Source organism: Sphingomonas sp. PP-CE-3A-406, from assembly GCF_003688625.1.
Taxonomy (GTDB): Bacteria; Pseudomonadota; Alphaproteobacteria; order Sphingomonadales; family Sphingomonadaceae; genus Sphingomonas.
The window spans coordinates 403302-518644 of the sequence record NZ_RCWY01000001.1; the positions used below are offsets into that span (position 1 = coordinate 403302).

General features: G+C 65.8%; 104 protein-coding genes, 2 tRNA genes and 1 riboswitch (2 of these 107 cut by a window edge). Of the genes, 55 read left to right on the forward strand and 51 right to left on the reverse strand.

The features are described from left to right. The 3 genes in view from C8J44_RS01600 to C8J44_RS01610 are tightly spaced (each overlapping or abutting the next) and all read left to right on the forward strand, a layout consistent with a single transcriptional unit that may run on beyond the window. Positions 1–16, forward strand: the final stretch of a protein-coding gene (locus C8J44_RS01600; RefSeq protein ID WP_056049207.1) for a PspA/IM30 family protein. 734 nt of this gene lie to the left of the window's left edge; the window shows 16 of its 750 coding nt (coding positions 735–750); its start codon lies off the left edge, out of view; it ends in the stop codon at positions 14–16. Continuing rightward, on the forward strand, positions 16–1185 hold the full coding sequence (locus tag C8J44_RS01605; RefSeq protein ID WP_121903105.1) for a glutathionylspermidine synthase family protein: 1170 nt from the start codon (positions 16–18) through the stop codon (positions 1183–1185). Before C8J44_RS01600 ends, C8J44_RS01605 begins: the two co-directional genes overlap by 1 nt. Further along, positions 1178–1690 carry an ankyrin repeat domain-containing protein gene (locus C8J44_RS01610; RefSeq protein ID WP_121903772.1) on the forward strand — a complete coding sequence of 171 codons (513 nt, stop codon included), beginning with the start codon at positions 1178–1180 and terminating at the stop codon, positions 1688–1690. The genes C8J44_RS01605 and C8J44_RS01610 overlap by 8 nt, the downstream gene beginning before the upstream one ends. Positions 1691–1821: 131 nt before the next feature. Here C8J44_RS01610 and C8J44_RS01615 read toward each other — a convergent pair whose 3' ends face one another. From C8J44_RS01615 to hppD, 5 genes are all read right to left on the reverse strand, one after another. After that, on the reverse strand, positions 1822–2787 hold the full coding sequence (locus C8J44_RS01615; protein WP_121903106.1) for a rhodanese-related sulfurtransferase: 966 nt from the start codon (positions 2785–2787) through the stop codon (positions 1822–1824). Positions 2788–2843: 56 nt separating this feature from the next. After that, entirely contained in the window at positions 2844–3209 is a 366-nt protein-coding gene (locus tag C8J44_RS01620) for a Rieske (2Fe-2S) protein (protein ID WP_121903107.1), read from the reverse strand. Next, positions 3206–3850 (reverse strand): maleylacetoacetate isomerase, encoded by a 645-nt coding sequence (gene maiA / locus C8J44_RS01625; protein WP_121903108.1) that lies wholly within the window; start codon positions 3848–3850, stop codon positions 3206–3208. Before maiA ends, C8J44_RS01620 begins: the two co-directional genes overlap by 4 nt. After that, positions 3847–5184 (reverse strand): homogentisate 1,2-dioxygenase, encoded by a 1338-nt coding sequence (hmgA, locus tag C8J44_RS01630; RefSeq protein WP_121903109.1) that lies wholly within the window; start codon positions 5182–5184, stop codon positions 3847–3849. The genes maiA and hmgA overlap by 4 nt, the downstream gene beginning before the upstream one ends. A 183-nt stretch (positions 5185–5367) precedes the next feature. Further along, positions 5368–6438 carry a 4-hydroxyphenylpyruvate dioxygenase gene (gene hppD / locus C8J44_RS01635; RefSeq protein ID WP_120300307.1) on the reverse strand — a complete coding sequence of 357 codons (1071 nt, stop codon included), beginning with the start codon at positions 6436–6438 and terminating at the stop codon, positions 5368–5370. A 79-nt stretch (positions 6439–6517) separates the two neighbouring features. Between hppD and C8J44_RS01640 the strand changes: the two genes are divergently transcribed. Continuing rightward, positions 6518–7006, forward strand: coding sequence for a MarR family winged helix-turn-helix transcriptional regulator (locus C8J44_RS01640; protein WP_183128672.1), 489 nt, complete (start codon positions 6518–6520; stop codon positions 7004–7006). On the opposite strand, the gene C8J44_RS01645 is transcribed toward C8J44_RS01640, so the two are convergent. Further along, the gene (locus tag C8J44_RS01645) at positions 6961–7836 is read right to left on the reverse strand and encodes a LysR family transcriptional regulator (protein WP_121903110.1); all 876 of its coding nucleotides are present in this window, start codon (positions 7834–7836) and stop codon (positions 6961–6963) included. The genes C8J44_RS01640 and C8J44_RS01645 overlap by 46 nt on opposite strands. 102 nt (positions 7837–7938) lie before the next feature. On the opposite strand from C8J44_RS01645, the gene C8J44_RS01650 reads away from it, so the two are divergent. Together C8J44_RS01650 and C8J44_RS01655 are read left to right on the forward strand one after the other, a co-directional pair. Continuing rightward, positions 7939–10038, forward strand: a complete 2100-nt coding sequence (locus tag C8J44_RS01650) for a malate synthase G (protein ID WP_404969184.1) — start codon at positions 7939–7941, stop codon at positions 10036–10038. Continuing rightward, positions 10038–10565, forward strand: coding sequence for a gamma carbonic anhydrase family protein (locus tag C8J44_RS01655; protein WP_121903112.1), 528 nt, complete (start codon positions 10038–10040; stop codon positions 10563–10565). The genes C8J44_RS01650 and C8J44_RS01655 overlap by 1 nt, the downstream gene beginning before the upstream one ends. Positions 10566–10607: 42 nt before the next feature. On the opposite strand, the gene C8J44_RS01660 is transcribed toward C8J44_RS01655, so the two are convergent. The 4 genes from C8J44_RS01660 to C8J44_RS01675 all read right to left on the reverse strand — a co-directional run bounded on the left by C8J44_RS01660 (position 10608) and on the right by C8J44_RS01675 (position 16153). Then, positions 10608–11912: an OmpP1/FadL family transporter gene (locus tag C8J44_RS01660; protein WP_121903113.1), complete on the reverse strand. Its 1305-nt coding sequence runs from the start codon at positions 11910–11912 to the stop codon at positions 10608–10610. 50 nt (positions 11913–11962) lie between these two features. Next, a complete protein-coding gene (locus C8J44_RS01665) occupies positions 11963–12373 on the reverse strand; it encodes a DUF2147 domain-containing protein (RefSeq protein ID WP_121885029.1) in 411 nt (136 codons plus the stop codon). Positions 12374–12689: 316 nt separating this feature from the next. Continuing rightward, on the reverse strand, positions 12690–15017 hold the full coding sequence (locus C8J44_RS01670) for a 3-hydroxyacyl-CoA dehydrogenase/enoyl-CoA hydratase family protein (RefSeq protein ID WP_121903774.1): 2328 nt from the start codon (positions 15015–15017) through the stop codon (positions 12690–12692). Continuing rightward, positions 15017–16153: a thiolase family protein gene (locus C8J44_RS01675; protein ID WP_121903114.1), complete on the reverse strand. Its 1137-nt coding sequence runs from the start codon at positions 16151–16153 to the stop codon at positions 15017–15019. Before C8J44_RS01675 ends, C8J44_RS01670 begins: the two co-directional genes overlap by 1 nt. A 131-nt stretch (positions 16154–16284) precedes the next feature. Between C8J44_RS01675 and C8J44_RS01680 the strand changes: the two genes are divergently transcribed. Beyond that, a complete protein-coding gene (locus C8J44_RS01680; RefSeq protein WP_259466660.1) occupies positions 16285–17970 on the forward strand; it encodes a long-chain fatty acid--CoA ligase in 1686 nt (561 codons plus the stop codon). Beyond that, positions 17967–18359, forward strand: coding sequence for a MerR family DNA-binding transcriptional regulator (locus C8J44_RS01685; protein WP_121903115.1), 393 nt, complete (start codon positions 17967–17969; stop codon positions 18357–18359). Before C8J44_RS01680 ends, C8J44_RS01685 begins: the two co-directional genes overlap by 4 nt. 207 nt (positions 18360–18566) lie before the next feature. Here the strand turns inward: C8J44_RS01685 and C8J44_RS01690 are convergent, their stop codons facing one another. Further along, a complete protein-coding gene (locus C8J44_RS01690; protein WP_121903116.1) occupies positions 18567–21044 on the reverse strand; it encodes a PhoX family phosphatase in 2478 nt (825 codons plus the stop codon). Positions 21045–21095: 51 nt separating this feature from the next. Further along, a complete protein-coding gene (locus tag C8J44_RS01695; protein ID WP_121903117.1) occupies positions 21096–23492 on the reverse strand; it encodes a TonB-dependent receptor domain-containing protein in 2397 nt (798 codons plus the stop codon). A 168-nt stretch (positions 23493–23660) separates the two neighbouring features. On the opposite strand from C8J44_RS01695, the gene C8J44_RS01700 reads away from it, so the two are divergent. Further along, a complete protein-coding gene (locus C8J44_RS01700; protein ID WP_121903118.1) occupies positions 23661–25340 on the forward strand; it encodes an alkaline phosphatase in 1680 nt (559 codons plus the stop codon). Between the two features lie 148 nt (positions 25341–25488). Then, on the forward strand, positions 25489–27612 hold the full coding sequence (locus tag C8J44_RS01705; RefSeq protein WP_121903119.1) for a M3 family metallopeptidase: 2124 nt from the start codon (positions 25489–25491) through the stop codon (positions 27610–27612). Between the two features lie 42 nt (positions 27613–27654). On the opposite strand, the gene C8J44_RS01710 is transcribed toward C8J44_RS01705, so the two are convergent. Further along, a complete protein-coding gene (locus C8J44_RS01710; RefSeq protein WP_121903120.1) occupies positions 27655–28287 on the reverse strand; it encodes a glutathione S-transferase in 633 nt (210 codons plus the stop codon). A 107-nt stretch (positions 28288–28394) separates the two neighbouring features. Continuing rightward, entirely contained in the window at positions 28395–30542 is a 2148-nt protein-coding gene (locus tag C8J44_RS01715) for a TonB-dependent siderophore receptor (protein ID WP_121903121.1), read from the reverse strand. Between the two features lie 151 nt (positions 30543–30693). On the opposite strand from C8J44_RS01715, the gene C8J44_RS01720 reads away from it, so the two are divergent. Further along, positions 30694–31038, forward strand: coding sequence for a hypothetical protein (locus C8J44_RS01720; RefSeq protein WP_121903122.1), 345 nt, complete (start codon positions 30694–30696; stop codon positions 31036–31038). 202 nt (positions 31039–31240) lie between these two features. Here C8J44_RS01720 and C8J44_RS01725 read toward each other — a convergent pair whose 3' ends face one another. After that, on the reverse strand, positions 31241–32536 hold the full coding sequence (locus C8J44_RS01725) for an N-succinylarginine dihydrolase (protein WP_121903776.1): 1296 nt from the start codon (positions 32534–32536) through the stop codon (positions 31241–31243). A 186-nt stretch (positions 32537–32722) separates the two neighbouring features. Next, a tRNA-Pro gene (locus C8J44_RS01730) sits at positions 32723–32799 on the reverse strand. Between the two features lie 290 nt (positions 32800–33089). Between C8J44_RS01730 and C8J44_RS01735 the strand changes: the two genes are divergently transcribed. From C8J44_RS01735 to C8J44_RS01785, 11 genes are all read left to right on the forward strand, one after another. Further along, positions 33090–33374, forward strand: coding sequence for a hypothetical protein (locus C8J44_RS01735; protein ID WP_060525441.1), 285 nt, complete (start codon positions 33090–33092; stop codon positions 33372–33374). A 4-nt stretch (positions 33375–33378) separates the two neighbouring features. Beyond that, entirely contained in the window at positions 33379–34524 is a 1146-nt protein-coding gene (locus C8J44_RS01740; protein WP_121903123.1) for an aminopeptidase, read from the forward strand. Then, entirely contained in the window at positions 34521–35288 is a 768-nt protein-coding gene (locus C8J44_RS01745) for a methyltransferase (protein WP_147453109.1), read from the forward strand. The genes C8J44_RS01740 and C8J44_RS01745 overlap by 4 nt, the downstream gene beginning before the upstream one ends. A 45-nt stretch (positions 35289–35333) precedes the next feature. Beyond that, positions 35334–37154, forward strand: a complete 1821-nt coding sequence (gene lepA / locus C8J44_RS01750; RefSeq protein WP_056049136.1) for a translation elongation factor 4 — start codon at positions 35334–35336, stop codon at positions 37152–37154. Positions 37155–37296: 142 nt separating this feature from the next. Next, positions 37297–37485: a hypothetical protein gene (locus tag C8J44_RS18910; RefSeq protein WP_121903777.1), complete on the forward strand. Its 189-nt coding sequence runs from the start codon at positions 37297–37299 to the stop codon at positions 37483–37485. Between the two features lie 5 nt (positions 37486–37490). Then, entirely contained in the window at positions 37491–37754 is a 264-nt protein-coding gene (locus C8J44_RS01760; protein ID WP_268795618.1) for a type II toxin-antitoxin system RelE/ParE family toxin, read from the forward strand. 212 nt (positions 37755–37966) lie between these two features. After that, on the forward strand, positions 37967–40249 hold the full coding sequence (locus C8J44_RS01765) for a TonB-dependent receptor (RefSeq protein ID WP_121903778.1): 2283 nt from the start codon (positions 37967–37969) through the stop codon (positions 40247–40249). Positions 40250–40495: 246 nt separating this feature from the next. Beyond that, positions 40496–43864 carry a polysaccharide deacetylase family protein gene (locus C8J44_RS01770; protein WP_121903125.1) on the forward strand — a complete coding sequence of 1123 codons (3369 nt, stop codon included), beginning with the start codon at positions 40496–40498 and terminating at the stop codon, positions 43862–43864. A gap of 73 nt (positions 43865–43937) precedes the next feature. Next, entirely contained in the window at positions 43938–44693 is a 756-nt protein-coding gene (modA, locus tag C8J44_RS01775; protein ID WP_121903126.1) for a molybdate ABC transporter substrate-binding protein, read from the forward strand. Beyond that, positions 44694–45398 carry a molybdate ABC transporter permease subunit gene (modB, locus tag C8J44_RS01780; RefSeq protein ID WP_121903127.1) on the forward strand — a complete coding sequence of 235 codons (705 nt, stop codon included), beginning with the start codon at positions 44694–44696 and terminating at the stop codon, positions 45396–45398. It begins immediately after the preceding gene. Further along, a complete protein-coding gene (locus C8J44_RS01785) occupies positions 45388–45987 on the forward strand; it encodes an ATP-binding cassette domain-containing protein (RefSeq protein WP_121903128.1) in 600 nt (199 codons plus the stop codon). The genes modB and C8J44_RS01785 overlap by 11 nt, the downstream gene beginning before the upstream one ends. Before the next feature lie 30 nt (positions 45988–46017). Here the strand turns inward: C8J44_RS01785 and C8J44_RS01790 are convergent, their stop codons facing one another. Further along, complete coding sequence (locus C8J44_RS01790; protein ID WP_121903129.1) at positions 46018–48249, reverse strand: glycoside hydrolase family 3 N-terminal domain-containing protein; 2232 nt, start codon at positions 48247–48249, stop codon at positions 46018–46020. A gap of 79 nt (positions 48250–48328) precedes the next feature. After that, complete coding sequence (gene htpG, locus C8J44_RS01795; protein ID WP_121903130.1) at positions 48329–50248, reverse strand: molecular chaperone HtpG; 1920 nt, start codon at positions 50246–50248, stop codon at positions 48329–48331. A gap of 180 nt (positions 50249–50428) precedes the next feature. Between htpG and C8J44_RS01800 the strand changes: the two genes are divergently transcribed. Beyond that, the gene (locus tag C8J44_RS01800) at positions 50429–51106 is read left to right on the forward strand and encodes a peptidylprolyl isomerase (protein WP_121903131.1); all 678 of its coding nucleotides are present in this window, start codon (positions 50429–50431) and stop codon (positions 51104–51106) included. A 177-nt stretch (positions 51107–51283) separates the two neighbouring features. On the opposite strand, the gene C8J44_RS01805 is transcribed toward C8J44_RS01800, so the two are convergent. Next, positions 51284–52900, reverse strand: a complete 1617-nt coding sequence (locus tag C8J44_RS01805) for an NAD(P)/FAD-dependent oxidoreductase (protein WP_121903132.1) — start codon at positions 52898–52900, stop codon at positions 51284–51286. A 54-nt stretch (positions 52901–52954) separates the two neighbouring features. Here C8J44_RS01805 and cobO point away from each other — a divergent pair, with 54 nt between their 5' ends. The 5 genes from cobO to cobS all read left to right on the forward strand — a co-directional run bounded on the left by cobO (position 52955) and on the right by cobS (position 56811). Further along, positions 52955–53560 carry a cob(I)yrinic acid a,c-diamide adenosyltransferase gene (cobO, locus tag C8J44_RS01810; protein ID WP_121903133.1) on the forward strand — a complete coding sequence of 202 codons (606 nt, stop codon included), beginning with the start codon at positions 52955–52957 and terminating at the stop codon, positions 53558–53560. A 192-nt stretch (positions 53561–53752) separates the two neighbouring features. Continuing rightward, positions 53753–53947: riboswitch (cobalamin riboswitch) on the forward strand. Positions 53948–54117: 170 nt separating this feature from the next. Further along, the gene (locus C8J44_RS01815) at positions 54118–54525 is read left to right on the forward strand and encodes a DUF1636 domain-containing protein (RefSeq protein WP_121903134.1); all 408 of its coding nucleotides are present in this window, start codon (positions 54118–54120) and stop codon (positions 54523–54525) included. After that, positions 54522–55535: a nicotinate-nucleotide--dimethylbenzimidazole phosphoribosyltransferase gene (cobT, locus tag C8J44_RS01820; RefSeq protein WP_121903135.1), complete on the forward strand. Its 1014-nt coding sequence runs from the start codon at positions 54522–54524 to the stop codon at positions 55533–55535. The genes C8J44_RS01815 and cobT overlap by 4 nt, the downstream gene beginning before the upstream one ends. A gap of 8 nt (positions 55536–55543) precedes the next feature. After that, positions 55544–56101, forward strand: coding sequence for a histidine phosphatase family protein (locus tag C8J44_RS01825; RefSeq protein WP_259466663.1), 558 nt, complete (start codon positions 55544–55546; stop codon positions 56099–56101). Next, positions 56098–56811 (forward strand): adenosylcobinamide-GDP ribazoletransferase, encoded by a 714-nt coding sequence (gene cobS / locus C8J44_RS01830; RefSeq protein ID WP_121903137.1) that lies wholly within the window; start codon positions 56098–56100, stop codon positions 56809–56811. The genes C8J44_RS01825 and cobS overlap by 4 nt, the downstream gene beginning before the upstream one ends. Here cobS and C8J44_RS01835 read toward each other — a convergent pair. The 3 genes from C8J44_RS01835 to C8J44_RS01845 are packed head-to-tail and all read right to left on the reverse strand — an operon-like array spanning position 56776 to position 60150. After that, the gene (locus C8J44_RS01835; RefSeq protein WP_121903138.1) at positions 56776–58245 is read right to left on the reverse strand and encodes a cobyric acid synthase; all 1470 of its coding nucleotides are present in this window, start codon (positions 58243–58245) and stop codon (positions 56776–56778) included. The two genes, cobS and C8J44_RS01835, sit on opposite strands and share 36 nt — an antisense overlap. Beyond that, a complete protein-coding gene (gene cbiB / locus C8J44_RS01840; protein ID WP_121903779.1) occupies positions 58233–59171 on the reverse strand; it encodes an adenosylcobinamide-phosphate synthase CbiB in 939 nt (312 codons plus the stop codon). Before cbiB ends, C8J44_RS01835 begins: the two co-directional genes overlap by 13 nt. Beyond that, positions 59164–60150 carry a pyridoxal phosphate-dependent class II aminotransferase gene (locus C8J44_RS01845; RefSeq protein WP_310886148.1) on the reverse strand — a complete coding sequence of 329 codons (987 nt, stop codon included), beginning with the start codon at positions 60148–60150 and terminating at the stop codon, positions 59164–59166. The genes cbiB and C8J44_RS01845 overlap by 8 nt, the downstream gene beginning before the upstream one ends. An 80-nt stretch (positions 60151–60230) precedes the next feature. Between C8J44_RS01845 and cobU the strand changes: the two genes are divergently transcribed. Both cobU and C8J44_RS01855 read left to right on the forward strand, forming a co-directional pair. Further along, the gene (gene cobU / locus C8J44_RS01850; protein ID WP_121903140.1) at positions 60231–60848 is read left to right on the forward strand and encodes a bifunctional adenosylcobinamide kinase/adenosylcobinamide-phosphate guanylyltransferase; all 618 of its coding nucleotides are present in this window, start codon (positions 60231–60233) and stop codon (positions 60846–60848) included. Positions 60849–61184: 336 nt separating this feature from the next. Then, positions 61185–61922, forward strand: coding sequence for a Crp/Fnr family transcriptional regulator (locus tag C8J44_RS01855; RefSeq protein WP_121903141.1), 738 nt, complete (start codon positions 61185–61187; stop codon positions 61920–61922). On the opposite strand, the gene C8J44_RS01860 is transcribed toward C8J44_RS01855, so the two are convergent. The 5 genes from C8J44_RS01860 to C8J44_RS01880 all read right to left on the reverse strand — a co-directional run bounded on the left by C8J44_RS01860 (position 61919) and on the right by C8J44_RS01880 (position 65941). Beyond that, complete coding sequence (locus C8J44_RS01860) at positions 61919–62137, reverse strand: hypothetical protein (protein WP_056049081.1); 219 nt, start codon at positions 62135–62137, stop codon at positions 61919–61921. The two genes, C8J44_RS01855 and C8J44_RS01860, sit on opposite strands and share 4 nt — an antisense overlap. Positions 62138–62244: 107 nt before the next feature. Further along, on the reverse strand, positions 62245–63261 hold the full coding sequence (locus tag C8J44_RS01865; RefSeq protein ID WP_060525460.1) for an arginine N-succinyltransferase: 1017 nt from the start codon (positions 63259–63261) through the stop codon (positions 62245–62247). After that, on the reverse strand, positions 63258–64463 hold the full coding sequence (locus C8J44_RS01870; protein WP_121903142.1) for a hydrolase: 1206 nt from the start codon (positions 64461–64463) through the stop codon (positions 63258–63260). The genes C8J44_RS01865 and C8J44_RS01870 overlap by 4 nt, the downstream gene beginning before the upstream one ends. Before the next feature lie 40 nt (positions 64464–64503). After that, a complete protein-coding gene (locus C8J44_RS01875; protein ID WP_259466664.1) occupies positions 64504–65406 on the reverse strand; it encodes a YdiY family protein in 903 nt (300 codons plus the stop codon). Between the two features lie 52 nt (positions 65407–65458). Continuing rightward, positions 65459–65941 carry an RNA pyrophosphohydrolase gene (locus tag C8J44_RS01880; protein ID WP_121903143.1) on the reverse strand — a complete coding sequence of 161 codons (483 nt, stop codon included), beginning with the start codon at positions 65939–65941 and terminating at the stop codon, positions 65459–65461. 75 nt (positions 65942–66016) lie between these two features. On the opposite strand from C8J44_RS01880, the gene C8J44_RS01885 reads away from it, so the two are divergent. The 3 genes from C8J44_RS01885 to C8J44_RS01895 all read left to right on the forward strand — a co-directional run bounded on the left by C8J44_RS01885 (position 66017) and on the right by C8J44_RS01895 (position 69787). After that, on the forward strand, positions 66017–66919 hold the full coding sequence (locus C8J44_RS01885; RefSeq protein ID WP_121903144.1) for a histone deacetylase: 903 nt from the start codon (positions 66017–66019) through the stop codon (positions 66917–66919). A gap of 33 nt (positions 66920–66952) precedes the next feature. Then, on the forward strand, positions 66953–68314 hold the full coding sequence (locus C8J44_RS01890) for a deoxyribodipyrimidine photo-lyase (RefSeq protein ID WP_121903145.1): 1362 nt from the start codon (positions 66953–66955) through the stop codon (positions 68312–68314). 228 nt (positions 68315–68542) lie between these two features. Next, positions 68543–69787: a cyclopropane-fatty-acyl-phospholipid synthase family protein gene (locus tag C8J44_RS01895; protein WP_121903146.1), complete on the forward strand. Its 1245-nt coding sequence runs from the start codon at positions 68543–68545 to the stop codon at positions 69785–69787. 81 nt (positions 69788–69868) lie between these two features. Here the strand turns inward: C8J44_RS01895 and C8J44_RS01900 are convergent, their stop codons facing one another. After that, positions 69869–70579 (reverse strand): SDR family NAD(P)-dependent oxidoreductase, encoded by a 711-nt coding sequence (locus tag C8J44_RS01900; RefSeq protein WP_121903147.1) that lies wholly within the window; start codon positions 70577–70579, stop codon positions 69869–69871. 16 nt (positions 70580–70595) lie between these two features. Next, positions 70596–72053: an amidophosphoribosyltransferase gene (gene purF / locus C8J44_RS01905; RefSeq protein WP_056058607.1), complete on the reverse strand. Its 1458-nt coding sequence runs from the start codon at positions 72051–72053 to the stop codon at positions 70596–70598. A 120-nt stretch (positions 72054–72173) separates the two neighbouring features. Between purF and hisI the strand changes: the two genes are divergently transcribed. Genes hisI through C8J44_RS01925 form a run of 4 tightly spaced genes read left to right on the forward strand, consistent with a single transcriptional unit; the run spans position 72174 to position 75309 of the window. Then, positions 72174–72536 (forward strand): phosphoribosyl-AMP cyclohydrolase, encoded by a 363-nt coding sequence (hisI, locus tag C8J44_RS01910; RefSeq protein ID WP_056058610.1) that lies wholly within the window; start codon positions 72174–72176, stop codon positions 72534–72536. Then, on the forward strand, positions 72533–73018 hold the full coding sequence (locus C8J44_RS01915) for a hypothetical protein (protein ID WP_121903148.1): 486 nt from the start codon (positions 72533–72535) through the stop codon (positions 73016–73018). Before hisI ends, C8J44_RS01915 begins: the two co-directional genes overlap by 4 nt. A gap of 32 nt (positions 73019–73050) precedes the next feature. Continuing rightward, positions 73051–73503, forward strand: a complete 453-nt coding sequence (locus C8J44_RS01920; protein ID WP_121903149.1) for a MerR family DNA-binding transcriptional regulator — start codon at positions 73051–73053, stop codon at positions 73501–73503. A 3-nt stretch (positions 73504–73506) separates the two neighbouring features. Continuing rightward, a complete protein-coding gene (locus C8J44_RS01925) occupies positions 73507–75309 on the forward strand; it encodes an acyl-CoA dehydrogenase C-terminal domain-containing protein (protein ID WP_121903150.1) in 1803 nt (600 codons plus the stop codon). A gap of 151 nt (positions 75310–75460) precedes the next feature. On the opposite strand, the gene C8J44_RS01930 is transcribed toward C8J44_RS01925, so the two are convergent. The 4 genes from C8J44_RS01930 to C8J44_RS01945 all read right to left on the reverse strand — a co-directional run bounded on the left by C8J44_RS01930 (position 75461) and on the right by C8J44_RS01945 (position 78548). After that, on the reverse strand, positions 75461–75730 hold the full coding sequence (locus C8J44_RS01930; protein WP_056049042.1) for a DUF1488 family protein: 270 nt from the start codon (positions 75728–75730) through the stop codon (positions 75461–75463). Positions 75731–75859: 129 nt separating this feature from the next. After that, entirely contained in the window at positions 75860–76195 is a 336-nt protein-coding gene (locus tag C8J44_RS01935) for a hypothetical protein (protein ID WP_121903151.1), read from the reverse strand. Between the two features lie 318 nt (positions 76196–76513). Continuing rightward, positions 76514–78265, reverse strand: a complete 1752-nt coding sequence (locus tag C8J44_RS01940; RefSeq protein ID WP_183128673.1) for an aspartyl protease family protein — start codon at positions 78263–78265, stop codon at positions 76514–76516. 206 nt (positions 78266–78471) lie between these two features. Next, positions 78472–78548, reverse strand: a tRNA-Pro gene (locus tag C8J44_RS01945). A 213-nt stretch (positions 78549–78761) separates the two neighbouring features. Between C8J44_RS01945 and C8J44_RS01950 the strand changes: the two genes are divergently transcribed. The 8 genes from C8J44_RS01950 (at position 78762) to mazG (ending at position 86587) form a co-directional block, all read left to right on the forward strand. Next, positions 78762–79778 (forward strand): lytic transglycosylase domain-containing protein, encoded by a 1017-nt coding sequence (locus C8J44_RS01950; protein WP_259466665.1) that lies wholly within the window; start codon positions 78762–78764, stop codon positions 79776–79778. A 101-nt stretch (positions 79779–79879) separates the two neighbouring features. Continuing rightward, positions 79880–81043 carry a D-alanyl-D-alanine carboxypeptidase family protein gene (locus C8J44_RS01955; RefSeq protein ID WP_121903153.1) on the forward strand — a complete coding sequence of 388 codons (1164 nt, stop codon included), beginning with the start codon at positions 79880–79882 and terminating at the stop codon, positions 81041–81043. Between the two features lie 28 nt (positions 81044–81071). After that, entirely contained in the window at positions 81072–82049 is a 978-nt protein-coding gene (locus tag C8J44_RS01960; protein ID WP_121903154.1) for an AAA family ATPase, read from the forward strand. A 50-nt stretch (positions 82050–82099) separates the two neighbouring features. Next, entirely contained in the window at positions 82100–83647 is a 1548-nt protein-coding gene (gene metG, locus C8J44_RS01965; protein WP_121903155.1) for a methionine--tRNA ligase, read from the forward strand. Continuing rightward, the gene (locus C8J44_RS01970) at positions 83647–84438 is read left to right on the forward strand and encodes a TatD family hydrolase (protein WP_121903156.1); all 792 of its coding nucleotides are present in this window, start codon (positions 83647–83649) and stop codon (positions 84436–84438) included. The genes metG and C8J44_RS01970 overlap by 1 nt, the downstream gene beginning before the upstream one ends. Further along, a complete protein-coding gene (locus C8J44_RS01975) occupies positions 84435–85199 on the forward strand; it encodes an MBL fold metallo-hydrolase (RefSeq protein ID WP_121903157.1) in 765 nt (254 codons plus the stop codon). The genes C8J44_RS01970 and C8J44_RS01975 overlap by 4 nt, the downstream gene beginning before the upstream one ends. Further along, a complete protein-coding gene (locus C8J44_RS01980) occupies positions 85196–85783 on the forward strand; it encodes a TIGR02281 family clan AA aspartic protease (RefSeq protein ID WP_121903158.1) in 588 nt (195 codons plus the stop codon). The genes C8J44_RS01975 and C8J44_RS01980 overlap by 4 nt, the downstream gene beginning before the upstream one ends. 69 nt (positions 85784–85852) lie before the next feature. Beyond that, on the forward strand, positions 85853–86587 hold the full coding sequence (gene mazG / locus C8J44_RS01985; protein WP_121903159.1) for a nucleoside triphosphate pyrophosphohydrolase: 735 nt from the start codon (positions 85853–85855) through the stop codon (positions 86585–86587). Here mazG and hflX read toward each other — a convergent pair. The 7 genes from hflX to dusB form a co-directional block, all read right to left on the reverse strand. Next, positions 86568–87860: a GTPase HflX gene (gene hflX / locus C8J44_RS01990; RefSeq protein WP_121903160.1), complete on the reverse strand. Its 1293-nt coding sequence runs from the start codon at positions 87858–87860 to the stop codon at positions 86568–86570. The two genes, mazG and hflX, sit on opposite strands and share 20 nt — an antisense overlap. Next, a complete protein-coding gene (gene hfq, locus C8J44_RS01995; RefSeq protein WP_082444118.1) occupies positions 87857–88423 on the reverse strand; it encodes an RNA chaperone Hfq in 567 nt (188 codons plus the stop codon). Before hfq ends, hflX begins: the two co-directional genes overlap by 4 nt. Positions 88424–88511: 88 nt before the next feature. Next, positions 88512–89888 (reverse strand): sigma-54 dependent transcriptional regulator, encoded by a 1377-nt coding sequence (locus C8J44_RS02000; RefSeq protein ID WP_121903161.1) that lies wholly within the window; start codon positions 89886–89888, stop codon positions 88512–88514. Positions 89889–89892: 4 nt separating this feature from the next. Then, a complete protein-coding gene (locus C8J44_RS02005; RefSeq protein ID WP_082470723.1) occupies positions 89893–92139 on the reverse strand; it encodes an ATP-binding protein in 2247 nt (748 codons plus the stop codon). Between the two features lie 72 nt (positions 92140–92211). Continuing rightward, on the reverse strand, positions 92212–93636 hold the full coding sequence (gene ntrC / locus C8J44_RS02010) for a nitrogen regulation protein NR(I) (RefSeq protein WP_121903163.1): 1425 nt from the start codon (positions 93634–93636) through the stop codon (positions 92212–92214). Further along, complete coding sequence (locus C8J44_RS02015; protein ID WP_259466666.1) at positions 93633–94649, reverse strand: nitrogen regulation protein NR(II); 1017 nt, start codon at positions 94647–94649, stop codon at positions 93633–93635. The genes ntrC and C8J44_RS02015 overlap by 4 nt, the downstream gene beginning before the upstream one ends. Before the next feature lie 34 nt (positions 94650–94683). Continuing rightward, on the reverse strand, positions 94684–95682 hold the full coding sequence (gene dusB, locus C8J44_RS02020; RefSeq protein ID WP_121903165.1) for a tRNA dihydrouridine synthase DusB: 999 nt from the start codon (positions 95680–95682) through the stop codon (positions 94684–94686). 91 nt (positions 95683–95773) lie between these two features. Between dusB and C8J44_RS02025 the strand changes: the two genes are divergently transcribed. Genes C8J44_RS02025 through C8J44_RS02035 form a run of 3 tightly spaced genes read left to right on the forward strand, consistent with a single transcriptional unit; the run spans position 95774 to position 97958 of the window. Then, positions 95774–96922, forward strand: coding sequence for a bifunctional 2-C-methyl-D-erythritol 4-phosphate cytidylyltransferase/2-C-methyl-D-erythritol 2,4-cyclodiphosphate synthase (locus C8J44_RS02025; protein ID WP_121903166.1), 1149 nt, complete (start codon positions 95774–95776; stop codon positions 96920–96922). After that, on the forward strand, positions 96919–97443 hold the full coding sequence (locus C8J44_RS02030) for a hypothetical protein (RefSeq protein WP_183128674.1): 525 nt from the start codon (positions 96919–96921) through the stop codon (positions 97441–97443). The genes C8J44_RS02025 and C8J44_RS02030 overlap by 4 nt, the downstream gene beginning before the upstream one ends. Further along, a complete protein-coding gene (locus C8J44_RS02035; RefSeq protein ID WP_121903167.1) occupies positions 97443–97958 on the forward strand; it encodes a CinA family protein in 516 nt (171 codons plus the stop codon). Before C8J44_RS02030 ends, C8J44_RS02035 begins: the two co-directional genes overlap by 1 nt. Here C8J44_RS02035 and C8J44_RS02040 read toward each other — a convergent pair. Next, positions 97904–98377, reverse strand: coding sequence for a type II toxin-antitoxin system RatA family toxin (locus C8J44_RS02040; RefSeq protein ID WP_121903168.1), 474 nt, complete (start codon positions 98375–98377; stop codon positions 97904–97906). The two genes, C8J44_RS02035 and C8J44_RS02040, sit on opposite strands and share 55 nt — an antisense overlap. Next, positions 98377–99303 carry a lipoyl synthase gene (gene lipA, locus C8J44_RS02045; RefSeq protein ID WP_121903169.1) on the reverse strand — a complete coding sequence of 309 codons (927 nt, stop codon included), beginning with the start codon at positions 99301–99303 and terminating at the stop codon, positions 98377–98379. Before lipA ends, C8J44_RS02040 begins: the two co-directional genes overlap by 1 nt. Positions 99304–99477: 174 nt before the next feature. On the opposite strand from lipA, the gene C8J44_RS02050 reads away from it, so the two are divergent. After that, the gene (locus C8J44_RS02050) at positions 99478–100119 is read left to right on the forward strand and encodes a carbonic anhydrase (RefSeq protein ID WP_056048883.1); all 642 of its coding nucleotides are present in this window, start codon (positions 99478–99480) and stop codon (positions 100117–100119) included. Between the two features lie 4 nt (positions 100120–100123). On the opposite strand, the gene C8J44_RS02055 is transcribed toward C8J44_RS02050, so the two are convergent. The 3 genes from C8J44_RS02055 to aspS all read right to left on the reverse strand — a co-directional run bounded on the left by C8J44_RS02055 (position 100124) and on the right by aspS (position 104352). Further along, positions 100124–100900 (reverse strand): polyphosphate kinase 2 family protein, encoded by a 777-nt coding sequence (locus tag C8J44_RS02055; protein ID WP_121903170.1) that lies wholly within the window; start codon positions 100898–100900, stop codon positions 100124–100126. Then, positions 100897–102297, reverse strand: coding sequence for an APC family permease (locus C8J44_RS02060; RefSeq protein WP_121903171.1), 1401 nt, complete (start codon positions 102295–102297; stop codon positions 100897–100899). Before C8J44_RS02060 ends, C8J44_RS02055 begins: the two co-directional genes overlap by 4 nt. Before the next feature lie 216 nt (positions 102298–102513). Next, entirely contained in the window at positions 102514–104352 is a 1839-nt protein-coding gene (gene aspS / locus C8J44_RS02065; protein ID WP_183128675.1) for an aspartate--tRNA ligase, read from the reverse strand. Positions 104353–104443: 91 nt separating this feature from the next. On the opposite strand from aspS, the gene rnd reads away from it, so the two are divergent. Both rnd and C8J44_RS02075 read left to right on the forward strand, forming a co-directional pair. Next, complete coding sequence (gene rnd / locus C8J44_RS02070) at positions 104444–105619, forward strand: ribonuclease D (RefSeq protein ID WP_120300231.1); 1176 nt, start codon at positions 104444–104446, stop codon at positions 105617–105619. Further along, the gene (locus C8J44_RS02075) at positions 105616–105912 is read left to right on the forward strand and encodes an I78 family peptidase inhibitor (protein ID WP_121903172.1); all 297 of its coding nucleotides are present in this window, start codon (positions 105616–105618) and stop codon (positions 105910–105912) included. Before rnd ends, C8J44_RS02075 begins: the two co-directional genes overlap by 4 nt. A gap of 37 nt (positions 105913–105949) precedes the next feature. Here C8J44_RS02075 and C8J44_RS02080 read toward each other — a convergent pair whose 3' ends face one another. The 4 genes from C8J44_RS02080 to C8J44_RS02095 are packed head-to-tail and all read right to left on the reverse strand — an operon-like array spanning position 105950 to position 111606. Beyond that, on the reverse strand, positions 105950–107461 hold the full coding sequence (locus C8J44_RS02080) for a Ppx/GppA family phosphatase (protein WP_121903173.1): 1512 nt from the start codon (positions 107459–107461) through the stop codon (positions 105950–105952). Continuing rightward, positions 107458–109623, reverse strand: coding sequence for an RNA degradosome polyphosphate kinase (locus C8J44_RS02085; protein WP_056481892.1), 2166 nt, complete (start codon positions 109621–109623; stop codon positions 107458–107460). Before C8J44_RS02085 ends, C8J44_RS02080 begins: the two co-directional genes overlap by 4 nt. A 16-nt stretch (positions 109624–109639) precedes the next feature. Next, positions 109640–110284: an HdaA/DnaA family protein gene (locus tag C8J44_RS02090; protein WP_121903784.1), complete on the reverse strand. Its 645-nt coding sequence runs from the start codon at positions 110282–110284 to the stop codon at positions 109640–109642. Positions 110285–110295: 11 nt separating this feature from the next. Beyond that, positions 110296–111606 (reverse strand): heavy-metal-associated domain-containing protein, encoded by a 1311-nt coding sequence (locus C8J44_RS02095; RefSeq protein ID WP_404969171.1) that lies wholly within the window; start codon positions 111604–111606, stop codon positions 110296–110298. On the opposite strand from C8J44_RS02095, the gene purM reads away from it, so the two are divergent. The 4 genes from purM to C8J44_RS02115 are packed head-to-tail and all read left to right on the forward strand — an operon-like array spanning position 111605 to position 114249. Further along, positions 111605–112720, forward strand: coding sequence for a phosphoribosylformylglycinamidine cyclo-ligase (gene purM / locus C8J44_RS02100; protein WP_121903785.1), 1116 nt, complete (start codon positions 111605–111607; stop codon positions 112718–112720). The genes C8J44_RS02095 and purM overlap by 2 nt on opposite strands. After that, positions 112713–113285, forward strand: a complete 573-nt coding sequence (gene purN, locus C8J44_RS02105) for a phosphoribosylglycinamide formyltransferase (RefSeq protein WP_121903175.1) — start codon at positions 112713–112715, stop codon at positions 113283–113285. The genes purM and purN overlap by 8 nt, the downstream gene beginning before the upstream one ends. Beyond that, positions 113282–113647: an MmcQ/YjbR family DNA-binding protein gene (locus C8J44_RS02110; protein ID WP_121903176.1), complete on the forward strand. Its 366-nt coding sequence runs from the start codon at positions 113282–113284 to the stop codon at positions 113645–113647. The genes purN and C8J44_RS02110 overlap by 4 nt, the downstream gene beginning before the upstream one ends. Next, on the forward strand, positions 113644–114249 hold the full coding sequence (locus tag C8J44_RS02115) for a hypothetical protein (protein WP_121903177.1): 606 nt from the start codon (positions 113644–113646) through the stop codon (positions 114247–114249). The genes C8J44_RS02110 and C8J44_RS02115 overlap by 4 nt, the downstream gene beginning before the upstream one ends. A gap of 163 nt (positions 114250–114412) precedes the next feature. Here the strand turns inward: C8J44_RS02115 and C8J44_RS02120 are convergent, their stop codons facing one another. Both C8J44_RS02120 and ndk read right to left on the reverse strand, forming a co-directional pair. Next, positions 114413–114931, reverse strand: coding sequence for a GNAT family N-acetyltransferase (locus tag C8J44_RS02120; RefSeq protein WP_121903178.1), 519 nt, complete (start codon positions 114929–114931; stop codon positions 114413–114415). After that, positions 114931–115343, reverse strand: the 3' portion of a protein-coding gene (ndk, locus tag C8J44_RS02125) for a nucleoside-diphosphate kinase (RefSeq protein WP_031393391.1). Its footprint extends 10 nt past the window's final position; the window shows 413 of its 423 coding nt (coding positions 11–423); the start codon falls outside the window, past its right edge — the gene reads right to left on this strand; it ends in the stop codon at positions 114931–114933. The genes C8J44_RS02120 and ndk overlap by 1 nt, the downstream gene beginning before the upstream one ends.

Genomic DNA, 115343 nt, shown 5'->3' on the forward strand with positions numbered 1-115343 from the left:
GACGTCGGACTCCTGATGCGCCGGATCGCGGTCGACCCGCGCGGCGACTGGCGCGAACGGGCCGACGCGATCGGGTTCGTCTATCACGACACGGATGGCGAACCCTATTGGGACGAGGGCGCGGCCTACGCCTTCACGCTGGCGGAGATCGAGGACGACCTCGAACCCGCCGCGGAACAGCTGCACGCGATGTGCCTCGATCTCGTCGACGAGGTGGTCCGCGACCAGCATTTGATGGAACGCCTCGCTATCCCGCGCGAGCAATGGAACTACGTCGCCGAGACGTGGCGGACGCGCCAGCCGTCGCTCTATGCGCGGTTCGATTTCGCCTATGACGGGACCGGGCCGGCCAAGCTCTACGAATATAACGCCGACACGCCGACCTCGGTGTTCGAATGCGCGACGTTCCAGTGGATGTGGCTGGAGGACCTGCTGGCTAGCGGTGCGTTGCCGGCGGGGACGGACCAGTTCAACAGCCTGTTTGACAAGCTGCGCGAGCGGTTCCGCGCTCTTTTTCCAAGCGGCGGCTTCGTCCATTTCGCGGCGGATGCGTCGGCGATCGAGGATCGCCAGACGGTGCGGTTCTTCGAGGATCTGGCGTCGCAGGTCGGGATCGAGCCGAAGTTCGTCGAGATGAAGGACATCGGCCTCGCCGCGGACGGGCGCTTCGTCGACACCGACGGTTTCGAGGTGCAGGCGGCGTTCAAGCTGTATCCGTGGGAGTTCATGCTCCGCGAGCCCTACGCGCCGAACCTGTCGCGCGCCGACGTGCGCTGGATCGAGCCGGCGTGGAAGTCGATCCTGTCTAACAAGGGCATCCTCCCGCTGCTGTGGGAGCGGCATCCCGAGCACCCCAACCTGCTCCCCGCGTTCTTCGACGACGATCCCGCCGCGAAGATCCTCGGGCCTAAGTATGTGCGCAAACCGCTGTTTTCGCGTGAGGGTGCGAACGTCGAGGTGATCGGCGAAGAAGGCCACGCCGTGCTCGACCAGGGCTATGGCGCGGAGGGCGCGATCCGCCAAGCCTATGCGCCTCCACCCATGTTCGATGGCCGCCATCCGGTGATCGGCGCGTGGATGGTCGGTAACGAAGCCGCCGGGATCGGCGTGCGAGAAGATGACACGGTCGTGACGCGCAATCTCGCGCGGTTCGTGCCGCATATCATCGAGGCGAATGATGACTGACGCGCGAGAGCTACCCCCGTTGCCGCCGATGGAGCGGCTGGTCGAACTGATGTTCGACGCCGCACGGACGGGGCGGGACGAGATGATCCCGGCGCTGGTGCAGGCGGGCGTCGATATCGAGGTGACCGATGTGAAGGGCTACACGCCGCTGGTGATCGCGAGCTACAACGGCCAGGCGGAGGCGACCGCGGCGCTCCTCGCGGCCGGTGCGCAGGTCGATGGCGCGGCGGACGCGCAGGGCAATACCGCGCTGATGGGCGTCTGTTTCAAGGGCTATACCGAGATCGCACAGATCCTGCTTGACGCAGGCGCCGACGTGAACCGGCGCAATGGCGTCGGCCAGACTGCGTTGATGATGGCGGCGCTGGTGAACAAGACGGTGATCATCGACCTCTTGCTGGAACACGGTGCGGATGCGGCGATCGTGGACGCTGCGGGGAACAGCGTGCGCTCGCTGGCGGAATCGCAGGGCAACACGGCGTTGGCAGCGCGGTTTTCGGCCTAACAACCGAGTGCTACCACCCCGGCGAAGGCCGGGGCCCAATTGGCAAGGCTGCAGTAACAAAGGACCGCGCGTCGTTATTGCCGGCCCCCAATTGGGCCCCGGCCTTCGCCGGGGTGGACCTCAACCGATCGCTAGGGGGTGTCATCCGCCCCATGCGTCTTCGGCAACACCGCCCCGACATGCGCCTCACCCCGAGCCTCAGCCAGCCGCATCTGCCGCTCGCGCTCGGCATAGCCCGCCCGCTGAGTCTCATCCCGCGCATCATGACACGCCGGGCAACTGATCCCCTCCGCGTATAACGGCAATGAACGGTCCGCGACGCTCACCGGCATCCGGCACGCATGGCACAGCACATGACTTCCCAACGCGAGTCCATGTCCAACCGCAACCCGCTGGTCGAAAACGAAACATTCCCCCTCCCAAAGACTCTCCGCCGCGGGCACGGTCTCCAGATACTTCAGGATGCCACCCTTGAGGTGATACACCTCGTCGAGCCCCTCGGCCTTCAGGAACGCGGTCGACTTCTCGCACCGTATCCCCCCGGTGCAGAACATCGCGATCTTCGGCGGCGGGCCGTCCCCGACCAGTTCGTCGCGATGCTCGCGAAACCACGCGGGAAATTCCCGGAACGTCCGCGTTTGCGGATCGACCGCGCCGGCGAAAGTCCCGACCGCGACCTCATAGTCGTTGCGCGTATCGATCACGATCGTCCCCGGCTCGGCGATCAGCGCGTTCCAGTCCTCGGGCTCGACATAATGGCCGACGCCCTCCAGCGGATCGATCGCAGGCTCGCCCATCGTCACGATCTCGCGCTTCAGCCGCACCTTCATCCGGTGAAACGGCATCGTCTCCGCGCGCGACTCCTTGACGTCGAGATCGGCGCACCCCGGCAGCGCACGGATATGCGCGAGCACCGCGTCGATCCCCGCCTCAGACCCGGCGATCGTCCCGTTAATCCCTTCCGCGGCAAGCAGCAAGGTCCCCTTCACCCCGTTCGAACAGCACGCGAGCGCAAGCGGCGGCTGGATCGCGGCGATATCGGCGAACGGCGTGAAGCGGTACAGCGCCACGACGCGGATGGGGAGGGTTTCGGTCATCGGTTCATCGTGCAGGGGAGGAGGTGCGCTCCCCTTAGCGCAAGTCGCCCGCCGCGTCAGCCTGCGGTAACGATCATCCCGTCGACCACCGCGACTGGCCATGGCGTCAGTCGCGTGCCCCCGCACGGTCCGCCGACGCACGCGCCGCTGTCGATCTCGAACAGCGCAGAGTGCCAGCTACACGCGATCAGGTCCCCGCGCGGCGTGAGATACTCGTCGAGCACCTGCGCGAGCGGCAGGCCCATGTGCGGGCAGCGATCGACATAGCCGAACACCGCGTCGTCCTTGCGCACGACAAAGCCGTGGAAGCGGCCGGCGCGCATCTGGAGTACGAAGTTGCGCGCCTTCCCGTCCGTGATCGCGTCGAGCGGCGCGAGCTTGATGCCGCCGGGCGTTGCGGTCAGCCGCTCGGCATCGCTCATGCGGGGTCGGCATCCGGCTGCCGGTCTGGGTGCGCAGCGGCGAAGGCGGGGAGGGTGCGGGCGTTCTCTGCCGCCGCTTTGAGCTTCGGGTAAGGCGAGAGATCGATCGCAAACCGTTCTGCGGAGTAGACCTGCGGGACGAGGTGGCAATCGGCGATCGTCGGTGTCGCGCCGAACGCGAAGCCGTCGCCATGCCGCGCGATCTGCGTCTCGAGCGCGGCGAAACCGTCGCCGATCCAGCGCGCGATCCACCGGTTCACCGCCGCCCCGTCCGCCCCGAACTCGGTACGCAAGGCATTCAGGATACGAAGATTGTTCACCGGGTGAATGTCGCACGCGATCGTCGCCGCCATCGCACGGACGATAGCCCGGTCGTTCGAGGCGGCAGGAAGCAGTGGCAGATCCAGGTACGTCTCGTCGATCCATTCGAGGATCGCGGAGCTCTGCGTCAGGACCGCGTCTTCGGTCTCCATCGCTGGCACCAGGCCTTGTGGATTGAGCGCGCGATACCCCGCCTCGCGTTGCGCACCTTTGCGAAGGTCGTGCGTAACCTGCGCATACGCCACGCCCTTCAGCGCAAGCGCGATGCGGACGCGGTAGGCGGTGGTCGAGCGCCAGTAGCCGTGCAGAGTAAGGCTCACCTCGGTAGGACCGCCTTCGGAAAATCCGACCAGACCGCATCGTAATCGAGCTGCGAATGCTCCAGCGCATAGGCGGTCGGCTTGTACGGCCAGCAGCTCTCCAGCATGAACGCCATCGTCCCGTCGATCTTGTGCGGCTTCAGGTCGGCCGCGCTCGCACCCTGCCAGCTCGCCAGATCCGGCCCATGGCCCGACATGAGGTTGTGCAGCGAGATGCCACCGGGCGCGAACCCCTCGGCCTTCGCATCGTACGCGCCGGTGATCAGCCCCATCGCCTCGGACATGACGTTGCGGTGGAACCAGGGCGGGCGGAACGTGCCCTCGGCGACCATCCAGCGCGGCGGGAAGATCACGAAATCAGCGTTAGCGCGCCCGGGCACGTCACTCGGCGAGGTCAGCAGCGTAAAGATCGAAGGATCGGGATGATCGAAACTGACCGTGTTGATCGTGTTGAACCGCGACAAATCGTAGCGCCACGGCGCGAGATTGCCGTGCCACGCGACGACGTCGAGCGGCGAGTGATCGAGCGTCGTGGTCCACAGCGACCCCATGAACTTCTGGACGACCTCGACCGGTTCGTCGCGATCCTCGAACCACGCGACCGGCGTCTCGAAATCACGCGGGTTGGCGAGGCCGTTGGCGCCTATCGGGCCGAGATCGGGCAGGCGGAACAGCGCGCCGTGGTTCTCTGCGACATAGCCCCGCGCTTCGCCATCGGGAAGTTCGGCGCGGAAGCGGACGCCGCGGGGGATCAGCGCGATCTGGCCGGGGGCGACATCGATCCGGCCGAGTTCGGTCAGCAACCGGAGCCGCCCGGCCTGCGGCACGAACAGCAGCTCGCCGTCCGCATCCATGAACACGCGCGAAATCATATCGGTGTTGGCGGCGTAGACGTGGAGTGCGACGCCTTCGAGATCGGCGGGATCGCGGTTGGCAAGCATCGTCGTCATGCCGTCGATCAGGTCGGTACCAGGGGCGGGCGCCTCGATCGGATCCCAGCGCAGGCGGTTGGGCGCAAGCGGCGCGTCGGTGGTCCCGAGCGCGAACCGCTGAGCGCCGGTATAGCGCTCGAACGGCGGATGCTCCGCGGTCGGGCGCATCCGGTAAAGCCAGCTGCGGCGGTTCTCGTGGCGCGGCGCGGTGAAGGCGGTACCGGAGAGCTGCTCGGTGTAGAGCCCGAACGCGGGGCGCTGCGGCGAATTGCGGCCGATCGGGAGCGCACCGGGGATCGTCTCGGTCGATACGTGGTTGCCGAAGCCGGGCTGGTACGCTCCGCTGTCTTCGGTCTGGCCGGCGGTCTCGCCTGCGGCATTGGTCGGCTGGTGGATTGTCATGGCTTCCTCTCCGTCACCTGTTCCGATCAACGCCCGAACCGCCGGCCGTTCAAACTCTTTTCGAACCGCGACCCCGTCGGTCACGGCGAAGCCGCGCCCTATGGGGCAGCTCCGTCCGCGCCGGCCGGTCGACGGCAGCGCCTGCGCGCTGCATCTCGACCGAAGCTGCGCTTCGATCCTCGATCAGGCGTCGACGGTGATCACCCCACGACGGATCTGGTCGAGCTCAATGCTCTCGTACAGCGCCTGGAAATTGCCGTTGCCGAAGCCCTCATTCCCCTTGCGCTGGATGATTTCGAAGAAGATCGGCCCGAACATGTTCTCGGTGAAGATCTGCAGCAACAGCCCCTCCTCGCCGACATTGCCGTCGATCAGGATGCGGTTGCGGCGCAGGCGTTCGAGGTCGTGGCCGTGGTTCGGCACGCGCTTGTCGACCAGTTCGTAATAGGTCTCGATCGTGTCCTGCAGCTTGACGCCGCGCGCGCGCAGCTTCTCGACCGTCTCGAAGATATCGTCGGTGGTCAACGCCAGATGCTGGATGCCCTCGCCGTTGTAATCCTTGATAAATTCCTCGATCTGGCTCTTGTCGTCCTGGCTCTCGTTGAGCGGGATCCGGATCGCGCGGTCGGGCGCGATCATCGCCTGGCTGAACAGCCCGGTCGCCTTGCCCTTGATGTCGAAATACTTCTGCTCCTCGAAGCCGAAGATCTGCCCGTAGAACTCGGCCCAAGTCCGCATCTGGCCACGCTTCACATTGTGCGTGAGGTGATCGAGCAGATCGAGGCCGACGTTGTTCTCGGCTTCCGCTTCGGCCGCGCCCGGAACCGCATTCCAGTCGTCGTACAGGCTGCCGGCCGCGCCGTGCTTGTCGACCAAATACAGTAGCGAACCGCCGATCCCTTCGAGCACATAGCTGCCCTCGCCGAGCGCGCCCATGCTGGCATCGGCTGCCTTGGCGCCGCGAGCGAGCGCCGCGTCGAACGCTTCCTTTGCATCGTGAACGCGGAACGCCATGCCGCTCGCTGACGGACCGTGATCCGCGCGGAACGCAGCTGCGTGGCCACCATCCTCGCGGTTGAGCAACAGGTTGATGCGGCCCTGCTTGTAGCGCGTGACGGCCTTGGTCGGGTGGGTCGAGGCGGCGACGAAGCCGAACTGCTCGAACTGCGCGGCCATCCGGTCGGGATCGGGCGAGGTGAATTCGGCGAACTCGAACCCGTCGAGACCCATCGGGTTTACGTCCATATGGTCCATGATCACATCCTGACAGTTGGTATCCGTTGTTACCAATCTGGCGGGTTGAACAACTGGTGTCAATCGTTACGATTTCCACATGGCTCACCGTGCACTCGTTCTGGACGATTTCATCCCGTATCGCCTGTCGATCACTTCGAACCTCGTCAGCGAGGCGGTGGCGGACACGTATGAGGCGCTGTTCGGGCTGACGATCCCGGAGTGGCGGCTGGTGGCGGTGGTCGCCGAGGCGGACGGGATCACGCAGCAGCAGGTCGGCCAGCAGACGCGGATGGACAAGGTCACGGTGAGTCGCGCGGCGATCGCCTTGGTCGAACGCGGGCTGATGCAGCGGCATGCGAACCCGGAGGATCGGCGATCGCATCTGCTGCGACTCACGGACGACGGCCACACGCTCTATGCGTCAGTCGCACCGAAGGCGCTCGATCTGGAGCGGCGGATCTTTGCCGGGTTCTCAGGCGCGGAGGTCGAGCAGTTCGTCGCGATGCTGAGACGGATCGATGCGGTGACGATCGACCTCGTTCAGGAATCCCACGGCGGCGTTGGCGACCAGAGGCCGCGCAGGTAATCAAGCAGTGCGGACGTGCCCGACGACACGGCACCGCGAGCATGCACCGCGTAAATCCCGACCTCCGCAGACCCGGCGCGTTCAGGCAAGACGCGGACGAGTCGGCCGCTCGCGAGATCAGCGCTCACATCCCAGAGAGAGCGCAGCGCGATGCCAACTCCGGCCAGTGTGAGCTCGCGCACGACTTCACTGGAATTGGTCGCGACGTAGCTCGGGCGGTCGATCGTAACTTCGCCTTCTGGTCCGGTAAGCCGCCACGGCATCTGGCCCTTTGCTGCAAGCAGGCGGTGTTTCGTGAGATCGGCCACGTCCCGTGGCGCAACGTAGCTCGGTGCGGCGCAGAGAACGCGGCGGCTGTCGGCGAGACGATAGCCGGTCAGGCTCGGCGGTATGGCAGGCGCGATCCGGATCGCGAGGTCGAGCCGGTCACCGATGACGTCGGCAAAACCGTCGGACAGGTCGAGGTCGAGTTCGATCGCAGGGTGCGCGTCGAGGAACGGCTTCAGGTGTGGCGCGATGTGCAGACGCCCGAACGAGGTCGGCGCGCTGACCCGCAATGGCCCCGCCGGCGTCTCGGCGCGGTCCGACACGCGCGCCTCGGCGTCGCGGATCGCGGCGAGGATTTCCACCATGTCGCGGTGATACGCCGCGCCCCGCGGGGTTAGCTCCAGCCGCCGTGTTGTCCGGTTGAGCAACCGCACGCCCAGCCGCGCTTCCAGCCGCGCGATCCGCTTCGACACCATCGCGGGCGAGATGCCGAGCGATCGCCCCGCCGCACTTAAGCTGGCCGTGCGGACGACCTCGGCGAAGAGGACGATGTCGGGATCCATTCGTTCTCCAGGCGATCAACAGCTTTCGGTTTATAGCGTCTAGTGGAGAAGGTGGCGGGCGTCTATCGTGTCGCCAGAGCATAGGAGAGCAACATGGCCGAGATGATCGAAAAGGCAGGCCTGAAGGTCGCCGCATCGCTGGTGGACTTCATCGAAACGCAGGCGTTGCCGGGGACGGGTCTCGATGCCGCCGCGTTCTGGCAGGGCGTGTCCGACATCTACGCCCGGTTCGCGCCGGAGAACGCCGCGCTGCTCGCTGTCCGCGATGACCTTCAGGCTAAGATCGACACGTGGCACGAAGCCCGCACCGGCAAGCCGATCGACCAGGTGGAGTACCAGGCGTTCCTGCGCGAGATCGGCTATCTGGTCGACGAGCCGGCGTCTTTCGCGGTCGCCCCGACCAACGTCGATGCGGAGGTTGCATCGCTCGCCGGCGCGCAGTTGGTGGTGCCGATCCTCAACGCGCGCTTCCTGCTGAACGCGGCCAACGCACGCTGGGGGAGCCTGTACGACGCGCTCTACGGGACGGACGCAATTCCGGGCGTGGCGTCCGGCAAGGGCTATGACGCGGCACGTGGCGCGCAGGTGATCGCTTGGGCGAAGGCGTTCCTTGACGATGCGGTGCCGTTGGCGAGCGGGTCGTGGACCGACTGGACGGGTGGCATGCCTGAGCTCGCCGAGCCGAGCCAGCTCGTCGGGCATGCGGTCGACAACATTCTGTTGCGTCACAACGGCCTGCACATCGAGCTTGTGATTGATCCTCAGCACCCGATCGGTCGTGACGACCCCGCGAACCTCGCCGACGTCGTCCTCGAATCCGCACTCAGCACAATTGCCGATCTCGAGGACTCGATCGCCGCGGTCGATGCCGAGGACAAGGTCGCCGCCTACGCCAATTGGCTTGGGCTGATGAAGGGCGACCTGACCGCGAGCTTCAAAAAGGGTGGCCGTACGGTCACGCGCTCGCTGGAAGAGGACCGTCGCTATACCGCGCTCGATGGCGGTGAGATCATCCTGCCCGGCCGCAGCCTGATGTTCGTGCGCAACGTCGGCCACCTGATGACCACGCCTGCGATCCTGCTCGCTGACGGCCAAGAGGCGCCCGAAGGCATCCTCGACGGTATCGTCACGTCAGTGATCGCGCTCCACGATCTGAAGACCACCGGCCCGATCCGCAACAGCCGCGCGGGCTCGATCTACATCGTCAAGCCGAAGATGCACGGCCCCGACGAAGCCGCGTTCACCAACCGGCTATTCGACGCGATCGAAGACCTGCTCGGTCTCGCGCACCACACGATCAAGGTCGGCGTGATGGACGAGGAACGCCGCACCTCAGCCAATCTCGCCGCCTGCATCGCCGCGGTGAAGGATCGCGTGGTGTTCATCAACACCGGCTTCCTCGATCGCACTGGCGACGAGATGCACACCTCGATGCGCGCGGGCCCAATGATCCGCAAGGGCGAGATGAAGGCTTCGTCGTGGATCAAGGCGTATGAGGATCGCAACGTCCAGATCGGGCTCGCCTGCGGGCTCAGCGGCAAGGCGCAGATCGGCAAGGGCATGTGGGCCGCGCCGGACCGGATGGCGGATATGCTCGAGCAGAAGATCGGGCATCCGATGACCGGCGCGAATACCGCATGGGTGCCGTCACCGACCGCCGCGACGCTGCACGCGACGCATTACCACCGCGTCGACGTTTTCGCGCGGCAGGCGGAGCGGAAGGCCGAGCCGATCGCCTCGCTCGATGCGCTGCTGACGATCGCGGTCGCGACCGGACATAACTGGCAGCCGGACGAGGTACGCGAGGAACTGGAGAACAATGCACAGGGGATCCTCGGCTATGTCGTGCGCTGGGTCGACCAAGGCGTCGGCTGTTCGAAGGTGCCCGACATCCACGACATCGGCCTGATGGAGGACCGCGCGACGCTGCGGATCAGTTCGCAACACATGGCGAACTGGCTGCTCCATGGGATCGCGACGTCCGACGAAGCGGATGCGGCGCTGCGGCGGATGGCGGCGAAGGTCGACGCGCAGAATGCGGGCGATCCGCTGTATCGGCCGATGGCGGGTCATGAGGAGGAGAGCCTCGCGTTCCAGGCCGCCCGCGCGCTCGTGTTCGATGGCCTGACGCAGCCGAGCGGCTATACCGAGCCTCTGCTCCACGCGTTCCGCGCGCGGGCGAAAGAAAGGGACGCTGCCTGATGCCGCTCTACGCGATCGAGGGTAAACAACCGACGCTGGCCGACGACGTCTGGGTCGCGCCGTCCGCCGACGTGATCGGCGACGCGCGGCTGGGGGAGGGGGCTAGCGTCTGGTTCGGCGCAGTGATCCGCGCGGACAATACGCCGATACTCGTCGGTGCGCAGACCAATATCCAGGAGGGCGCGATGCTGCACTCCGACCCCGACGCGCCGCTGACTATCGGTGAAGGCTGCACGATCGGCCATCACGCGATCCTTCACGGCTGCACGGTCGGCGACAACGTGCTGGTCGGGATGGGCGCGACGATCCTCAACAACGCGGTGATCGGCGAGAATTGCCTGATCGGTGCGAACGCTCTGGTGACGGAAGGCAAGGTGTTCCCGGCCGGCAGCCTGATCGTCGGCGCACCAGCCAAGGCTGTACGGGCGTTATCGCCGGAAGCGATTGCCGCGCTGAAGACGTCGGCTTCGGCGTACGCGGCCAAGCAGCGCGTCTATGCCGAGGGACTTAGACTGATCGAAGTATAAGATCCTCCCCCGCCAGGGGGAGGATCTTGAAGGCGTACGCTATCAGAAGGTGACCCGGCCACCCAGCGACAGCACGACCGCGTGCGCGTTCTGGAGGAAGCCGTTGGTGATGATCGGCGTCTGCGCTGCGGTTCCCGCATAGGCTGCGGTTACCCGGTCGATCGTCGTATCGGAGAAGTCGACATAGCTTGCCGCCGCGTCGAGCGCGATGTGCGAGGTCAGCTGGTATGAACCACCCGCGGCGTAGGTCCAGCGGTCGGCGTCGGGCACGCGCGCGTCGCGCAGGCCGTTCTGGGTCGGCGTCTTGGTCCGTTGCACGCCAGCGCGGATCGTCGCCTTGGGGGTGACGTCATAATCGAAACCGCCCGCGAGGCTCCAGCTATCGCGATAGTTTTCCGGGATCGCGGTGTTCAGCGGCGCGCCCAGATCGATCGTGTCGAACTTGCTCCAGTTGTACGCGACCACCTGTGCGTTCAGCGTCAGCGCGTTGGTGGCGCGGACACGGCCGGCGACGATTACCTGGCCCGGCGTGTTGAAGCTCGCTTTCGCGCCGTCGAGCGACACGTTCGACCCCGCCAGCGGGCCGACCAGCCCGGAGATGTCGAGGCTCCCCTTCAGATTGTGGCGGATGCTCGACTTGTAGCTGATGCCGACGGTGGCGAAGTCGTTATGCAGCTGTACGCCGGCGGTCCAACCGAAATCCCAGCCATCGCCCTTGAGCTGCTGGAAGCCGTCCGGCAGCGCCGCCGACACGTTGGGCAACGCGTTGTTGAGGGTTGCGTCGGTATATTCGACGTTCAGTGCACCACCGACGCGGAGCCAGTCGGTCACCGCGACGCCGATCGATGGCTGGATATCGATCGTGCGCAACCGGGTCTTGTCCGCGCTGTACCGTGCCCAGCTGTTCTTCTCGTAGTTCGTCGTGAAGCTGAACGGCGACGTCACGGACACGCCGATCGCGATCCGGTCGGTCAGCGGATAGGCGACCGCGCCCGACGGAACGACACCGTTGTTGATCGGATCGCGCGAGGTGCCGTTGCCGCCGACGGGCGCGAAGGCCTGCCCTGGACGGCGGATCACCGTGCCGTTGTCGATCACGTCGCCCTTGGGAAGGATCGCGGTGGCGCTGATCGCGGCGCTGCCATCGCGGATGCCGGCAATCGCGGCGGGGTTCCACCACAGCGACGAAGGGCCGGTATCGGCGCCTTCACCGGAGAAGGCGCGCCCTGCGCCACGCGCCGACTGCGCTTCGAGATAGAACGCATCGGCATAGGCGGTGCGGGCAAACCCGAAGGCGGACACGAGCGCCGATACCGCGAGAAGTGGAGCTTTGGTGCGAAACGTCATGGATAAGATCCTGAAAGCTATACTGATAGTGGAAGACGGAACAGTGCGGCTCAGCGCACGCGCGTCCAAGTCTGGGTCTTGCAGAGCGGGAAGAAGACGCAGCCGCGCAACTTCAGCTGGTTCGCGCCGAGCGGGGTGATCTTGCCACTGTAGGTCTTGCCGTCCTCGGCATTGTAGACCTGACCGCTGCTCCACACGCCGTCCTTGTCGGGCTTGAACCCGCTCAGCATCTGCATGCCTTGGATCGGGCGATTGCGGAGTGCGGTGTTCGAGTTGTTGGCGTCCTTCATCGAAGGATTGGCGCGCAACGCGTCGGAGGTGAGGATCTTGCCGCAGATCGACGGGCCGCAGCGGGCAATTTCGACGATGGCGTTGTGCGTCTCGGTCTTCCAGCGGCCGATGACGGTCTCGGCGGTGGCGGGCGCGCCCGCGAGCAATGCACCGATAATCAACAGGGACATCTTCTATCCTCTCCTTGGATGTAGGGACGCCGTATCTGTACGGTCGTTAAAATCTTGTCAGGCCAGCGACGTTACCGCGAGCTTGCTGCCGTATACGGCATGTATCGTTTGGCCGTAGAATTGTACGAAGACAAGTCAAGTCTTCTTACTGATTTCGGGCGGCGAAAAAGTGTTCATGAGCCCACTCCGTCATGCTGCGTGCGCCTCCGTCATGCCGGGCTCGTTCAGGCATCCACCGTTCCGCACACTCGAAGATATGGAGCTCGCGGAACGGTAGACCCCGGAACTAGTCCGGGGTGACGGAGTAAGTGGTGGCTCAGTTCCGAAGCGGCTTGCCCGTTTGCAGCATGTGGACGACGCGCGCCTGCGTCCGCGGATCCTTGACGCTCGCCATGAATGCCGCGCGCTCCAGATCGAGCAACTGATCCTCGGTCACCGTGTCGACCAGATCCGCCTCACCGCCGGTCAGCACCTCGGCGAGACGATCCGCGACGACGAGGTCGTAGTCGGTCGCCATGCCCTTCTTGTGGAAGTCTGTCACCGCCATGTTCAGCCCCGTCCGTCCGCTCGCGCCCGCCAGGCGGAAGGTCGGCTTCTCCGGCGCGACATAGCCGTCCACCAGCGACAGCGCCTTGGTCTTCGCATCCGCCAGCAATCGGTCGCGGTTCATCGTGATGCCGTCGGCCTTGCGCAGGATCATCATCTCCTTCGCCTCCGCCGCCGACTTGGCGACCTGCGCGGTAGAGACCGCCTGGAACACCTTCGTCAGCACCGGCATCGGACCGTTCGGCAGCGTGCGCGACTTGGTCCAGCGGTCGAGCATCTCGCCATTGCCGCCCCAGCCGGGAACCAGCCCGACGCCGCACTCGACGAGACCCGCATAGGTCTCGGCATGCGCCTGCACTGCATCGGAGTGGAGCAGGATCTCACACCCGCCGCCGAGCGCGAGCCCGGCAGGTGCGCTGACGACCGGGAAGGGGGCGTATTTCAGTGCCTTGTACGCCTGCTGACCACCCGAGACGCTAGCCTCGACCATGTCCCACAGGCCCGCCCCGACCGCGAACATCGCCGCGCCCAAGTTCGCGCCCGCCGAGAAGTTCGACGCCTCGTTATACACTACCAGCGCCTTGAAGCGCTCGCGGACGACCGGGATCGCCTCGTTGATGAGCGCGACGACCTGATCGTCGAGCGCGTTCATCTTGGTGTGGAACTCGAGCGCCGCGACACCGTCGCCGACATCCCAGAGCGACGCCGACAGGTTCTGGAGGATCGGCTGCGAGCGGAGCTTGATGTCCTCCAGCAGTTCGACACCGTCCGCGCGCGGCACGTCGGCATACTCGCCGCCAGCCGTGAGATACTGACGCTGGCCGTTCTCGACACGGTAGAACGGACGATCGCCCGCGGTCGTCAGGATCGCAGGAACGTCGCGACCTTCCTCGGCAAGCCGCGCGGCGAGCACGCCGGGACCCATCCGGTCGATCAGCTCGAACGGCCCGTATTTCCAGTTATAGCCGAGCTTCATCGCGTCATCGATCGCAACGACATCGTCCGCCGCCTCGCCGACGAGCATCGCCGCATAGGACAGCGTGTTGCCGAGGATCGTCCACGCATAGGTGCCGATCTTGCCCGGCTCCGCGATCAGCGCGGCGAGGTCCTTGCCGGTCTTGCCCGGCAACTCCGAAGGCTTGGCTTCCGCACGATACTCGCCGGTTGCGAGGTCGAGCGACAGCTTGGTCCGCGTCGCCTTGTCGAAACGGTAGAAGCCGCCCTTGCCCTTGCGGCCCGTGAACCCTTCCGCGATCATCTTGTCGACCAGCGGCAGCGGACGGACCGTATCGAAATACGGATCGCCAGCGGGCAGCGTGGACGACAGGCTCTTTGACAGCAGCGGCATCAGGTCGACGCCGACGAGGTCGACCAGCCCGAAGATACCGGTCTTCGGCACGCCCATCGGACGGCCACCGATCTGGTCGGCTTCCTCGACGGTCAGCCCTTGGTCCATCGCCGCGTTGATCGCGATCGCCAGCCAGTAGGTCCCGATGCGGTTGGCGATGAAGCCCGGCGTATCCTTCGCCCGGACGATCCGCTTGCCCATGAAGCGATCGACGAAATCCTCGACCTTCTCCGCGACCGCGACGTCGGTTGCCACGCCGCGGACGATCTCGACCAGCCGCATGTAGCGCGGCGGATTGAAGAAGTGCGTAATAAGGAAGTCGGCCTTGAACTGGTCCGAGCGTCCCTCGACGAGGTTGCCGAGCGGGATCGTCGAGGTGTTCGACGACACCGCGGTGCCCGGACGCTTCAACGCTTCAAGCTTGGCGTACAGCGCCTGCTTGATGTCGAGCCGCTCGACGATCGCCTCGACGATCCAGTCGCACTCGGCGACCCGACCCAGGTGATCGTCGATGTTGCCCGTCTCGACCAGCTTCGTCGCACGCTTCGACATGAAGGGGGCGGGGTCGGTCTTAAGCATCTTGGCGACCGCGCCCTTGGCCACCGCATCGCGGTCGCCGCCCTCGGGCAGGTCGCGCGGCACGATGTCGAGCAGCAGCACCGGGATGCCGGCGTTTGCGACCTGCGCCGCGATACCTGCGCCCATCACGCCTGCGCCGATGACGCAGACCTTTTTCACAGCGTCGACCATCATGCGCGCTCCAGCACCGTTGCGATGCCCTGACCGCCGCCGATGCACTGGGTCGCCAGCGCATAGCGGCCGCCCTCGCGCGCCAGCAGCGACGCCGCCTTGCCGACGATCCGCGCGCCGGTCGCGCCGAGCGGATGACCGATCGCGATCGCGCCGCCATCGAGGTTGATCGTCTCGTCCTTGAGGCCGAGGTCGCGAATGCAGGCGATCGCCTGGCTCGCGAACGCCTCGTTGATCTCGACCACGTCGAGGTCGGCGACGGTGATCCCGGCCCGCTCCAGCGCCTTCTTCGACGCCCCGATCGGGCCAAGCCCCATCGTCTCGGGCGCGCAACCCGACACGCCGATCGACTTGATCCGCGCGAGGATCGACAGCCCGTGCTTCTTGGCGAACTCTTCCGAGGTGACGAGCACTGCCGATGCACCGTCAGTCAGCGGCGACGAGGTACCCGCCGTCACCGATCCATCCGCGCTGAACGCAGGCTTCAGGCCGGCGAGCGCATCGGTGGTCGTGCCGGCGCGGATCGTGCCGTCCTGGCTGACCGGGCCGGCCTTGGTCTGGATCGTCACGATCTCGTCGGACAGCCGGCCATCGGCACGGGCCGCGGCGGCCTTGTCCTGGCTCTTCACCGCGAACGCGTCCTGCTCGGCGCGCGTGATCTGGTAGTTGCGCGCGACGTTCTCGGCGGTCTCGCCCATGCCCATGTACGCGCCGGCGCTCTTCTTCGCGAGCTCGGGATTGGGCAGGGGGTTGTAGCCGCCCATCGGCACGCGGCTCATCGACTCGAGCCCCGCGCAGATGAACGCCTCGCCGGCGCCGACCGCGATCTGGCCGTAGGCGATATGGATCGCGCTCATCGACGAGCCACAGAACCGGTTGACCGTCATCCCACCGACCGAGATCGGCAGGTCGGCGATCTGCGCGATCAGCTTGGCGACGTTGAGGCCCTGCTCGCCCTCGGGGAACGCGCAGCCGAGGATGATGTCCTCGATCTCGGCGGGATCGACGCCTGTCTTGCCGAGCAACCCGCGAATCGTCTGCGCGGCGAGATCGTCCGGACGGACGCGGGCGAGGTCGCCCTTGCCGGCGAGGTGGAACGGCGAACGGGCGTACCCGGCGATGACGACGTTGGTCACGATGATCCTCTCATATTGCGGTCGACCCGGTTAACGCTTGCGGGTTACCCTTAAGGTGCGATACCTCACCTTTACGTCAAGGTGAAGCGGCCGACAATATGGCTTACGCACACCATGTTATGGAGAGCGAGATGCAGGACACTTCCGGGGGCAAGGCGATCGGGGTACCGTTGCTGGGCGAGCCGCGGCTGCTGGGCGACATGCTCGATGCGTCGGTCCGTCGGTTCGGGTCGCGCAACGTGCTCGATTTCATGGGTCGGACGCTGACCTATGCCACGCTCGGCGAGTCGGTCGACCGGGCAGCGCGGGGGCTTCAGGACATGGGTGTCGTGAAGGGCACGCGCGTTGCGCTCTGCCTGCCGAACACGCCTTATTATCCGATCCTGTTCTTTGCGATCCTCAAGGCCGGCGGCGTCGTCGTCAACGTCAACCCGCTCTACGTCGAGCGCGAGCTGGCGCATCTGCTCGAGGATTCGGGCGCGACGATCATCGCCACGTGCGACATCGCCGAGATCCACGCGCGCGTGCTCAAGGTCGCGGGGCAGATGGGCGTGAAGCACGTCATCACCTGTCCGATCGCCGGCGCGTTGCCGACGCTGAAGTCGATCGCCTACCGCATCTTCAAGCGTGCCGAGATCGGTCGGGCACCGACTGACGCGCGCCATTCCACGTTCGACGCGCTGCTCAAGGCGAAGGGTGCGCCGTCCCCCGTTACCGTTTCCCCGGACGAGGTCGCGGTGCTGCAATATACCGGCGGCACGACCGGCGAGCCCAAGGCGGCGATGCTCAGCCACGCAAATCTCGTCGCGAACGCCGATGCGATGGTCGTGTTCGTCGGTGGCGAGCAACCGCATCAGGACCGCGTGCTTGGCGCGTTGCCGCTGTTCCACGTCTTCGCGCTGACCACCGTGCTGACCTATTCGATTCGCACCGGCGCGGAGATGATCCTGATGCCGCGCTTCGAACTCGGAGCGCTGCTGAAAACGATCGCGCGCACCAAGCCCAGTTATTTCCCCGCGGTGCCGACGATCTACGCCGCGATCACCACCGCCGCCGAGACGCAGAAGATCGACCTGTCCTCGATCCACGCGTGCATCTCGGGCGGGGCACCGCTGCCGGCGGAGGTGCGGATCGCGTTCGAGGCGGCGACCGGCGCCAAATTGTGCGAGGGGTATGGTCTGTCCGAAGCCTCGCCGATCATCACGTGCAACCCGATCGATGGCCTCAACAAGCCGGGCTCCGCCGGGCTGCCCTTTCCCGGCACGACGATCGAGATCCGCGACCGCGAGGACCCGACCCGATTGCTGCCGATCGGCGAGAATGGCGAGATCTGTGCGCGTGGGCCCCAGATCACGCAAGGCTATTGGCACAAACCCGCCGCCACCGCCGAGCTGTTCGCGGACGGCGCGCTGCGGACCGGTGACGTCGGGCACCTCGACGCGGACGGCTATCTGTTCATCGTCGACCGGATCAAGGACCTGATCCTCGCCGGCGGCTACAACGTCTATCCGCGCGTGATCGAGGAGGCGCTGTACGAACACCCCGCCGTGCTCGAAGCCGTGGTGATCGGCGTTCCCGACAAATACCGCGGCCAGGCGCCGAAAGCGTTCGTCGTGCTGGCCGAAGGTACGGTCGCTACCCCGCTCGAACTGCGCGATTTTCTTCGGGACAAGATTAGCAAGATCGAGCTTCCCCGCGAGGTCGAAATCCGCGACAGTCTCCCCAAGACGCTGATCGGCAAGCTATCCAAAAAGGAACTTGTCGCTGAAGAGACCGCAAAGGCGGCGGCGTCGGAGGCGAGGGGAGTGGACGCGTGAACGACCGACAGGACGATCTTACCGGTATACAAGAGGTCTCGCGCATGCTCGGCGTGAGTGCGCGAACGTTGCGGTTCTATGAGGACAAGGGCCTGATCGAGCCCTGCCGGATCGGCACGACGCGCGTCTACACGCGGCGCGAAGTGGCCCGGATGCAGCTGATCCTGCGCGGTAAACGTCTCGGTTTCACGCTACGCGACATCGAGGAGTTCCTCGACCTCTACGACGCCGACCCGCAACATGTGGAGCAGATGCGCGCGCTGGCCGAACGCTGTCGCCAGCGGATCGACCTGCTCGACGCGCAACGCGAGGCGATCGTGCAGACGCGCGACGAGCTGGAGAAAATCGAGCAGGAGGCGCTCGCGCGCATCCCCGCGGGAACAGCGTGATAGCTCGCGCTGAGTGTGAAATCTGAGCGCCAAACTATGAAAAAGATTCCACCCCGGCGAAGGCCGGGGCCCAATTGGGAGGATTGGGGTAAGTATACGCAGCGCTAATCAGCGACGTTACCCAATTGAGCCCCGGCCTCCGCCGGGGTGGTCATTTGCTGATCCTCCCCTGACGGGGGAGTATCAGCAAATTCGAAACCCCGAAGCTTAAAGCCCCACTACGCCACCGTCATTCTTCGTGATCACGATCGTCGCCGACCGCGGCCGTGATGGCGTGGTCACCGCACCCGCCTGATTGGCGGGCCAACTGCTGGTAATGTTCGTCGGCCCACCATTCTCGCCGGGATGCTGGATGTTGACGAACAGCGACCGGCCGTCCGGCGTCGAATGGATGCCGGTGATCTCGCACTCCTTCGGCCCGACCAAGAAGCGCCGCAGTGCCGCCCCCGGTGCCTTGCCGATCCGCGTCGTCACCGAGCCGGTTGCCGCACCGATCGTGTTCGTCACCGTCCGCGTACCGCCATCGTTGACGATTCCCGGCACCGAGGCGAGCAGCATGCAGTTGGTCACGTCGGTGTACGCGCTGTCGTCGGTCTCGATCCACATCACCGGCGCGATCGTGCCCGACGCATTGCTCGGCAGGCCGAACCACAGGCCATCCGGCGACGAGAAGTCGTTGCTCGCATCGAGCCCCGACAGGTTGATGTTGGTCGCATCCAGATCGGAGCCGGCTCCGAACGCATAGATGTCCCACGCGAAGGTCGTCGCTTCCGACGTATCGCCCGTCTCGCGCAGACGGATGATGTGACCGTTGGCGTTACCGGTGGTCTGGCCGGTTGTGGTCTTCGGATCAACGTAGGCGCGCGGATTGGACGCATCCGCGGTCGCCACGGTCCGCGACGAGTTGTTGGTGAGCGTGCAGTACATCTCACCGGTCGCCGGGTTCACCGCGGTCCACTCCGGCCGATCCATCCGCGTCGCACCAAGCGCATCCGCGGCAAGTCGCGTATTGATCAGCACATCGATCTGGCTCGAGAACGGATACGCCGCATTGGCCGAGGTGAGAGGTCCCTGGCCAAAGACCAGCGGGAGCCACTGGCCGCTACCGTCCGCTGCGAACTTCGCAACGTAAAGCGTTCCGGTATCGAGATACTTGTCACCCATCGCCAACCGGTTCGCCGCCGTTGCATCGCTTGCCGACCAGGGCGTCGCCGACACGAACTTGTAGATATACTCGTTCTGCGCATCGTCGCCCATGTAGAACGCCGGCTTCACGCCAGCGATCGTCCGACCGATCTGGCAACCCTCATGGTTCATGCGCCCGAGCGCTGTGCGCTTGCGCGGCGTCGATGACGCATCGAACGGATCGATCTCGACGACCCAGCCATACTGGAAGATCTCGTTGCGGAAATCGCCCGTGCCGTCGGCGGGGGCGCCGGCCTGCGCGGTGATGTTCCAGCGCGAATAGACCGTGCTGGTCGTGTCTGCCGGCGTGACCGACCACCAGCCATAGTTGCCAGCCGTGCTGCTGCTGCTCTCGGTCTTGCCATACCGCGCGAGCGACGTGTTGGCTTTTACGCCGATCGGGCCGCTCGCTGCACGACGTGCACCGTCGCCGACCTCGCGGCGGAAATAGCCGACCCAGTTCTCTTCGTTCGTCAGGTATGTGTGCCAAGGCATTGTGCCATTGGCGCAATTGTTGATCGTGCCGCGTCCCGTCGTGGCATCGGGCGAGTAGCGCGTCTTGAGGCTGTCGGCGCCGCGCACCGGCCCCGAGAAGCTCATCGGCGTCAGCGGGGTGATGCGGCGGTTGAACGACGAGGTGGTGACATAGCTCCATGCGGCGGCGCGGCTGATCTCGATCACCGACACGCCGTGGCACTCCATCTCCTTCAGCGCCTCGGCTTCGGGACGGACGCCGCCGGTCGTGGTCGGGCCATTCGGATGCAGATAGGCCTGCGTGATGTTCTCGTGGTTGAGCACGAGCAATCCGCGCGTGTTGCCATCGGCATCGGGCGTGCCGGCGGCGGACAGCCCGAAATAGCTCATGCCGTCGTGGTGATCGCCGGCGCGCTTCGAGAAGGTCGTATCGCTGCCGTCATTGGCATAGGCGCCGACGCCACTGCCGATCGGATCGCCGAGGCGGTAGAGCACCGTCACCGCATAGCCGGTCGGCACCGCGACGACATCGGCGAGGCTCTTCGCCACCGCGGTGAAGCCGAGCGAGGCGGCACCCACCGTCACGCTGGTCGAGGCAGTGACCGATCCGCGCGCCGATACGGCGGTGAACAGGAAGGTCAGGACGGTACCAGCGGCCGCACCGGGTACGACGAACGTCGCGGTGCTGGTGGTCGCGCCTGCGAGCGTGACGCTCGGGCCGGCGGTCTGCGTCCAGCTGACGCTGTCGACCTGGCCGATGGCGGCCCCGGTCAGCGTCGCCACGCGACCGGCCGATGCACTGCCGCCTGCGGTCGCGGTGACCGTGACGGGGCTCGCGCCGCCGTCATTGTCGTCATCGCACCCGGTCAGCAGCATGCCGCCGAACACCGCCGCGGCGGTGGCCGACATGCCGCCCATCAACGTCTGGCGGCGCGAATAGCGGACCTCGATCAGGTCGTTGAGGTGCGGGTTGGCGGTCGGATTGGTGTCGATATCGCCGTCGGTATAGATGGTTTCGAACGTCATGATTGGTCCCCCCGGGGATGAATGGTCGGTGCGGTCGCGGCTAGTGGCGGATCAGAACTTCGCGCCCAGTTCGATGCCGTAGAAGCGCGGTTCGCCGGCGATGTAGGTCGGGATGCCGAAGCCCCCGCCGGTGTTGCCGGCGTCGATCAGATAGCGCTTGTTGGTCGCGTTGCGGACGAACCCGCCGACGCTGTAGCGGCCTTGTGCGAACTCCAGCCCGGCGCGCGCGTTGACGAGCGTATAGCCCGGCGTGCTGACCGCCTGGCTGTTCGGCAGCTCGAAGAACACCTTGGTCCGGTAGTTGATGCTCGGCGTCGCATAGAGCGTCGCACCACCAACCGGCAGCCGCAGCATCAGGCCGCCCGATGCGGTCGTCTCCGGCTGAAGACGGAAGCGATTGCCCGCGAACACGCCGTTCGCCGCCTCGTCGCCAATGCCGCCATCGATATAGGCAAATGTCGCGAAGGCAGAGAGATACGAGGCGAGCTTCAGATTGCCTTCGAGCTCGACGCCGAGGTTCTTGGCCGATCCGGCGCTTTGGGTGGTGGTGACGCCGTTGTTGGTGATCGAAACCTGGAAGCCGTCATAGGTCTGGTAGAACACCGACGCCGCGCCGGTGAACGGTCCGACCCGCCCCTTGATGCCGCCCTCGTAGTTCCAGACATTCTCCTGCGGCACGACCTGCAGGTTCGGACCGACCCCGAACGCGGTGTTCTGCGCTGCGAGCTGGACTACCGGCGAGCGGCGACCCTTGCTGATCGTGGCATAGATATTGACGTCGTCGTTGAGCTTCAGCAGCGCATTGAAGCGCGGCAGGATCGCGGTGAAGCTCTTCTCGGCAACGAACTTGTTGCCGTTGGTGTTCGCCGTTCCAAGCAGGCTGGTCCGGATGTTCAGCGCTGCCAGGATCACCGAGTTCGGCTGGATCGACGAATAGCCCGACTGGCGGTCCTCGATCAGGATGCGCGCGCCTGCGGTCAGTTCGAGCGCGGGGACCGGGATATAGGTCGCATCGGCGAACACCGAGTAGGTGTTGTTCCTGCCATAGTTCGTGAACTCTGCGGCGTAAGGTATTGCGGTTGCACGGCCACCGGTGAGCGCCGCGGTCGCCCGCGTGGCCGGGATCGTACCGTTCGGTGCGACGCAGGACGTCCCTGTGGCGATGCCTGCACCGTTGAGCGCCGTGCGAATCGGCGCGTAGGCGGCCGCGACCGAGCAAGCTAGGTACGTGCCCTCTTCGGTCGCGAACGGGACGCGCTGGAAGCCGTTTTCGAAGAACGCGTTCCAGCCGACCGAGGCGCGGTATTTCGGGCCTTCGAAGGCGAAGCGGCTCTCATGGCTCCACTGGTCGCCCTTGGCATCCTCGGCGAATTCGAGATACGCGGCCGGGCCACCGTCTGCGTCGAACACTTCGAGAGCGTCGAACCGGCGATACCCGTTGACCGTCGTGAACGTGATCCCCGGCGAAAGGTCCGCGGTGATCGTCAGGTTGGCATCGTAGACGTTCCGGTCGAGGCCGAGCTTGCGTGCGCCGAGCGCCGCTGCGCTGTACGGGGAACCCGAGAGTTCGGCGTAGCCATAGTCGCCGGTCTGCCCGCCTGTCGGGGCGTGCGCCCGGCTCTTGAACGCAGTGCCGGGGTTGCGCTGGCCGTCATAGGTCAGGACGAGATCGGCGGTGATGCTGTCGCTCGGGCGATAGCGCAGCGAGCCGCGCAGGCCACGCTGGTCCTGGCCGTTCAGATCGTCCTGGTCGACGCCCCCCTGGTTCTGATTCGGGACCTTCGGATCGCCAGCGATGTTGCGGACATAGCCGTCGCGGTATTTGTAGGCGAACGCGATCCGCCCGGCGAGGACGTCGTTGCCGGCGTTGAGGAAGCCCGACACCTGCGTCCGGTTGAAATTGCCGTACGATCCGTTGATCGCGCCCGAAACGCCGGGCTGCGGTTTCGCCGAGATGACGCTGATCGCGCCGACTGCCGCGGCGGTGCCGAACAGCGTCGCTTGCGGGCCCTTCACGACCTCGATCCGCTCGAGATCGAACAGGTCCTGATACGCACCGCGCGACCGGCTGATGTCGATGCCGTTGTAATACAGCGTGACGCGCGCGCCCTGCTGTGACGAGCCGTTGTCGGAGGTGATGCCGCGGATCACGAAGCCCGGATTGTTCGCGCTCTGCTCCTGGATCTGCAGGCCCGGAATATACGCCGCGACCTCGCTCAGCGAATTGACGCCGATCGACGCCATCTTCGCGCCGGTGATCGCGGTGACGGTGACGGGAACGTCGGCGATCCGCTGTTCGCGCTTCTGCGCGGTGACGACGATCTCGTCGTTCGGGGTGGTGGAAGCCGTGGCTTCCGTGCCGGGCTCCGTTGTCGCCTGGGCCAGTGCCGCGGTCGAGCAGGTCGTGGCGAGCGTCGCAAGCGCGAGCCGCGTAAAGATGCGTGTCATTGTGTCCCCCGTGTTCGTGCATCGGCACTAGGCAGGGAACGTGACGGTTAAACGGCGTCTTCATGAAAGCAAGATGACAGTCCAGTCACGGCACTGTCACAGGGTTGCCACCGGAGTGTAGCGGAGTGCGCCTACCGCGGCGGTGCCTAATAACGAAAGCCCTGTTCAATGACGATCAACCGCCGCGATGCTTTGAAGACTGCGCTGAAACTCGCCGGTTCGGGTGCGACGCTCGCGCTGCCCTCGGCCGCGACGCACGCAGCGGGCGCAGCCAAGCTCCGCTTCGATCACGCCGTGGCGAGCGGCGATCCTTCGCTCGACGGAGCCATCCTGTGGACCCGCGCCACCCCGGTCGAGGCGGGCCAGGCCGGCGACATCGCGCTGACGTGGCACGTCGCCGAAACCGAGAACGGCAAGCCGCTCCGCTCGGGCAGCGTCAGGGCGCGTGCCGCCCGCGACTTCACCGCCAAGGTCGAGGCGACCGGGCTCCAGCCGGGCCGCGAATACCGCTACTGGTTCGACGCGGCGGACGGCACGCGCTCGCCGGTCGGTCGGTTCCGCACGCTGCCCAAGGGCAAGGTCGCCGACGTCGTTATGGCGGTCGTCTCGTGCCAGCTCTACGCGGGCGGCCTGTTCAACGCCTATGACGCGATCGCCAAGCTCGACCGGGTCGACACGGTGTTGCACCTTGGCGACTATATCTACGAATATAGCGTCGACGGGTACGGCGCGGACATCGCCAAGAAGATCGGCCGCCTGGTCGAGCCCCGCCACGAGATCCTAAGCCTCGCCGACTACCGCATGCGCCATGCGCAGGTGAAGCGCGACGCCGACATGCAGGCCGCGCACGCGCGCGCCGCGTTCATCTGCGTGTGGGACGATCACGAGGTCGCCAACGACGACTGGATGCACGGCGCCGAGAACCACGATCCCAAGACCGAAGGCGACTGGGACGCGCGCAAGGCAGCAGCGATGCAGGCGTATTTCGAATGGATGCCGATCCGCGATCCCAAGCCCGGCCAGCCCTGGGCGGCGATCAACCGCAGCTTCGAGTTCGGCGATCTCGCGACGCTGGTGATGGTCGAGACCCGGCTGCTCGCGCGCAGCCATCAGGTAGTGTCCAAGGGCGAGGAGATCACGCAGGCCGAATATGCGCCGATGCTGGCCGAGCGCGCGCGGACCGATCGCGAACTGCTCGGCCCGGCGCAGCTGGCGTGGGTCGAGAAGACGATGGCGACCTCGGTCGCGGCGGGCAAGCCGTGGCAGGTGCTCGGCAACCAGGTGGTCATGGCCAAGGTCGCCGGCCCCGACATGGAACGTCAGCTCGGACCGGTGAAATTCGCCGAGACGATGGCGAAGCTGCCGGCGATGTGGCGCGAGCGGCTGACGGCGAGCATCGCCTCGTACCGTGCCGGCCTGCCGTTCGGGTTCGACAGCTGGGACGGCTATCCGCCTGCACGCGAGCGACTCTATGCAGCGTTCAAGCGCGCCAAGTCGCGGCCGATCGTGCTGTCGGGCGACAGCCACGCGGCATGGGCGAACGACCTGCACGACGCATCGGGCAAGCTGGTCGCCGCCGAGTTCGGCTGCACCGCGATCACCAGCCCGTCCTACGGCTCGCTGCTGCCCGGCATCGGCACGCTGATCGCCGACGCCAACAAGGGCGAAGTCCGGTTCTGCGACCAGGATCTGAAGGGCTTCACGCTGCTGACGCTGACGCCGGAGCATGCGACCGGCGATTCGGTGACGGTGTCGACGGTGTTCGCCAAGCCCTACACGCAGGGCAGCGCGGCGCGCTTCCGTGCCTATGCCGATCGCCCGAACCAGCCGCTCGAAAAGATCGTCTAACGGACAAGCTGTTCAGGGCCCGCGGGGCGGCATCGCCGATGCCGTATCATGGGCCCTGCGTTCGTGGGCGCGGACCAAACGAGACATTGTAACGCCCTGACACTCCATGCAAGAAGCGCGTCATCACTCCTGTCTTTGTGAGACACCGATGCCGCGTTCCACTTTGCTTCGTTCCGCCGCCATCCTCTGCTGTTTCGCGGGGCTAGCGCCCGTTCATGCGGCGCGCGTCAATCCGCTGACCGTCCCCAGCACGTTGCCGTTCCAGGCGCCGCGCTTCGACCAAATCAAGGACACCGATTACCAGCCCGCGCTCGAGCAGGGCATGGCGGAACAGATCGTCGAGATGAAGGCGATCGCGAATAACCCCGCGGCACCGACCTTCGCGAACACGATCGAGGCGATGGAGCGCTCGGGCCGGACGCTCGACCGCGCTAGCCAGGCGTTCTTCGGCGTGTCGCAGGCGAACACCAACGATGCGCTCGACGCGGTACGGTCCGCCGAGGCGCCCAAGCTCGCGCAGCACAGTGACGCGATCTATCTCGATCCGAAGCTCTTCGCGCGCGTCCAGGCGCTGTACGCGAAGAAGGACTCGCTCGGTCTTGATGCCGAGCAGAAGCAGGTCCTCGAGATCTACCACAGCGACTTCCTCCACGCCGGCGCGCAGTTGAACGATGCCGACAAGGCGAAGCTGCGATTGCTCAACACGCAGATCTCGACCGCAACGACCGACTTCCAGCAGAAGCTGCTCGCCGGCACCAAGGCGGGTGCGCTGGTGGTCGACGACAAGGCCAAGCTCGCCGGGCTGAGCGATGCGGAGATCGCCGCAGCCGCGGAGGGCGCGAAGGAGCGGGGGATGCCCGGCAAATACGTCCTGTCGCTTCAGAACACGACGCAGCAGCCCGCGCTCGCCTCGCTCTCCGATCGCGCGACCCGCGCGGCGCTGTTCGACAAGAGCTGGACGCGCTCGGAGAAGGGTGACGCCAACGACACGCGCGCGCTGATCCAGAAGATCGCGCAGTTGCGTGCGCAGAAGGCGCAGTTGCTCGGCTATCCGAACTATGCCGCCTATTCGCTGTACGACCAGATGGCGAAGACCCCGGCCGCGGCGAAGGGCTTCATGACGCAGCTCGTCCCCGCGACCGCTGCGGAACAGCGTCGCGAGGCGGCCGAGTTGCAGAAAACCATAAACGCGACCGGCGCATCCTTCCCGCTCGCGCCGTCGGACTGGGATTTCTATTCGGACAAGGTGCGCAAAGCCAAGTACGACCTCGACCAGAACGAGCTGAAGCCGTATTTCGAGATCAGCCGCGTGCTGACCGACGGCGTGTTCTTCGCCGCCAACCAGCTCTACGGCGTCACCTTCAAGGAACGCCGCGACATCCCGACCTACCAGCCGGACATCCGCGTCTTCACGGTGTTCGACAAGGACGGCTCCGAACTCGGCCTGATGTATTTCGATTACTGGAAGCGCGACAACAAGGCGGGCGGCGCGTGGATGTCGAACTTCGTCGGCCAGTCGAAGCTGCTGAAAACCAAGCCGGTCGTCTATAACGTCGGCAACTTCACCAAGCCTGCGCCGGGCCAGCCTGCGCTGATCACGTTCGACGATGTCACAACGATGTTCCACGAGTTCGGCCATGCGCTGCACGGCCTGTTCGCGAACCAGACCTATCCGCTTGTCTCGGGCACCAACACCGCGCGCGACTGGGTCGAGTTCCCGTCGCAGTTCAACGAGCATTGGGCGCTCGATCCCAAGGTCTTCGCGAACTATGCCAAGGATTACCGCACCGGCGCGGTGATGCCGCAGGCGCTCGTCACGAAGATCAAGAATGCGGCGAAGTTCAATCAGGGGTATGAACTGGGCGAGCTGGTGGCCGCTGCGACGCTAGATCAGGATTGGCATTCGCTGCCGGCGTCGGCCGGGCCGCAGGATGTCGATGCGTTCGAGACCAAGGCGCTGAACTCGATGGGGCTCGACACGAAGGACGTGCCGCCGCGCTACCGCACCAGCTACTTCGCGCACATCTGGGCGGGTGGCTATGCGGCGGGCTATTACGCGTATCTGTGGACGCAGATGCTCGATAACGACGCGTATGCGTGGTTCATGGCGCATGGCGGGCTGACGCGTGCGAACGGCCAGCGCTTCCGCGACATGATCCTGTCGAAGGGCCATACCGAAGATTACGGTCCGATGTTCAAGGCGTTCTACGGCAACAACCCGGATATCGGCCCGATGCTCGAAGACCGTGGGCTTGCCGCTTCGGCGAAATGACGCGGTGATGAACCCTGAGCGGCGATCGACGACGATCGCTGCTCAGTAGGCGCCATCCGGAAAGATCGTTGGCGGATCGCCGTCCTGCCACGGCGGAGGGCGGACCATGATCCGTTCGAAGAGCCGCGACGACAGATGCCGCGTCAGCCAGACGTGCAAACCCGGCATCGGCAAACCGTTGAAATACGATCGATCGGTTTCCGCGAACTGGCGAACGAACGGCATGATCGCCAGATCGACGAGGGACAGCGCGTCGCGTCCGAGGTGATCGGCAACGCGCAGCCGTTGGTCGAGGTTGGCGAGAATGTCCGTGGCGTCGGCGCGATGTTCCAGAGGGTTCACCCCATAGCGGTCGGCATATTTGTACCGATCGAGGTGATATTTGAACGCGCCGTCATTCGTGGCGATCAACGCATCCGGATCAGTCTCGCCATCCCCCGCGACGGGGCCGGAGACGAACGCCCATAGCATGATCCCGAGGCTCTCGTCGATCACCGACCCGTCCGGCAGGACCAGCACCGGTACCGTACCCTTGGCTGACACTGCGAGCATTGCGGGCGGCTTCGCGCGCAAGACGACCTCACGCAGTTCGACACCGCGCGCACACACCATGATCGCAAGCCGCGCCCGCATCGCATAGGGGCATCGTCGGAAACTGTAGAGGATCGGCAGCATCGGGCGACTATACCGGATCGCTACGCTGACGTCGTCACTCCGACAGCTTGGTCGCTCCCGACCGATGACCGAATGTCGATCGGCCGGGATGTCTCGTCGTTACCGCATCAGAAGCGGTAGCCGATCGTCGCCTGAACGGTGCGGCGGTTGCCGTACCAGCACCAGTTGTAGTTGGCGAAGCACGACGTCAGATACTTCTTGTCGAAGATGTTGGCGCCGTTGACCGCCAGGCTCAGGCCGCGGAGCGAGGGGGCGAACTTCGCCAGGTCATAGCGGATCAGCGCGTCGTACACGGTGTAGGACGGGCTGTTGCGCCCGACGGTTTCGCCCGGCGTGACGCCAGCATAGACTTGGTCGACATGGCGCAGTGTCCCGCCGATCGTCAGCCCGGCAAGGCCACCCTCGGGCGGGGACCAGTTCAGCGCGAGCGTCGTGCCGCCACGCCCGACCGTCTCGAGCCCACGACCGACACGCGACGGATCGTTCAGGTCCTGCGTGACCTTCACGCGCTGGCGGCTATAGGCGACGCGCGCGTCGAACCCATAGGGCAGGGGCGCCGTACCCTCGAACTCGACGCCCTGCGAACGAACCTTGCCGGTCTGCGTCGAGACCGAGAACGTCGGCGTCGAGGTCAGCACGTTGGTCTGATCGATCCGGAACCACGCGCCGGACAGCAGGATCGGCGTGCCGGGCACGGTGAACTTGGCACCGGCCTCGAGCTGTTTGCCGAGCGACGGATCGGCGATGCCGAAACTGCCATCGGGACGCAGCACGGTGCCGGCCTGTTGCTCGAACGACGTCGCATAGCTGACATACGGCGCCAGACCGAAGGGCAGCGTGTAGAGCGCGGCGGCGCGATAGGTAAACTTCTCATCGTTCTTTGCCGCAGCGCCGATCTGCTGCGCGCGGGCCCAATCCTGGCGTCCGCTCAAGACGACGCGAAGGTCGCCAAGCGCCATCTGGTCCTGCGCGTAGAGGCCCTGCTGGCGCTGGCGCGCGTCGATCGTGAATTGGCCGCCGATCGCTTCCGGCGTGGTCGGTACCACCACCGTGCCATAGACGGGGGCGAACCCATTCAGCGACGGCGCGGTGCCGAACGCGCCGACTTCCGCCGAATGCGCAACCTGCCGATCGGCCCCGAACAACAGCGTGTGCTCGACCGGACCGGTCTGCACCGTGCCGGTGAGCTGGTTGTCGAACGTCCAGTTGTTGAGCTGCTCGCGGGTCGCATAGGAGGCGCGGCTATAGGTCTGCTGGGTCGGGTCGGTCGCATCGAGGGCGCCGGCGGTATAGATAAGGCCGAGGTTCGACTTCACGTATTGATACCGTCCCGACGAGCGGAACGCCCAGCCGCCGCCGAAGTCGTGGCGAAAGATGTAGGTGAGCGCGGCCTGTTCGCGGCTGAACCGGTTGCCCGCTTCACCACCGTCGAAGCTGGTCGGCAGCTTGCCGTTGGGGTTGGCTATCAGCGTGCCGCTGGCCGGGAACACACCGTAATCGCCGTTGTACGGATCGTGTGAATAGGCACCGAGCAGCGTGAAGCTGGTCGAGCTGCCCGCGCCGGCGGTCACCGCGCCCGAGATCGTCTGGCGCTCGCGCTTGCCGAATTTCTGCTGCGTGTCGGCACCGTTCGCGCTGCCGTTGATCCGCCAAAGGACGCCCGCACCGGCACGGCCGCCGACATCGGCATCGATGCGGTAGAGATCGTAACTGCCGTAGGTACCGCCGATCGCGCCGTACAACGCCTGGTCGAGCGGCAGCTTGCTCGACTCCGCGACGAGCCCGCCCGGGCTCGACTGGCCGTAGAGCACCGAAGCGGGGCCCTTGATGACCTCGATCCGATCGAGCCGCGAGACGTCGATCTGTGGTGACGCGTAGCCGGACGCGCTGGCGAATTGCTTCAGCCCGTCGAGATAGACCGGCGCGTCGAACCCCCGCAGCTTGAACTGGTCGTAGACCTCGCCGCTCGAGCCGCGCGTTTCCGGCGTGACGCCGGTGACGAAGCGCAGCGCCTGGTTGAGATTCTGCAGACTACGCCCGGCGATGTCGTCGGCGGTGATGACGCTGATCGACTGCGGCGTCTCGGCGAGCGGCGTGTCCGTCTTCGTACCCGAAGATGCCTGACCACGCGCATGCTGCCCCGTCACGACGATGGCGCCGGTTTCGCCGTCCTCGGTGCGGACTTGCGCCTGCACCGGCAATGCGGCGAGCGTAGAACCAAGCAGAAGGGCGGTGCCGAAGCGACGACGTGTCATGAGGTTTCCTTATCGAGAACCGCCGCGCTAATGTTTATGATAACTATTATCAATAGGAAGTTGGATCTTGGGATTTTCTCGCTTGCATCTGTGCTGGTGCGGCAACACCGGGTCGCTATGATCGGCGATACGGTCGATGTGAGGAAGCGGCATGAATGGACAGACGATAGCGGTGCAGATCGCTGCGGCGGGCGACGGTGCGTGGTTTGCCAGGAACCCGGACCGTCGGTTGCGCCTCCGTAACATGATCCCGGGCGAATTCAGCGACATCGGCGGCGAACCGCCGGTCGGGATGGCCTGGCGGACGATCGTGATCGAAGCGCAACCCGGCGCGCGCAGCCGGCAGGCCATCGCCTTGCCGCTTGGCACCGACATCGAGCAGTTCACCGACGAGGCATTGTTCGAGCTATTCGTTCAGGTGGCACCGACGGGTGCGCGGCAGGTGATCGCCTCGCTCCGCAAGGTCAAGCTTCCCGTCGCGACCGGTGCCTCTTAAGGTCAGGGTCCAGCGGATCATCGGCATACCGGGCAATAATCGGGATGGACGACCGCCAAACTTGACGAACGGAAGTTTTCAACGGCGTCGGCCGTGTTAGCTTGCCCACAGAGACGCGCGTCGATCGATGAAGCGTCCACGGCGCCCCGCCCGGATACGAGAGTGTCGCACGGACGGGCGGGGCGCTTCTCCCTAGTAATGCTCAGACTTCGTCGGGGCCGAAGCCAAGCGCTCGGGTTAGCGTGGCGCGCGCGCGCGTGCAGCGTTCCCAAAGTCGCGGATCGCCGAGGTCATCAAAGCCGATCGCCTCCGGCCATTCGCGGGCGACGACGTCTTCGATCCGGGTGCAGATCGTATCGTCCAGCAGGAACCGGGGATCGATCGAGGCGAGTGCGTCCTCGCCGACCTGGACGCGCAACCGCAGGCAGGCGGGGCCGCCGCCGTTGCGCATCGATTCCCGGACGTCGACGACTTCGAGCCGGCGGATCGGACCGCCATCCGCGACTTGCTCGGTTAGCCACGTCCATACCGCAGCATCCTCCCGCGCTTCGGCGGGAAGCACCAGGGTCATCGTACCGTCAGGCGCGGTGACGAGCTGCGAGTTGAACAGATAGCTTCCGATCGCGGACTTGAGGCTTACCCGGTCGGCGGGGACGGCGAGGATCACCACGTCCGGCACGAGCCGTCGTAAGTCGCTATAGAACGCCCGAGGGTCGGCGAAGGCGTGCTCGTGCGTGAAGAGAACGTGCCCGTTGGCGACCGCTACGACGTCGTTGTGGAATGCACCGGCTGCGATCGCAGCGTCGCTTTGCCGGACCATCAGCGTGCGCGCGGGGTCGAGGCCGTGGCGACGCGCGACCGCTTCGCTTGCGGTGCGTGACTGGCGGGACGGGAAGCCGCCAACGTGCCCCTCGCCATAGACGAAGATCTCGACGCCGCTGCCGCCCGCTTGCGGCACGATCCGCATGAAGTTCGCCGCGCCCTCGTCGCCGAACGCCGCAGGAACGGGGGAATGAATTCGGAAGAAGCGCGCGTCGCCGAACGCGAGCCGCAACTGACGCTCGGTCTGCCCGCACTCGCTCGCGCGGTGCGGCATGGTCGACAGGTTCGCCACCGAGATATGGCAGAGCCCGTCGGCGGTATCAGGGGCGGGCGATACCGTCCCGGCATTCGCGGTCCACATCGCCGACGCGGAGAAGGCGTTCGCGACAAGGGCGCGGTCGGCGTTCCAGGCCGAGGCAAGCACCTCGGCATCGCTGCCGACAAAGCCCAGCGCGCGGAGCCAGTCGATATTCGGGCGGACGTGTGGGAGAAAGAGGCCCTGCCTGAACCCCAACGCAAGCAACCGCCGCATCTTCGCGACGCCTTGGAGCGCGGCAAGCCGAGGCGCCGAGACCGCGCCCGCATTGTTCGCCGAAGCCAGATTGCCGATCGAGAGACCCGCATAATTGTGCGTCGGCCCGACCAGCCCGTCGAAATTGACCTCGATCACGACAATCCTTTCCCGTGCTGTCCGCGTCATATGACTGAATAGTAGCGCGTCGGACTGCGATCAGGCCAGCCGGGGGGCTGAGAAATCAGGCGATTTATGCAAGCGTCACAGCCGGGCCCGCGACGTCGGAGATCGCAGCGTAGGATGCATAATGTTCGGGGAAAGCGGGGCTGAACCCCGAAAAATCGGCAATGGTCGGGGCGATAGGATTCGAACCTACGACCCCTGGACCCCGAGACCAGTGCGCTACCAGACTGCGCCACGCCCCGACAACATTGCCGGTGAGCGCCCTAGCCGCGACATCCCGAACGTTCAAGACAAATATCCTGCGTACGATCGATTGAAAGAGCTCGCGGCGGAAAGCTGCACCGGGATGGCGGTTCTTTTATCGGGGCCGGCCGGTAACCTGGATCAAGCCCGCATATGGGCAACTCGTTTTGCCGCCGAAACGGATTGTGCGGCGATTGTCCGGGTTATCGCAAGAGCGCAGCGTCGTTGGAACGCGGATTGCCGATACGAAACAGCCGCCGCGTTTTCTCGAAACTCCAGGAGAGCAGACATGCCTAGCGAACAGGAAATCAACGACATCGTCGCCCGCGTTTCGGCGCAGGTGCTGCGCGAAGTGAAAAGCAGCGAGCAGGTGTTCCGGATCGGCGACCTCAGCACGCATGTGATCGACCTCGGCAAGGGCGGCGATGCGGCCTGGACGATTTCGTACAGCACCGCGGCCGCAACGCTCGACGGCGGGACGCGCATCCGCACGCTCGACGAGGTCGCATGGACGATCAGCTACAGCACCTCGAAGCCGACGCTGACCGAGCGCGGTATCGAACAGAAGAACTAGGGCGATGGACGGGAAGATCTGGCGCGGGGTTCAGTCCCTGCTGGACGCCTATGTCCGGATCGCCGGCGGCGACACGGCGGTTATCCTGTATACCAGCGATAGCCAACGGTCCGCCGCCCTCGTCTGCGCCGCGCTCGAGATGCGCGCCGTCCCCTCGATACGCGTGTGGATGGCGCCGCTCGTCGACGAGACCTTCGAGGAGAGGCTCATTGCGGCCTTGCCCGCGGTCGATGCGTTCGCGGGGCGGCTGATCCTGTTGTCGTTCGAACGCGATACCTTTTCGCATACCGGCGCGCTGACCCGCGCGTTGGCGATATATCCGCCGGAGCGCCTGCGGATATTCCGCTCGATCAGCGCCAGCGACAGCCTGTTCGCAGATGCCCTGCTCGCGACTCCCGACGAACTCTCGCGACGCAACGTCGCTATCCTCGAACGGTTGACGCGCGCGTCGCACCTGCGGATCACGACACGGGGCGGCACCGATCTGGAGGTTACGCTCGATGCCAGGCACCGCTGGATCAGCAACCGCGGCCGTGCGCGCGAGGGTGGCACGGTGATCCTGCCGGCGGGCGAGGTTGCGACGTTCCCCGCGCAGATTTCGGGCATTCACGTCGCGGACTTCGCCTATAACGTGAACGCGATCACCGAAGACGACGTGCGGCTGGAGACCTTTCCGGTAACGATCGAGATCGAAGGCGGGCGGGTCGTAGCGCATCGCTGCGAGGACGCCCGGACGATGCGGTTCCTGGATTCCGCATTGACCACGCATTGCGCCTATAATGTCGGCGAGCTTGGTTTCGGCACGAACTTCGGTATCGGCGAGCCGATCGCGATGAACTCGCACATCAACGAGCGTCGGCCGGGCGTGCATCTGGGGCTCGGCCAGCACAACCAGGATCCCGGAGTGGTCGGCTATCAATGCGCGATCCACCTCGACCTTATCGCGCGCGGCGGGATCGTCGAGGTCGACGGGAGCGGTGATGTCATCGATCTCGAGCATCTGCTGCCGTCGGACGCACCGCATCCCGAAAACACGCGCGACGAAGACGTGTTTTCGCCCGACACGTTGCAGATCGAGGACAGCGATTGCTGCGGGTTGTTGTCGGACGGTGTGCTGACGCCGTGCCCTGCGCCACTGGTCGCGGCATGAACTACTGGACCGCAGCGCCAGACATCGTCGACGCGTTCGTGCAGCCGGGCGGGCATGAGGGCACCAGCATTCCGCTCGAACTGACGCTGCGTACGCTGACTGCGGTGTCGCCCGAGCGGCCGTTGCGTGTGGTCGATCTCGGCGGTGGCGACGCGGCGCTGGCGGTTCGGCTGGCGATGGCGGGGCATGAGGTCGTGGTCCAGGATATCGACCCGCAGATGATCGCGCTCGGCGAGCAGCGGCTGGCGCGCGGCCCGAGCGCGATCCGCGATCGGGTACGGCTGATCTGCGCGGATGGTGCGACGATGGCGGCGGACCAGGCCGAGGTGGCCGATCTCGTCTGCTGCCATAGCGTGCTGATGTACGAGGACGATCCCGCGCCGCTGGCCCGCACTGCGGTCGCGCTGTGCAAGACGGGCGGGCTCGTGTCGATCGTCGCGATCAACCCGGCGGCGGCGGCAATGCGATCCGGGCTGGCGCAGCGGTGGGCCGAGGCGCGCATCGCGCTGGAGACGGGCAGCGACGCACATGGTCCATACGCTGCGAGCCGCAATCACCCACGCGAGACGGTCGAGGGGCTGCTGAGCGAGGCGGGCGCCGGGATCGTCGAATGGTCGGGCATCGGCATCTTTACCGATCACCACGCTGGTCCGATCTTGGCGGACGATCCCGAGGACGTGTTGCGCGCCGAATGGCTGGCGGGCCGGCTGGACCCGTATCGGCAGGTCGCGCGCTGCTATCATCTCATTGCGCGCAAGCTTTAGGTCGGCCGTCTATCCCCCGCGCGGCGTCGCTGCTAGGAGCGCGCCATGACTCCGCTCGACCGCATCCGCAATTTTTCCATCATCGCCCATATCGACCATGGCAAGTCGACGCTCGCCGACCGGCTGATCCAGGAAACTGGTGGCCTGACCGCGCGCGAAATGTCCGAGCAGGTGCTCGACAACATGGATATCGAGAAGGAACGCGGGATCACGATCAAGGCGCAGACCGTGCGCCTCGCGTATCACGCCAAGGACGGCCTCGATTACGTCCTAAACCTGATGGACACGCCGGGGCATGTCGACTTCGCCTATGAGGTGAGCCGTAGCCTGGCCGCGTGCGAAGGCGCGCTGCTGGTGGTCGATGCCGCGCAGGGCGTCGAGGCGCAGACCTTGGCGAACGTGTACCAGTCGATCGAGCACGACCACGAGATCGTGCCGGTGATCAACAAGATCGATCTGCCTGCCGCCGAACCCGAGAAGGTGCGCAAGGAAATCGAGGACGTGATCGGCATCGACGCGTCCGAGGCGGTGCTCGCGTCGGCGAAGTCCGGGATCGGCATCGTCGAGATCCTCGAGGCGATCGTCACCAAGATCCCGCCGCCCAGCGGCGATCCCGAGGCGCCGCTGAAGGCGATGCTGGTCGACAGCTGGTACGATCCGTATCTCGGCGTCGTCATCCTTGTCCGCGTGATCGATGGCGTCCTGAAAAAGGGCCAGCAGATCAAGTTCATGCAGACCGGGACGATGCATCTGGTCGACCGGGTCGGCTGTTTCCGCCCCAAGATCGAGCAGCTGACCGAGCTCGGCACCGGCGAGATGGGCTTTATCACCGCGCAGATCAAAGAAGTCGCGCAGACTCGCGTCGGCGACACGATCACCGATGCCAAACGGCCTGCATTGGAGGCCCTCGCGGGCTTCAAGGAAGTCCAGCCGGTCGTGTTCTGCGGAATGTTCCCGGTCGATGCCGCCGAGTTCGAGAAGCTGCGCGAGAGCATCTCGAAGCTGCGGCTCAACGATGCGAGCTTCTCGTTCGAGATGGAGACGTCGGCCGCACTGGGCTTCGGCTTCCGCTGCGGCTTCCTCGGGCTGCTGCATCTGGAGATCATCCAGGAGCGGCTGACGCGCGAATATGATCTGGACCTGATCACCACCGCGCCGTCCGTCGTATACGAGATCGAGCTGACCCATCCCGATCCATCCGGCACGACGCATATCGAGCTGCACAACCCCGCCGACATGCCCGAGCCGAACAAGATCGCGACGATCAGCGAGCCGTGGATCGAGGCGACCATCTACGTCCCCGACGAGTATCTCGGCAGCGTGCTCAAGCTCTGCCAGGACCGCCGCGGCATCCAGAAGAACCTGACCTATGTCGGCGGCCGCGCGCAGGCGACCTACGAACTGCCGCTGAACGAAGTGGTGTTCGACTTCTACGATCGGCTGAAGTCGATGTCGAAGGGCTATGCGAGCTTCGATTATCACCAGATCGGCTACCGCGAGGGCGACCTCGTCAAGATGGGTATCCTCGTCAACGAGGAGCCGGTCGACGCGCTCAGCATGATCGTCCACCGCGGCACCGCCGAAGTGCGCGGCCGCGGCATGGTCGAGCGTTTGAAGGAGCTGATCCCGCGCCATCTGTTCAAGATCCCGATCCAGGCGGCGATCGGCGGCAAGGTCATCGCGCGCGAGACGATCAGTGCGATGCGCAAGGACGTGACCGCGAAATGCTATGGTGGCGACGCTAGCCGCAAGAAGAAGCTTCTGGAGAAGCAGAAGAAGGGCAAGCTGAAGATGCGCGAATATGGTTCGGTGAGCATCCCGCAGGAGGCATTTATTGCCGCGCTGAGAATGGGCGACGACGCCTGAGGCCAGGCTCTGCTTGGACGAGGATAAGCGTCGAGCCGGACGGCGACCGGCCGAGCTTGCCTTCGGTCGTGTCGTCCGACGACGCGGCTTTGCCGCGGCGCGGCTACGTTGCATTCGGCAGCGATAGGCGTAGGCTCGCGTGATGGCACAAGTCTCATCCAAACCCTTCGAGTCCGGGTCCTCGATCTCGGCAGAAGCTTATGATCGTTGGCTACGCGAAAAGGTCGCGCGGTCGTTGGCAGATCCTCGTCCATCCATTTCACACGAAGATGCCGTCGCCGCAATGAGATCAGTTTTAGCCTCCACCGATCGATCAGGCGGAGATCGCTGAAGCTGATCTGGCGCCCTGAAGCGGTCGAAGATGCCACTACGATTCTCGATTATGTCGCCGATCGGAATAGGGACGCAGCCGAGCGGCTGTCGACATCGATCGCGGCATGCGCTGACCGTCTTGCCGATCACCCATTCATGTACCGACCAGGCAGGGCTGACGGTACGCGCGAAGCTGTCGTGCACCCCAACTATCTTCTCATCTATCGAGTCGTGCCGGGCATGATCGAGATCGTCAACGTCGTGCATGCGCGCCGGGATTACCCGTGATCTCCGTAACCAACTGTCATCATACCAACACAATCCCCGCCTAACCGCCGGATCGGGGAGTGAGCGTCGCGAGGCGTCGTCGAGCCGTCCGGGGAGGGCGGTCGAAGACAAGCCGCGACGTTGTATCTTGGGATGTGCGGTCGGTCGTCAGGGACGGCACCGCATTATTGGGGAATAGAATTTTGAAGATTTCGGTCGTTAAGTCGGCGCTGATGCTTAGCGTCGCGTTTGGGTCGGTGCTGGCTGGTTCGGCGGCGTTCGCGCAGGATGCGGCGCCCGTCCAGGAGCAGGCTGCTCCGGCGGACGGTCTCGGCGATATCGTCGTTACTGCGGAGCGTCGTTCGGAAAACCTCCAGAAGGTGCCGCTGTCGGTCGGCGTCGCGTCGGGCGATGCCCTGCGCGCCTACACCGCTGGCGGCGACGACACGTTGCTCGCGCTGTCGGGCCGCGTCCCCGGCCTGTACGTCGAATCGACCACCGGCCGCATCTTCCCGCGTTTCTACATTCGCGGTCTCGGCAATATCGATTTCTACCTCGGTGCCTCGCAGCCGGTCACGATCATCCAGGACGACGTGATCCTGGAGCATGTCGTGCTGAAGTCGAACCCGGTGTTCGACGTCCGTCAGGTCGAAGTGCTTCGCGGTCCGCAGGGCTCGTTGTTCGGTCGCAACACCACCGCCGGCATCATCAAGTTCGACACCAACAAGCCGACCAACGACTTCGACAGCCGCGCGTCGGCGTCGGTCGGGTCGTACAACAGCGTCAGCCTGGACGCCGGTGTCGGTGGCCCGCTTATCAAGGACCTGCTGGCGATCCGCCTGTCGACTTTGATCCAGCACCGCGAGAATTATGTCGACAACCGGTTTGCCGGTGTCAGTGCCGACAACACCGCGACGCCGCGCAAGGACGCGATGGGCGGCTTCGACGATCGCAACGTGCGCGTGCAGTTGGCACTGACCCCGGGCGACCGCTTCACGCTGGACCTGTCGGGCCATGCACGCTGGTATGACGGCACCTCGACGCTGTTCCACCGCGGTGCGCTCAAGAAGGGTTCGAACGATGTGTCGGCCGAGCCACGCAACGTGGTCTCGTACGACGAGGGGAACGACAACCCGCAGAGCTACAACACCTATGGCGGCTCAGCCCGCGCGACCTACGACTTCGGTCCCGCCGCGCTGACCTCGATCACTGCGTACGAGACGACCTCGGGGTTCAGCCGTGGCGACACCGATGGCGGTGCCGGTGCGAACTTCCCGGTCGGCGGCGTCGCAAACGGCTTCGGCCAGTCGCAGGGCCAGATCCGCGACCTCGATCAGTGGTCGCAGGAAGTCCGGCTCGCGGGCACCCCCGGCGGTCGGTTCAATTGGCAGGTCGGTGGCTTGTATTTCGACACGCGCGACATCACCGACTTCTATCAGCGCGGGTTTTTCCTGACGACGGCCGCACGCAATCCCAACAACTGGGTCCGCCTGCACGACGTCAACACGTCCTGGGCGGGCTTCGGTCAGGTCAGCTATGAGCTGGTCGACAAGCTGACGCTTACCGTTGGCGGTCGCGTCACCGAGGACAAGAAGCGCACGCAGCTTCTGAAGACGGCGGACCAAGCCGATGGTAGCGTAACGTATCGCGGCCGCCGCGACGTGACGTTGAAGGCGACCAAGCCAAGCTGGGACGCGAGCCTGTTGTACCAGGCGAGCGCCGACGTCAGCGTCTACACGCGCGTTGCCGAAGGCTTCCGCGGGCCGACGATCCAGGGCCGCTCGGCGGTGTTCAACTCCGACTTCACGACTGCCAAGTCCGAGACGATCCTGTCGTGGGAGGGTGGCGTCAAGAGCCGCCTGCTGAATAACACGCTGAGCCTGAACGCCACGGTCTTCGCCTACCGCGTCAAGGACATCCAGCTTAACGGCAACGATGTGAACGGCAACGGCGTGCTGTTCAACGCCGACAAGGCCGATGCGTATGGCATGGAAGCAGAGGCGAACTGGAAGCCGGTACCGAACCTGACGCTCGGCGCTGGGCTCAGCCTGCTGCACAGCAAGATCCGCGACAAGAACGTCTACGCGCAGGTCTGCATCCTGAACGGCGTGGTGGTCTGCACGGTCGAGGATCCGACGATCAAGGTCGGCGCCAACACGTTCGCGCAGATCAATGGCAACCCGCTGCCGAATGCGCCCGAGTACAACGTCGACCTCAACGCTCGCTACGACCAGCCGCTCGGCAATGGCGGTCGCGCGTTCATCGCAGGCGACTTCAACATCCAGGGCTATACGCAGTTCGTGCTGTACAAGACCAAGGAGTTCACCGCGAATGGCAACTTCGAGGGTGGCCTGAAGATCGGCTATGCCGCGCCCGACGACGCATACGAACTGGCGGTATTCGCGCGCAACATCACCGGCGAGAAGAACCTCAAGGGCGTGATCGAGAACTACATGGCGGCGGTGTTCAACGAGCCGCGGATCATCGGCGTATCGCTCAGCGGCAAGTTTCGTTGATCTGACTTCTCCCCTCCCGCATGCGGGAGGGGTAGGGGGTGGGCTCGCGTCATCACCGGACGCAACGTTGGTTCAAGCCGGGTGCCCACCCCTCGGTCCCGTCCCGCGTGCGGGAGGGGTTGCAGCGATTCCGGGTTCATCCCACCGCAGCGTGACGGATTTTTCAGCAGCGTCCGCCGGAACCGCGCTGTAGCGGCCTAAAATAGAAATTTGCCGTTTCCCTTCCGTCGGTTGATACTCCCCCTCATGTCGCTCAATCCTGTCTTCTATGATGCAAGCGGCCGTCGTCGGCGGCGGTTCACCTTTGGCGTCGCAGCGTTCGTCGCGCTGCTGCTGCTATCGATCGCGATGTTCGCCGTTTCGATCGGTGCGGTGCCCACCGCGCCGCTGCTGCCGATCGAGCCCGAGCACCCCGCGCTCCACAAACTGCCCGCGCCGCGCGGTGGCATCCTTCGCGAGACGCGGCGCGACCTGAATTACTACGCCAAGCAACTGTTCGGGACGAGCGCGGCCAAGCCGGGTGTCGGCAACGGCGCCAACCCTGCGCTTGCGATCGCCTTTCACGCGCCGTGGGACGAGGCGAGCACCGCCAGCCTCGCGCGGCATGTCGAACAGCTCGACTGGCTGATCCCCGGCTGGGTCTCGATCACCGGCAAGGATCACCACATCACCGTGTTCCGCGATCAGGCCGGGCGCGATATTCTCAACAAGGCGGTCCATCGGCCGGTGATCCTGCCGATGGTGCAGAACGCGGTCGACGGGAACTGGGACGGTGCCGGCAGCGCCGCGTTGTTCGCCGATCCGAAGGCACGCGCGGCCTTCCTCGACAAGCTCGTGCCGTTCCTTGCCGCCAACCGCGCCGGCGGCGTGTTCTACGATTTCGAGGATCTGCCCGCGTCGGCACAGCCCAACTACCGCGCGTTCCTCGCCGAGACGCGTGCGCGATTCGCGAGCCGCGGCTGGGTGGTCGCGATCGCCGCGCCGGTCGCCAACCCGGACTGGAACCTGCCCGCCTATGCCAAGGTGACCGACAAGATCTTCCTGATGGCGTATGACGAGCACGAAACGAGCGGCGCGCCGGGCCCGATCGCGTCGCAGCGCTGGTTCGCGCACATGGTGGCCGATGCGGCCCGTGGCATCCCCCCCGCCAAGCTGGTCGTGGCGATCGGCTCCTATGCCTATGACTGGCACGCAGGCGCCGATGCCGGCAACGGCGATGCGCTCGACGTCGAGGAAGCGTGGCAGAACGCGGCGGACTCGGGCACGGTGCCGACCTTCGACAAGGCCAGCGGCAACAGCAGCTTCGCCTATTCCGAGGGTGGCGTGAAGCACCAGGTCTGGCTGCTCGATGCGGCGTCGGCGTACAACCAGATCGCATTCCTGCAAAAGGCTGGCCTCGGCAGCGTGGCGCTCTGGCGTCTCGGGTCGGAGGATCCCGGACTTTGGTCGATCTGGGGTCGCGACCATCGCAAGCTGCCGATCCCCGATTCGATCGACAAGATGCCGGCCGGCACTAATGTCGATATCGAGGGCAGCGGCGAAATCCTCAAGATCGCCGCCGAGCCGGTTACCGGCATTCGCGATGCGGTGCCGGCGAAAGACGGCACGATCGCCGACGTCGTCTTCACGCGCATGCCGTCGCCCTATGTCGTGGTCCGAACCGGCTATCGTCCGAAACAACTCGCGCTGACCTTCGACGACGGGCCCGATCCCGAATGGACGCCGCAAATCCTCGACGTCCTCAAGCGCGAGCATGCGCCCGCGACGTTCTTCGTGATCGGCGAGAATGCGCTGACCGAGCGCCCGCTGCTCGAGCGCATGGTCAACGAAGGCCATGAGATCGGCAGTCACACCTATACGCACCCTAATCTCGCCAACGTCTCGCAGCGGCAGGTGAAATACGAGCTGAACACCACGCAGCGGCTGTTCCAGGCGTTCACCGGGCGCTCATTGCGGCTGTTCCGCGCGCCCTATTTCGGCGATGCCGAGCCGAGCACCGCGGACGAAATCCTGCCTGCGCTCGAAGCACAGAAGCGTGGCTATATCTCGGTCGGCCTCCACGTCGATCCCGACGACTGGAAGCGCCCCGGCGTGCAGGCGATCATCGACCGGACCATCGCCGGCGTTGAGGCGGGCAATCCCGAGCGCAGCGGCAACATCATCCTGCTCCACGACGCCGGCGGTAACCGCGCCGAGACCGTCGCAGCGCTGCCGATCATCATCGAGCGGCTGCGGGCGATGGGCTACAGCTTCGTTCCCGTGTCAACGCTTGCCGGGCTGTCGCGCAACCAGTCGATGCCGGTGATCTCGTCGAGCGACCGCGTCGCCGCTGTCGCCGACCTCGCGCTGTTCAGCACGCTCGGCGGCATCGTCGTCGCGCTCCGCTGGATCTTCGGGATCGCGATCACGATCGGCATTTTGCGCGCTTTGGCACTTTCGGCGCTCGCGCTGATCCAGGCGCGGCGCGAGCTGAAGACGGTGTTCCCTGCGATCGATCCGTCGCGGTTCGTGACGGTGATGATCCCCGCGTTCAACGAGGAGCGCGTGATCGTGCGCGCCGTGGAGGGCGTGCTGGCGTCGAAGGACGTCGCGATCGAGGTGATCGTGATCGATGACGGGTCGAGCGACGGCACCAGTCGCGTCGTCGCCGAGGCATTCGCCGGCGACGACCGTGTCCGTCTGCTGACGCTGGAGAATGGTGGCAAGGCGCGCGCGCTGAATCGTGGGCTCGAACTCGCGCGGGGCGAGATCGTGATCGCGCTCGACGCCGATACGCAGTTCGAACCGATGACGATCGCCCGCCTCGCGCGCTGGTTCGTCGATCCCGAACTGGGCGCGGTCGCGGGTAACGCGAAGGTCGGCAACCGCGTCAACCTGATCACCAAATGGCAGGCGCTCGAATACATCACCGCGCAGAATCTCGAGCGGCGCGCGCTTGCACGGTTGAACGCGATGACCGTCGTGCCGGGCGCGGTCGGCGCGTGGCGGCTCGAGGCGATCCGGAGCGTCGGCGGCTATCCCGACGATACGCTCGCCGAGGACCAGGATCTCACGATCGCGATCCAGCGGCATGGCTGGACCGTCCAGTACGACCAGTTCGCGATCGCCTGGACCGAGGCGCCCGAGACGATGCGCGCGCTCGCCAAACAGCGGTTCCGCTGGGCGTTCGGGACATTGCAGTGCCTCTACAAGCACCGCTCGGCGATCGGCCGGTCGCAGCCGCGCGGGCTCGGCTGGGTAGGCTTGCCGCAGGCGATCGTGTTCCAGATCATCCTCGCGTCGATCTCGCCGATCATCGACCTCGCGCTGTTGGTAAGCTTCGCTTCGACCTATCTGTCGGTGCAGGCGCATGGCTGGGAGCAGACCAGCCATGACGTCTATACGATGCTCGCCTATTGGCTGATCTTCACCGCGATCGACCTGCTCGCCGCGACGATCGCGTTCGCGCTGGAGCGGAAGGAACGCTGGCGGCTGCTGTGGCTGCTGATCCCGCAGCGGATCGGCTATCGTCAGGTGATGTATTACGTCGTGCTGAAGGCGATCGCGCAAGCATTGCGTGGGCCCTTGGTCGGTTGGGGCAAGCTGGCGCGAACCGGGCGGGTCACGGCGAACTAACGCGCAACGCATTGCCGCGCGCGACGTTACCGTGTCTGCTGGCATTCGCCGGTCGAAATTATGGGGTCTCTGTATGCGGTATCTGATGGCGGCACTGGCAATCCCGGTGGGCCTTGCGAACGGCACCGCGTATGCGCAGCGTCCGCCGCTCGTGCTGGCGGCCGCATCGCTGCAGGAATCGCTGACCGCCGCGGCCGATGCGTGGGCCAAGAAAGGCCATGTCAAGCCGACTATCTCGTTCGCCGCCTCGTCCGCTCTTGCCCGGCAAGTCGAATCCGGTGCGCCCGCCGATCTCTTCGTCTCGGCCGACGAAGACTGGATGAACGAGCTCGCGAAGAGGAACCTGATCGTCGCATCGACCCGCGTGACGTTCCTCGGCAACCGGCTCGTGGTCGCGGCGCCAGCGAGCAGCACGGTTCGCATCCCGGTCCGTCCGCCCGCCGCGCTCGCGCGGGTGCTGACCGGCGGACCGCTGGCGATGGCGGACACAGCGGTGCCCGCGGGTAAATATGGGCAGGCATCGCTGGAGAAGCTCGGCGTTTGGGCGCAGGTCTCGCCGAAGGTGGTGCGCGCTGAGAATGTTCGGGCGACGCTGGCACTGGTCGAGCGGGGCGCGGCACCGCTCGGGATCGTCTATGCGACCGATGCGAAGGCGTCTGCCAAGGTCCGCATCGCGGGCGTCTTTCCCGAAAACACGCATCCCGCGATCACCTACCCGGTCGCGCGACTGAAGGCGTCGACCAATCCCGATGCCGAGGCGTTCCGGCGATTCCTCGTTTCGCGCGAGGGCAAGGCGATCTTCGTGCGCTACGGGTTCTCCGCGCGCTAGATGCTCGATGCAGTCGAATGGGGGGCGGCCGAATGGGGGATCGTCGCGCTGTCGCTGAAGGTTGGCGGCGTCGCGATGCTGGTGACCCTGCCGGTCGCTTTCGCGTTGGCCTGGCTGCTCGCGCGCGTCCGCTTCCCGGGCAAGGTCATCGTCGATGCGGCGATCCATCTGCCGCTGGTGGTGCCGCCGGTGGTGACCGGGTGGCTGTTGCTGCTCGCGTTCGGGCCCAATGGGCCGATCGGTGGGTGGTTGCAGGACTGGTTCGGGATCACCGTGCTGTTCCGCTGGACCGGCGCGGCGATCGCGGCGGGGGTGATGGCGTTGCCGCTGATGGTGCGCGCGATGCGGATCTCGATCGAGGCGGTCGACCGGCGGCTGGAGAATGCCGCGCGGACGCTGGGCGCGGGGCCCTGGCGTGTGTTCTGGACGCTGACGCTGCCGCTCAGCATCCCCGGCGTGCTGGCCGGCGCGGTGCTCGGCTTCGCGCGATCGATCGGCGAGTTCGGCGCGACGATCACCTTCGTGTCCAACGTCCCGGGCGAAACGCAGACCTTGCCGCTGGCGATCTACTCCGCGTTGCAACAGCCGGGGGCGGACGCGATGGTGTGGCGATTGTCATGCGTGTCCGTAGGCTTGTCGCTCGTTGCGCTGATCGCCTCGGAACTGCTGACGCGGCGCGCGGGACGGGGGCTCCATGTCCTTTGAGATCGACGTCGAGAAGCGGCTCGGCGATACGCAAATATCGCTGACGCTCGACGCAGGCGAGGGCGCGACCGTGCTGTTCGGCCCCTCGGGCGTCGGCAAGTCGAGCGTCCTGAACATGGTTGCCGGACTGCTCCGGCCCGATCGCGGGCGGATCGCGATCGACGGCGAGACGCTGTTCGGCGACGGCACCGACGTGCCCCCAGAACGCCGCCGCGCCGGCTATGTCTTCCAGGAAGCGCGGCTGTTCCCGCACATGCGCGTCCGCGCGAACCTGCTCTATGGCGTACGCGGCGAGGCCGAGCGGTTCGAGGACATCATCGGCTTTCTCGGCATCGGCCATCTGCTCGAACGCTGGCCCCGCACGCTGTCGGGCGGCGAGGCGCAGCGGGTTGCGATCGGTCGCGCGCTGCTCAGCCAGCCGCGGTTCCTGTTGCTCGACGAGCCGTTGTCGTCGCTCGATCGCGCCCGCCGTGAGGAGATCATGCTGGCGATCGAACATGTCCGCGACGTGCTCAAGCTGCCGATCCTGATGGTCACGCACGACCCCGAGGAAGCCGAGCGGATCGGAAACCGGGTCGTGCGGATGTAGCGTGTTCCCCCGCCGAGGCGGGAGAACAGCTTATACGAGTTCGAAGCTCTGTTTCTCGCCGGCGACCGAACTCGTCGCGACCCAGAGGTCGAACATACCAGGCTCGATCACCCAGTCGCCGTCGCCCCAGAAGCGGAGGTCTTCGCGCTTCAAGGTCAGCGTCACGCGTTTCGATGCGCCCGGTGCCAGCGATACGCGCGCGAATCCCTTGAGTTCGCGGACCGGCCGCGTGCGGCTGGCGACGCGGTCGTGGATGTAGAGCTGCACGACTTCGTCGCCGGCCCGCGCGCCGGTGTTGGTGACGGTGGCGGTGACGGCGAGCGTGTCGGTCATCTGCGCCGGGACGACGACGTTCGAGACCGAAAAGCTGGTGTAGCTCAGGCCGTACCCGAACGGGTAGAGCGCTTCGTTCTTCGTCTCGCGGTAGCGCGATTTGTATTCCTGGCTGCCCGTATCCGGGGCCGGGCGACCGGTGTTCTTGTGGTTGTAGAAATAGGGTTCCTGGCCGCTCTCGTTGGGGAAGCTCGCGGACAGCTTGGCGGACGGGTTGACGTCGCCGAACAGCACGTCGGCGATCGCGTTGCCGCTTTCGGACCCGAGAAACCACGTCGCCAGGATCGCCGGCGCATCCTTGACGGCACCGTGCAAGGCGAGCGCGCGGCCGTGGCGGAGCAGCACGATGACCGGCTTGCCCGTCGCCGCGACGGCTTCGGCGAGCGCCATCTGCGGGGCAGGGATCGTGATCTCGGTGCGCGATTGCGCTTCGCCCGACATGAGCTGCGATTCGCCGACCGCGAGCAGGACGATATCCGCAGCGTTCGCAGCGGCGACCGCTGTCGCGATCCCGCCGGGCAGGGGGGCTTCGATCTCGGAGCCCTGCGCCGTCGTCACGGTCAGCCCGCGTGCGCGAAGTCCTTGCGCGATCGAGACGTTGAGCTTTTCGTCGGCCATGAACGCCCAGGTGCCGACGACGTTCTTGCGATCCTCCGCGAACGGGCCAATCAAGGCGATCCGCCCTGGGTTCTTCTTCAAGGGCAGCAGGTCGCCGTCGTTCTTCAGCAGCACGATCGACCGCGCGCCGGCCTCCCGGCTGAGCTTGAGCATGGCGGGGGTCGAGACGCTGGTGCGTTCGGCCTTCCTGCTGACCGAGCGATAGGGGTTGTCGAACAACCCGATCGCATCCTTCAGGTGGAGCACGCGGCGCACGCCTTCGTCGAGCCGCGCGAGCGGGACTTCGCCCTTCTCGACGAGGTCGGGCAGCCACAGATTGAACAGGTTGGACTGCATGGCCATGTCCATCCCGGCCATGAACGCCTTCTTCGCAGCGTCGCGGCCGTCCTTGGCATAGCCGTGCGCGATCAGTTCCTCGTCCGCGGTATAGTCGCCGACGACCATGCCGCGGAACCGCCACTCGCCGCGCAGGAGGTCGGTCATCAGCCAGTGATTGCCGCTGGAAGGAACGCCGTCGATATCGTTGAACGCGCTCATCAACGTCGCGACGCCTGCGTCGACCGCAGCCTTGAACGGCGCGAGATGGACCTCGTGCAGCGTGGCGGGCGATATCTCGGTGAAATTGTAATCCTGGCCACCCGAGACCGCGCCATATGCGGCGAAATGCTTGGCGCAGGCCGCGACGCGGGTCGGATCGCGAAGGTCGTCCCCCTGGAAACCGCGCACGCGTGCCTTGGCCAGCTGGATGCCCAGATACGGGTCTTCGCCGGACCCTTCCGCGACGCGACCCCAACGGTGGTCTCGCGCGACATCGACCATCGGCGCAAACGTCCAGTGAATGCCGAGCGCGGTGGTTTCGAGTGCCGCAGCGCGCGCGGTGCGCTCGGCTAAGTCGGGATCGAACGCGCAGGCCTCGGCGATCGGCAGCGGGTAGGCGGTACGCAGGCCGTGGATCACGTCGCCTGCGAAGATCAGCGGAATCCTAAGCCGGGTGGCCATCGCCGCATCCTGCGCGGCCTTCGCGCCGGTATAGCCGACGCCGTTGAACAGCATGCCGATCTGGCCGGTCTTGATCCGGGCGATCTGCTCCGCCGCGCCGCCGGTCGCGAGACCGGGATTGAACGGCACGCCGATCGGGCGGATCTGATCGGAGAAGCAGCTGAGTTGGCCCGCCTTTTCGGCCGGGGTCATCCTGGCGATCAGACTCTCGATCCGGTCGTTCTGCGCGAATGCGGCGGTCGAGCCGAGCGAGAGGCCAGCGATGGCCGCGCCGCCGGTCAGTATCTGGCGGCGATCTAGAATGGGCGACATGTCCTGCTCCTCAGTCTTTGAAGCGGACTAGTCGCTCGACCACGGTTCCGCAAATCCGCGGAACCGTGGTCGAGGTCGCTCAACCCAACGCGCGCGTGAACAGCCGCGACAGGCGGGCGGAGAAGGCGCGGGCGTCGAGCGGGCGCTCGCCATCGGCGATCTGCGCTTCGTCGAACAGCAGGTGCGCGGCATCCTCGCGCAGCGCGGTCTCGTCCTCGCCGAGCGCGGCCAGCTTGGCGATCAGCGCAGAGCGCGGGTTGATCTCCAGCACCGGCTTGGCGGCAGGCATAGCCTGACCGCTTGCGGCGAGGATCCGCTCGAGCTGACGGTCCATGCCGCTATCGGCCGCGACGAGGCAGACCGCACTGTCGGTCAGACGCTCCGACGCGCGGACCTCCGAGACCGCATCGGCGAGCGTCGTCTTCACGAACGCGATGAAGTCCGCGACTTGCGGCGTGGTGTCGGCCGTCGGTGCTTCGGCGCCGTCGACCAGCGGGATCAGGCCGAGATCGGCGGCGCCCTGCGTGACCGACTTGAACGGCTTGCCGTCGTGATCGATACCCGCGGTCACCCAGAAGCCGTCGACCGAGTCCGGCAGCAACAGCACTTCGATCCCACGCGCGCGGAACCCTTCGAGCTGCGGCGAGGCTTCGAGCCGGTCGAGATCGGTACCGACCGCATAATAGATCGCAGTCTGGTTGTCCTTCATCGCCGCCACGTAATCGGCGACAGAACGCCATGCGCCGGCCGACGTCGTGGTCTTGAACCGTGCGAGTTTCAGCAGCGCCTCGCGCCGTTCGAAATCCTCGTACAGCCCTTCCTTCAGAACCGCGCCGAAATTCTCCCAGATCTTCGCATAGGCATCCGCATCGCGGGTCGCGAGCTTGTCGAATTCGCCGAGCACGCGGCCGGTGACGCCCTTGCGGATCGCGGCGAGCATCGGGCTCTCCTGGATCATCTCGCGCGAGACGTTGAGCGGCAGGTCTGACGAATCCACCAGCCCGCGCATGAAGCGGAGATAGCGCGGCAAAACCTCGGCGTCGTCGGTGATGAAGACGCGCTTCACGTACAGCTTCATACGGCCGTTGCGGTCGGGATCGAACAGGTCGAACGGCTTTGCGCCGGGGACATAGGCGAGCACCGAATATTCGTGCAGCCCCTCCGCGCGGTAGTGCAGCGTCAGCGCGGGCTCGTCGAACTGGCCGGAGACGCTGCGATAGAAATCGGCATAGTCCTCCGTGCTGATCTCGGACTTCGGCTTGGTCCAGAGCGCGGCGCCGTCGGCGATCTCGACCGGCTCGGCGTCGGGCGTTTCGCGGAGCGTGATGGGGACGGGGACATGGCCCGACTGGTCCTTGATCAGCCGTTCGACGGTGTAGCGCTCGGTGTAGGACGTGGCGTCGTCAAGCAGGTGCAGCACGACGCGCGTACCGCGGACGGGCGCCTCGGCGGTGTCGATGGGCGCGATCGTGTAGGTGCCGAGGCCATCCGACGACCAGACCGACGCGGTGTCCGCGCCAGCACGCCGCGAGACGACGTCGACCTTCGAGGCGACCATGAACGCCGAGTAGAAGCCGACGCCGAACTGGCCGATCAGTTGCGCGCCCTCCGACCCGGACGATGCGGCGATCCGGTCCATGAACGCCTTGGTGCCCGATCGCGCGATCGTGCCAAGCGCTTCGGCCATGTCGTCGGCGGTCATGCCGATGCCGTTGTCCTCGATCGTCAGCGTCTTCGCGTCGGGATCGAGCGTGATCGCGATCTGCGTACGGGCTTCGTTCCCGACCGGGTCCGGGCCAAGCAGATCCGGCGCGCTCAACGCCTCGTAACGCAGCTTCTCGCACGCATCGGCGGCGTTCGAGATCAGCTCGCGCAAGAACACGGTCTTATCCGAATAGACCGAATGCACCATCATGTGCAGCAACCGCGAGACGTCGGCCTCGAACGCGTGGGTCTCCGCGGGCTGCATCTCGGCGGCTTGGACGGTTTCGTTGGTCATGGGCTGTTACGGCTCTCTTTTGGATAATGACGTTGGTAATGACGGTCAGGAATTGGCCGGCTCGTAGGGTAAATTCAAGAGCCGGGTGCCGCCGGACAGCGTGCGCCGGGCCTGCCGATGTTGCGTCGGCCTCGCTTGGCGGTTAGCGGGCCCCGATCAGTCGCTATAGGAATCACCGACATGCGCCGTTTTCTCATGGGATTGGCGGGGGTGTTGAGCCTCACGACAACGGTCTGGGCGCAACCCGCGTCGCGCGCCACGCCGGCCGCAAAGCCGGGGATCGTGCGGGTTCGCCTCGTCACCTCGGAGGGCCCGATCCTGCTCGCGCTCGACACGCGGCATGCGCCCAAGACGACGCAGAATTTCCTCGAATACGTCGATGACGGACGCTTCGACGGGACCGATTTCTACCGTGCGAGCCGGCAGAAGTCGTCGCCGAAGACGGGCTTCATCCAGGCGGGGATCCGTACCGATGCGCGGCGCATCCTGCCGCCGTTTCCACTCGAGACGACCGCACAGACCGGGATCAAGCATCTTGACGCGACGATCTCGATGGCGAGGGGCATGAATCCGGCCTCGGCGGGGGGTAATTTCTTCATCACCGTCGGCCCGGCACCGGCGATGGACGCGCGCGCGGGTTATCCCGGCTATGCGGCGTTCGGGCATGTCGTTGCCGGGATGGACGTGGTGAAACGGATCCTCGCCAAACCGACCGGCGGCGGGATGGATGCGTTCAAGGACCAGATGATCCTGAAGCGCGTGGCGCTGGTCAGCGCGCGACGGCTCGACGGCGTGGCGAAGCCGACCGGATTGCCGAAGGCGTGGTTGATCAAAACGGGACCTGGCCGGGTGAAGTGACTTCGCCGCCATTCCGGGCTGGTTCTGCGCCCATACGGGCGAGCACGTCCACCACCCCGGCGAAGGCCGGGGCCCAATTGGAACGGTCCCGGTAACGGAGGATCGTCCTTTGTCATCGACGTCCCCCATTAGGCCCCGGCCTTCGCCGGGGTGGTATTCTAGCGCTCGTTTCGGGCGTCAGGCAGTGAGGCTGAGCGCGACCGCTTCCGCGACCTTGATACCGTCGACGGCCGCGGAAAGAATACCCCCCGCATAGCCGGCGCCTTCGCCCGCTGGGAACAATCCTGTCGTATTCAGGCTGACGAAATCGTCGCCGCGCGTGATCCTCACCGGCGAAGATGTGCGCGTCTCGACTCCCGTCAGCACCGCGTCGGGATGATCGTATCCGGGGATCTCGCGGCCGAACGCGGGCAACGCCTCGCGCAACGCCGTGATCGCGAACTCGGGCAGGCACTCGGACAGGTCGGTCATGTGAACGCCCGGCTTGTACGACGGGATCACCGTTCCGAGCGCGGTCGAGGCGCGGCCTGCGAGCAGGTCGCCGATGCGTTGCGCAGGTGCCTTGTAGTTCGAGCCGCCCGCGACATAGGCGCGCGATTCCCAGTGGCGCTGCAGTTCGATCCCGGCGAGCGGGTGGCCGGGATAGTCGCGCTCGGGGTCGATGCCGATGACGATGCCGGAGTTCGCGTTGCGTTCGTTGCGCGAATATTGGCTCATGCCGTTGGTCGCGACGCGGCCTTCTTCGGAGGTCGCGGCGACGACGGTGCCGCCGGGGCACATGCAGAAGCTATACACCGTGCGGCCGTTCTTGCAGTGGTGCGACAGGCTGTACGCCGCCGCGCCGAGATCGGGATGGCCGGCGCACGGCCCGAACCGGGCTTCGTCGATCCACGACTGCGGATGCTCGATGCGGACGCCGATCGAGAACGGCTTGGCCTCGACGTGGACGCCCTTCGCGTGGAGCATCTCGAACGTGTCGCGCGCGCTGTGGCCGACCGCGAAGACGACGTGGTTCGCTTCGAGATAGTCGCCGGTGCTCAGGTGAAGGCCGCGGAGTTGGCGCGCGCCGGCTTCCTCGACGATGTCGAGACCATCGACGCGGGTCGAGAAGCGGTATTCGCCGCCGAGTGCCTCGATCGTCTCGCGCATGCTCTCGACCATCGTGACGAGGCGGAAGGTGCCGATGTGCGGGTGCGCCTCGGTGAGGATTTCAGGCGGTGCGCCGGCTTTGACGAACTCGGTCAGGACTTTGCGGCCGAGATGACGCGGGTCCTTGATCTGGCTCCAGAGCTTGCCGTCGGAGAAGGTGCCGGCGCCGCCTTCGCCGAACTGGACGTTGGATTCGGGGTTGAGCACGCTCTTGCGCCAGAGGCCCCACGTGTCCTTGGTGCGCTCGCGGACGACCTTGCCGCGATCGAGGATGATCGGGCGGAAGCCCATCTGCGCGAGGATCAGGCCGGCGAACAACCCGCACGGGCCTGCGCCGACGACCACCGGGCGGGGGCCGGTGTAGCTTGGCCCGCCCTTGGTGACGAAGCGGTAGCCGGTGTCGGGCGTGCGCTGGACGTGGCGATCCTTGCGGAAGCGCGTGAGGACGGTGTCCTCGTTCTTCAGCGTGACGTCGACCGAATAGACGAGCTGGATGTCCATCTTGTCGCGCGCATCGTGCGCGCGACGCGCCACGGTGTAGCGGATCAGGTCGCGCGGGGTGACGCGCAGGCGGTCGCGGATCGCGGCGGGGAGCGCTTCGTCGGCGTGGTTGAGCGGCAGCTTGAGATCGGTAATGCGGAGCATGTCGGTCGCTCTAGCGCCGCGCGGCGCGATCCGCCATCGGGAGGACGAGAGGACTTGATCATGCGGACCGACGAAGAACAGAATGCCAAGAGCGCCAAGCGCAAGGAGGTCCAGGACCGGATCGTCGCGAGCAAGACGATCGAGAAGGGGCTGGTCATCGTCCACACCGGCAAGGGCAAGGGCAAGTCGACCGCCGCGTTCGGCATGGCGGTGCGGATGATCGGGCATGGGCGGAAAGTCGGCGTGGTGCAGTTCGTCAAGGGCGCGATGACGACCGGCGAGAAGGCGATCTTCGACGCGTTCCCCGCGCTGTGCGAGTTCAAGCCGATGGGGGAGGGGTTCACCTGGGACACGCAGGACCGCGCACGCGATATCGCGGTGGCGCGTGAGGCGTGGGACGAGGTGAAGCGGATGATCGCAGACCCGTCCTACGCGATGGTGGTCGCTGACGAGCTGAACATCGTGCTGCGGTACGAGTATCTGCCGGTCGACGAGGTTCTCGCCGTGTTGGCGGCGAAGCCCGAGATGACGCATGTCGTGGTGACTGGGCGGAACGCGCCGGATGCGCTGATCGAGATGGCGGATCTGGTGACGGAGATGACGCAGGTGAAGCATCCGTTCCGGTCGGGGGTGAAGGCACAGGCGGGCGTGGAGTTTTAGGCGGCTTCGTATTCTACGGCCCGTTATGACCACCGTCCGTCATCCTGACAAAAGTCAGGACCCAGAGCCACGACGGCCGCCGCCCGTTACCCTGGGTCCTGACTTTCGTCAGGATGACGGGCGGGCGGTTGAACTGCTGGTGAGACCGCCCAGCAGCGCATCGCCGTCTTGCGTCCCCCAACCCCCCCGCCTATCGCTGCCCCCGCGACAGGTTCCCCCGATGCTCACGCCGAGGGGGATGAAAATGGGAACGGGAAACACCCGGCTGACCCTGCAACTGTACGCGGCGAGCCATCGTGCCTCATGCCATTGGGATGTTCCCGAGAAGGCGGCGCGGACGGCGTTGACCCGCGAGCCAGGAGACCTGCCCGTCGCGGTCGTCTTTCGTCCGGCCAGGGTGCGCCGAACGGACGGGTAACACCCCGAGCGACGACATCGCTTCGCGTCGCGCGGAGGCTGGAGGCGTGCGCCTTTGGCCCTCGCGCGGTGCGGGACCGACTGTCCGAAGGGGTTTCTATGCCAGGTTTACATCGTTCCGAGATCGTCCGGGAACGGACATGCTGAAGCCAGTCGAAGACGGCGTCGCGGTGGTCGCGTGCAATACGTGCCGCCATTCCACCGATGCGCGCGACGACGAGCACGGTCAGCGCGGCGGTGCGCGGCTTGTCAGCGCGCTGAAGGCGGTCCAGGCGAGCGATCCCGCCTATGCCGACGTCGCGGTGCAGGAGATGCCGTGCCTGTTCGCCTGCCAGGATTTCTGCACGATCCATCTGCGCGCACCTGCCAAGGTCGGCTATGTCCTCGGCCGGTTCGAGCCGACCGAAGACGCCGCGCGCGCGATCCTCGATTACGCGCGGCTCTACGGCGAGAGCGCGTTCGGGCAGGTGCCGTTCAAGCAATGGCCGCAGGGCGTGAAGGGTCATTTCATCACCCGCACGCCGCCCGCCGGGTTCGTCGTCGAATGACAGCCTTCGCGACGCCGGCCGCGTTTCTGGCGGCCTTGCGCGGCTTGCCGCAGGCAGACGCCGCGGCGCGATCCGCGGCGATCGCGCGGCAGGGAGATCTGACCAAGCCACCGGGATCGCTCGGTCGGCTGGAGGATATCGCGGTGTTCATGGCAGGCTGGCAGGGCAATCCGCTGCCCCGGCTCGATCGCGGCAGCGCGGTCGTGTTCGCGGGCAACCACGGCATCGTCGCGCGCGGCGTCAGCGCGTTTCCGGCTTCCGTCACCGCGCAGATGGTGGCCAATTTCGAGCATGGCGGCGCGGCGATCAACGCGTTGTCGCGCGCGGCCGGCCTCGATCTCAAGATCGTGTCGCTCGACCTCGACCGGCCCACGACGGATTTCACCGAAGCCGCGGCGATGTCCGAGGACGAGTGCCTTGCCGCGATCAACGCGGGCGCGGCGGCGGTCGCGGATGCGCCGGACCTGGTGGTGCTTGGCGAGATGGGCATCGGCAATTCCACCACCGCTGCGGCGCTGTGTCTGGCGAGCTTCGGCGGGTCGGCGAGCGACTGGGTCGGGCCGGGCACGGGGGTCGATGGCGAGGGCATCGGGCGCAAGGTCGCGGTCGTCGAGGCGGGAATCGCGTTGCACCGGGACGCGCTCACCACGCCGTTCGAGACCTTGCGACGGCTCGGCGGCCGCGAACTGGCGGCAATTGCGGGCGCTGTGGTGGCAGCGCGATTGGCGGGCGTACCGGTGATGCTCGACGGGTTCATCTGCTGTGCGGCGGTCGCGCCGTTGGCGGCGGCCTGTCCCGACATAGTCGCGCATTGCCTGGCCGGGCATGTCTCCGCCGAACCGGGGCATCGGCACCTGCTGGAGCGCATGCGGCTCGAGCCGCTCCTGTCGCTCGGAATGCGGCTGGGGGAAGGCAGTGGGGCTGCGACCGCGACGTTGCTCGTCCGGGCGGCGCTCGCGGCGCATGCCGAAATGGCGACGTTCGCCGAGGCCGGCGTTTCGTCGGCGTGAGCGCACACATGCTGTATCTCATGCGGCATGGTGCGCCCGAGGTGGCGGGGCGGTTGCTCGGGCGCACCGACGACCCGGCGACCGAGGCGGGGATCGCCTCCTGCGTCGTGCGGGCTGACGGTCTCGCGGTGGACCGGATAGAGGCGTCCGATCTGATCCGCGCGCGCGCTTGTGCGGAGGCCATCGCAGGCCCGCGGGGCATTCCCGTCAAGGTCGATCCACGCTGGCGGGAACTCGATTTCGGCGTCTGGGACGGGCTAGCTCCCGCGGCCATCGACTCCTCAGCGTTGTCCGCGTTCTACGACGATCCCGACGCGTCGCCGCCGCCGAATGGTGAACGCTGGTCCGCGCTGCAAAGCCGTGTTGCGCGAGCGGTGGCCGAGATGCCGGCGGTCTCGACACTGGTCGTGACGCATGGCGGCGCGATCCGGGCGGCGCTCGCGGACTTGTGCGGTTTCGATCGGCGGCAGGTCTGGGCGTTCGATCTGCCTTACGCCGCACTCGTGTCGCTGCGCATCTGGCCGGGCCAGCCACGGACTGTGCAGATCGTCGGGCTGGCGACGTGAAGCGGCTGGTCGTCGCGTTCGGGTTCCTGACGCGCTTGCCGATGCCCCGCATCGACGTCGGCGCTGAGGATTTCGCGACGGCGATCCGCTTTTACCCGATCGTTGGCCTCGCGATCGGCGCGCTCGTTGCCGCGGCCGGCTGGCTCGGTGCACTCGTCGATCCGTGGACGGGCGCCTGTGCCGCGCTGCTGACCTGGATCGCAGTTACTGGCGCGCTGCATCTCGACGGCCTTGCCGACCTCGCCGATGGTCTCGGCGCCGCGCATGGCGATCGGACACGGTTGCTTGCGGTCATGGCCGATCCGCATATCGGCAGCTTCGGCGTCGTCGCGATCGCCGGTCAAATGCTTGCCAAGCTTGTGCTGCTGCATGCGGTGGGAGCGAGCTGGGCGTTGATCGTCGTGCCGTTCGCCGCGAGGATGGGACCGCTCGTCTGGGCGAGGCTGTTGCCACCGCTGCGTCCTGGCGGCCTCGGCGCAGCGGTTGCCGATGCGGTGCGTGGGCGTGACCTTCTGGGGTGGGGGCTGCTGCTCGCGCTTGCCGCTAGCGCGGTGCCAGCGCTTGTCGCCCTGCCGCTGCTCGTGCTCGGCGTCGCGACCTGGCTTCGGCGGACGCTCGGCGGTGTGACGGGCGATGCGCACGGCGCCGGGATCGAGATCGTCGAGACCGGCCTGCTAGTCGCGCTCGCGGTGGCCGGCGCGCTCGCTTAGCGCCAGCAGCGCGTCGAGATCGACATGACGTTCGAGCGTCGCGGCAATCGCATCGAGTGCGGCATCGATCGACGTACCGTGATCGGGCCCGCTGGCCGAAATGCCGAGCCGCGACAGCCACGCCGCACGCTGCTCCGCGAGCGCGAGCAGGCCGTGGATATAGCTGCCCGCCACCAGTCCGTCCGCGCTCGTCGCGCCTTCGGGAGTGCCATCGGCGCGGTGGCCGACCGGGCGCGCGGTTGCCGGCCCGGTCGTCGCGCCCATGTGCATCTCGTAACCCTCGAACGCCGCCCCCTGCGCTTGCCCGCGAATCCGGTCGAGCGTCTTGCGGCCGGTGAGGATCGTGTCGACGTCGAGCAGTCCCAGTCCGTCGACGCGCCCCGCCGGCCCCTCGATCCCGTCTGGATCGGCGATACTGTGACCGAGCATCTGGTAGCCGCCACAGAGTCCAAGCACCGGTTTGCCGCGGCGATGATGCGCGCGGATATCGATGTCCCAGCCTTGCGCGCGGACGAAGGCGAGATCTGGAATCGTCGCTTTCGATCCGGCGAGCACGATCATGTCGACGTCGGGGATCGGCGAGCCCGGCGGCACCATCATCAGCGCGACGCCGGGTTCGAGCCGGAGCGGATCGAGGTCGTCGAAATTGGCGATCCGTGGCGTGATCGGGCAGGCGATCGTGACCTTACGCTGGTTGCTGGCGACCGGGCGTTCGAGGATTACCGCATCCTCGCTCGGCAACCGTACCGCGTCGGCCAGCCACGGCACGACGCCGTACCCGCGCCATCCGCTGCGTGCCTCGATCGCGCGATAGCCGTCGTCGAACAGCACAGGGTCGCCGCGGAACTTGTTGATCAGGAAGCCGTGGATCATCGCCGCATCGGCCGGATCGATCACGGCGCGCGTGCCGACGATCGCCGCGATCACGCCGCCACGGTCGATGTCGCCGACCAGCACGACGGGGACGTCGGCGGCGCGCGCGAACCCCATGTTGGCGATGTCGCTGGCGCGCAGGTTGATCTCCGCGGGGCTGCCCGCGCCTTCGACGACGACGAGATCGCAGCCGGCCGACAGTCGCTCGAAGCTGTCGAGCACGTCGACCAGCAGTCCTTCGCGCCCCTCGCGCCAGCGTGCGGCGGCAAGCGTACCACGGACCTGCCCGCGGACGATCAACTGCGAGGTGCGGTCGCCCTGCGGCTTGAGCAGCACCGGATTCATGTCGACGCTGGGCTCGACGCGGCACGCAATCGCCTGCGTTGCCTGCGCCCGGCCGATCTCGCCACCATCGGCGGTGACGGCGGCATTGTTCGACATGTTCTGCGGCTTGAACGGTCGCACCGACAGCCCGCGATTGGCGAACGCGCGACACAGCCCCGCGACGAGCACCGATTTGCCGACGTCCGAACCGGTTCCCTGCAACATCAGAGCGCCCATGCAATCCCTCCGGCAATCATGAGAAGAAGGACGCACACCCGGCGATAGACGCCAAGCGCAGCGCGAAGGTCGACTGCGGTGGCGTCGCGGCGGCCATCGCCGATATAGGGTTTGGCAAGGGTCAGCCCGTCATAGGCGATCGGTCCGGCGAGGCGAAGACCGAGCACGCCGGCCATCGCCGCTTCGGGCCAGCCGGCGTTGGGTGAGGCGTGATTGCCGGCGTCGCGCCACATCGTTCGCCACCCACCGAGCCCCGCGACGCAGACCAGGACGCCGCTCAGCCGCGCCGGAATGAGATTGACCAGGTCGTCGGTCCGCGCGGCGGCCCAGCCGAACGCGCGCCAGCGGTCCTCGCGGTGGCCGATCAGGCTGTCCGCCGTGTTGATCGCCTTGTACGCCCACAGCCCGGGGACGCCCGCCACGAGCAGCCAGAACAGCGGTGCCACCACCCCATCGCATAGGCTTTCCGCCAAGCTCTCGATCGCGGCGCTCGCGACGCCACTCTCGTCGAGCGATGCGACGTCGCGCCCGACGATCATCCCGACGCGGGATCGTGCGGCTGGGAGGTCGCCGGCTTCGAGCGCCGTCGCACACGGCACGACATGATCGTACAGGCTGCGGATCGCCAGCCCGGGTGCCGCCAGCAGGCCCAGCCCGAGCCAGGCGATCGGACCAAGCGCAAAGCGGGCAAGCGCGACGAGCGCCAGGGCGGTGGCAATCGTCACGCTGAGCAGCAGGACCAGCGCCAGAACGCCGGCACTGCGCCGTCTCGCGAACGACCAGGACGTCCTGTTCCAGTTTTTTTCGGTGTATCCGATGAGGCGGGCGAAGCCGCCGACGGGGTGGCCGATGCGTGCATAGACCGACGACGGCCAACCGATCGCGATGTCCAGTACCAGCGCGACCAGAGCGACGGGTTCAGCCATGCGCGAGGGCTGCATCGAGGCGGGCGAATGCGGCATCGTCGCCCGGCACGCCCAGTCTCAGCCACCGCGGCGCATAATCGAAGCGGCGGGTCAGGATGCCGGCGTGCGCGAGACGCTCGAATATCGCGTCGGCCGAATCGTGTTCGACCAGACGAAACAGAGGGCATTCGCCCGATGCGACGATGCCATGCCCGCGCAAGAGCGCGTCGAGGCGATCGGCGCGCGCGCCAATCGATTGGCGCGCCTGGGTTTGCCAGGCGGTATCACGATAGGCCGCGCACCCATAGGCGATCGTCTGCGCGGATACGGGCCAGCTTCCCAGCCTGCGCCGCATCGCAGTCGCGAGATCCGCCGGCGCGATCATGAAGCCCAGGCGGAGGCCGGCAAGTCCGAAAAACTTGCCGAACGAGCGGAACACGACCGCACGGTCGTCGGCGGCGAGATGCGGCACGATGCTGGTCTCGGGCACGACGTCGGCAAACGCCTCGTCGACGACCAGCCACGTGCCGCGGCGGGCGATGCCAACGAGGCGCTCGGGCGCATCGCGGCGGCCATCGGGATTGTTGGGGTTCGCGAGCAACACGGTTCCGGTCGTCACGCCGTCGATCGCCCCGCGGTCGATATACTGGGCATTCGCGAAAGCTTCTGCATGCGTGCCGTAACTCGGGACGACGACCCGGAGCGGGGAGGGGAGGTCAAGCGCGTCCAGCGACCGCAGCCCGATCTCGCTGCCCGGCAGCGCGACGACGCGGTCAGGGGTGGTGCCGAACACCTCCGCCGCCACCGCCTCGAGATCGAGTAGCGCATCGGTCGAAGGCAGCGAGTGCGTATCGACCTCGATCCCGGAGTGCGGCACCCAGGGTTGGGGATTGATCCCGGTCGACAGATCCAGCCACGGACGCGGCGCGTCGGGATAAAGCCGCGCGGCAATGTCGACCCTTCCCCCATGAACGCGCAGTGCCGACATATCATCTTTCACACGATCAGACGGGCTTTCGCTTGATCTTCCGGGCGTCATCGTCATTCCGCTGACGCGCCGCAAGCGCGAAGGGGTGTGAAATGTATTCAGTGGACGCGTCGTTCGGCAAAACTCTGTTGGTCCTGGGGGGCGCGCGCTCTGGCAAGAGTCGCCATGCGCAGGCGATGGCCGAACAGGCAGCCGAACAGGCAGCCGCACAGGCAGCCCCACAGGCAGCCGCACAGGCAGCCGCACAGGGCGGTGATCTGGTCTATGTCGCGACGGCGCAAGCCTTTGACGACGAGATGGTCGATCGTATCGTCCGTCATCGCGCGGACCGCGACGCGCGCTGGCGGACCGTGGAAGCGCCGATCGCGCTCTCCGAGGCGTTGGCGGACGCCGATGGCGTGGCCAGCGTCATCGTGGTCGACTGTCTGACGCTCTGGATGACGAACCTTCTGCTCGGCGACCACGATATCGAGGCGCGAACCGTCGACTTGCTGGCGGTGATCGCCCGCATGCAGGGTCGGGCGGTGTTCGTGTCGAACGAGGTGGGGATGGGCATCGTCCCCGATAATGCCCTTGCCCGGCGGTTCCGCGACGAAGCCGGCCGGCTGCATCAGCGCCTCGCTGCGCAGGTCGACTCCGTCGATATGGTATTCGCGGGACTGGTCCAGCGGTGGAAGGGCGTTTCTCCCGCGCAATCATTTCATCGATAATCCACGATCGTTGGTAATGAATGATCAGATCGAAATCGCGACGCCCTCACCAAAACTCGAGCCGAAATAAGAGGCGCACGTTGCGATATATCGCGCCTAACCTCCATGATCCCGCGATTATCGTAACAATGAATTTTGGATATAATTCTGTCTAATCACAGAGAATATCCACACCGCTCCGCGCGATATTTATTTTGGTAATATTTATATTTCGTAAGATATGTGTGAATAGCGGGCGTCCTTCTATGTTATTATCGTTCATCGTCAGCCGACGCTTGGGCTCTGACGACCGAGAGAGGCTTGTGCTCCCGCCCCGATTTTTGCGGGAATACATTTATGAGTTCAACCTCCGGACCGCTGTCGCTGTTGGTCCGCAAACTCGAGACGCACGCGGTCCTCGATGCCGCCGATCGGTCGGCGCTGCTCGCACTTCCCTACACCTGCCGGACCTACGAGGCCTCGTCGTATCTGGTGCGCGAGGGCGATGCACCGGCGCAATGCGCGGTGTTATTGACGGGGTTCGCCTATCGCCAGAAACTCACCGGGTCGGGCATGCGACAGATCGTGTCGATGCACATTCCCGGCGAGGCGCTCGATTTCCAGCACCTCTTTCTCGATGTCGCGGATCACAACGTCCAGACGCTGACCCGTGCGGATGTCGCGACGATCCCACGGACCGCGCTGCGCGAGCTGGCGCAGTCGCGCGCGTCTATCGGCAATGCGATCTTCATCAACACGCTCGTCGAAGCGTCGATCTTTCGCGAATGGATCCTGAACGTGGGCCGTCGCGATGCACGGTCACGGCTCGCACACTTCCTTTGCGAGTTTGCGATCCGCCTCGATATGCAGGGGCTGACGGGGCCCGAGGGCTATGAATTGCCGATGAGCCAGGAGCAGCTAGGCGATGCGCTGGGTTTGACCGCGGTGCATGTAAACCGGACGATCAAGTCGCTCGAGTCCGATGGACTGATCTCGCGAAACCGACGCCGGATCAGCTTTCCGCGCTGGGATGCGTTGCGTGAACTCGCCGATTTCTCGACGCGCTATCTGCACCTATCCCAGCAGCGCGGTTAGCGATCACGCGACGGGTCCACCGAATCGATCAACCGCCCGCCGGCCATGAAGACCGCGATGGGGCAGGCTGCGAACAACAGCCAGCCGCCATAGCCCGGGTATTGCTGGAGGTAATGCATCCCGCGCTCGACCGCGCCGAGCCCCAGCCCGTAGATGACGAGGAACGCCTCGAACTTGGTCTTGACGACGAACAGGCGGGCAAATTTGGTCCACATGTCGCGAAACTAGCAAGAGCCGTGCCAGTGGCGGAATTCTGTCGATCCCGATCGGCGTCAGATGGTTAATTGTAAATTAACCCGACGCATTCGCGATCGTCGCAAGGTCAGATGCGGCTGACGTGCAGGACCGTATCGCCCTCGCCAACCGCTAGCGCTTCGGCGCAGTCTCCGGCCAACACGATCCCGTCGTCAGCCTCGCGCACATCGCCGAAGGCTGCACGAAAATCCGCGAGGTGTCCGGTAGCGACCAGATCCTGCTCACCGCCGCCGCCATCTATCGCGGCAATCCGGCTTTGACGCGCTTCGGCGATGGTGCGGACCCGGTCGGTGCGCGCGGTCATCGTCGGGCCACCGTCGAAGATGTCGACATAGTTTTCGAACGCGAAGCCTTCGTTCTCGAGCATCCGCATCGCCGCACGACCTGAAGGGTGGGGAAGGCCGATCGCGGCGCGCGCGCTTTCGGTGAGCATCGCGGTGTAGATCGGGTGCTTGGGCATCAGGTCGGCGATGAACTGGTGGCCGTTGATCGCATTGAACTGGTCGGCGTCCTGGAAATTCATCCCGAAGAACCGCCCGGCGAGACCGTCCCAGAACGGCGAACCGCCCGCTTCGTCGATCACCCCACGCAGTTCGGCGAGGATGCGGTCGGCGAAGCGCGCGCGGTGCATCTTGATGAACAAATAACGGCTGCGCGCGAGCAACAGGCCCAGGCCACCGGCGCGTTCGCCCGGGTGGAGGAACAGCCCGCCGACTTCGCTTGCACCCTCCAGGTCGGTGGCGAGCGTCAGCATGTCGGCGCGGAACGTGCGGTTCAACTCGCGGCTGTGCTGCGTGAGCTGGCCGATCCGGTAGCTGTAGAACGGGTAGCTCTGGCCGACCTGCGTGAAGATCTGGCAGGTGCCGCGGACTTCCTTCGTCGCGACATTCTCGAGCACCAGCACGAACAGTTCGTCCTGGACCGGGCCGTCGGTCCGCGCGAACGCGGCGTGGCTGCGTTCGAGCTTGGCGGTCAGCGCGCGCCGATCGGGGGGCAGGTTGGTGAATCCGCCGCCCGTGAGCTTGGCCATTTCGTAGAGATGCTGGAGATCGTCGTCGACCGCGGCCCGGATCCTGAAACTCACAAACGGCCCTCCGCGATACGTAATATGGTGACGGCCGATAGCGCCGCGCGCTCGGCCAGACTGTCGGGGATCATGAATTCGTCCACCGAATGGATCGCGCCGCCGCGCACGCCCATCGTGTCGACCACCGGCACGCCCGCCGCGGCGATGTTGTTGCCGTCGCAGACGCCGCCGGTCGCTTTCCATGCGATGTCGAGGCCGAGATCGCTGCCGGAGCCCTTCACCAGCTCGAACAATCGCGCGGCGCCGGCATCGATCGGTTTGGGTGGGCGGTTGAAACCGCCATGAACCTCGATCCGGACGTCGTGTTCGGCGGCGACCATCGCGACCGCGGACTCGATATGCGATTGCGCGCGCGCGATCTCGTCGAGCGTCGCGGGGCGGAAATTGATGCGGAGGATGGCGAGGTCGGGGACGACGTTGTTAGGCCCGCCGCCCTCGATCCGTGCCGGATTGACCGCCAGACGCGGACCGCGGACCTTCGCCAGCCGTACCGCGATATCGGCGGCGGCGACGATCGCGTTGCGGCCATCGTCCGGGTTGCGGCCGGCGTGCGCGCTCCGGCCGCGGACGATGATCGAGAAATTGCCCGTACCGCCGCGCGCGCCTGCCAGCGTACCGTCGGCGAGCGCGGGTTCGTAGGTGAGCGCCGCCACCTTACCCTGCGCGGCGGTGGCGAGCAGCGCGGCGGACGAGAACGAGCCGGTCTCCTCGTCCGAGTTGATCACCACGTCGTAACCGATCCGCACCGCCGCCGGGCTCGCCTCGACCGCGGTGAGTGCGGCGAGCATCACCGCGAGGCCACCCTTCATGTCGGCGACGCCGGGACCGTTGAGACTGCCATCGTCCTGCCAGCGAAGCGACTGGAACGCGTGATCGATCGGATAGACCGTGTCCATGTGCCCGGTGAACAGCATCCGCACCGGCGCTTCAGGCCTTACGACCAAATGCAGATGCTTGCCGTGCTGGAGCGAGGATACGACGCCGTCCGATCCGACGCTGTCGACCGGGGTCGGCTTGACCAGCGTGACCTCGCCCGGCAATCGCGCGAAGGCGTCGCCGAGCAGGGCCGCCATTGTCGCCAGCCCCGCCAGATTGCGCGTGCCGCTGTTTACCGCCGCCCAGGCCTCGACCTGCGCGAGCATCGGTGCCGCGCGCGCCGCGTCCACGGCATCGCGCTCGATAGTTGAAAATCCCCTCATCGCGCGACCCTAGCGGGGCCGGACGTGCGTGGGAACAGCGTCAGAAACTGTAGACCAGCGAGGCGCGGCTGGTGGTGTCGGTCGAGACCGAGCCGATCGGGGGCTCGCTTTCATACTGGACATTGTACGACAGAGCGGCGGACAGCGGGCCGATCAGCTTGGCGGTCAGCGCCGTCGTGCCGCTCAGCGTGCTGTTGTAGCGCTGGACATAGGCGGACGCGACCTGGCTGACCGACAGCCCGGAGAGGATCCGGATGCTGAAGTTCGCGGTTCCGCGCGCGGCAATGCTGCTCTGCTCGGTATTGTCGGTGAATTCGGTGTAGCGATACGCCGGCCCGAGCTCGAGATCGAGCTTGGTCGCGGCGGTCTTGATCACGCTGTACCCGGCACCGACCGACGTCGAATACCGGTTGAAATAGCCGAGGAACCGGTCGCCTTCATACTGCGCGACGCCGTAGATATAGGCGCGTTCGTCGATCTTGTAGTTGGGCTCGTACGAGGCGAGGTAGTGCTCGCGCGTCGTGATGTTGAGATTTTCCTGATAATCGGCCTGGGCGTGGAATTTCTGACGCCAGCGCAGGCCTTCGCGGGCGAGATCGATCACCGCGGTGCCGCCCGCCGTGTTCGAATTGCCCGTCGTCAGATAGCCGCCGACCTCCGCCTTGCCGCTCCACAGGTCGAGAAAGCTGGCCTGACGGATCACTTGGGTCCGTTGTTCGGCGCGATCGGCCTTCCACTTTTCCGCGACCGCGAGCACTGCGTCGCCGCTGAGCGGGTCGGCGGCGCGTGCGTATTTGGCGATCGTCGCGACGTCCGCCTCGTTGCCCGCCTCCAGCGCGGCGTCGAGCATCGCGCGGATCGTCTCGGGAATCATGACCGATTGCGGATCGGGCGCGTTGGCGAGCAACAGCGGGGCGAGGATGAGGCAGAGTAAGCGACGCACGCCGGTTTCCGTAACGGCCGCGCAACCGATTGGGAACTGCGCAACGACGCCGTTATGCGCCGAGATGTGGCGCGAAGGCGGCGAGTACCTGTTCGTAGAGCGCCTTCTTGAACGGCACGATCAACCGCGGCAGGTCGGCGGGATCGCTCCAGCGCCATGCACGGAATTCCTCGTGGTCGGTGGCGATGTTCACGTCGGCGTCGATGCCGAGGAAGCGGTACAGGAACCAGCGCTGCGTCTGGCCGCGCCATTTGCCTTTCCAGACTTTCCCGAGCAGTTCGGGGGGAAGGTCGTAGATGAACTCGCCGGGGGCTTCGGCGATCAGTTCGACCTTGTCGGGCATGACGCCGGTCTCCTCGCCGAGTTCGCGCAACGCGGCGGCTTCGGCGTCCTCGCCCGGATCGATCCCGCCCTGCGGCATCTGCCACGCCTCCAGCGGCGAATCGTTGCGCTGGCCGACGAAGATCTTGCCGTCCGCGTTCACGAGCATGATGCCGGCGCAGGGACGGTAGGGCAGGGTCGAAACGTCGGTCAAAAATAGTCTCCGCAACGCAGGTGCTTGGGGCTCGGGCAACTTGGGGGTCGGCAGGCGCGCTCCTACCTACGGAGCATGATCCATGTCGTCCACCATCCCGACTATGTCACGCCAGCGCCAGCGCGCTCGACCTATCGCTGGAACAAGAACGGACTGATCCGCGACCTGCTGCTCGAAAAGGGAGATGCTGTCGCATGGCACCGCGCCGAGACGACGCCGACCGCGTGGCTGGAAGCGGTGCATGACGAAGACTACGTCGCTGAGGTGCTCCGGGCGGACGTGCCTAAGGATAAGGAGCGGCGGATCGGGTTTCCGGTGACGGCGGCGGTGGCGTCGCGTGCGGCGATCGTGCCGCACGGGACCTGGCTTGCGGCATGTCTCGCGCTGGAACACGGGTTTGCGGCGAATACGGCGGGCGGAAGCCATCATGCGCTGGCGAACACCGGCGCGGGGTTCTGCGTGTTCAACGATCTCGCGGTGGCGGCGGCGCGGCTGATCGACGAGGGGCGGGTGGCGCGCGTGCTTGTGGTCGATTGCGACGTGCATCAGGGCGACGGGACCGCGGCGCTGCTGGCTGGGCGCCCGGAGATCGCGACCTTCTCGATCCACGCGGAGAAGAACTTTCCGGTGCGGAAGGCGCGTTCGACGGTCGACGTGCCGTTGGCGGACAAGGTCGCCGACGAGGCGTATCTGGCGACGCTGGAGGCGACCCTGGTGCCGTTGCTTGACGAGTTCCGGCCGGAGCTGATCCTGTATCAGGCTGGGGTAGATCCGTTCGAGGGCGATCGGCTCGGGCGATTGGCGCTGACCTTGGAGGGTCTGGCTAGGCGGGAACGGCTTGTCGCTAGCCTTGCGATTGCGCGCGGCGTGCCGCTCGCGAGCACCGTAGGCGGTGGTTACGGCGAGGATGCGCTCGCGATCGCCGAGCGGCACGTGGCGGCGATCACGACACTGGGGGAAACTTTCGCAGCGGCGTGATGCTGGATCGCGGCTTGCTGCGTTGAGGATGCGATGACGACTCCCACGCTTCTCTGGCTGCGCCAGGACCTCCGCCTTCACGATCACCCCGCGCTGATCGCCGCCACGCATGCCGGGCCGGTGATCCCGGTCTACGTGCTCGACGACGACGCGCCGGGGAAATGGACAATGGGCGGCGCACAGCGGTGGTGGCTGCACCACACGCTCGACTCGTTTGCCAAGTCGCTGGCGGACAAGGGATCGAAGCTGATCTTGCGACGCGGCGATGCGGTCGAGGTGCTGACGGCATTGATGAAGGAAACCGGTGCCGAGCAGGTGCATGCGATCCGGCATTACGAGCCGTGGTGGCGGAAGGCCGAGGCGGCGCTTGACGATCGGCTGTGCCTGCATGACGGCAACCATCTTGCCCGCGTCGAGGATGTTAAGACGGGGTCGGGCGGGCAGTTCAAGGTATATTCGTCGTTCTGGAAGGCGTTGAACCAGATGATGCCGCCCGGCGACCCCGAGCTTGCGCCGCGAACGATCCCGGCGCCGTCGAAATGGCCGAAGAGCGAGACGCTGTCGGAGTGGGACCTGCTGCCGACAAAGCCGGACTGGTCGACCGGGTTCGGCGACTGGACGCCGGGCGAGGCTCAGGCGCTGAAGAACGCGAAGGCGATGGCGCCGATCGTCGAGGCGTATGACGTCGATCGCAACATGCCGTCGATCGAGGGCACCTCACGCCTGTCGCCGCATCTGCATTTCGGCGAGATCTCGCCGCGTGCGGTGTGGCATGCAGTCGACGGGCACGGCGATGCGACGACGTTCCGCAAGGAACTGGCGTGGCGGGACTTCACCGATGGCGTCGTGCTGACGATGCCGGACTACGGCGACACGAACGGGCGACCAAAGTTCGACAAGCTCCCTTGGCGATCGGGTAAGGACGCCGAGGCGGACCTGAAGGCGTGGCAGGAGGGCAAGACCGGCTATCCGATCGTCGATGCCGGGATGCGTCAGCTCTGGGCGACCGGCTGGATGCACAACCGCGTGCGGATGATCACGGCGAGCTTCCTGGTGAAGCATCTGCTGATCGACTGGCGCGAGGGCGAGCGGTGGTTCTGGGACTGCTTGGTCGATGCGGACTACGGGAATAATTCGGTGAACTGGCAATGGGTCTCGGGGACCGGCGTGGATTCGAACATGTTCGGGCGGATCATGGCGCCGCTGACGCAGTCGGAGAAGTTCGATGCGGGGGACTATATTCGCGAATGGGTGCCGGAACTGGCGAAGGTGACCGGCGACGCGATCCATGATCCGGAGGAGTCCGGGTGTCGGCCTAAGGCGTATCCGGCAAAGATCGTCGGCCACCGCGAAGGGCGGGAGCGGGCGCTCGAGGCTGGGCGGCACGCGCGATAAGCGGGAACCGCATCCGCAGTTTTCTCGCTGTCATGCCGGACTTGTTCCGGCATCCACGGTGCCGCGATCTCAAGGACGTATGATGTGCGGATCGGTGGACCCCGGAACAAGTCCGGGGTGACGGAGCAGTTGGGGCTGGTCGGATGCCTAACAGCCCACCGCAGCGAGCAGGCGTGATTTGCCGCCGCCTCTTTCCTAGCCGCGGCTCCTGTTGCATGGAGCGCCGCGATGACTGCCGTTCCCGCTTTCGATGATGTGCCCACCGCGCAAGGTTCCACGGTTGCGCGCCTCGTCGCGCCGGTGTTTCACCGTCTGCTCGACCGGATCGACGCGGGGCTTGAGAGCGGCGGCATAGACGCGCACTTGCCCGACGGCACGCGGCGGCTGATCGGCGGTCGGGCTCCGGGGCCTTTGCCCGTCGTGACGTTACACCGTTGGCGCGCGCTGGTGCGGTTGGCGACCGCGGGGTCGGTCGGCTGGTACGAAGGCTGGGCGGCAGGCGACTGGTCGAGCCCCGATCCCGTCCCGCTATTCGACCTGTTCATGCGCAACCGCCGCTCGCTCGGGGGCGCAGCACGGTCGGGCGGCGTGGTGCGGCTGGCGGCGCGGGCGTGGCACCGGATGCGGCGCAACGACCCGACCGGATCGCGCAAGAACATCGCCGCGCATTACGACCTCGGCAACGATTTCTACGAGACGTGGCTCGATCCCAGCCTGACCTATTCGAGCGCGATCTTTGCCGAGCCGGTCGACGATGCCGAACCGCATGAGGCGGCGCAGGCGACCAAGCTGCGCGCGATCCTCGACCGGACCGGGGCGCGGGCGGGCGATACGATTCTCGAGATCGGCTGCGGTTGGGGATCGTTCGCCGAGATGGCAGCGCGCGCGGGGATCGGCGTGCATGCGCTGACGCTGTCGATTGAGCAGAAGCGACAGGTCGACGAGCGGATCGCGGCGGCACGGCTCGACGGGGTGCAAGTGGCGCTGACCGACTACCGCGACGTCACCGGGACCTATGATGCGGTGGCGAGTATCGAGATGGTCGAGGCGGTCGGCGAGGAATATTGGCCGGTGTATCTCGACGCGATCGCCCGCGCGTTGAAGCCGGGCGGGCGTGCGGCGTTGCAGTATATCTCGATCGACGATGCGATCTTCGATTCCTATTCGCGGAGTGTCGACTTCATCCAGCGCTACGTATTTCCGGGCGGGATGCTATTGTCGGAGCCGCGATTTCGCGCGCTGGCCGAAGCGCGGGGGCTGGCGTGGGAGGATCGGCGCGGGTTCGGACTGCACTATGCCGAGACGTTGCGGCGGTGGCGCGTTGCGTTCGACGCGGCGGTCGCGGAGGGGCGGTTGCCGGAGCGGTTCGATGCGCGGTTCGTGGCGTTGTGGCGCTACTATCTGATGTATTGCGAGGGCGGGTTTCTCGGCGGCGGGATCGATGTCGCGCAGGTTACGCTGGTGAAGCGCTAACGCTGTCCTGCGAATGCAGGAGCCCAGGGTAACGGGCGGTGGCGATTGTGATCCTGGGCTCCTGCGTTCGCAGGAGAACGGTTAGCCGACCCGCTCGAAGTGACCAGCTTCGAAGCCTTCGATCGCCAGCGCGACGATGCGGTCGGCCACGACAGTCGGTTCCTTGACCGAGTTCGGATCCTCGCCCGGATAGGCGCGCGCACGCATCTTGGTCCGCGTCGCGCCGGGATCGACGATCGCGGTGCGGATCGCGCTGATCTCCGCCATCTCGTCACCGTATGCGCCCAGCAACGTCTCGAACGCAGCCTTCGACGCGCCGTAGAGGCCCCAGTACGCGCGAGGTTTGCGGCCGACGCTGGAGGTCACGCCGATCACACGCGCCGACTTCGCCTTCTTCAGCATCGAATCGAACGCCGCGATCAACGCGGCCTGTGCGCTGACGTTGAGCGTCAGAACCTGCGCCATTTCCTTGGGATCAATCGCCGGCACCGACGACAGCGAGCCCAGCATGCCGGCGTTAAGCACCAGAATATCGAGCGCATCCCAACGGTCGCCAATTGCGGTCGCCAACCGAGCAATGGCTTCGCTCTCGGCAAGATCGAGAGGCGCGATCGTCGCTGAACCACCCGCGGCATGGATCGTCGCCTCGACTTCTTCGAGACCACCCGGCGTACGCGCCGTCAGGACGACATGCGCGCCCTTTGCCGCCAGCGCGATCGCGGTCGCGGCGCCGATACCGCGGCTTGCACCGGTGACCAGCGCCAGCCGGCCTTCGAGAGGCTTGTCCGTCATATACGCTCCGCGAGTATCAGATGACGCGTTCGGCGAGCATCGCGAACTGGTCGACTTCCGAGCCTTCGTCATGGTCGGTCAGCGTCGTCGGGTAATCGCCGGTGAAGCACGCATCGCAATATTTCGGGCGGACGTCCGCGCGCTTCGCCTCGCCGAGCGCCTTGTAGAGCCCGTCGATCGAGATGAAGTTCAGGCTGTCGGCATGGATGAACCCGGTCATCCCGCCGAGATCGAGCTTGGCAGCGAGCAGCTTCTCGCGCTCGGGCGTGTCGACGCCATAGAAGCAGGAATGCCGCGTCGGTGGGCTGGCGATCCGCATGTGCACTTCGGCGGCGCCGGCTTCGCGCATCATCTCGACGATCTTGAGCGAGGTCGTGCCGCGGACGATCGAATCGTCGACGAGGATGACCCGCTTGCCCTTGATGAGCGCGCGGTTGGCGTTGTGCTTGAGCTTCACGCCGAGATGGCGGACCTTGTCGCCCGGCGAGATGAAGGTGCGGCCGACATAGTGCGAGCGGATGATGCCGAGCTCGAACGGGATGCCCGACTGCTGGGCATAGCCGATCGCCGCCGGCGTGCCCGAATCGGGGACCGGAATGACGAGGTCGGCATCGACCGGTGATTCGATCGCGAGCTGCGCGCCGATTGCCTTCCGGACCGAATAGATCGAGTGATCGTCGACGATCGAATCGGGGCGCGAGAAATACACCCATTCGAAGATGCACGGCCGCGCCGCCATCGGCGCGAACGGGCGGATCGAGCGAATCTCCGAACCCTGGACGATGACCAGCTCGCCCGGCTCGATCGCGCGGACAAAGGTGGCGCCGACGACGTCGAGCGCGACCGTCTCCGAGGCGAAGATCACCGCATCGCCGAGCTTGCCCATGACGAGCGGCCGGATGCCGAGCGGATCGCGGCAGGCGATCATGCCTTCCGGCGTCATCACGATCAGCGAATAGGCGCCTTCGATCTGCTTCAGCGCGTCGATGAAGCGATCAAGCAGCGTGCGGTAATTGGACGTCGCGACGAGGTGGATGATCGTCTCGGTATCGCTGGTGGACTGGAAGATCGAACCGCGGCGAACGAGCTCGCGCCGCAACCGCATCGCGTTCGAGATGTTGCCGTTATGCGCGATCGCGAATCCACCGGTCGACAACTCGGCATAGAGCGGCTGGACGTTGCGCAAGGCCGTCTCGCCGGTCGTCGAATAGCGGACATGCCCGCACGCCACCGTGCCCGGCAGCGACCGGATCACGTCGTCGCGGTCGAAGTTCCCGGCGACATGGCCCATCGCGCGATGCGTATGGAAATGCGCGCCGTCGAAGGTCGTGATGCCGGCGGCCTCCTGGCCGCGGTGCTGCAACGCGTGCAGCCCCAAGGCTACGAGCGCGGCTGCGCCATCGGTGGCCGAAACGCCAAACACCCCGCATTCTTCGCGGAGTTTGTCGTCATCATAAGGGTTTGTCGTCAGCATGCCGGTTCTCACGTCGTGCGGAAGCTGCCCTATACGAGCGGATCGCCGGCTTGTCGCCTGTTTGTAATAACATTGCGCGTCGCTGGTCGCATCGGGCTGGGTTTCGAGTATATCCGGAGCATGACACACAGCCGCGACACGGGTCTCACGCTCGATCCGAAATTCGATTCCGCTGGGCTCCTGACCGCGGTCGTCACCGATCGCGTATCGGGCGACGTGCTGATGGTCGCGCATATGAACGCCGAGGCGCTAGCGGAAACGCAGGCGACCGGCGAGGCGCATTTCTGGTCGCGGAGCCGGGAGAAGCTCTGGAAGAAAGGCGAAACGTCGGGGAACGTGCTGCGTGTCGCCGAGCTGCGGATCGATTGCGACCAGGATGCGGTGTGGGTGATCGTCGATGCCGCAGGGCCGGCGTGCCATACCGGCGAGCGCACCTGCTTCTTCCGGCGGATTGAAGGGGGCAGACTGGTGCCGGCCGAATGAAGCGCGTGCTGCTGCTCGCGCTCATGCTCGGCGGGTGTGGGCGGGCGCCGGCGACTGCTGTGGCGGACAGCGCGGGGGCTCGGCTCGAGGCTGCGGCCGAGACGGCGGGGATCGTGCCCGACCCGAACGCCCCGCTGCAAGGATCATGGGCACGAGATACGGACCGCGTTTGCGTCGTCGGCACCGATAAGACCGCACGGATCGGCGTCAGCGTCGACTATGGCGAGGATCAGGCGTGCGCCGGATCAGGGACCGTGGAGCGGTCGGGCGATGCACTGAAACTTGCGCTCGGCGCCTGCAAGTTCGATGCGCGCTTCGACGGTGATCGGATCGTTTTCCCCGCCGAAGTACCCGAAGCCTGCGAGTCCCTCTGCACCGGCCGCGCCTCGCTCGCGGCACTGGCCGTCGACCGGCTCAGCGAATCGCGATCGGAAGCCGCGACGCTACGGTCGACGAAGGGAAAGTTGCTTTGCGGCAATTGACGTTGACGTAAACGAGAGTTATTTCTCCGGGGATGGCGACACAAGCATCCCCTCGATTGCAGGCGACCCCGCAATCCTACGCGGTGATCGAGCCGCGGCATGATCGCGAAAGCTTCACGATTTCCGACCTATCGTCCGAGTTCGACGTGACCGCGCGAGCGCTGCGGTTCTACGAGGACGAGGGCCTGATCGCGCCCGAGCGGCGCGGGACGCAACGTATCTATTCGCACCGCGACCGGGCGCGTCTCGCCTGGATCCTGCGCGGCAAGCGCGTCGGGTTCAGCCTCGGCGAAATCCGCGAGATGATCGATCTTTACGATCTCGGCGACGGCCGTCGTGCGCAGCGCCAGGTCGTGATCGAGCGCAGCCAGGCGCGGATCGCGCTGCTGACCGCGCAGAAGCGCGACATCGATCTCGCCATCGACGAACTCACCAGTTTCGTGGCCCTCCTCGAAGTGAGCCGCGCCCAGGACAACCAAGGATAAACCATGCCCCAGTATACGCCCCCCGTCCGCGACACGCGTTTCGTCCTCGAGCATGTCGTCGGCCTCGATCGCTACAATAACCTCCCCGGCTTCGATGCAGCCTCGCCCGACGTCGTCGATGCGGTGCTAGAAGAAGGCGGCAAGTTCGTTGCCGAAGTCCTGTTTCCGCTGAACCTGTCGGGCGACCAGCAGGGCTGCACGCGGCACGAGGACGGCTCGGTGACGACGCCGGACGGCTTCAAGGAAGCGTATAAGCAGTATGTCGAGAGCGGCTGGGCGACGCTCGGCAACCAGCCCGAATATGGCGGGCAGGGGATGCCGCACGTCGTCTCGACCGCGTTCCAGGAATACATGATCTCGTCGAACATGGCGTTCGCGATGTACCCCGGGCTCACGCACGGCGCGATCGCCGCGCTGATCGCCAAGGGGTCGGACGCGCAGAAGGCGATGTACGTGCCGAAGATGGTGTCGGGCGAATGGGGCGGGACGATGAACCTGACCGAGCCGCAGTGCGGCACCGATCTCGGTCTGATCCGCACCAAGGCCGAGCCGCAGGCGGATGGATCGTACGCGATCACCGGCACGAAGATCTTCATCTCGAGCGGCGAGCATGACCTGACCGAGAACATCATCCATCTCGTGCTGGCGAAGACGCCGGGCGCGCCGGACAGCTCGAAGGGCATCTCGCTGTTCGTCGTGCCGAAGTTCCTCGTCGAGGAAGACGGTTCGCTCGGCTCGCGCAATGGCGTCACCTGCGGGTCGATCGAGCACAAGATGGGCATCCACGCGAATTCGACCTGCGTGATGAACTATGATTCGGCGACCGGCTGGCTCGTCGGCGAGGAGATGAAAGGCCTCGCGGCGATGTTCATCATGATGAACGCTGCGCGTCTCGGCGTCGGTCTCCAGGGTCTCGGCGTGGCCGAAGTCGCGTACCAGAATGCCGTCCAGTACGCGCAGGATCGCCGCCAGGGTCGCGCGCTGACCGGACCGAAGGAGCCGCAGGAGAAGGCCGACACGCTGTTCGTCCATCCCGACATCCGCCGCATGCTGATGGAAGGCAAGTCGCTGACCGAGGGCCTGCGTGCGCTGATCCTGTGGACCGCGCTGCAGGCCGATCTCGAGCACCATGCCGAGACCGAGGAAGAGCGCCAGCTGGCCGGCGACATCATCAGCCTGCTGACCCCGGTCATCAAGGGCTATGGCACCGACATGGGCTATGCGATCGCGACCAACGCACAGCAGGTGTACGGCGGCCACGGCTACATCGCTGAATGGGGCATGGAGCAGTATGTCCGCGATGCGCGGATCGCGATGATCTACGAGGGCACCAACGGCGTCCAGGCGATGGACCTGGTCGGGCGCAAGCTCGCGCAGAATGGCGGGCGCGGAATCCAGGCGTTCTTCAAGCTGGTCGCGGACGACGTCGCCGCGGCGAAGGGCGATCCGGCAACGGCGACGTTTGCCGAGGCGCTGGAGAAGGCGAACGGCCAGCTTCAGGCGGCGACGATGTGGTTCATGGCGAACGGCATGAAGAATCCCGAGAACGTCGGCGCGGGCGCGGTGAGCTACATGCACCTGATGGGAATCGTCGCGGTCGGCACGATGTGGCTGCGGATGGCGGTCGCTGCGACCAAGCTGAAGGCATCGGGTGAGGGCGAGACCGCGTTCCTCGACGCCAAGCTGCTGACGGCGCGTTTCTATGCCGAGCGGATCCTGCCGGATGCGGGCGCGCTGCGTCGGAAGATCGAGGGTGGCGCGGAGTCGCTGATGGCACTGCCGCCCGAGATGTTCATGGCCGCCTGATCGGCGTGATCGGCCTGGGCTCGCGGATGCGGCCCAGGGATGAAACGAAAACGGCCTGCCACCCTTAGCGGTGAGCAGGCCGTATTCGTATCGGTCGCAGCGCAGACAGCGCTACGATCACCCGGTAAGCCGCCATGCCGCGGCTGCCGGCTTATTCCAGATCGTTCTCGTCAACGACGACGGTGGTTGCCGACGGCTTGCGCTCGATCGCGGCGAGGCAGGCGTCGATGATGTCGTCGTTGAAGCGGTTGAACAGCTCGATGCCGTCGTCCTCGGGCTCGTCGCCGCTGAGTTCCTTGAGGACCGCGTATTTCACTGCGAACTCATACTCGTCGCCGTCGAACTCGCCGGTAAATTCGATCTGCTTCTCGACGTCGTTGTCGACGACGCTCGACTGGTCGATTTCGAGACTGTTTGCCATGCTGGAACTCCTTGGATTCACGCGTCTACTGCCTGCCCTCGGGCAACAGCGCAAGCCGTCGTCTGCCATCGCGAACGTCGATGACCGATCGCAATCGATGTCACCGCCTTCGGCTGGATGCGAAGGCGTTCAGATCGAGAGATCGCGGCGCCTGATCTCGCCCAACACCGCCTCGGCAACCGGGTTGCCGATGTCGCCACCCGACTGCCGATACGCGTCGAGCAAGTCTGCATCCGACGCGCCGTGCAACAAGGCGTCGGTTTCGGCCATGAAAGTGGCGGCTTCCTGCGCCGCCATCTCGGCCGCATCGTCGCTCGACACCGTTGGCGCGGTACCCGGATCGGGCGCGTGCGCCATCGCGGCGTCCTGCTTGAAGACGTCGAAAGCCTCGGCGGCTTCGTTACGCTCCACGATGGCGATCTCAAGACGAGTGAACAGGTCGAGCGGCGATGCAGTATTTTCCATGCGACCAGCTTATCCGCACTTCGCGGGTCCGAGTAAATGGTGTGCGAGCTCCCTATCCCGCGCGGACGACCGAAAGAGAGACCACCGCATCCAACGCGCGCGCGCGTCCGTAGCTATGGAGCCTGAGGAGGATCGTCATGGGACATGAATGCTGGCTTCCGGAAGCCGATCGGCAGCTTGTTCAACAATATAAGTCGGGTGTCGACGTCGCCGAGATAGCCGAGTCCTTCGGCAGGACGGTCAGCGCGGTGCGCACGCGGGTGGGGACGCTTGGCTTGCAGAGGCGCAAAACGACGAAGGGTTGAACCTTCGAGACGCTTATTCGAGCGCGATCCTTTTTGCGCGATCGGCCACATGGGGAGCGATCGCCAATGCCGCGGCCTTGTTGCTTGCGGCCTCGCTTGCTCTGCCGGCCTTCGCAGCGGCCACGCCGCGCGAATAGAGCGACCAGGCGTTGCGGGGGTTGATCTTCAACGCGGCGTCATAGTCCGCGAGCGCGGCGTCGAACTCGCCGCGACGAAGTCGGACGAGCCCCCGGCTGTCCAGATACGCCGCATTGCCGGGAATCAGCTTCAGCGCGGCGTTGCAGTCCGACAGCGCCTTGTCGAGTTCGCGATTAAGCTGGCCACGCGCCCAACACCGTCCGTTCAACGCCGTCGATCGCGCGGCGTCCTCGGGATGTGCTCGAAGCCACTGATCGTAATTCACCAGCGCGGCCGCCGGCATCTCGATCCGGTCATACAGTCCCCCGAGTGCCAGCCGACGATCGGAGGAGGGCGCGAGCGACGCATCCGCCGCCTTGATATCCGCGGTCGCGCCATCGCGATCGCCACCACTCAACCGCAGTCCGGCACGGGCAATACGCGCATCTCCATCGCCCGGCGCGAGCGTGATGGCGTGATCGAGGTCCGACAAGGCTGGCAGCATCTGCCGATTGGCGAGACGGGCCATCGCACGTTGTTGATAATAGCGGGCTTCGTTCGGTGCCATCGCGACCGCCTTGTCGAAGTCGGCGAGCGCCTCGGTGAGCTTCCGGTTCGACGCGAGGACCGCGCCGCGCCGACTGTAACCGGCGGCATCGGTTGGGTCGGCCCCCTTGTCGGTCAGATCAATCGCCTTGCCGTCGCCGCCGCGTGCCCCGGACGGCGACAGGCCGAACACGGGTCCGCCTTCATAGGTGAAGAACATCGTCCGGGTCGCATTCGAGACGAAGATCCGGTGCGTCAGGAAGAAGTCGGCGCCGATCAGCATGTCGGCATCGACCAGGGTCAGTTCGGCGATGCGGATCTTTGGTTTTCTGATGACTTCGCCACCGATATCGATCGTGTCGAACGGCGCGTACCACGAGCGCAGCTGGCGTGATCCGATCCCGCTGCTCATGCCATCGGCAACGACGTCCGGCGAGCTCGGGGTCACGCCCAGGCGCTTGGCCGCCGCCAAGGTCATGACCGACGATGGCGCCCCGGTATCGAACACCGCGCGAACTGCGTGGCCGTTGATGAGGACGGTGCCGATGGTGTGCGGCTTGAACGGACCGGTCTCCGACCCGATGAGCTTCACCGTTGATACCGGCCTGTCGCCGGACCAGTAGGCGAGGTTCGCCTTGCCGCAGTCCTTCGCCACCATCAGCCGTACCATCCCGTGGGGCAGGTCGTATTCGACATCGCGCAGACCGAGGATGTTCTGTCCGAGCAAACCCGCCGTTCCGGTGTCGCTGCCACCGACGACGAACGAGATTTTGGGGACCGTCACGCCACCCAGTGTCAGGTTCTGGACCATGGCATATCCAGCGGATGCGTCGCCGTTGATGCCTTTCAACCGGAAATTGCCGGGAAGCGAATCGACTTTCAGTCCGAACTCCGTGGCGGTCGCACGCGCGATCATGCTGTAGAACGCACCGCTGTCGAGGATCATGCGCGCATCGCGTCCGCCGAATTGTGCGGTCACCATCGGCCGACGGCCTGCCATCGTCACCGGCAGTTCCAGCATCTTGCCGATCTGACATGCGGCGGATGCAGGGGCAGGGGCCAGAAGCACGAAAGCAGCAAACGCCAAGGTTTTGAATGCCATACACCGCCCCTGAAAGACACGCCTGCCGTCGGAATTGACCGATGGTGCGCGTGTCATCGCGCGACGACTTCGCAAATGCAATCGGCAGTTTCGCGTGTCTGAAAACGCAGCGACAGGATGAGATCGTTGGTTTTCGAGCCTGCAACGGGGCTTGATCGTCTCGGCTATGGCCGAAAGCGTCTCGGTACAGGATGTTCCGAAAACGATGGTCGGGGAGACAGGATTCGAACCTGCGACCCCCTGGTCCCAAACCAGGTGCGCTACCAGCCTGCGCCACTCCCCGACGGCGCTGCGGTTAGGCGTAGTCGGCGGGATGCGCAAGCGCGTTATGATCTTTGTGTGACACGCCGGTGGCGGATTGCGCAGGGATTGCACAGGCGGGGGGTCCGGGTGCGCGAGGCTGAACGTGTCGATCGCGCGACGATACGAGGTTCCGATCACGATCTCGCTGTGGCACAGCCGGCCAATGGGTGGCTCATCGACAGCAGCGGCGCGGATGCGCAGGATTTTCATCGGCGTTATCGCCATGATGGCGGGGAGCAGCCCCGTGATGGCGCAGGACGATGCCGGGTTCCAGGCGTATATGACGACGCTTCGCCAGCAGGCGCTGGCTGACGGCGTGAGCGCGCGGACCGCCGCCGCTGTGTTTCCTACGCTGACGCTCAACCAGCGGGTGATCGATCTCGACCGCCAGCAGCCGGGTGCCGCGAACCCCAGCGCGGTGCCGGCGTTTGCGCCCTACCGGATCCAGCATGTCGATGCGGCGCGGATCGCGCGCGGTCGCCAGAACTATCTCGCACAACGCTCGCGGTTGCAGCGGATCGAACAGACGACGGGGGTGCCCGAATCGATCATGGTCGCGATCTGGGGGCATGAGACGAATTACGGCAGCTATACCGGCGATTTCGATCTGCTGCGCTCGCTCGCCAGCCTCGCCTATGAGGGGCGGCGCCGGTCGCTGTTCGCAGGCGAGTTCATCGCCGGGCTCAAGATGCTCGATCGCGGCGTGACGCGCGACCAGTTGAAGGGGAGTTGGGCAGGTGCCACCGGCAATCCGCAGTTTCTACCATCGATCTATCTCCGGCTCGCCCGCGACGGCGATGGCGACGGGCGCGCGGACATCTGGAACAGCCCGGCGGATACGCTCGCCTCGATCGGCAATTACTTCGTCGACGCCGGATGGCGTGCAGGCCAGCCCTGGGGTGTCGCCGTGAACGTACCGGCCGGGTTCGACCGGTCGGAAGTCCGCAACCGGCTGGTCTCGCCGCGCTGCCCCCGCGTGTTCGAGCGGCATAGCGGCTGGCGGACGATCGCCGAATGGCGCGCGCTGGGTATCTCGCCGCAGGGGCGCAGTCTCCCCGCCGACAGCGTGATGGCAACGCTGCTCGAGCCGGACGGGCAGGGGGCGACCGCGTACCTGCTCACCAGTAACTACCGCGTGATACTCGATTACAATTGCTCGAATTTCTACGCGTTGTCCGTCGGACTGCTTGCCGACGCGGTCGAGCGCTAGGAATTTTGCGCGCAACGGATACGTGACGCGGTCGCCGGGCGCGGCTATGACCTGCATCACATCCTGCCCACGAACTGCCCCTTTTGCTCACGGAATACCCCATGAAGAAGCTGATCGTCGCACCGCTCGTCGCCATTGCGCTGGCGCACCCGTCCATCGCCGCCGCGCCGCAGTTCCAGACCGCGGCGCCGATCGCCTACATGGAGGACTTGTCGTCGGGTGCGGTGCTGTTCGAGCGGGACGCCAATCGCCGCATGCCGCCGGCGTCGCTCGCCAAGATGATGACCGTCTATGTCGCGTTCGACATGGTCAAGAAGGGCGAACTGAAGCTCGACCAGATGATGGCGGTCCGCCCCGAGACCTGGGCGAAATGGCATGGTCCCTCCGCGGGTTCGACGATGTTCCTGTCGTCGGGTGAGAACGTCAGCGTCGCCAATCTGCTGTACGGGATCGTCACGCTGTCGGGCAACGACGCGTGCATCGTGCTGGCCGAGGGTATCTCCGGGTCGGAGCAGGCGTTCACCGAGCGGATGAACCGTAAGGCCGCCGAACTGGGACTCAAGGACAGCCATTTCGGCACCGCGAACGGCTGGCCCGACAACGGCGTCACCTATGTCACCGCGCATGATCTCGCCAAGCTCGCCGCGGCGACGATCACCAACTACCCCGATCTCTACAAGCAATTCTATTCGAAGCGCGATTTCACCTGGGGCAAGACGATGGGCGGCAGCGCCATCACCCAGGCGAACCGCGACCCGATCCTCGGTCGCGTCGCCGGTGCCGATGGCCTGAAGACCGGCCACACGGAGGAAGCGGGCTATGGCTTCACCGGGTCCGCGATCCAGAACGGCCGCCGCTTGGTGATGGTCGTCGCCGGCCTGACCAGCGCCGGCCAGCGTGCGGAAGAGTCGGTCCGCTTCATGGAATGGGGCTTTCGCGCCTGGCAGTCGAAGCCGATCGTCGCGAAGGGCAAGAAGATCGAGACCGCCGCGGTCCAGCTCGGCGACGCATCGTCGGTCGGCCTCGTCGCTCCCAAGGCGCTGACGGTAACGCTGCCCGCCGGCACGTCGCCGACCATGACCGCCAAAGTGGTGTACGAAGGTCCGATCAAGGCGCCTATCAAGGCCGGTCAGCATATCGCCGATCTCGTCGTGACGACCTCCGACGGTCTCCAGCAGACGATGCCGCTGGTCGCCGAGAAGGATGTCGCGGTTGCGGGCTTCTTCGGTCGCGCATGGGCAGGGCTGACCGGCTTCTTCGGCTGATGACCCCGGCGCCGACGGCGTTGCCGGCATGACGCCGATCATCGGCAACACCGCCGCGCAGGCTGCCTTCATGGCGGCGATGCGCGGCGGTTCGCTGCATCACGCATGGCTGATCGCGGGACCGCAGGGCGTCGGCAAGGCGCGTTTCGCACGCGCCGCAGCCATGCGTATGCTGGCGGATGCGGCCGACCCGGATGGCGGCTCGACCGACTTTGCGGTTCCCGAGGGAAACAGGACGCGTTCGCTCATGGAGGCCGGGTCGCATCCCGACTTCCGCATGCTGGCGCGCCTGCCGAAGGACCCAGAGAAGCCCGACCAGGATCTCGCCCGCAGCATTACGATCGCGCAGGTCCGCACGCTGCAACCTTTGTTCGCGACCACGCCGTCGATGAGCCCCCGTCGCATGGTCGTGATCGATGCGATCGACGATCTGGAGCGGGGCGGGGCGAATGCGTTGCTCAAGAACCTCGAGGAACCGCCGGCGGGGACGATCTTCCTACTCGTCAGTCATGCGCCGGGCCGATTGCTCCCCACGATCCGCTCGCGCTGTCGTCTGCTGCGGTTCGAGGCGCTCTCGGACGGCGAGGTCGCGACCGCGATCCGGACGTTGCAGCCCGATGCGGACGAGAGCGAGGTCGCGGCGCTGGTCCGTGCCAGCGACGGCGCACCCGGTCGCGCGCTTCGGTATGCCGGGCTCGACATCGCTGCGATCGACGATGCCATCGCCGCGATCGCGCAGGACGGCGACCGCGATAACGGACGCCGGCTGAAGCTGGCCAAGGCACTCGGGCTCAAGGCCGCGCAACCCCGCTACGAGGCGTTCCTAGACCGTGCCCCCGCGTTCATCGCCGACGCCGCACGGACCCGGTCGGGGCCAGCGCTGCGATCCGCACTCGACGCACACGCCGCGGCGCGCGAACTGGCAGGCGCCGCGATCGGCCTGTCGCTCGATGCGCAGGCCACCGTGTTCGAGATGGCGGGGATCGTCGCGACATTGCGCCACTGATCCGCCCGCGCAGGCTTCACCTGCTCGGAGCGATGTTCTAGGAGCGCGGCATGGCCGACCCTTTCTATATCACCACCGCGATCCACTATCCCAATGGCCGTCCGCATATCGGCCATGCGTACGAGATGATCGCCGCCGATGCGATCGCGCGCTTCCAGCGCCAGGCGGGGCGTGACGTCCTGTTCCAGACCGGTACTGACGAACACGGTCTCAAGATGGTCCAGGCCGCGCGTGACCGCGACATGCCGGTGCGCGAACTTGCCAACGAAATGTCGTCGTATTTCCACGAGATGGCCGACCGTCTTGGCATCTCGTATGACCGTTTTATCCGCACCGTCGACGAGGATCATTACGCTGCGAGTGCCGCGATCTGGCAGGCGATGGCTGACGCAGGCGATCTGTATCTCGACCGCTACGAAGGCTGGTATTCGGTCCGCGATGAAGCGTTCTACGACGAGTCAGAGCTGACCGGGGAGGGCGATGATCGCCGCTCGCCGCAAGGCACGCCGGTCGAATGGACCGCGGAGGAGACCTGGTTCTTCCGCCTGTCGAAATATCAGCAGCCGTTGCTCGATCTCTTCGCCGCCAACCCCGATTTCATCCGCCCCGAAAGCCGTCGCAACGAAGTGATGCGCTTCGTCGAAGGTGGCCTGAAGGATCTGTCCGTCTCGCGGACCAGCTTCGACTGGGGCGTGCCGGTGCCGGGCAGCCCCGGCCACGTCATGTACGTGTGGGTCGATGCGCTCACCAATTACCTGACCGGGATCGGTTATCCCGACATGACCGGCGACAAGGCGAAATACTGGCCGGCAGATATCCATCTGATCGGCAAGGACATCGTCCGCTTCCACGCGGTCTATTGGCCCGCGTTCCTGCTGTCGGCGGGCATCCCGCTGCCCAAGAGCGTGTTCGGCCATGGCTTCCTGCTCACGCGCGGCGAGAAGATGTCGAAGTCGGTCGGCAACGTCGTCGATCCGATGGTGCTTGCGGATGCCTTCGGCGTCGATGCGCTGCGGTATTTCTTCCTTCGCGACGTGAGCTTCGGCCAGGACGGCAGCTACTCGCCCGAGGCGATCGTGACCCGAGTCAATGCCGAGCTGGCGAACAGCTTCGGCAACCTAGCGCAGCGGACATTGTCGTTCATCGCCAAGAACCTGGGCGGCGAATTTCCCACGGCTGGTACCGTCCAGGATGCCGACGGGATACTGATCGAGGAGGTCGTCGTTGCCTGTGCCGGGTTCAAGTCCGCCTTCACCGACCTCGCGCTGTCGCAAGGCATCGAGGCGTGGATGCGCGGCGTGTTCGCGTGCAACCAGTATATCGACTCGCAGGCACCCTGGGCGCTGCGCAAGACCGATCCCGAGCGGATGAACGCGGTTCTGCGTACGCTGGTCCGCGCGATCCGCATGCTCGCGATCGCGATCCTGCCGGTGGTTCCGGATTCCGCTGGGAAGGTGCTCGAGCAGATCGGCGCGACCGAGCGCGACCATGCCGCGATAGACGACGACGGCTGGTATGATCGTGTGGCCGCTTCCGACTTCCGGATCGCACCGCCGGCGCCCGTATTCCCGCGTCTCGAACTTCCTGCGGAGGCCTGATGCTCGCCGACAGCCATTGCCACCTGAACTACAAGGGCCTCGTCGAGGACCAGCAGGCGGTGCTCGCACGGGCTAGGGCGCGCGGCGTCACGGCGATGCTCAACATCTCGACGCGCGAAAGCGAATGGGACGATATCGTCGCGACCGCCGAGCGCGAGCCTGACGTCTGGGCAACGATCGGCATCCACCCGAACGAGGCTGACGTGTATCCCGATGTGGACGCCGCCAAGCTGATCGAGCGCGCACGGCATCCCCGCGTGGTAGGGCTCGGCGAAAGTGGCCTCGACTATTTCCGCGACACATCGGACCGCGCCCGCCAGCAGGCGAGCTTCCGCGCGCACATCGCCGCGTCGCGAGAGACTGGCCTGCCGATCGTCGTCCACACCCGCGACGCCGAGGACGATACTGCGGCGATCATGGCCGAGGAGATGCGGAAGGGGGCCTATCCCGGCGTCATCCACTGCTTCACCGCGAGTGGAGCTTTCGCCGACAAGGCGCTGGATATGGGGCTTTATATCTCGATCTCGGGGATCGTGACGTTCAAGAACGCGCGGGACCTTCAGGAGACCGCCGCACGCCTGCCGATCGAACGACTGCTGATCGAGACCGACGCGCCGTTCCTCGCGCCGGTGCCGCATCGGGGCAAGACCGGCGAACCTGGATTCGTTGCCGACACCGCGGCGTTTCTTGCCAACCTTCGCGGCGAAAATGTCGAGGAACTGTCGCGCCGTACGGCCGAGAACTTCCACACGCTGTTCGGCAAGACACGGGTGTCAGGGACAGCGGCATGAAGATCACGATCCTCGGCTCCGGCACATCCTCCGGCGTGCCGAGGATCGGCAACGACTGGGGCGAATGCGATCCGACCGAGCTGCGCAATCGCCGTACCCGCGCCTCTGCGTTAGTCGAGCATGACGGTACGCGGATCCTGATCGATACAAGTCCCGACATGCGCGAGCAGTTGCTGGCCGCCGATGTAGACCGGGTCGATGCGGTGATCTGGACGCACGATCACGCCGATCATTGCCACGGAATCGACGATCTCCGCCAACTTTTCCACGCAGTCGGAGAGCCCGTTCGCGGCTACGCCCGGCCGTTCACGCTGGCAGCGCTGGATGCGCGGTTTACCTATGCCTTTCACGGTCGCCCCGGCTATCCGCCGACGATCGCCGCCGAAGTCCTGCCTGATCGGTTGACGATCGCTGGGATCGATATTTCGGTGACCGACCAGCCGCACGGTAGTATCCATGCCGCCGGCCTGCGGTTCGAGGCAGCCGGAGTCTCGATCGGATACGCGACCGATTTCAACCTGATGACTGATGACATGGCGAGCCTGTATCAGGATCTGGACATCTGGGTGGTCGACGCGCTCCGCCGGCGACCGCATCCAACGCACATGGAACTTCCCGCCGTGCTTGCTTGGGTGGAGCGCCTGACGCCGAAGCGGACCGCGTTGATCCATATGGACAACACGATGGATTATGCGACGTTGCGTCATGAACTGCCGAGCGGCGTCGAGCCTGGCTATGACGGGCTGATCCTGACCGCATGACCGATGACCGCGCAGCCCAGTTTGCGCTGTATGCAGTCATGCTGATCCTGCCGCTGTCGGCCTTGGTCGCGCGCCGATTACCTTTGAAGCCGGTGCTGAAGATGGCTCTGGCCTGGGTCGCGATCTTCGCGGTTGGCCTGCTGATCGCGAGCCAGCGGGATCGGCTGTCTGGCTTGAAGACCATGTTTGCCGATCAGCAGGTGAGCGGAACCGAAACCCGGATTCATATGGCGGACGACGGGCATTTCTGGGCGGATGTCGATATCGACGGTGTCCGCCGCCGGATGCTGATCGATAGTGGTGCGACGACGACTGCCTTGTCGTCCGCTACGGCCAAGGCCGCCAGCCTGGATAGCGACGAAAGCCCATTTCCAGCGATCATCGAGACCGCCAACGGTACGGTGTCGGCGCGCACCGCGACCGCCAAAAGCGTAACGATCGGCACTGTCACCGCAACCAACCTCGGCATCGTCACGTCGCCGGCGTTCGGCGAGACCGACGTGATCGGCATGAACTTCTTGTCGAGGCTGGGATCGTGGCGGGTCGAGAATGCCACGCTCGTTCTTACGCCGAACAAGCAGTAGATCTTACATAATGTATATTATCGATCTAACATTATCTTTTAGATCGCGTGCTATCAATCGGAGTTCCTGATGATCGAACGGCTCGTTTCCATCATGGCGCGACTGCGTCATCCGGTCGAAGGTTGCGAATGGGATCGCGTTCAAACCTGGTCGACCATCGCGCCCTACACGATCGAGGAAGCCTATGAGGTCGCGGACGCGATCGGGCGCGATGACCCGGCGGACCTCAAGGACGAACTCGGCGACCTGTTGCTCCAAGTGGTGTTCCACAGCCGTATCGCCGAGGAGTCCGGCGCGTTCACCTTGGCTGATGTCGTCGCCGCTATCAGCGACAAGATGGAGCGTCGTCATCCTCACATATTCGGTGACGCAACCTCCTCGCCAGGTTGGGAAACGATCAAGGCCGCCGAGCGCGCGGAGAAGTCCGATCACAGCGCTCTCGCCGGCGTGGCGATTGGACTGCCCGCCTTGGCTCGCGCGGAAAAACTACAGAAGCGTGCCGCCCGTGTCGGGTTCGACTGGCCGAATGCGGCTGGGCCTCTTGCCAAGGTTGTCGAGGAAGTAGAAGAGGTTCGCGAGGCCGGCTCAGACACGGTAGAAGAGGAAATCGGCGACCTGCTGTTTGCCGTTGCCAACTGGGCGCGGCATCTGGGTGTCGATCCCGAAGCTGCGCTCAGGGCCGGCAACGCCAAGTTCGAAGCACGTTTCCGGGCAATAGAGGCCGATGGCGGCGACGCGTTCGCCGCCATGACACTCGATCAGAAGGAAGCGCTATGGCGGGCGGTCAAGCATCGCGGCGGCTGAATCGGTCGTAGTCGGTCTCGGACAGCCGGACATCGTAGGTCGTATCGAGCTCGTCGCTGACGCTGCCCAGCACTTCGCCGTGCGCATGCAGCCACGCCGCCCCCGCTCCGTCGCTAGCCTCGATCGTGATGCTATAGCGTCGATGGGCGCCGGTGAGCTTCGCCGCCACCTGCTCGATGAGGTGTTGGACCCCTTCCCCGCTCAGCGCCGAGATTGCCACGACATCGTCACGATGCGCTGCCTGCCCGGCGATCTCGTCATGCGTGTCGGCATCGAGAAGATCGAGCTTGTTCCATACTTCGAAGCGCGGCGTGTTTTCATCGACGCCGATCTCCGCGAGCACGGTCTCGACATCCACCCGTTGGGCTTCGGAATCAGGGTGTGCGATGTCGCGGATATGGACGAGCAGGTCGGCCGACACCACCTCCTCCAGCGTCGCCTTGAACGCCGCGACAAGCTGCGTCGGCAGGTCAGAGACGAACCCGACCGTGTCCGAGAGGATCGCCTTGTCGATGCCGGGTAGCTGGATCTGCCGCAGCGTCGGATCCAGCGTCGCGAACAGCAGGTCCTCCGCCATCACGTCGGCGCCGGTCAGTCGATTGAACAGCGTCGACTTGCCAGCATTGGTGTACCCGACCAAAGCGATGACCGGCCAGGGCGCGCGCTGACGGCGTTCGCGGTGCAGGCCACGCGTGCGACTGACCTGCTCCAGCTCGCGCTTGAGCCGCGCCATGCGGTCGCGGATCAGGCGACGGTCCGCCTCGATCTGCGTCTCGCCTGGGCCACCGAGGAATCCGAAGCCGCCCCGCTGACGCTCGAGATGCGTCCAACTGCGGACCAGACGCCCCGCCTGATAATCGAGATGCGCGAGTTCGACCTGCAACCGGCCTTCGGCGGTCGCCGCGCGCTCGCCGAAAATCTCCAGGATCAGTCCGGTCCGGTCGATGACCTTGGTTTCGAGCGCTTTTTCCAGATTGCGCTGCTGGATCGGAGTAAGGCTCGCATCGAACACGACGAGCCCAGCCTCCTCCATGCGCACCTGCGTGGCGAGCAGTTCGACCTGCCCGCTACCGATCAACGTCGCAGGTTTGGGCTGGCGCACACGATAGGCGATCCGCTCGACGACCTCGACGCCGATCGCCCCGGCAAGTCCGGCGGTCTCCTCCAGACGCGCATCGACGTCGCGCGATGCGTTGCCCTGGTCGGGCAGCACGACGATCGCCCGCGTACCGCGGGTGAACTCGTCCCGATCGCGTTCGAACCCGCTACTCAATCGTCACCGTCCGCGTCATCTTCGTCATCCGTGTCGGTGGGCTCTTCGGCGAGGTTCAGCGGGCGGGCCGGCTGAATAGTTGAGACCGCATGCTTGTAGACGAGCTGCGCCATGCCTTCGCGCTGGAGCAGCATGCAGAACAGATCGAAGCCCGCGATCTGGCCCTGCAACATGACGCCATTGATCAGGAACATCGTCACGCTGTCTTCGGATTTCCGCACGGCGTTGAGGAAAATATCCTGCAACAACGGATGCTTCTTCTGGCTCTCTCCCACCGCGTCGACGATTGCCGACACGTCCATGGGGCCAGCAGGCATGATCGTCGAGATCGCATGCTTGTAGATCAGCTGCGACTGGCCGTCGCGGCGGAGCAGAACGGAAAAATTATCGAACCATGTGACGATGCCTTGGAGCTTCACCCCCTTGACGAGGAACATGGTGACCGGCGTCTTGGAGCGCCGGAGTGCGTTCAGGAAGAGATCCTGAAGCGAGCCTGGTTTTTCGGCCAATGGGATAACCCTTTGTTTTTGGCGGGACTTTGCCCGCGAGGCGCTGTTTCCCAGCGTCGGAGATGCACCCGGTTACCGGGCGGCTTGTGTGATCTATGATCGATGCGGCCATAGTTCCAGAGGGCGGCGAAATTACGGCGCTCTATTGGTGGCGTGTTTCGGTGATCCCGAGCAGTTTCAGTTTCCGGTGCAAGGCCGATCGCTCCATGCCGATGAAGCTGGCCGTGCGCGAGATGTTGCCCGAAAACCGCCGGATCTGGACGCGCAGATACTCGCGTTCGAACGTCTCGCGCGCTTCCCGCAGCGGCGATCCCATGATCGCGGTCGATCCGGCCGATCCGATGTCGCCCTGATCGCCGAGTACTTCCGCCGGCAAAAGGTCGAGATCGATCCGGCCGATCCGATCGCCCGGCGCGAGGATGATCGTGCGCTCGACGACGTTGCGAAGCTGGCGGACGTTGCCGGGCCAGTCGTACGACTGCAACGCGACCATCGCGTCCGGCGCTATTTCCGGCGTCGGGACACGCCGCTCGGACGCGTAGTGCGCGATGAAATGCTGGACGAGCGCGGGGATGTCCTCGCGGCGGTCGGACAGCGGCGGGATCGTGACGGGCACGACGTTCAGCCGGTAATAGAGGTCTTCGCGGAAACGTCCCTCCCCGATCTCGAACACGAGGTCGCGCGCCGTAGCCGATACGACCCGGACGTCGACTTTCACCACCCGCGTTCCGCCGACCCGCGTGAAAGCCTGATCGGTAAGCGCCCGCAGGATACGCGCCTGGGTCGCAATCGGCATGTCGGCGATTTCGTCGAGGAACAGCGTCCCACCATGCGCCTGTTCGAACAGACCGGGGCGGACCAGATCGCCCGCTTCCTCGACGCCGAACAGCTCCTCGTCCATCCGCTCGGGCGTCATCCGCGCGGCGCTGACGATGATGAACGGCGCGTCGGTGCGCAGACTCCAGCCATGCAGCAGCCGCGCCGCCACTTCCTTGCCGACTCCCGCCGCCCCCATGATCAGGACGCGGCTACCGGTCGACGCCACGCGTTTCAAGGTCGCCCGGACGCCGTTGATCGAGCCCGAATTGCCGGTCAGATCGGTCTCGCGGCCGACCGTCGCACGCAACGACGCGACCTCGCGGCGGAGGCGTTCGGTCTCCGTCGCGCGCGCGACCATGATGAGCAGGCGTTCGGCCTCGAACGGCTTTTCGATGAAGTCGGAGGCGCCGCGGCGGATGGCGGCGACAGCGGTGTCTAGATTGCCGTGGCCGGAGATCACCAGGACCGGGATCGACGGGTCGCGGCGCTTGATCTCGTCGAGCAGTTCTAGCCCGTCCAGCCGCGATCCCTGCAGCCATACGTCGAGCAGCACGAGCGATGGACGACGTGCGGCGATCGCCTCCAGCGCCGAATCGCTGTCGCCAGCGTCGCGCGTCTCATAGCCTTCGTCCTCGAGCACGCCTGCCACGAGTTCGCGAATGTCACGTTCGTCGTCCACGACGAGAATATCGAGCGCCATCAAATCATATCCGGTTGCGGGTCATCGTGGCGAGCTGGCCCTCCCCTGCCAACTCGGGTGCCGATGCCCCTTGGTCGAGCGCGTCCAGCGCCTTGGCGTCGAAGGTCATGGTGACGATTGTACCGCCACCGGGCCGATCGGAAAAGCCGATCGTACCACAATGCTCCTCGATGATCTTCTTGACGATGGCAAGCCCGAGCCCCGTCCCCCGGGCCCGGGTCGTCACATAGGGTTCCATGATCCGGTCGCGATCCGGCGGCAGACCGATGCCGGTATCCGCCACCGCGATGCTGACGCTGCGGCCTGGATCCTGGCTGAGCGTCATGGTGACCGAGCCACCGGATTCGCCACGCGCTTCGACGGCTTCCACCGCGTTCTTGACGATGTTGGTGAGCGCCTGACCGATCTGACGACGGTCGCAAACCAGCGCCAGACCCGGGTCGTCGTTGACCAAATGGAAGCCGATCGCGGGGTGCGCCACCTCGTGCAGAAACAGCGCCTGCCGCGCGGCATCGACCAGCGATTCCTCGCGGAACACGGGCTTGGGCATCCGCGCGAACGAGGAGAACTCGTCGACCATCCGGCGGAGATCGCCGACTTGGCGGATGATCGTGTCGGTCAGCCGCGAGAACGTACCGTCCTGCATCTCGGCCTTGGCACCGTAGCGACGCTGAAGGCGTTCGGCGGCAAGCTGGATCGGCGTCAGCGGGTTCTTGATCTCGTGCGCGATCCGTCGCGCGACATCGGACCATGCCGCGCGACGCTGATCAAGCAACTGCTGCGTGATGTCGTCGAACGTCAGGATTGGGCCGGTGGTCGGTCGCGCGATCCGCACGGCAAGCGTCCGCATGTCGCCTGCCGGGCCGACTTCGACGATCGCCTCCCGGTCGCCGCTGTCGAGCATCGCATCGAGTTCGGGTGCGACATCGACGAGTCGGCGGCCGACCAGGCTATCCGTCCCGACGACCGTCGCCAGCAAACCCGTGGCGGAATCGTTCGCGATCGTGATCGTCCGGTCGCGGCTCGTCGCAACGACGCCGGCGGAGACGCCCGCCATCACCGCCTCGATCAAGGCACGACGATTTTCGAGTTGACCGTTTGCGGTGACGAGTTCGGTATTCTGTTCTTCCAGACGCCCCGTCATCTGGTTGAATGCGTTGGCCAGCGTGCCGACCTCGTCGCGACTGCGCGGGTCCGGCACGCGCGCGGTCAGGTCGCCCTCGGCCACCCGGCGCGCCGCATCGACCAGTTCGCCGACCGGCCGCACCAGACGATCCGCCACCGCCAGCGCGATCCAGACCGCCACGCCGACGATCAGCAGCGAAATCAGCAACAACGCCGCGTTGAACCGCAGTTGCAAGCTGCGGGCCCGTGCGAGCAGCGATCGGTAACTGGTCAGCACCTCGTTCGCGCGTGTGGTCTGCTCGGAAAGTGATTTGGTATCCTCGACGCGGCCCGCATAGAGGAACAGCTCATCCGACCCCGGCAGCATCGTGATCGTCTGGATGCGATCGCCGGTGACCGCGACGACCGCGCTCTTGCCCGATCGCAGTTCGGCGATCGCCGAGGGGGTGACCCGACGCGTAAAGTCGATCTCGTACGGATTGACGATCGCCAGCGTCTGGATGCCCCGCTGCGGCGACAGCTTGAACAGCGCGGCTTCCGAGAGACTCCGATAATAGACCTGCTGGAGGAACCAGCCGGAAAAGTCCGGGCTTTGGAGCGAGCGCTCGCGGAGATAGGCGGACATGTCGCTCGCCATCGTCACGGTTGCTTCCTGCCAGCGATTGAGCTGGCGGGCGTAGGACGACTGGGCGAGGCCGGTCGCATTCTCGAGCATCCCGCGTGCCTGATCGGAATACCAGAACTGCACGCCGTACTGGAACAGCAGCGACGCGAAGATCGTGACGAGCAGCATCGGCACCGCGGCGACGATCGAGAACAGGGCGACGAGCCGGACGTGGAGACGCCCCCCGCCGCCGACCGGCGACCGCGCGGCGCGGCGCATCGCGACACGGCGGCCGAGCAACATCAGGAGCGCGATACCGGGGACGAGATTCGCGACCAGCAGCAACGCGACGAGCGGGGGAGCAAGAAGACGCTGCGGCGCGTCCGTCCCAGTGATCGTAAAGTAGCTCGCGACGCCGATCGCGACCGCCACGGCCACGACCAGCCCCTCGATCGCGGGCGTCACGGCAAACCGGGTCGGAAGCCCGTCTTCATCCATAGGTAGCGCCGCGGAAGCGATCATCGATGCCCCGATACAACGTCAACCGTTGCCTTTAAACCACATAATGACTGGAAGATTGCCGTTTCGGTGCAATCAGGCGACCGATTCACCGCCGAGATCGATCCCCAGCGTGTCGAGCCGCTTGCGGAGCGTGTTCCGATTGATCCCCAGCGCACGGGCGGCGCGGAGCTGATTCTGCCCGTGGCGCGCGAGCATCACCTCGATCAACGGCCGTTCGACTTCGCCGATCACGCGGTCGTACAGGGTGCCATCGTCAAGGGCAGCGGGATCCTGGCGTGCGATCCGCTCGATCATCGCGCGGACCGCCTGCGCGATGTCGATATCGGGCGCCTCGCTCGCATCGACCTGCGTGCCGAGCATCGTCCGGATCGCCTCGGCGTCGATCACTTCGTCGCGGGCGAGAACGGCGAGACGGCGCATGAGATTTTCGAGTTCGCGCACGTTGCCGGGCCATGCATGCGCACCGAGCACCGTGATTGCGTCGGTAGCGAGCTGGCGGCGCGGCAACCCCTGGATCGCGGCGTGATCGAGGAAGTGGCGCGCGAGCAAGGCGATGTCCTGCCGGCGCTCGCGTAGCGCGGGCAGCGCGATCGGCACGACGTTCAGACGGTAGAACAGGTCTTCGCGGAACTGGCCGGTCGCGACCTGCGCGGACAAGTCGCGATTGGTGGCGGCGACGATGCGAACGTCGACGCGGATCGTCCGCGCGCCACCGACGCTGGTGAACTCGCCCGACTGGAGCACGCGGAGGAGGCGAGTCTGCGCTTCCATCGGCATGTCGCCGATCTCGTCGAGGAACAGCGTGCCACCCGACGCCTGCTCGAACCGACCCGCATTACGCGTTGCCGCGCCGGTGAAGGCGCCGCGTTCGTGCCCGAACAGCTCGGCCTCGATCAGTTCGCGCGGGATCGCCGCCATGTTGATCGCTACGAACGGGGCTGCGCTGCGAGGGCCCAGATCATGGATTGCGCGTGCGACGAGTTCCTTGCCGGTGCCCGATTCGCCCGAGATCAGCACGGTCAGGTCATTCGAAACGACGCGCGCGATGATCCGGTACACGTCCTGCATCGCCGCCGAGCGCCCGATCAACGGGAGCGCGCGGTCCTCGTCGTGGAGCGCGTCCTCCGACACCATGCCGCCGCGCGCGAGTGCGCCCGTTACGGCGCTGGTCAGCACGTCGAGGTCGAACGGCTTGGGGAGGTACTCGTACGCGCCGACCTCGGCCGCGCGGACCGCGGTGGTCAGCGTGTTCTGCGCCGACAGGACGATGATCGGCAGCAGCGGAAAGCGCGCGGCGACGCTGCGTACGTGATCGATGCCGTCGCCGTCGGGGAGGATGACGTCGGTGATGAGGACGTCGGGCAGAGACAGGGCGAGCGCGCGTTCGAGTTGCGCCAGGCTGTCGGCGACGGTGACGTCATGGCCGGCGCGACGGAGGGCCTGCGCGACGACGGTGCGGATCGCGGCGTCGTCATCGACGACGAGGACGGTGCTCATGATGCCGCTCTCGGAAGTAACAGGCGGAGGACGGTCATTTCCGGCGTACCTTCCCGGGCGTATTGGACGATGCCGCCCATGTCTCGAGTGAGCTTGTCGACGAGCGCGAGACCGAGCCCCTGCCCTTCGCGACGACCCGACACGAACGGATCGAACAGGTGGTCGGCAATGTCGACCGGCGCGCCGGGGCCGTTGTCGAAGATGCAGATCTCAATCGGCAGCGGCACGCGCGGCTTGCCCGGCGCGGCGCTGACGGTGATGCCGTGGCGGTAAGCGGTCGTCATCACGAGCCGCGGTTCGCGTTCGTTTCTAACGGCTTCGCGCGCGTTCTTGAGTAGGTTTATGACGATCTGGAGCAGGGCATCGCGGTTGATCTGCGCCGGCGGGAGCGAGGGATCGAAGCGTTCCTCGATCGCAATGCCGCGCGCGAACCCTGCTAGCGCGAGCCGGCGTGCGTGGCCGAGCAGCGGATAGATATTCTCGCTGGCGAGCGGCAGCGGCCGCGTGTCGCTGAAGTCCTGCATGCGGTCGATCAACGCGGCGATGCGATCGACCTCGGTGACGATCAGCGTGGTGAGTTCGCCTGCGCCGAGCAACTGCGCGGCACCGCGGATGCCCGATAGCGGGTTCTTGATCTCGTGGGCGAGCATCGCGGCCGCGCCGACTGCCGCTCTCGCCCCGGCAGCACGATCTGCTGAATGCCCCAGTCGCCGAGACGTCGCCGCGGCGTGGAGCGTGATAGCTCGCCAACCGGGATAGTCGGCGATCTGCGTCTCGGCGAAATCGACGCGGATCTTCACGCCGCGTGCGGTCGATATCTCGGTGTCGTATACGGCCAGCCCGTGCCCGTCGCGGTTACGCGGGTCGTCGGGCGGCGGTATGATCGCATCGAGCGGTTGGCCGATCATCAACCGCTCGGACAGGTTCAGCAATTGCTCGGCGAGTGCGTTGGCATGCGCGACGCGGTGGCCTGGATCGACGACGACGACCGCGACTGGGAGTGCTGCGAACAACTCCGCAAAGCCTGGCCGCACCCTGGATTGGGTGTCAGGCCGCTGCAAGTTCGCGCCAGGGAGCGTAGAACTCGGCCAGCATCGCCTTGACCTGCTTGGGATCAGGGACTTGGTTGACCTTGTTGCGGAACTCCGCCGAACCGGGCAGCCCCTTGGTGTACCAGCCGATATGTTTCCGCGCCATGTTGACGCCGGTCTCGATCCCGTAGTGTTCGAGCATCGCCTCGTAATGGCCTGCGATCGCGTCATATTGCTCGGTGATCGACGGATCCTCGATGCGTCGACCGGTGGCGAACCACTCCATCACCTGACCGAGCACCCAGGGGCGGCCATAGGAACCCCGGCCGATCATCAGGCCATCCGCGCCGGACTGATCCATCGCGGCTTCGGCGTCCTCGATGGTGCAGATGTCGCCGTTGACGATCACAGGGACCGTGACCGCGTCCTTGACCTTGCGGACGAAGCCCCAGTCGGCGCTGCCCTTGTACATCTGGTTACGCGTGCGGCCGTGGACGGTGATCAGCTTGATGCCGAGGTCTTCGGCGATGCGCGCGAGATCGGGCGCGTTGAGGCTGTCGTGGCACCAGCCCATACGCATCTTGAGCGTCACCGGGACGTCGACCGCCTTGACCGTTGCCTCGATGATCGCGCTGGCGAGCTTGGTGTCGCGCATCAGCGCCGAGCCCGCGTCGCCGTTGACGACCTTGCGCACCGGGCAGCCCATGTTGATGTCGATGATCGCCGCGCCGCGATCCTGGCTAAGCTTGGCCGCCTCGCCCATCTCGTACGGCGTGCAGCCGATCAGCTGCATCGATACCGGTTCCTCGAGCCGATCCCACGCGGCCTTCTGCAACGACTGGCGTGTTTCGCGGATCGCCGCCTGGCTCGCCACCATCTCGGTGACGTTGAGGCCCGAGCCATAGCGTCGCACCAGCGTACGGAACGGCATGTCGGTGACGCCGGTCATCGGTGCGAGCACGACGGGGCTTTCGATCCGGACGGGACCGATCTGGATAGGGGCAAGATTACGCATGGATTTGCCTGAAAAAGAGGCATCCCCCTACCCTGCCCCGCCGATTCAGGCAAGGCTGGCTAGCGCACGGGCGACGCGCTAGGTGGCAGACATGGCATCAGCACAGCGTATCGTCGCGATCATCGTCGCCGCCGGAACTGGCGCGCGCGCGGGTGGATCGGTTCCCAAGCAGTTCGCGCTGATCGCTGGTCAGCCGATGATCGCCTATTCGCACGACGCGTTCGTGACGCATCCGGCGATCGCCGAAACGATCGTTGTCATTGCAAACGGGCAGCAGGCCTTGGCAATCGCAGCGCTGGAAGACGCGTCGATCGTGGTGGGCGGACTGACCCGGCGCGAGTCGGTCACCAACGGCCTAGCAGCGGTCGGCGATGCGACGCACGTATTGATCCACGACGCCGCCCGCCCCTTCCTGTCGCATGCGGTCATCGATTCGCTCGTTGCCGCCTTGAAGACTCGGGATGCGGCCGTTCCGGTGCTGCCGGTGACCGATACGCTGGCGCGCGGCAGCGTCCTGCTGGGCGACATCGTACCCCGCGCGGACCTCAACCGGGTGCAGACTCCGCAGGCGTTTGCGTTGGAGGCGCTGCGCGCCGCGCATGCCGTCTGGCCCGCGGACGAAGAAGCGACCGACGACGCGCAGATGGTGCGACGGCTTGGCGTCGGCGTCGCGTTGGTGCAGGGCTCGGCGATGCTCGAGAAAGTCACCCACCCCGAAGATTTCGCGGCCGCCGAAGCGCGTGTCGCCTACGAGACCCGCACCGCGATGGGCTTCGATGTCCATCGGCTCGAAACCGGCGAAGAGCTCTGGCTCGGCGGCATCCTGATCCCGCACGACAAGGGGCTGTCGGGGCATAGCGACGCCGACGTCGCGCTGCATGCGCTGACCGACGCGTTGCTGGGCACGATCGCGGCGGGCGATATCGGCACGCATTTCCCGCCGAGCGACCCGCAATGGAAGGGCGCCGACTCCGCGCAATTCCTCCAGCACGCCGCCAAGCTGATCGCCGACAAGCGCGGCCGGATCGATTTCGTCGACCTGACAATCATGTGCGAGGCGCCAAAGATCGGCCCGCACCGCGCGGCGATGACCGCGCGGATCGCAGATTTGCTCGGGCTGGCGCTCGACCGGGTCAGCGTCAAGGCGACGACGACCGAACGGCTCGGCTTCACCGGGCGCGGTGAGGGTATTGCCGCGCAGGCGGTCGCGACCATTCGCTTGCCCGGATCGTCGCTTTGAAGATCGTCGCCGCGCTTGCCGCGGTCGCGCTGCTTGCCAGCCCGGCCGTCGCGCAACAGCGCTGCATCACCGGGCCTGAGGCCGAATCGCTGACGCTCGTCGCGATGCCCGACATTCTCCGCGAGACCGGGCGCGTCTGCGCGGCACAGCTTCCTGCCGCCAGCCTCATCCGGTCGCAGTCGAGCGCGCTGATCGACCGCTATCAGGTCGAGTCCGACCGCGCCTGGCCGGCGGCGCGCGCGGCGATCGTCAAGCTCAGCGATCCTGCCGTGGATGCGATGCTCGATTCGGAGTTTGCGCGGCCGCTGCTGACGACGTTGCTGGTGCCGCAGATCGTCGGGCGGATCGCGACGCGTGATTGCGGGACGATCGACCGGATGGTGACGCTGCTCCAGCCCTTGCCACCGCGCAACACCGCGGGCATCGTCGTCGAGACGTTGCGGTACCTCAAATCCCAGAAGTCGCGCAGCGGTGATATCGCCGCGGTGGCGATGCTGCTCTGCCCGGTGGAGACTCGCTGATGGATACGATCCTTCCCGCCGAACTGGTCGACGCCGCGCGTAAAGTGGTCGAGCAGAACCGCGCGATCGGCCGCCGGGTGGCAGTCGCCGAAAGCTGCACCGGCGGACTTGTCGCCGCCGCTTTGACCGAGATTCCCGGGTCCTCGGACGTGTTCGAGGTTGGTTTCGTCACCTATTCGAACGCCGCCAAGCTCGGCGTGCTGAAGATCAGTTCGGACGTGCTCGAAACCTTCGGCGCGGTTTCGATCGCGGTCGCGTGGAGCATGGCGCAGGCCGCGCTCAAGCAGTCGGGCGCAGATATCGCGGTGGCTATCACTGGCGTCGCCGGGCCCGGGGGTGGTTCGCTCAAGAAGCCGGTCGGCACGGTGGTGTTTGGTCGCGCCGAAAAGGGCCGTGACCCATCCGACGTTCACGCCGATCGCAAGGACTTCGGCGATCTCGGTCGTGGCGGGATCCGGCTTCAGGCCGCGTTGTGCGCGCTCGAACTCTTGCTGCCGGACGCTGCGGCCCCGTAAAGCTCGGCGGCGCGGGTTTCGAACGCGCCGATCATCTTTCGCAGTGCAGCGCCGAACACCTGCCCGGCGATCATCTCGAACATCCGGTTCTTGAACGCGAAGTCGACGGTGAAGTCGACCGCGCAACCCTGCGGCTCGGGTCGGAAATGCCATTCGTTGCGCAGATACTTGAGCGGGCCGTCAACGTAATCGACGTTGAGTTCGCTGGGCCGGACCTTCTGCACGCGCGACGTGAACGTCTCGCGCAGGCCCTTAAAGCCGACAATCATGTCGGCGAGCGTCTCCGTATCGCTGTTCGAGCGCACCCGCATCGCGCTGACCCAGGGCAGGAATTCAGCATAGCGACCGACATCGGCGACTAGGTCGAACATCTGCTCCGGCGTGTAGGGCAAATGGCGCGTTTCCGAATGCTTCGGCATCAGATGCGCGCGACGCCCAGCTTGGCGTCACGGTTCGCGCGCAACCGGTCGAAATCATCGCCCGCGTGATAGCTCGACCGCGTCAGCGGCGACGATGCGACCAGCAGGAAGCCCTTGGCGCGTGCGATCGAGGCATAGGCGTCGAACGCCTTGGGCGGCACGAACTCGGCGACCTTGGCATGACGCGGCGTGGGCTGGAGATACTGGCCCATCGTCAGGAAATCGATATCGGCGCAGCGCATGTCGTCCATCACCTGATGGATCTCCAGACGCTCCTCGCCAAGCCCGAGCATCACGCCCGACTTGGTGAAAATCGATGGATCATGCTTCTTCACGCTCTCCAGCAGCCGCAGGGACGCATAGTAACGCGCACCCGGGCGGATCGTTGGATACAGCCGCGGGACGGTTTCGAGATTGTGGTTGTAGACGTCGGGGCGTGCCTCGACAATCGACTCGATTGCTGCCTGCGCCTTGTTGCGAAAGTCGGGCGTGAGGATTTCGATCGTCGTCGTCGGGTTCGACGCACGAATGGCCTGGATCACCTTCACGAACTGCGACGCGCCACCGTCCGGAAGATCGTCGCGATCGACTGAGGTGATGACGATGTGGTTGAGCCCCATCTGCGCGGCCGCATCGGCGACGTTCTGCGGCTCCATGCGGTCGACGGCACGTGGCATGCCGGTCTTGACGTTGCAGAACGCGCACGCCCGCGTGCAGGTGTCGCCGAGGATCATGACCGTCGCGTGCTTCTTCGACCAGCATTCGCCGATGTTCGGGCACGCCGCCTCTTCGCACACAGTCGTGAGGCTTTTGGAGCGCATCAGCTCTCGCGTCTTTGCGAAGCCAGCGGAGGTCGGCGCCTTGACGCGGATCCAGTCGGGCTTGCGCGCACGGACCGGCGCAGCCATCGGGGTCATGTCGTTCATGCACGCCAGATAGCCCCGCCCTGCCTTCGAGACAATGGCGGCGGACACCGTCAGCGGGTTGGAACCATCGGACGAACCGGATAAAATCATGGAACCAGTTTCAACATGACAAGTTTTTCATGTTGCATCGCAAACTGATATGGAAGGCTAACCGTGCCAACTCACTTTCCGGAAATGATCGAAGGCTATCACCGCTTCAAGGACGGCCCCTGGGAGGCGCAGCGCGAGCGCTGGAAGGAACTGCAGGAAGGCCAGAGCCCGAAGGTGATGATCATCGCGTGTTCCGACAGCCGCGTCGAACCCGCGCAGATCTTCGACACGCTCCCCGGCGAGGTGTTCGTCGTCCGCAACGTCGCCAATCTGGTCCCGCCCTACGAGACCGGTGGCGGCCATCACGGCGTGTCGGCGGCCATCGAGTTCGCCGTTACGCAGCTGAAGGTCGAAGAGATCGTCGTGATGGGCCATGAGAAGTGCGGCGGCTGCAAGGCCGCGCTGACGCAGGCCTTTGCCGACGCGGACCATGGCGCTGGCGGCTTCGTGTCTGACTGGGTGAGCTTGCTCGACGGCGCGCGCGAGAAGGTCATCGCCAAGTATGGCGACAGCGATCAGGCGGGCCGTGAGATGGAACTCGAGTCCGTTCGAACCTCGATCGCCAATCTGCGCACCTTCCCGTTCGTCAGAAGGGCCGAGGCCGCCGGCACGCTGGCGCTCCGCGGTGCCTATTTCGGCATCGACAAGGGCCAGATGCTGCTGCTCAACGCGGACGACGAGTTCATCCAGGCCGATGCACCAGAGGCCAAATCCGCGAAAGCCTGACGCGTCAGCGAAGGCCTAACGCCTTCTCCGCCACGCGCTTGACCTTCGGGTCGAGCGGTGGCGGCACCATCGAAACCCCCGCTTCGAGGCGGTCCGCGATCAGCGTCAGCGCGGCGATTCGGGCCGCCTTCTTGTCGTTGCCGTCGATCACCGTCCAGGGCGCGGTCGCGGTGTCGGTGCGCGCGAACATCTCGGCCATCGCCTCCAGATAGTCTTCACGGCGCGACCGGTTGTGGAAATCGTCGAGCCCGGTCTTCCAGTGCTTCCACGGATCGTCGAGCCGCGCCTTCAATCGCCGGTCCTGCTCCTTCTGCGTGGTGTGGATGAACAGCTTGATGAGGGTAGTACCGCTCTCGACCTGCTGTGCCTCGAACGCGTTGATCTCGTCATAGCCGTGGCGCCATTCGGTCTCGCTGGCGAACCCCTCAACACGCTCGACCAGCATGCGGCCGTACCAGCTGCGATCGAACACCGCGATGTTGCCGTTGGCGGGCAGACGGTTCCAGAAGCGCCAGAGAAAATGATGTGCCTTCTCGTCCGCGGTCGGCGCCGAGATCGGCCAGACCTTGTAGTTGCGCGGGTCCCATTCGGCGGAGAGACGCTGGATGATGCCGCCCTTGCCCGCGGCGTCCCAGCCCTCGAACATCACGATCGCGCTTTTGCCCGCGACGATGTGCGCGACCTGGATGTGCTCGAGGCGCTTTTGCAGCGCGGTAAGGTCGTGCTTGTACTTGCCATCGTACTCGTCGCCGGCTTCGTAGTCGGCCAGGTGTATCGTCATGCATCACGCTCCGTCGCAAGGGTCGGGATCTGAACGTTCCAGGCGCCGCGACGACGCAGGACGAACCAATAATAGGCGATTGACAGCAGGATCTGTGCGGCCGTCATGATTAGGCCGGGGCGGCCCTCCTCGAGATCGAGCCAGCTCGTCCAGCAGACATAGCCGAGCGCGAGCAGCGTTACGACCGGAGCGAGTGGGTAGAGCGGCATCTGGTAGGGTGCGTGGGCGGTTCTGCCGGTACGCCTGCCAACCATCGCCGCGACGCAGATGCCCGCGTAGATCGCGACAAGGCCGGTGCCGCTGAGCACGAGCAGCAACTGGAGCGGCAGGAAGCACGCGACGCTCCCGAACCCGCCGACCAGCAGCGTGCCCACCCAGGGCGAGCCGAACTTCGGGTGAACCTGCGTCATCCAGCGATCGAGCGGACGCCCCCAGCTTCCGTCGCGCGCAGTGCCGTAGAAGAAGCGCGCGCAGGCTAAGATGCAGGCGATCACCGCGTTGACGATCGCGACGACCACGCCGATCGAGATCCAGTTTGCCGTCGTGGTGCCGCTGCGGAGGGTGACGAGAAGGCCGAACGGGTCGTTGGCGGTGAGCGTGGCGTGAAGGTCCGGTGCGCCGACCAGGACCGCGACGATCGGGATGCCTTCGAACAACAGCGTTAGCGCGAGCGAGGCCAGGATCGCGCGCGCGATCAGTCGGGGGGCGTCGAGCATCTCCTCGCCGAAGTAGACCGCGGCGCCGTAGCCGTTGAGCGCGAAGATCGCGATCGAGGTGGCGAGGCCGATCGAGGCGGCGGACGCGGGGACGAGAGTGGCCCCTTGCGGCATCACCGGGTGGAGCAGCAGGTCGCCGAACGGGCGGACGGTATCGGCGAACCCGAGCCAGACGACCGCGCCGATCGCCAGCATCTCGACGAGCAGGAAGAGCCCGGTGAGCCAGGCGTTGACGCGGATCTGAAGGATCGCGACGAGCGTCGACCCTGCGACCACGGCGATCGCGATGGGGATCTGCGGCAGGCCGGGGACCAGCGTGCCGAGCACCGCGCTGACGCCCAGGCCTGCGACCGGGGGGAAGAGCAGGTTGTTGAAGACGTTGACGCCGAGCATGACGAACCCCGCCATCGGCCCGAGCGTATGCGCGACCGCAACGTACTCGCCGCCCGCGACCGGCCATGCGGAGGAGAGCTCCGCATAGACGAATGCGGTCGCGACGCAGACGAGTCCGGCGATCAGCGTCGCCCAGACTGCGCCAGTGCCGGCGATCTGAAGCATGCCGGGGACGATGACGAACACCGACGATGCGGGGGTCGCGACGGAGAGGGTGAGGAACAGGACGCCGGTGACGCCGAGACTGCGCACGAGGCTTGGCGCCGGTGTCATCTGATCATCGCGCATGCCAACCCCTTACTGTGTAGGGGTATTTGCATGGTCAAGGGGGTGGGTAAAGCGTGGGACGTCTTTCCCTCGCCCCTTCGGGGAGAGGGAGGGGCCCGCCCGCCCTTGCGGGTGGGAGGGTAAGGGGACGTTGGCGCAAACCAACCTCCTCTTACCCTCCCGTCGCCAAGGGGCTCCTCCTTCCCTCTCCCCGTAGGGGCGAGGGACAGAGGGAAGTTACCCAGCGCTCGGCGCGACCACCTTCGTCGCGTCCTTCGGACCATCCACCGTCAACCGGATGTTGAGTTCCTTCAACTGCTTGGCGCTGACCGGGCTCGGCGCGCCCATCATCAGGTCCTCGGCCTTCTGGTTCATCGGGAACAGCACGACCTCGCGGATGTTCGGTTCGCCCGCGAGCAACATCACCATCCGGTCGATCCCCGGCGCCGAGCCGCCATGCGGCGGTGCACCGACCTTGAACGCGTTGATCATGCCCGCGAAGTTCGTGTCGACGTCGGATTGCGTGTAGCCGGCGATCTCGAACGCCTTGTACATGATCTCCGGACGATGGTTCCGGATCGCGCCCGACGACAGCTCGACGCCATTGCAGACGATATCGTACTGATAGGCGAGGATATCGAGCGGATCCTTGTTTTCCAGCGCGTCCATCTCGCCCTGCGGCATCGAGAATGGGTTGTGGCTGAAGTCGACCTTCTTCGCGTCCTCGTCATATTCGAACATCGGGAAGTCGACGATCCAGCAGAACTCGAACCGGTTCTCGTCGATCAGGCCGAGGTCGGCGCCGATCCGCGCACGCGCGGCGCCGGCGAGCTTCGAGGCGGGCAGTTCCTTGCCTGCCGCGAAGAAGATGCCGTCGTTCGGGCCAAGGCCCATCTCGGCGATCAACTTCCGGGTGGCTTCCTCGCCGTGGTTCTTCGCGATCGGGCCGCCGAGCTCGCCGTTCTTCTGCGTGATGTAACCCAGCCCAGCATGCCCTTCGGCGCGCGCCCAGTCGTTCATGTCGGTGAAGAATTTTCGGCTCTTGTCGGCGGTGTTCGGCGCGGGGATCGCGCGGACCACGTCACCGCCGGCGACGATCCCCGCGAACAGGCCGAAGCCCGAATCGACGAAGTGATGGCCGACGTCGTGGATCAGGATCGGGTTGCGCAGGTCGGGCTTGTCGCTGCCGTATTTCAGCATCGATTCGCGGTAGGGGATGCGCTTGAACGGGAGCGCGGAGACCTGACGGCCCCCCTTTGCTCCAGAATGGCCCTGCCAGTCTGCAAATTCCTCGAATACGCCGTGCAGGACGGGCTCGATCGCATTGAACACGTCGTCCTGCGTGACGAAGCTCATCTCGAAATCGAGTTGGTAGAACTCGCCCGGCGAGCGATCGGCGCGTGCGTCCTCGTCGCGGAAGCAAGGTGCGATCTGGAAATAACGGTCGAAGCCCGCAACCATCAGCAGCTGCTTGAACATCTGCGGCGCCTGCGGGAGCGCATAGAACTTGCCCGGATGGACGCGGCTCGGCACCAGGTAATCGCGCGCGCCCTCGGGCGACGATGCGGTCAGGATCGGCGTCTGAAATTCGGTGAACCCCTGCGAATTCATGCGGTTGCGCAGCGACGTGATCACCTGGCTGCGAAGCATGATGTTGGCGTGGAGCCGCTCGCGACGCAGATCGAGATACCGATAGCGCAGGCGGATATCCTCGGGATACTCGGCCTCGCCCGCGACCGGCATCGGCAGCTCGCCGGCCATCGACTGGACGGTGGCCGCGGTCGCGCGGATCTCGATCCCGCCGGTCGGCAGGTTCGGGTTGACGGCTTCCGGTGCACGCGCGGTGACCTTGCCGGTGATCGTAACGACGCTTTCGCTCTTCAGACCCTCGATGACCTTGAAGACCGGGCCGCTGACGTCGGTGACGATCTGCGTGATGCCGTAATGATCGCGCAGATCGATGAAGACGAGGTCGCCGTGATCGCGCTTCTTGTGGACCCAGCCGGAGACGCGGACCTCTTCGCCGACCTGTTCGGGGCGGAGGGCGGCGCAGTTGTGGGTGCGATAGGCGTGCATGATGGGTCTTCTCGGACGATAAACAGGTACCTCGCGCTTTCCTTCATCACCCGCCTTTGTCAACCTCGGCGACCCTCGCTATGGAAACCTCATGCATATCCACCCGCTTATCTCCGACAGCGCCACGCTCGCCAATCTGTGCGCGCGCATGGCCGACGCCGACTATGTGTGCGTCGACACCGAATTCATGCGCGAGAGCACCTATTACCCGGAACTCTGCCTGATTCAGATCGCCGACGACAAGGAAGCCGCCGCGATCGACCCAATGGCCCCGGGGATCGACCTGAAGCCGCTGCTCGACCTGCTCGTCGAGAATCACGACGTGCTGAAGGTCGTCCATGCCGGCGGGCAGGACATCGAGATCGTCTACAACCTGACCGGCAAGACCCCCTTCCCGCTGTTCGACACGCAGGTCGCGGCGATGGCGCTCGGACAGGGCGAGCAGATCGGCTATTCGAACCTCGTCGACAGCTGGCTCGGGATCGCGGTCGACAAGGGTGCTAGGTTTACCGACTGGGCGCGCAGGCCGCTCGATGCGCGGCAGATCGAATATGCGATCGGCGACGTCACGCATCTTTCGAAGATCTTCCCGAAGATGCTGGAGCGGTTGCGCAAGACCGGGCGCGGTGTGTGGCTCGATCAGGAGATGGAGCGGCTCGGGGATACGGCGAATTATGCGAACGATCCCGATCTGGCGTGGAAGCGCGTGCGGATCTCGGGGCGCAAGCCGGAGGTGCTGGGCCGTCTGAAGGCACTCGCGCGCTGGCGTGAACTGGAGGCGCAGGCGAAGGATTTGCCGCGCGGGCGGATCGTCAAGGACGAGACGCTCGGCGACATGGCGGGCCATCCGCCGAAGAAGCAGGCGGACTTGGCGCGGGTGCGTGGGTTGTCGGCGACCTGGGCCGGCAACGACATCGGCGGCCGTTTGATGGCAGCGATCGAGGGGGCGCAACCGCTTGGCGACGATGAACTGCCGCCACGCGACGATCGCAAGCCTGGGCTTGGCAAGGAGGGTTCGCTGGTCGCGGATCTCCTCAAGCTGCTGCTCAAGATCCGCTCGCGAGACATTGATGTGGCGTCGAAATTGCTCGCTCGGACCGATGAGCTCGAAGCGCTGGCTGCGGGTGTGCGGACCGGGCTGCCGATGCTCGAAGGCTGGCGGTTCGATCAGTTCGGCCGCGATGCGCTCGATCTGGTCGAGGGACGGCTAGCGTTTGCAGTGATCGGCGGGAAGCTGAAGATGACCCGTACGGAGGATGCCGCATGAGGATCGTTCTGGCTGCGGCACTGCTTGCCTCGGCGGCGTGCACGCCGGTCGAGATGCGCGGCGAGACGCCTTCCGCTTCGCCGGTTGCTGCGGCGTGCAATCCAGCGTCGCTCGGCGATCTCGTGGGCAAGCGCGCTAGCGATGCTCGGGCGGACGTCATGCAGACCCGGTCGGGTGCGCACACGCTCCGCTGGATCGCGCCGAATACCGCGGTGACGATGGATTTCCGCGCCGATCGCCTGAACGTTTATGTGGACGCCAAGGGCCGGATCGAACGCTTTACTTGCGCCTAAACTCGCTCGCTTAAATCCTCCCCCTGCGGGGGAGGATTTAGGCAAGAGCCACTAAAGGTTTGCGTCCCAGGGCGGCGGCTAGCGCTGCGTGGCGACGCTCTACTGCCTCGCCGTATAGGCCGCGATCGTCCGGACGCAGCGTCAGCGTGAGCGATACGCCGTCGTCGGCGAGACGCGAGCGCTTCAATGGCCCGGCTAGGCCCCCGCTCATCCTCTGGCCTAGCCTCATCGCCATGCCCCAGACCGTAGCACTCTTCAGCGCGGCCGGGGTCGCCAGTCGCCCTACGGGGTCTGCCGCCGCCAGATCGCCGCCTAGGCTCGTGTAGAGCGCCTGCGCCAGCATTCCGCGACCCGGTGCGTCGATCGCGACCCAGTTGCCGTGCAGCGCGACCTCGACGCCGCGTTCGGCACGGAACTCGGGGTTGGCGCGCCAACCTACGTCGGCCAGCAGGCATGCCGTGTGACGGATGCGGGCCATCGCGGGTGGCTCGGTGGTGAACAGCGGTGCAATCCAGCGGTCGAGGAGATCGCCGTGCTCGGGGAAGCGGCCGAGCAGGCGACCCTCTTCGCGGGCGGCGACGATCAGCGGATCGAGCGTTCGGTCTGCGGGCTTCAGGTCTTCGTAGAGAAGGCCTTCGCGCAAGCCATAGGCGGATACGATCGTCGTCCGGCTGCCGAGCTGGCGCATCAGCACGCCGAGCAATGCCGCGGCGTCGGCGAGCGTTGCCGTGCGGCCCGACGACAGCCCCGGAATTGCTTTCAGGCGCGGCTTGGAAAGCTGCGGGATCGTCCGACTGAGCCGGGTGATCGTCGCTGCGGTCATCGAATATTGGTGGATGATGGGCAGCGGATAGTCCGACAGTTCCATGTCGAGCCGTGCCAGCGCGCGCCACGATCCGCCGACGAGATAGAGCGGAAGCCCCTGCCCCTTAGCAGTCCAGCCGGCCTCGCGGACTAGTCGCGCCACGTAGCGGGCGAGCACCTTGCCGCGCTTGGCCCGGATCGGGCCGATGCGGAGGACGCCGAGCGGGAACGAGACGCGTTCCTCGATCTTGCCGCGGCGGACGCGGACGAGTTCGAGACTGCCGCCACCGAGATCGCCGACGATGCCATCCGCTTCGGGGATAGCGGACAGCACACCGTAGCCGGCCGCGCTGGCTTCCTGCTCGCCCGACAGCGTTTCGACGGTTAGACCAAGTTGTTCAGCCGCGGCAATGAGTTCGCCGCCGTTCTTCGCATCGCGTACCGCCGCGGTCGCGACCGTGCGGAGCGTCGAGCATTCCATTTCCTTCGCCACCGCAGCGAACCGCGCCAGCGCGACGCGTGCCGTCTTCAGCGCGGACTTCTCGATCGCGCCGGTAGCGGCGAGCCCACGCCCGAGCCCCGCCAACACCTTCTCATTGAACCGGATCGCGGGGAGCCGCGGCGGCCCCTGGTAGACCACCAGACGGATCGAGTTCGAGCCGATATCGATGATTCCCGTACGCGGATGATCGTCGGTCTCGGCCTTGGGCGGGGAATTACCGAACAGGATATTGGTGACGCTCATCGTTTTCGACGGAGCGATAGCGTCGGCACGGCATTGCTGGTCGCGAGCGAAGCGCCGCGGCCGGAGAGCGAAGGATTCGTCATGAAATACCGATGCAGGTTGAACGGGCGGTCGCCGGGATCGACGCGACTGTATTCGCCGTCGGGGCCTAGCTCCCAACTCTGCTCGTTGTCGATCAGGTTCGCGACCATGACTTGATCGAGGATCTGATCGTGGACGGTCGGGTTGAGGATCGGCAGCATATATTCGACGCGGCGGTCGAAGTTGCGCGGCATCCAGTCGGCAGACGAGATGAACAGCTTCGCACCGTCGTTGGGGAGCGCCTTGCCATTGCCGAACGCCCAGATACGGCTGTGTTCGAGGAACCGGCCGATCACGGATTTTACGCGGATCGTCTCCGACAACCCAGGCACGCCGGGGCGCAGGCAGCAGATGCCGCGGATGATGAGATCGATCTCCACCCCTGCCCCGCTCGCCTCGTACAGCTTCTCGATCACCGCGGGGTCGACCAGCGAGTTCATCTTCGCCCAGACGCCCGCGGGCTTGCCGGCGCGCGCGTTGGCGATCTCGACGTCGATCAGGTTCATCAGGTTCTGGCGAAGGTCACGCGGGCTCAGGCTGACACGCGCCATGTCGGTCGGTTCGACATAGCCGGTGATGTAGTTGAACATCTGCGCCGCATCGCGCCCGACCGCGGCGTCGGCGGTGAAGAAGCTCAGATCGGTGTAGATCTTTGCGGTGACCGGGTGATAATTGCCCGTGCCGAAATGGCAGTAGGTGCGGAATGCCTGGCCTTCGCGGCGGACCACCAGCGATACCTTCGCGTGCGTCTTCCAGTCGATGAAACCGTAGACGACTTGCACGCCAGCGCGCTCGAGGGCGGAGGCCCAGACCATGTTCTGCTCTTCGTCGAACCGCGCCTTCAGCTCGACGACCGCGGTGACGGACTTGCCCGCCTCGGCGGCGGTAATCAGTGCGTTGATGACCGCTGGCTGCTTGCCGGCGCGGTAGAGCGTCTGCTTGATCGCGACGACATCGGGGTCGTTCGCCGCCTGTTTGAGGAAGGCGAGCACCACTTCGAACGTCTCGTAAGGGTGGTGAACGACGATGTCCTTGGCCTTGATCGCCGCAAAGCAATCGCCGCCGAATTCGCGGATTCGTTCGGGGAAGCGCGGCGTAAAGGGCGGGAATTTCAAGTCGGGGCGATCCTCGTCGACCAGCCCATCGAGGTCGACGATGCCAAGCAGGTTACCACTCTCGGTGATGATAGCGTCCGCACCACCGAGCTCATCCTTGAGCACAGCCGCCAGCACGTCGGGAATACCGGTTTCGAGTTCGAGGCGGATCACGCGGCCGCGGCGGCGGCGCTTGATCGCGTTGGCGAAGTAGCGGACGAGATCCTCGGCTTCCTCCTCGATCTCCATGTCGCTGTCGCGCAGGACGCGGAAGCTGGCGGCGGCGAGGACTTCGTAGCCCGGGAACAGGACCGGCGCGAACCGCTTCAGGATCGATTCGATCGAGATGTAGCGTGCGGGCTCGCCAGGCAGGCGGACGAAGCGCGTCATCGTGTGAGGGAGCATGACCAGTTCGCGGACCGGCTCGTTATCCGAACGGCGGACAAGGTCGAAGATCACCGACAGGCCGCGGTTCGGGATGAACGGGAACGGATGTGCGGGGTCGAGCGCCTGCGGTGTCAGGATCGGGAAGATCTGATCGCGGAAATGCGTTTCGAGCCACTCGTCGGCCTCGCCCTCGACCGCCTCGCGCCGCAGCACGAACAGCCCTGCTTCGTCGAGCAGCACGCGCAGGTCGCCCCATACCGCTTGCTGGCTGGCCATCAGTTCGTCGGCCTCGCGGACGATCGCCGTCAGCTGCTGGCCCGCGGTGAGGCCGTCCGCCGAGCGTCGGTCGACGTCCTGCGTCTGCTGTCCCTTCAGACCGGCGACGCGGACCATGAAGAACTCGTCGAGGTTCGACCCCGATATCGACAGGAAGCGGAGCCGCTCGAGCAGCGGATGCGCGGGGTTGCAAGCCTCCTCCAGCACACGCCGGTTGAACGCGAGCCAGGACAGCTCGCGGTTGAAAAACCGGTCGTTCGGCTCTGCGCCGATGGGATCGTCGTCGTCTTCCGATTGGCGGACGATATGGGCTGGACGGTTCATCGGGCCTCTTGGGGGCTTATGGTGGCGTGAAGAGCGGGAGGTCGAGAGCGAGTTGCGGCCGGAGGATCAGCCCGGCCTCGGTGAGTGTGGTTCGTGCAAGAGGAATGGACAAGCGCTTGCGACGTTCCATCGCCTCCTGATCCAGCGCATCGACGGTTCGCGTTACGGTAATATGACTGCGCTCGATTCGGGTCGCGAGCCAGTCGATCAGATCGGGGCGGGCATCGAGGCTGCGGCGCTCGAACAAATGCGCCAGCAGCAGTCGCATGAGCTCGTCGTCGGGCGCGCCGATCGCCGCGATCGGGCTGGCGGCGAGGCGCGAGCGCAGGTCTGGAAGCTTTACCTTCCATTCGGGCGGCGCGGCGTCGGCGACGATCAGCAGCGGCCTGTGCTCCTCCTGCGCGCGGTTCCAGGCGTGGAACAGCTGCGCCTCGGGCACGCGCTCGGCATCGTCGATGATCGTGCCGCCGCTCTTTGCCGCGAAGATCCGCGCGAGCAGGCTGCGACCCGATTTGCGCGGTCCAGTGAGGATGGCAGTCATGACGGGCCAGGTACCCGTATGCTCCAGCGTGTGGACGGCCCGCGAGTTGGAAGGGGTAACCAGGAAGGCGTCGTCGCGAGGGTCCGCCGGCCACCCGAGTGGCAGCGCAATTTGAGTCATCTTGGTCGCGCTCACCCTGTCGTCGCATTGTCCGCGGGCAAGTCCGGCGGAAGAAGTTGGGCGACCCGGCGAATGCGGATCGTCTGGCCGGAGCCGAATACCTGGTAGCCTCGGGCTTCGAGCGCGGTCTTCAGCGCCGCAGGGTCGCCATCGTACGCGACGCGCATCAGCGAGACGCCGCCGAGTGCAAGGCTGGTCGTTGCCGCCGAGCGGACACCGGGGATCGCGCGGAGTGCGGCTTCGGTCGAGGATACAGCCGTGGCTGCGGGCGTGTCGAACTGGACGATGACGGAGATGCCTTCGCCGCCGGTCAGCGCTGCGGTATTGGCGTCCGCGGTCTCGTCGGTCGGCAGATCGTCTATCGTTGCGGCTTCGGGCGGCGGCGGGGGCGAGAGGCTGTAGTCGACGCGGAGCGAACCGTTGCGGCGGGCCTGCTGGTACAGGTCGTCGATCCGCTTCACGCCGGTGTCGAGCAATTGCGCGATGCCGTCGGGCGTACCGACTCGCAGCGTGAAGCTGCCGATCAGGTCGTTGTCGGGGCCATGGCGCGCTTCGAACACGCCTATCACCGGGCCGCCGGGCCATTGGCGATACAGTTTCACGACCGGGGTGAGCACGTCGCTCGCGCCATATTGGTCGAGGATCGTCCGCCACCAGCCGCGGCCGGGGCGCTGCATCTGGCCGACGTTTAGCAGGAGCGCATCGGGGCCGGAGCCTGATGGGCGGACATAGTCGATGCTGCTGTTGCCGGTGCGATAGCGCGCCCAGGCCTGCTGCCACTGCGTGCTCTGCTCGAACGCCTGGCCGACGCCGCCCGAATACTGGATCGGGATCGTCAGCATCGGCTGCGAACGATCGGCATAGGTCGAGATGCCGAGGATCGAGCCGGCGCGGCCGCGATCGAACAGCACGCCGAGCTTGGCGATGTAACGCTGCGGGCCGATCTGTTCGTTCTCCACGACGATCCCGGAGACGAGCGAATCGAGCGTGCCATCGGAGACTAGACCGCCACCACCGCCGAGCCGGTTCGACAATTGCACCCAGGCTTTGCGCTGTGCGAGCCGCCAGCCGCTATAGCGCGCAGCGTCGGCGGTCTTGCCCGCGACGTCGACCGTCACGCCGCTGACCTCGTACGCGCTGCCGCTGTCGACCGGGGCTGCGCCTCGGTTGCCGCCTTCGATCTGCGCGAGCACTGTGCCGCCGCTCAATAGCAGGGCAGCGCCGGCGAGGGCGGCAGGAAGGGCTTTGATACGCGTCACGCGGGCCTTTTGGCGAAGCAGACGTGGAAATCCAAGCGCGATGTGGCTAGCAGCACCGATCATGACCGATACGCCAGACTCCGCCGCTCCCGCTTCGGGCCCTTACACCTACGCTCAGGCGGGCGTTTCGATCGCCGCGGGCAATGCGCTGGTGCGGGCGATCGCGCCGCTCGCGCGCTCGACGCGTAGGCCGGGGGCGGATGCCGATCTTGGTGGCTTTGGCGGGATGTTCGACCTCAAGGCGGCCGGGTTCGTCGATCCGTTGCTGGTCGCGGCGAACGACGGCGTGGGCACCAAGCTGAAGCTGGCGATCGAATGGGACCGGCATGAGGGTGTCGGCGTCGACCTCGTCGCGATGTGCGTCAACGATCTGATCGTGCAGGGTGCCGAGCCGCTGTTTTTCTTGGATTATTATGCGAGCGGGAAGCTCGATGCGGCAGTCGCCGAGCGCGTCGTCGCCTCGATTGCGGAAGGTTGCAAGACCGCCGGCTGTGCGCTGATCGGGGGCGAGACCGCCGAGATGCCGGGCATGTATGCAGATGGCGATTACGATTTGGCGGGCTTCTGCGTCGGCGCGGTCGAGCGGACCAACGTGCTGACCGGGCGCGAGATCGCGGCGGGCGACGTGATGCTCGGGTTGGCGTCGTCGGGCGTACATTCGAACGGGTTCTCGTTGGTTCGGCGGCTTGCCACCGATCGCGGTTGGAAGCTCGATCGTCCTGCGCTGTTCGACCAAGACAAGTTGCTGATCGATCATCTCATGGCGCCGACTCGCATTTATGTCGCGAGCCTGCTGCCGTTGCTGCGCGAGCGGCGGATCAAGGGGCTGGCGCATATCACCGGCGGCGGCCTGCTCGAGAACATCCCGCGCGTGCTGCCCGAGGGCGTGCATGCGGTGGTCGATGCGGATGCCTGGGAGCAGTCGCGGTTGATGGCGTTCCTGCAGGCTCAAGGTGCGATCGAGCCGGAGGAGATGGCGCGCACGTTCAACTGTGGGATCGGCATGGTCGTAATGGTGAGTGCCGACGAGGCCGAGGCGGTGACCGCGGCGCTCGAAGCGGCGGACGAGACGGTGTTCACGATCGGGCGGATCGAGACCGGTGCGCATGGCTGCACGGTGCGTGGGTCGGCGGGTACGTGGAGCGCGCGCGAGGACTGGACCGCGGCGCATGGCTGAAAAGACGCGGGTCGGCGTGCTGATCTCGGGGCGCGGATCGAACATGATGGCGCTGGTAGAAGCGTCGCGTGCGGCGGGGTGTCCATACGAGATCGCTCTGGTCGCTTCGGACAAGCCGGATGCGGCCGGGCTCGAATGGGCACGGTCGGAAGGTGTGGCGACGTTCGCGCTCTCGCCCAAAGGTCTGGGGAAGCCGGCCTATGAGGCGGCGATCGACGCGGCGTTGCGCGAGGCTAGTGTCGAGGTCGTTGCGCTCGCCGGGTATATGCGGTTGCTGTCGGATGGGTTCGTGGCGGCGTGGCGGGATCGGATCGTGAACATCCATCCGTCGCTGCTGCCCAAGTACAAGGGCCTCGATACGCATGCACGAGCGATCGCGGCGGGCGATGCGGTCGGCGGGTGCTCGGTGCATGTCGTGACCGAGGAGCTCGATGGCGGCGTGGTGCTGGGGCAGGCCGAGGTGCCTATCCTTGCAGGCGACGATGCGGATGCGCTTGCGCGTCGCGTTCTGGCGGCCGAACATGCTTTGTACCCTAAGACCTTGGCGGAGTTCGTGACGCGATGACCGATCTGTCCCCCCTCGACCGCGTTCGTGTGGCGGCTTTGGCGTTGCCCGAGACCGAAGAGAAGGTTTCACATGGCCAGCCGACCTTCTTCGTGGCCGACAAGCAGTTCGCGCAGTTCCGGGCGGATCATCACGGCGATGGACTGACAATGGTGTGCGTGAAGACCAGCGGCACCGATGAACAGGCGACGCTCGTCGAGGCGAACCCGGCCGTGTATTCGCGGCCGGCGTACCTTGCCGCGACGGGCTGGGTCGGGATGAATGTTGCGGGCGATCCCGACTGGGCGCTGGTCGAGGACCGGATCGCGCGCAGTTGGGAACTGGCGGCCCCTGCCCGTTTGCTGGAGGCTGGTGGGCGATGAGTACCGAGACTCCGACCGAACGGCGCGAGGCTGCGGCGACGCGGCGGCGTTGGGTGACGCTTGCGGAGGTCGTGGCGGTTGCGGGCGTGCTGATTGCGGCGCTGACGCTGTGGACCAACTGGTCGGATCACCGCGCAAACGAGGCGGACAAGATCGCCGCGCAGTCCAGTGCGGCGCGCGAGCGGACGAAGATCGATCTGTCGGCGATCGTGCAGGATGGCGGTAACACGCTGTTGCTGAAGGATGCGCGGCATGACCTGCAGGACGTGACGATCACCTTCCCCCGTGCGCTGGGCGTCTCGCCGCAGCGGCCGCCGGCCGAGCCGATTATCGATGGGGCGTGGTTTTCGGCGCCGTTGCTGAAGCTTACCGATGGTGGGTCTGATGATCGTGCGGGGCGGCTGCCGGTGCTGGTCAGCGTGCAGTATTTCGATGGGGATACGACGCGGTCTGCGAGCGGGATCTATGATGTGATCTGGAAGACCGAGGGGCGGATGTTGCGCGGTCGCGCGATGAAGCTTGAGGGACTACGGGTTCGCCAGCGTGGCGGCGATCAGGCGAAGCTCGATGCCATCTGGGCGAAAGAGAAGCCGGCGACTTGATTGCCTACCTCTAAACGGCACCACCCCGGCGGAGCCCGGGGTCCAATTGGGGAACGTTGCTAACGGAGGGCAGCGTTCCGTTACTGCGACCTTTCCAATTGGGCCCCGGCCTTCGCCGGGGTGGTAGTGATGCTATGCAACGCGGAGCTTTCGCCGGGGAAACTCACACCGCTCGCGCGTAGACCGGGTCGTCGTGGAGCGTGGTGCCGACTATGAACTGGCGGGCGCCGATTACCTTGAAGCCCTGGCGTTCGTAGAAGGCTCGGGCGCGGGTGTTCTGGTCCCATACGCCTAGTAGGACGCGGGTTCGGCCTGCCGCGGCGGCGTCTTCGAATGCGCGGGCCATCAGGGCGGCGCCCAGGCCTGAGCCTTGGGCCTGCTTCAGGAGATAGATGCGGCGGAGTTCGATGTCCGCAGGGCCGGGTTCGATCGGGAAGTCCGGCGCGGTCAGCACCGTGTAGCCGATCGGCGCATGGCCGGGCTCGTACTCGGCCAGCGTCACGATCGTCGCGGGATCGGACAGCCACGTCTCGAACATGGCGATGCTGTTCTTCATTGTGCAGTGGGCGACGATATCCGCCCCCGTCAGCACGGTCGCGTAGGTGTCGAGGAACGTGGCGGATGCGACGAGCGATAGCGCGGGCGCATCGCCCGGCTCAGCCCGTCGCAGCCGCCAGGTCATCAGCCGACGATTTCTTCGGGCTTGAAGAAATAGGCGATCTCGATCTCGGCGTTCTCGTCCGAATCCGAACCGTGGACCGAGTTGGCTTCGATCGACTCGGCGAGTTCCTTGCGGATTGTGCCGGGCTCTGCGTTGGCGGGGTTGGTCGCGCCCATGATGTCGCGGTTACGCTGCATCGCGTTCTCGCCTTCGAGAACCTGGACGACGACCGGGCCCGAGATCATGAACGAGACGAGCTCACCGAAGAACGGACGCTCCTTGTGGACCGCGTAGAAGCCCTCGGCCTGCTCGCGGGTCATTTGGATGCGCTTCGAAGCGACGACGCGCAGGCCGGCTTCCTCAAGCATCTTGGTGACCGCACCGGTCAGGTTGCGGCGGGTTGCGTCGGGCTTGATGATCGAAAAGGTACGGT

Coding starts and splice junctions, on each gene's coding strand:
- C8J44_RS01605 (WP_121903105.1), top strand. CDS start 16: ATGCGCCGGATCGCGGTCGACCCGCGCGGCGACTGGCGCGAACGGGCC.
- C8J44_RS01610 (WP_121903772.1), top strand. CDS start 1,178: ATGACTGACGCGCGAGAGCTACCCCCGTTGCCGCCGATGGAGCGGCTG.
- C8J44_RS01615 (WP_121903106.1), bottom strand. CDS start 2,787: ATGACCGAAACCCTCCCCATCCGCGTCGTGGCGCTGTACCGCTTCACG.
- C8J44_RS01620 (WP_121903107.1), bottom strand. CDS start 3,209: ATGAGCGATGCCGAGCGGCTGACCGCAACGCCCGGCGGCATCAAGCTC.
- hmgA (WP_121903109.1), bottom strand. CDS start 5,184: ATGACAATCCACCAGCCGACCAATGCCGCAGGCGAGACCGCCGGCCAG.
- hppD (WP_120300307.1), bottom strand. CDS start 6,438: ATGGACCATATGGACGTAAACCCGATGGGTCTCGACGGGTTCGAGTTC.
- C8J44_RS01640 (WP_183128672.1), top strand. CDS start 6,518: ATGGCTCACCGTGCACTCGTTCTGGACGATTTCATCCCGTATCGCCTG.
- C8J44_RS01645 (WP_121903110.1), bottom strand. CDS start 7,836: ATGGATCCCGACATCGTCCTCTTCGCCGAGGTCGTCCGCACGGCCAGC.
- C8J44_RS01650 (WP_404969184.1), top strand. CDS start 7,939: ATGATCGAAAAGGCAGGCCTGAAGGTCGCCGCATCGCTGGTGGACTTC.
- C8J44_RS01655 (WP_121903112.1), top strand. CDS start 10,038: ATGCCGCTCTACGCGATCGAGGGTAAACAACCGACGCTGGCCGACGAC.
- C8J44_RS01660 (WP_121903113.1), bottom strand. CDS start 11,912: ATGACGTTTCGCACCAAAGCTCCACTTCTCGCGGTATCGGCGCTCGTG.
- C8J44_RS01665 (WP_121885029.1), bottom strand. CDS start 12,373: ATGTCCCTGTTGATTATCGGTGCATTGCTCGCGGGCGCGCCCGCCACC.
- C8J44_RS01670 (WP_121903774.1), bottom strand. CDS start 15,017: ATGGTCGACGCTGTGAAAAAGGTCTGCGTCATCGGCGCAGGCGTGATG.
- C8J44_RS01680 (WP_259466660.1), top strand. CDS start 16,285: ATGCAGGACACTTCCGGGGGCAAGGCGATCGGGGTACCGTTGCTGGGC.
- C8J44_RS01690 (WP_121903116.1), bottom strand. CDS start 21,044: ATGACGTTCGAAACCATCTATACCGACGGCGATATCGACACCAATCCG.
- C8J44_RS01695 (WP_121903117.1), bottom strand. CDS start 23,492: ATGACACGCATCTTTACGCGGCTCGCGCTTGCGACGCTCGCCACGACC.
- C8J44_RS01700 (WP_121903118.1), top strand. CDS start 23,661: ATGACGATCAACCGCCGCGATGCTTTGAAGACTGCGCTGAAACTCGCC.
- C8J44_RS01705 (WP_121903119.1), top strand. CDS start 25,489: ATGCCGCGTTCCACTTTGCTTCGTTCCGCCGCCATCCTCTGCTGTTTC.
- C8J44_RS01710 (WP_121903120.1), bottom strand. CDS start 28,287: ATGCTGCCGATCCTCTACAGTTTCCGACGATGCCCCTATGCGATGCGG.
- C8J44_RS01715 (WP_121903121.1), bottom strand. CDS start 30,542: ATGACACGTCGTCGCTTCGGCACCGCCCTTCTGCTTGGTTCTACGCTC.
- C8J44_RS01720 (WP_121903122.1), top strand. CDS start 30,694: ATGAATGGACAGACGATAGCGGTGCAGATCGCTGCGGCGGGCGACGGT.
- C8J44_RS01735 (WP_060525441.1), top strand. CDS start 33,090: ATGCCTAGCGAACAGGAAATCAACGACATCGTCGCCCGCGTTTCGGCG.
- C8J44_RS01740 (WP_121903123.1), top strand. CDS start 33,379: ATGGACGGGAAGATCTGGCGCGGGGTTCAGTCCCTGCTGGACGCCTAT.
- C8J44_RS01745 (WP_147453109.1), top strand. CDS start 34,521: ATGAACTACTGGACCGCAGCGCCAGACATCGTCGACGCGTTCGTGCAG.
- lepA (WP_056049136.1), top strand. CDS start 35,334: ATGACTCCGCTCGACCGCATCCGCAATTTTTCCATCATCGCCCATATC.
- C8J44_RS18910 (WP_121903777.1), top strand. CDS start 37,297: ATGGCACAAGTCTCATCCAAACCCTTCGAGTCCGGGTCCTCGATCTCG.
- C8J44_RS01765 (WP_121903778.1), top strand. CDS start 37,967: ATGCTTAGCGTCGCGTTTGGGTCGGTGCTGGCTGGTTCGGCGGCGTTC.
- C8J44_RS01770 (WP_121903125.1), top strand. CDS start 40,496: ATGTCGCTCAATCCTGTCTTCTATGATGCAAGCGGCCGTCGTCGGCGG.
- modA (WP_121903126.1), top strand. CDS start 43,938: ATGCGGTATCTGATGGCGGCACTGGCAATCCCGGTGGGCCTTGCGAAC.
- modB (WP_121903127.1), top strand. CDS start 44,694: ATGCTCGATGCAGTCGAATGGGGGGCGGCCGAATGGGGGATCGTCGCG.
- C8J44_RS01785 (WP_121903128.1), top strand. CDS start 45,388: ATGTCCTTTGAGATCGACGTCGAGAAGCGGCTCGGCGATACGCAAATA.
- C8J44_RS01790 (WP_121903129.1), bottom strand. CDS start 48,249: ATGTCGCCCATTCTAGATCGCCGCCAGATACTGACCGGCGGCGCGGCC.
- htpG (WP_121903130.1), bottom strand. CDS start 50,248: ATGACCAACGAAACCGTCCAAGCCGCCGAGATGCAGCCCGCGGAGACC.
- C8J44_RS01800 (WP_121903131.1), top strand. CDS start 50,429: ATGCGCCGTTTTCTCATGGGATTGGCGGGGGTGTTGAGCCTCACGACA.
- C8J44_RS01805 (WP_121903132.1), bottom strand. CDS start 52,900: ATGCTCCGCATTACCGATCTCAAGCTGCCGCTCAACCACGCCGACGAA.
- C8J44_RS01815 (WP_121903134.1), top strand. CDS start 54,118: ATGCTGAAGCCAGTCGAAGACGGCGTCGCGGTGGTCGCGTGCAATACG.
- cobT (WP_121903135.1), top strand. CDS start 54,522: ATGACAGCCTTCGCGACGCCGGCCGCGTTTCTGGCGGCCTTGCGCGGC.
- C8J44_RS01825 (WP_259466663.1), top strand. CDS start 55,544: ATGCTGTATCTCATGCGGCATGGTGCGCCCGAGGTGGCGGGGCGGTTG.
- C8J44_RS01835 (WP_121903138.1), bottom strand. CDS start 58,245: ATGGGCGCTCTGATGTTGCAGGGAACCGGTTCGGACGTCGGCAAATCG.
- cbiB (WP_121903779.1), bottom strand. CDS start 59,171: ATGGCTGAACCCGTCGCTCTGGTCGCGCTGGTACTGGACATCGCGATC.
- cobU (WP_121903140.1), top strand. CDS start 60,231: ATGTATTCAGTGGACGCGTCGTTCGGCAAAACTCTGTTGGTCCTGGGG.
- C8J44_RS01855 (WP_121903141.1), top strand. CDS start 61,185: ATGAGTTCAACCTCCGGACCGCTGTCGCTGTTGGTCCGCAAACTCGAG.
- C8J44_RS01860 (WP_056049081.1), bottom strand. CDS start 62,137: ATGTGGACCAAATTTGCCCGCCTGTTCGTCGTCAAGACCAAGTTCGAG.
- C8J44_RS01870 (WP_121903142.1), bottom strand. CDS start 64,463: ATGAGGGGATTTTCAACTATCGAGCGCGATGCCGTGGACGCGGCGCGC.
- C8J44_RS01885 (WP_121903144.1), top strand. CDS start 66,017: ATGATCCATGTCGTCCACCATCCCGACTATGTCACGCCAGCGCCAGCG.
- C8J44_RS01890 (WP_121903145.1), top strand. CDS start 66,953: ATGACGACTCCCACGCTTCTCTGGCTGCGCCAGGACCTCCGCCTTCAC.
- C8J44_RS01895 (WP_121903146.1), top strand. CDS start 68,543: ATGACTGCCGTTCCCGCTTTCGATGATGTGCCCACCGCGCAAGGTTCC.
- C8J44_RS01900 (WP_121903147.1), bottom strand. CDS start 70,579: ATGACGGACAAGCCTCTCGAAGGCCGGCTGGCGCTGGTCACCGGTGCA.
- purF (WP_056058607.1), bottom strand. CDS start 72,053: ATGCTGACGACAAACCCTTATGATGACGACAAACTCCGCGAAGAATGC.
- hisI (WP_056058610.1), top strand. CDS start 72,174: ATGACACACAGCCGCGACACGGGTCTCACGCTCGATCCGAAATTCGAT.
- C8J44_RS01915 (WP_121903148.1), top strand. CDS start 72,533: ATGAAGCGCGTGCTGCTGCTCGCGCTCATGCTCGGCGGGTGTGGGCGG.
- C8J44_RS01920 (WP_121903149.1), top strand. CDS start 73,051: ATGGCGACACAAGCATCCCCTCGATTGCAGGCGACCCCGCAATCCTAC.
- C8J44_RS01925 (WP_121903150.1), top strand. CDS start 73,507: ATGCCCCAGTATACGCCCCCCGTCCGCGACACGCGTTTCGTCCTCGAG.
- C8J44_RS01930 (WP_056049042.1), bottom strand. CDS start 75,730: ATGGCAAACAGTCTCGAAATCGACCAGTCGAGCGTCGTCGACAACGAC.
- C8J44_RS01935 (WP_121903151.1), bottom strand. CDS start 76,195: ATGGAAAATACTGCATCGCCGCTCGACCTGTTCACTCGTCTTGAGATC.
- C8J44_RS01940 (WP_183128673.1), bottom strand. CDS start 78,265: ATGGCATTCAAAACCTTGGCGTTTGCTGCTTTCGTGCTTCTGGCCCCT.
- C8J44_RS01950 (WP_259466665.1), top strand. CDS start 78,762: ATGCGCAGGATTTTCATCGGCGTTATCGCCATGATGGCGGGGAGCAGC.
- C8J44_RS01955 (WP_121903153.1), top strand. CDS start 79,880: ATGAAGAAGCTGATCGTCGCACCGCTCGTCGCCATTGCGCTGGCGCAC.
- C8J44_RS01960 (WP_121903154.1), top strand. CDS start 81,072: ATGACGCCGATCATCGGCAACACCGCCGCGCAGGCTGCCTTCATGGCG.
- metG (WP_121903155.1), top strand. CDS start 82,100: ATGGCCGACCCTTTCTATATCACCACCGCGATCCACTATCCCAATGGC.
- C8J44_RS01970 (WP_121903156.1), top strand. CDS start 83,647: ATGCTCGCCGACAGCCATTGCCACCTGAACTACAAGGGCCTCGTCGAG.
- C8J44_RS01975 (WP_121903157.1), top strand. CDS start 84,435: ATGAAGATCACGATCCTCGGCTCCGGCACATCCTCCGGCGTGCCGAGG.
- C8J44_RS01980 (WP_121903158.1), top strand. CDS start 85,196: ATGACCGATGACCGCGCAGCCCAGTTTGCGCTGTATGCAGTCATGCTG.
- mazG (WP_121903159.1), top strand. CDS start 85,853: ATGATCGAACGGCTCGTTTCCATCATGGCGCGACTGCGTCATCCGGTC.
- C8J44_RS02000 (WP_121903161.1), bottom strand. CDS start 89,888: ATGGCGCTCGATATTCTCGTCGTGGACGACGAACGTGACATTCGCGAA.
- C8J44_RS02005 (WP_082470723.1), bottom strand. CDS start 92,139: ATGATCGCTTCCGCGGCGCTACCTATGGATGAAGACGGGCTTCCGACC.
- ntrC (WP_121903163.1), bottom strand. CDS start 93,636: ATGAGCACCGTCCTCGTCGTCGATGACGACGCCGCGATCCGCACCGTC.
- dusB (WP_121903165.1), bottom strand. CDS start 95,682: ATGCGTAATCTTGCCCCTATCCAGATCGGTCCCGTCCGGATCGAAAGC.
- C8J44_RS02025 (WP_121903166.1), top strand. CDS start 95,774: ATGGCATCAGCACAGCGTATCGTCGCGATCATCGTCGCCGCCGGAACT.
- C8J44_RS02035 (WP_121903167.1), top strand. CDS start 97,443: ATGGATACGATCCTTCCCGCCGAACTGGTCGACGCCGCGCGTAAAGTG.
- C8J44_RS02040 (WP_121903168.1), bottom strand. CDS start 98,377: ATGCCGAAGCATTCGGAAACGCGCCATTTGCCCTACACGCCGGAGCAG.
- lipA (WP_121903169.1), bottom strand. CDS start 99,303: ATGAACGACATGACCCCGATGGCTGCGCCGGTCCGTGCGCGCAAGCCC.
- C8J44_RS02050 (WP_056048883.1), top strand. CDS start 99,478: ATGATCGAAGGCTATCACCGCTTCAAGGACGGCCCCTGGGAGGCGCAG.
- C8J44_RS02055 (WP_121903170.1), bottom strand. CDS start 100,900: ATGACGATACACCTGGCCGACTACGAAGCCGGCGACGAGTACGATGGC.
- C8J44_RS02060 (WP_121903171.1), bottom strand. CDS start 102,297: ATGCGCGATGATCAGATGACACCGGCGCCAAGCCTCGTGCGCAGTCTC.
- aspS (WP_183128675.1), bottom strand. CDS start 104,352: ATGCACGCCTATCGCACCCACAACTGCGCCGCCCTCCGCCCCGAACAG.
- rnd (WP_120300231.1), top strand. CDS start 104,444: ATGCATATCCACCCGCTTATCTCCGACAGCGCCACGCTCGCCAATCTG.
- C8J44_RS02075 (WP_121903172.1), top strand. CDS start 105,616: ATGAGGATCGTTCTGGCTGCGGCACTGCTTGCCTCGGCGGCGTGCACG.
- C8J44_RS02080 (WP_121903173.1), bottom strand. CDS start 107,461: ATGAGCGTCACCAATATCCTGTTCGGTAATTCCCCGCCCAAGGCCGAG.
- C8J44_RS02085 (WP_056481892.1), bottom strand. CDS start 109,623: ATGAACCGTCCAGCCCATATCGTCCGCCAATCGGAAGACGACGACGAT.
- C8J44_RS02090 (WP_121903784.1), bottom strand. CDS start 110,284: ATGACTCAAATTGCGCTGCCACTCGGGTGGCCGGCGGACCCTCGCGAC.
- purM (WP_121903785.1), top strand. CDS start 111,605: ATGACCGATACGCCAGACTCCGCCGCTCCCGCTTCGGGCCCTTACACC.
- C8J44_RS02095 (WP_404969171.1), bottom strand. CDS start 111,606: ATGATCGGTGCTGCTAGCCACATCGCGCTTGGATTTCCACGTCTGCTT.
- purN (WP_121903175.1), top strand. CDS start 112,713: ATGGCTGAAAAGACGCGGGTCGGCGTGCTGATCTCGGGGCGCGGATCG.
- C8J44_RS02110 (WP_121903176.1), top strand. CDS start 113,282: ATGACCGATCTGTCCCCCCTCGACCGCGTTCGTGTGGCGGCTTTGGCG.
- C8J44_RS02115 (WP_121903177.1), top strand. CDS start 113,644: ATGAGTACCGAGACTCCGACCGAACGGCGCGAGGCTGCGGCGACGCGG.
- C8J44_RS02120 (WP_121903178.1), bottom strand. CDS start 114,931: ATGACCTGGCGGCTGCGACGGGCTGAGCCGGGCGATGCGCCCGCGCTA.